Genomic DNA, 115,343 nt, shown 5'->3' with positions numbered 1-115,343 from the left:
CGCGCAACTGCGCGAACACCACGACGCGCGGCTCGACGAAGTGCGCGTCGCGTGCGCGGAGCAGCCGATGAGCGCGGCCGACATCGTGCCGATCATGTTCCGCCGCCGCGAGCTCGACATTCACCAGATGACGTTCGCGCTCGGCGAGGCGCTCGCGCATTTGAACCTGCTATGGCTCGCGGGGGAACTCGTGCGCGAGCAGGGCGACGACGGCGTGCTGCGTTTTGCGCGCCGTTGAGCGGGGTATCGATGAAAGTGTCCGTGGCGCTTTTTGTAGAATCGTCGGCGTCAACCTGAATATCCACGATGAATCATGCCGCATAGCGTTTCTCTTGCCGATGTCATTACGCTTGCGTCAATCCGCGAGCTGGCCGACCCGAAATCCTTCGCACGTGGCGAGGCTTATTACCACGATGGCGTCGTTTCGCGACTGACCGAGCGCGACGGCTCGGTATCGGCGACCGTGCGCGGCACATATCGCTACCACGTCGAACTGGCGGCGGACGACGACGGCACGCTGGATTATTCGTGCAATTGCCCGGTCGGCGAAGACGAGGTGTTCTGCAAGCATGCGGTGGCCGTTGCGTTGTCGTGGCTCGAAAACAGCGGCGAGGAGGTCTTTCATCGCGACGTACCTGAGACGGTGCGCCCGAGACGAAAGCGCAAGACCTATGCGGAACTGATTCATGAGTATCTGGCGACGCTGGACGCGGATGCGTTGCGGAACCGGTTGCTCGACGCGGCCGAACGCGACAGGTCCTTGCGCGACAGGCTGTTGTTCGAGGCCCGCGCCGCGAATGCCGACGACATCTCGAGCCTGAAGGCTGCGGTCCGCCAGTTGGCGCGCGTCGCACGGCCGCTCGGCTGGGACGAAGCGCACCTTTACGGAGAAAACCTGTTCGAGCTGGCCGGCATGTTGCGCCGGCAACTCGACGGTCCGCATGCCGTGCACGTGGTCGAGCTGACCGAACTCGCGATCGCCGATGCGGAGGCGAGCCTCGAACAGATCGACGACTCGGGTGGCAGCGTGGCGCCCGGGTTCCACGAGTTGGCCGAACTGCATCTCGATGCATGCCGGCGGACACGCCCGGACGCCGTCCAGCTTGCCGAACGCCTGTTCCGCCTGCAGGTCGACGGGCAGTGGGATACGTTCCGCGGCGTGCTGCCGGCCTATGCGGAACCGCTGGGCGACGCGGGATTGAGCCGCTATCGGGAACTGGTCGAGCATCACTGGGCCGCGCTGCCCCCGCTGCCGGCGGGGCGGGACGATCGGCGTTCGTACGATTCGGTACGCTTGAATCTCGAGCATGCGATGGAATCGCTGGCGAGGCACGACGGCGACGTCGACGCGCTGATTCGCATCTGGTCGAAGGATCTGTCGGCGTCGTACCGATTCGCGCAGATCGCGGAATGGTGCGCGGAGCATGGCCGCTTCGACGAAGGGCTGGCATGGGCCGAGCGCGGGTTGCGCGAAGCGGGCGATCGTCGCGATTTTCGTCTTCTGGGCTTCTGTATCGACGAATACTTGCGTCGCCGCGAATTCGATCGGGCCGATGAACTCGCGTGGCAGCGTTTCGACGATCATCCAACGGCGGAAGCATTCTCGGCGTTGATGAAGGTCGCAAAAGTGACGAAGCGACGCGATGCCGTGCGGGAGCGCGCGGTTTCGCATCTGCTGTCTCTCGCGCGGAGCCAGGAAGCGCCGACCCGGGCCGGCCGCGCGCGCCGGGGCTGGCAGCCTTCGGCGCGCACCGAACTCGTCAAGCTGCTGCTTGCGGAAAAGGACGACGCAGCGGCGTGGGACGCGTTTGGCGGCGGCCCGGTCGAGACTGGCGTATGGCCGGCGATGGCGGCCGCACGCGCGAAGACGCATCCTGCCGATGCGATCGCGCTGTATCACCGGTTGTTGCCGATCGCCGTCGAACGCGGGACCGGTGGTGCGCGTTACGACGAGGCGTTTCGCGTCGTGCAGGCGATCGGTGCGCTGCGGGCGGCGCAGCGACAGAAGGCGGAATTCGACATGGAACTCGATGCGGTCCGGAAGACGTATCGCGCGAAGCGCAACTTCATCAAGTTGCTCGCGACGCTCGACGTGCAGCGCGCGTGACCGGCTCGATCGGGTATCGGGATGGAAATCGTATGGAAATCGATACGGCAGCAATCGATGACGCAGTCCTTGCGCTGCTCCAGTTGACTCTGCACGACCACAATCGCGCATGGAAGGGGCTCGATTGGGACGTGTTGAATCGCCTGCACGCGCGCGGTTTGATCGGCAACCCCGTGAACAACGCGAAATCCGTGGTCCTGACCGACGAGGGTTTGCGCGAATCCAGACGCTTGTTCGAACGGCTTTTCGTTGACCCGGGCAGTCGCGGCGAACCGTGACGCCCCTGCGCTTCACCACGCGACGGGTTCGTAGCGCCACCCGTCGCGATGCCATTGCATCGTGTGCGTCGGTTCGAGCGCCGCGAGAAACGCGGCGTCGTGCGATGCGACCACGATCGCGCCCGGGAAGCCGGCCAGCGCGGCTTCGATCGCGCGCACCGATTCGAGATCGAGGTGATTGGTCGGCTCGTCGAGCAGCAGCAGTTGCGCGGGTGAGCCACGCCACAACGCGCACGCGAGCGCGGCCTTCAGCCGTTCGCCGCCGCTCAGCTGTCGTGCAGGCTGCGTCGCGCGCGTCGCGTCGAGCTGCAACAGCGCGAGGCGGCTGCGCAGGTCGCCTTCGGCGAGCGGCGTATCGAGCAGCCCCAACTGCTCGACGATCGAGCGCCCGGGATCGAGCAGCGCGAGCCGCTGGTCGAGATACGCGGCGCTCACGTGCGTCGTGCATGTGCCTGAACGCGGCGCGAGCTCGCCCGCGAGCATCCGCAGCAACGTCGATTTGCCGCAGCCGTTCGGGCCCGTCAGCGCGATGCGCACGGCGCCGCTCGCCGACCACGTGATCGAATCCGAATCCGCATCGCCGGCCGCGCGCCACGGCAGTTGCGCGCGTTCGAGCGTGAATAGCTGACGGCGCGCGCTGATCTCGGTGCCCGGTAGCGACACGAGCACGGGCGCATCGGCTTCGACGCGCGCGGCCGCCTGCTGCACGCGTTCGTCGAGCGTTGCCTTGAAATCGTCCTGTTGGCGCCGGACTTGCCCCATGATGCTGCGCGCCGCACCCTTGCGGCTTTGTTTCGCCATCGACGACAGGTTGGCCGTCTTCGCATCGCGCAGCGAGCCGGCCGCGTGACGCTGGATCGTGTCGTGTTCCTGTTCGAGCCTGCGCCTGACGCGCCCGCGTTCGGTGCGCGCATGGTCGAGTGCTGCTTGCGCGGCGTCCTGTTCCGCGTCGCGCTGCGCGCGGTAGAACGCGTAGTTGCCGCCGTACGAGCGCACGCGTTGCGGTGTCAGCTCGACGATGCGCTGCACGCCGGCGAGCAGCGCACGGTCGTGGCTCACGATCACGAGCCCGCCGCGCCAGCCGTCGAGCGCCGCGCGTAGCCACGCACGGCCCGGCGCGTCGAGCTGATTGGTCGGTTCGTCGAGCACCAGCAGGCCGGCGCCGGACAGCAACGCGCCGATCAGCGCGACGCGTGCGAGCTGGCCGCCGCTCAGCGCGTGCGCGGGCATGTCGGGACGCACGTCGTGCAGGCCGGCCGCGTCGAGCGCCGTGCGCAGCCGCTCGGCGAGATCCCAGCGGTCGCCGATCAGGTCGAAGTCGTGCGGCTCCGCGCGGCCGTTCGCGAGACGCGCAAGCGCGCCGAGCGGCGCATCGAGCGCGGAGATTTGCGAGACGGTCCGCGGGCCGGCCGCTGCGTCGTCGTCGTGCCGTTGCGCGACGTAGACGACCGGCGCATGCCGGTCGATCGTCCCCGAACTCGGCGCGCAGCGGCCCGCGATCAGCTGCGCGAGCAGGCTCTTGCCGATGCCGTTGCGGCCGACGATGCCCGTCGGCGTGCGATCGATGGAAAGGTCGAGCGAATCGAACAGCGTGAAGCCGTCGTCGAAGCGGAAGGAAACGTGATGAAGCGCGACGAGCGCGCCGGTGGGCGTGGCTGCAGCCATAGGCACCTCCGAAAATGCGTGAAGACCTTCGCGCGGCGTGCGGGGCACGGCGGCGAAAACATTTTGGGAAGGCTTAGTTGTTCACTTTGGCTGGCGTCCGGTATGAGGAATAGGAGCGGAGTGTAGCAAGCGGGGGGCGCGGGCCGCAAGCGAGCGGCGCGAACGCCGTCGCTTGCGCGCCACGCGCGGTCACTGCACGGCGACCGTCGTGAAGTTCTGCCGTCCGAACGGGCTCACGCGATAGCCGCTCACGTTCGTGCGCGTGAGCGCCGCGGCGGTCGGGTAGCCGAGCGGGATCCACAGCGCCTGGTCGTGGATGATCTTCTGCGCGGTTTCATACAGCTTCGCGCGCTTGGCCTGGTCGGCGGTCGACTTGCCGTCGGCGATCAGCTTGTCGAGCTGCGCGTCGCAGAAGCGCGCGAAGTTGATGCCCGACTTCACCGCGTTGCAACTGAACAGCGGCGACAGGTAGTTGTCCGGATCGCCGTTGTCGCCGGCCCAGCCCATGAACAGCATGTCATGTTGGCCGAGTTTTGCCTGCTTGATCAGCTCGCCCCATTCGATCACCTTCACGTCGGCCTTCACGCCGATCTTCGCGAGGTCGGCTTGCAGCAGCTCCGCGCCGACCTTCGGGTTCGGGTTCAGCACGCTACCGGTCGGGCGCGTCCAGATCGTCGTCGAGAAGCCGTTCGGGAAGCCGGCCTGCGCGAGCAACTGCTTCGCCTTCGCGGGATCGTACGCATACGGCGCGACGTCCTTCGCGTAGCTCCACGTGTTCGGCGGATACGGGTTGTTCGCGGCCGTCGCGGTGTTGTCGAACACGACCTTCAGGTAGGTCGCGCGATCGAACGCGAGGTTCAGCGCCTCGCGCACCTTGTCGTTGTCGAGCGGTTTCTTCTGCGTGTTCAGCGCGACGAACGCGGTCATGAACGCGGGCGTCTGCACGACCTTCAGCGCGCTTTCGCCCTTCGCGGCGAGCACGTCCTGCGGCTTCGGCGACAGCGCGATCTGGCATTCGCCGGCCTTCACCTTCTGCAGGCGCACCGACGGGTCGGGCGTGATCGCGTAGATCAGCCGGTCGACCTTCGGCTTCGCGCCCCAGTACGTCGGGTTCGCGTCGTAGCGGATCAGCGCGTCCTTCGTATAGCTCTTCAGCACGAACGGGCCCGTGCCGACCGGCTTCGCGTTCAGGTCGGCCTGCTTGCCGGCCTTCAGCAACTGGTCCGCGTATTCGGCGGAATAGATCGACGCGAAGCCCATCGTCAGGATCGGCACGAACGTCGCGTTCGGCTCGTTCAGCACGAATTTCACGGTGCTGTCGTCGACCTTCGTGACCGACTTCACGAGCTTCACGAGGCCCATCGACTGCGCGTGCGGGAAGCCGCTCGCGCCGACCACCTTGTGCCACGGGTTCGAATCGTCGAGCATCCGCGTGAACGTGAACACGACGTCGTCCGCGTCGAGCGCGCGGCCCGGCTTGAAATAGTCGGTGGTCTGGAACGCGACGTTCGGGCGCAGGTGGAACGTGTAGGTGAGGCCGTCGGCGCTCGCGTCCCATTTGTCGGCGAGCGCGGGCACGACCTTTTTCGCGGCTTCGTCGTACGACACGAGCGTGTTGAAGATCACGTCGGCCGATGCGTTGATCGTGACGAGCGAGTTGTACTGCACGACGTCGAAGCCGTCCGGGCTCGATTCCGTGCAGACGGTGAGCGGTTTGGCGGCGGCGAGGCAGGGGGCGGCGAGTGCGGCGGCGACCGCGGCCGCGGCGAACAGCTTGACGTGCATAGGATCTTCCACGTGGCTTGTGCTTTTTGCTGGGTGACGGGATGCGGGCGCGGCCCGGAAGCGGGCGGGGCCGGCGCGGCTGGCGAACAGCATACCGGCAAAGCGCGCGGCGCGTGAAAAAAGGCGCCGGAACGCGGTGAATTGACCGAAAAACGGCTGCGTTCGCGACGGAACGGGTGTTGGGGCGGCGCGGAGGTGCGGGAGGCGAGGCTGGCGAGACGGTGAACGACGGGCGACCGTGAAGTCGGCGGCGTACGCGCGGATCAGCGGGACCAGCGGGATCGGCAGGATCGCGGAGGCGGTGCGCGACGGGCGGCCCGGCCGGAAGGAAGCGGCCTGCGCGGTGCAGGCGCGGCACTGCGCCGAGGACGAAATACCGGCGCGGCGGGCGACCTACCGGGTGCCCGATGCGCTCAGTGCGCGCCGGCCTTCGGCTTGCGCGGCGCCTTCTCGAACAGGCGGTCGTACAGCCAGCGCGGCAGCACGTGCAGCACCTTCGCGACGACGCCCATCTGCCACGGAATCACGCGGAACGCGTGCTGCCGTGCGATCGCTTTCGCCGCGCGCGCGGCGAAGCGGTCGGCGTCCATCAGGAACGGCATCCGGTACGGGTTGTGCGCGGTCATCGGCGTGCGGATGTAGCCGGGCGCGATCGTCACGACGCCGACGCCGGCCGGACGCAGCTCGACGCGCAGCGATTCGAGATACTTGATCGCGGCCGATTTCGACGCGCTGTACGCGCCGGAGCCGGGCAGGCCGCGCACGCCGGCGACGCTCGCGACGCCGACCAGCGTGCCGTGGCGCGCGGCCGTCATCGGGCCGACGAACGGCTCGAACGTCGCGACCATCCCGTAGTAGTTGATGTCCATCACGTTGCGGAACGTCGCGAGATCGCCCTGGCCCGTGACGGCGCCCTGGCTGATGCCCGCGTTCGCGATCACGACGTCCGGGCAGCCGTGCGTCGCGATGAACGACGCGGCGGCCGTCGCGAGCGCGTCGGCGTCGCGCACGTCGGCGGAATAGACGGAGATGGACAGCTTGGGGAAACGCCGCGCGAACGCATCGAGCGCCTCGGTGCGTCGCGCGACGAGCGCGAGCGTGGCGCCCTGGCGGGCGTATTCCTCGGCCATCGCGAGGCCGAGGCCGCTCGACGCGCCGGTGATGAAGACCTTCAGCGGAGTAGTCATGCCGGCGCGCGGGCGGGGGTCAGAGCTTCTTGTCCTGAACCTGCTTCACGAGGAAGTCGAGCGCCTGGGCGGTACCCGGGATGCTGTTCGTGTAAGCGGGGCCCGTCTTGTACTTGCCCTGGACGACGACCGTCGGCACGCCGTCGATCGCATAGTTCTTCAGCAGTTCGGCCGACTGCTTCACCTGGCCCTGCACGCTGAACGAGTTGTACGCGTCCATGAACTGCTTCTTGTCGACGCCCTGCGTGGCCAGGAAGTCGGCCTGCGCCTGCGGCGTCAGCAGGTAGTTCTTCTGCTTGTGGATCGCGTTGAAGATCGCCGGCGTGACCTTCTCGGAGATGCCGAGCGCGGACACCGCATAGAACAGCTTCGAGTGCGGGATGAAATCGTCGCGGAATGCGACCGGCACGCGCTTGAAGTCGATGTTGTTGCCCTGCTTCTTCACCCAGGCCTCGATCGTCGGCTCGAATTCGTAGCAGTGCGGGCAGCCGTACCAGAAGAACTCGATCACCTCGACCTTGCCGGCCGGCGCGGACACCGGCTGCGGCGACTTCATCACCTCGAAGTCCTTGCCGGCGACCGGTGCGGCAGGCGTTGCCTGGGCGAAGCCGGCCGCGAGGCCCAGGGACAGAAGGAGCGTGCTAAGCAGTTTTTTCATGTTGTGAACGTCGAATCAGTTGCTCGGGTTACGAAACGTAACGGGTTCTGCGTGGGCTCGACCGGCTGCCTACTGCTTCGTGAAGCGGATCACCGCCGTGTCGACACCTGCATCGGACAAGCGCTGACGGGCCGAGTTCATATCCTCGAACTTCGAGAACGGGCCGACGCGCACGCGGAAATAGGTCACGCCGCTGACATCGCGCTTCGACACCTTCGACTCGAAGCCCTGGAAGCCGAGGCGCGCGCGCTGCTGCTCGGCGTCGCCTTCCGTCTTGTACGCGCCGACCTGCAGGAAGTAGCCGGTATTCGCGTCGCTCGCGGTCGGCGGCTTCGCTGCCGCGGCGGCGGTGGCCGACGACGTCGGCTTCGGCGTGTTCGCAGCCTGCTGTTGCTGCTGCTTTTGCGCGGCGGCCTGCTGCGCCTGCTTCTGCGCGGCGAAGCGCGCGAGGTCGTCCTCGCCCGCCTGCTGTTGCTGCTGCGGCTGCGTCTTCTTCGGCGGCGTGGTGTCGGCCGGCTTCGGTGCGACGGCGACGCCGTTACCCGACGACGTATTGTTCGACGCGGTCGTGTTGCTCGAGCTGCCGGTGTTGTTCGAGCCGCTCGACCCGTTGGCCGACGGCGGCACTTCGACGATCTGCGGCTCGGGCAACAGGCCGCCCTGGGTCTGGTTCGCGGCCTGGCCGGGCGCGGTGTTGGGCGGTGCGGGCTGCGCGGCCTGCGGCACCGGCTGGCCGGGCGTCTTGCCCTGCAGCGCGCGGTTCGGGTCGAACTGCTGCGGCTGGCTCGCGCCGTTGTCGGCCGGCGGCGGCGCGACCTTCGACACGAACGGCGACGGCGAACGCGTGATGTAGAGCGCCACCACCACGGCGATCGCGAGGCCGACGATCAGGCCCAGCACGATTCCAAGAAATGTCCCTCCGGCTTGTTTCGATTGTTTCGAAGTGCGGCGTGGTTGTGCCATTGCTTGAGTCACCTGCAAAAAGAATCGTGAAAAGGCCGCGGCGGGCTATCCGACGGCGGGTAATCCGACGGCGGTCGCTGCCGCGGCCATTCGCTGCCCGGTTCGGGCCGCTTGCGTCCTTACATCTTGGCGGGCGCGGACACGCCGAGCACCGCCAGGCCGTTCTCGAGCACCTGCCGGGTCGCGGCGAGGAGCGCGGCGCGCGCGTTGCGTGGCGCTTCATCGTCGACCAGCACGCGCTCCGCATTGTAGAACGAGTGGAATTCGCCAGCGAGATCGCGCAGGTAGAACGCGACCGCGTGCGGCGCCAGCTCGTTCGCCGCGTGCGTGAGCATGTCCGGATACTCGGCGAGCTTCTGCATCAGCGATGCGGCCTGCGCGCTCGTCAGTTGCGACAGGTCGGCGCCCGGCAGTTGCGCGGCGTCGACGTTGTAGCGCGACTTCAATTCATTGAGCACCGAGCAGATCCGCGCATGGGCGTACTGGACGTAATAGACCGGGTTCTCGTCGTTCTGTTTCAGCGCCAGGTCGATGTCGAACACGAACTCGGTATCGGCCTTGCGCGAGATCAGGAAGAAACGCACCGCGTCGCGGCCGCGCGTGATGGTCGCCTCGTCGATCAGGTCGGGCGCCGCTTCCTGGCCCGCCGCGGCACCGCCCGACCATTCGATCAGGTCGCGCACCGTCACGTAGCTGCCCGCGCGCTTCGAGATCTTCACTTCCTGGCCGTCGCGCATCACGGTGACCATCTTGTGCAGCACGTAGTCGGGATAGCCCTTCGGGATCCCGACGTGCAGCCCCTGCAGGCCCGCGCGCACGCGCGCGATCGTGCCGTGGTGGTCCGAGCCCTGGATGTTGATCACCTTCGTGAAGCCGCGCTCCCACTTCGTCACGTGGTACGCGACGTCCGGCACGAAGTACGTGTACGTGCCGTCCGACTTGCGCATCACGCGATCCTTGTCGTCGCCTTCGTCGGTCGTGCGCAGCCACAGCGCGCCGTCCTGCTCGTAGGTCATGCCGGCCTTGACCAGCGCGTCGACCGTCTTCTCGACGCGGCCTTCGCTGTACAGCGACGATTCGAGGTAGTACTGGTCGAACTTCACGCCGAACGCCTGCAGGTCCATGTCCTGTTCGCGACGCAGGTACGTGACCGCGAACTTGCGGATCGCGTCGAGATCCTCGACGTCGCCCGCGCCCTTGACGGGCTCGCCGTCCGACGCGGCGACCGTTTCGCCGTTCAGGTAGTCGCGTGCGATGTCGGCGATGTATTCGCCGTTGTACGCGGCTTCCGGCCAGCCCGCGTCGCCCGGCTTCAGGCCGCGCGCGCGCGCCTGCGTCGAGATCGCGAGGTTGCCGATCTGCACGCCCGCGTCGTTGTAGTAGAACTCGCGGTGCACCGCGTAGCCCTGGCTCGCGATCACGTTCGCGAGCACGTCGCCGAGCGCGGCCTGGCGGCCGTGGCCGACGTGCAGCGGGCCGGTCGGGTTCGCCGACACGAATTCGAGCAGCACCTGCTTGCCTTTCTCGCGATCCGACGTGCCGAACGCGCGGCCCTGGTCGAACACGGCGGCGATCACCGCCTGCTTCGCGGCGGCCGACAGGCGCAGGTTGATGAAGCCGGGGCCGGCGATTTCGGCGGCTTCGACGAGCCCTTGCGCGGCCGGCTGCGCGGTGAGCGCGGCGACGATCTGCTCGGCGAGCTGGCGCGGGTTCGCGCCGAGCGGCTTGGCGAGCTGCATCGCGACGTTGCACGCGACGTCGCCGTGCGCGGCGACCTTCGGGCGCTCCAGCGTGATGGCCGGGGCGACGAACGTGGCGTCGGCGCCTTTCAGCGCGTGTGCGACCTGCTTGACGCTATCCGCGAGCAGGGCTTCGAGGGTCTGTTTGTGTGCTGGCAGCATGCTGGTAGAAGGCTTCGTTGGTGGCGGCCGGAAACGCCGGGCCGCCGGCGCGCTTTTTAAGCGCGCGTTTCAGGGATCGCAGAATTTTAACAGGTGCTAATATGCCGCTCAGGCGCCCCGCGTCCGCGAGGCCGGACGCCGGTCTGCCGGCGTTCCCCCCAACCTCGCCGCGCAGGCACAACAAGATGAAAAGGGAATTGTCATGATTACGTTCAAGAGCAAGGCGGCACAGGATCTCGACGTGCTGAAGGATTTCGCCGTGTATGTGCTGGGCCTCGTCGGCAAGCAGCTGGGCGAGCGCGGTGTGATTACGCACGACGAGCTGGACCACGCGATCGCGAAGCTGGAAGGCGCAGTCGCGCAGGCGAAGCAGGCGCGCGCCGAGCACGCCGGCCACTTCCACGAGGACGAAGCCGATCACGCGCACCACGAAGTGCCGCCGAGCCTGGCCCAGCGTGTCGCGCCGTTCCTCACGATGCTGCGCGAGGCGAAAGCCGGCGAAGCCGACGTGCACTGGGGCTTCTGAGCTTCGTTGCCCGGCAGTACGAAAGGTTAGCAAGGCAGGAAAAAGCCCGCTTCCGAGCGGGCTTTTTCTTTTTGTCTGACCAAACGGGCGGTCGGCCGCCCGTCCGCATCGATCAGAGCTGCGGCGCGAGCGCGCGGCGCGCGTCGTCGAGCGACAGCGCCATGCGCCGCGCGTAATCCTCGAGTTGATCCTGCCCGATTTTGCCGACCGAGAAATAGCGGCTGTCCGGATGCGCGAGGTAGAAGCCCGATACGCTTGCGGCCGGCAGCATCGCCAGCGAGTCGGTCACGCTCATGCCGATCTCGTCCGCGTGCAGCACGTCGAACATGTCGCGTTTCACGAGGTGGTCGGGGCAGGCCGGGTAGCCGGGCGCCGGGCGGATGCCTGCGTACTTTTCCGCGATCAGCGCGTCGTTGTCGAGCGTCTCGCCGCTCGCGTAGCCCCACAGCTCGCGTCGCACGCGCGCATGCATCGCCTCGGCGAACGCTTCCGCGAAACGGTCGGCGAGCGCCTTCAGCATGATCGCGCTGTAGTCGTCGTGGTCGGCTTCGAACTGTTTTTCCTTCACGTCGACGCCGAGGCCGGCCGTCACGGCGAACATGCCGATGTAGTCGGCAACGCCCGAGTCCTTCGGCGCGATGAAGTCGGCGAGCGAGCGGTTCGGCCGCATCACGCCGTCGACCACCGGGCGCACGCTCTGCTGGCGCAGGTTGCGCCACGTGAGCAGCACTTCCGAGCGCGATTCGTCGCTGTAGATCTCGATGTCGTCGTCGTTCACGGTGTTCGCCGGCAGCAGCGCGATCACGCCGTTCGCGCTCAGCCAGCGGCCCTGGATCAGGCGCGCGAGCATCGATTTCGCGTCGGAGAACACGCGCCGCGCCGATTCGCCGACGATCTCGTCGTTCAGGATCGCCGGGTACGGGCCAGCCAGGTCCCACGTCTGGAAGAACGGCCCCCAGTCGATGTAGTTCGCGAGTTCGTTCAGGTCGTAGTTCTTGAACACGCGGCGGCCGATGAACTTCGGCTTCACGGGCGCGTAGCCGGCCCAGTCGATCTTCGTCTTGTTCGCGCGCGCCTCGGCGAGCGTGACCATCGGCTGCGCCTTGCGGTTCGCGTGCTGGTCGCGAATGCGTTCGTAGTCGGACTTCAACTCGTCGAGATACTTCGTCGCGCCTTCGTCGGACAGCAGGCTCGACGCGACCGACACCGAGCGCGACGCGTCGGGCACGTAGACGACCGGGCCCTCGTAGTGCGGCGCGATCTTCACGGCCGTGTGCACGCGCGACGTGGTCGCGCCGCCGATCAGCAGCGGGATCTTCTTCACGCGGAAGTAGTCGTCGCGCTGCATTTCGGACGCGACGTACGCCATTTCCTCGAGGCTCGGCGTGATGAGGCCCGACAGCCCGATGATGTCCGCGCCCTCGACCTTCGCCTTCGCGAGGATCTCGTTGCACGGAACCATCACGCCCATGTTGACCACTTCGAAGTTGTTGCACTGGAGCACGACCGACACGATGTTCTTGCCGATGTCGTGCACGTCGCCCTTCACGGTCGCGATGACGATCTTGCCCTTTGCACGCACGTCGCCGCCCGCTTCCGCGAGCAGGCGCTTCTCTTCCTCGATGAACGGGATCAGGTGCGCGACGGCCTGTTTCATCACGCGCGCCGACTTCACGACCTGCGGCAGGAACATCTTGCCCTGGCCGAACAGGTCGCCGACGATGTTCATCCCGTCCATCAGCGGGCCTTCGATCACGTTGATCGGACGGCCGCCGGCCGCGTCGATCTTCGCGCGCACTTCTTCGGTGTCCTCGACGATGAACGTCGTGATGCCGTGCACGAGCGCATGCGAGAGCCGTTTCTCGACCGGCTGGTTGCGCCACTCGAGGTTCTCTTCCTTCTTCGCGCCGCCCGCCTTGAACTTGTCGGCGATCTCGAGCAGGCGGTCGGTGGAATCGGCGCGGCGGTTCAGGATCACGTCCTCGACGCGCTCGCGCAGCTCGGCGTCGAGGTCGGCGTACACGCCGAGCTGGCCGGCGTTCACGATGCCCATGTCCATCCCGGCCTGGATCGCGTGATACAGGAACACGGTGTGGATCGCCTCGCGCACCGGATCGTTGCCGCGGAACGAGAACGACACGTTCGACACGCCGCCGCTCACCTTCGCGTACGGCAGGTTCTGCTTGATCCAGCGGGTCGCCTCGATGAAGTCGACCGCGTAGTTGTTGTGCTCCTCGATGCCGGTCGCGACCGCGAAGATGTTCGGGTCGAAGATGATGTCTTCCGGCGGGAAGCCGACTTCGTTCACGAGGAAGTCGTACGAGCGCTTGCAGATCTCGGTCTTGCGCGCGTACGTATCGGCCTGGCCCTTCTCGTCGAACGCCATCACGACGGCGGCCGCGCCGTAGCGGCGGATCAGGTTCGCGTGGCGGCGGAACGCTTCCTCGCCTTCCTTCAGCGAGATCGAGTTCACGATCGCCTTGCCCTGCACGCACTTGAGGCCGGCCTCGATCACTTCCCATTTCGACGAGTCGATCATGATCGGCACGCGCGCGATGTCCGGCTCCGACGCGATCAGGTTCAGGAAGCGCACCATCGCCGCCTTCGAATCGAGCATCGCCTCGTCCATGTTGATGTCGATCACCTGCGCGCCGTTCTCGACCTGCTGGCGCGCGACGGCGAGCGCCTCGTCGAACTGGCCGTTGAGGATCATCCGCGCGAACGCCTTCGAGCCGGTGACGTTGGTGCGTTCACCGACGTTGATGAAGAGCGTTCCGGACGTGACGTTGAACGGCTCGAGGCCGGCAAGGCGCATCATGTGATCGGTCATGGCGGTGCGAATTCGTGTAATGAAGGGCGTGGGGCGGTCGGGTCAGGCGTTGTCGCTGTACTGGTTCGGCCAGCGGCGCGGCTTCACGTCGGCGAGCGCCTTCGCGATCTCGGCGATGTGCTCGGGCGTCGTGCCGCAGCAGCCGCCCGCGAGGTTCACGAGCCCGGCCTGCGCGAATTCCTTCAGCAGGCCCGACGTGACGTCCGGCGTTTCGTCGAAGCCGGTGTCGCTCATCGGGTTCGGCAGGCCCGCGTTCGGGTAGCACGACACGTAGGTGTCGCACAGCTTCGCGAGCTCGGCGATGTACGGGCGCATCAGCGCCGCGCCGAGCGCGCAGTTCAGGCCGAACGTGAGCGGCTTCGCGTGGCGCAGCGAATTCCAGAACGCCTCGACCGTCTGGCCCGACAGGATCCGGCCCGACGCATCGGTGACGGTGCCCGAGATCATGATCGGCAGGCGCTCGCCGGTGTCCTCGAACAGCTCGTCGAGCGCGAACAGCGCGGCTTTCGCGTTCAGCGTGTCGAAGATCGTCTCGACGAGGAACAGGTCGACGCCGCCGTCGAGCAGCGCCTTCGCCTGCTGGTAGTACGCGTCGCGCAGCTCGTCGAACGTGACGTTGCGGGCGCCCGGATCGTTGACGTCCGGCGAGATGCTCGCCGTTTTCGGCGTCGGCCCGATCGCGCCCGCGACGAAGCGCGGTTTGTCGGGCGTCGCGTATTTCGCGGCCGATTCGCGCGCGAGCTTCGCCGATTCGACGTTCATCTCGACGACGAGATCTTCCATCCCGTAGTCGGCCTGCGCGACCGTCGTCGCGCCGAACGTATTGGTTTCGACGATGTCGGCGCCGGCCGCGAAGTACTGGTCGTGGATCTCGCGGATGATCTGCGGCTGCGTGAGCGACAGCAGCTCGTTGTTGCCCTTGATGTCGCGCGGGAAATCCTTGAAGCGCTCGCCGCGATACGCGGCTTCGTCGAGCTTGTAGCGCTGGATCATCGTGCCCATCGCGCCGTCGAGGATCAGGATGCGCGATTTCAGCAGCGCGGGCAGTTCGGCGCCGCGCGTGTAGGGCGCGTCGAGCGGGACGGAAGCGGCGAGAGGAGTCGCAGACATGGGCGGAGGACCGGCGAAGACGGGAAAACCGTCATTGTAGCCGGTGCGCCTGGCCGCCGCCCGGCCTCGCGCCGGCCGGGGCGCCCGCCAAATGAAAGCCCCCGCCGGCGAACCGGACGGGGGCATGATCGGAGTGCTCGCGGGTGCCGCGTCGGGGCGCGGCGAATGGCCCGGCCGCGAGGCGCCGGGCCGCGGGTCGTCAGTGCAGCACGACGGGCATCATCATCAGGCTGTCGAATTGCCCGAGGAATTCGTCGACTTCGTCGAGCGACGGTTCATCCTCGATCAGTTGCTTCACGTGTGCGCGAAAGCGTTCGGCAAGTTCGCCGTCGATGAAGATCTCGCGCTGCGCGTTCTTGTCGACGATTTCGTATCCGCCGGCATTCATCAGATGATGGCCGGCCTGCGGCGCAAATTCGACGACGCAGTAGTTGGGGCTGTTGTAGATCATTTGCATGGCGGCACTCCTCTTCGCAGTGGCATCTGGCCTTGTTGTCCCCTAGGTGGGGCGAGCCTTGCCGGTTTCAAGGGGCTTGCGCAGCACACCCCGTTCCCGTTGCGTGGGGTGTATCGGTTAGAAGCCGATGTCTATGAAACGTTTCTTATTGTCTGCCGGTGTACTGAAATAGTTGTTAAAGAGTGTCATCGGCCATTTCGCGGAAATCTGTAATCGGTCGAAATTGCCGATCCATGAGCGTTCACTGTGTGATAGGCGACGACGCCGGCGGTGCGGCCGGTTGCGCGGGCGGTTGCACGGTGGCAGGCGGCGCGGGTTGTGCCGGTTCCGCGGACGGTGCGGATGATGCCTCGGGCGTTGCTGCGCCGGAGGGCGCGTTCGTTGCGCTGCCTGCCGGTGCGGCATCGGACGGCGTGGCCGGCGCTGCGAGCCGGCCGTGCCACAGCAGCTCGATCTGCGCGCCGTTCGGTTCGCTCTGCACGAGCCGCGCGGGCAGCCAGCCGAGCGACGGCGCGAGCCACATGTCGATGCGGCGCGTGTCGCCGTCGCGGCGCGGCAGGCGCATGAAATGCCGCGCGTCGATGATGCCGGCCTGCGTCTGCACCTGCTCGTCGCCGATCACCGTGATCGGCCAGGTCTCGCCGCTGTTGTTGTCGATCACGAAGAACTGCTGCGTGACGCCCGGCTTGTAGGCGGACGGGTTGCCGCGCAAGAGCCCCGACAACTGCATCAGCATGCTGAAGCGGTCCTGCACGCCGTCGGGCAGCGGCGCGTTGTTCGGCGTGCGCGTGAACACGACCTGCCGGATCTCGCGGTTGAAGATCGCGATGTCTTCCGGCCGCTTGCCGCGCTTCTCGACGTAACGGTCGGGCGCGACGCCGAACGCGTCGATGCGGCCTTCGCTGCGATAAGTGAACGGGCCGACGAACGGCACGGGCATCGATACCGACAGGTCGTAGGTGTGCCCGTCGGTGCGCCAGTGGATCGTGCCGATCATGTTCTGCATCCCGTTGTAGAACGTGTCGTACTGCAGGTCGCCGGACGGCGGCGCGGCGAACTTCACGCCGCTGGCCGCGGGGCCCGGCGTCGCGGCGCTGCTGGCGCCGGCGGCCGATGCGGCGTGCGCGCCCGATGCACCCGATGCACCCGGTATGCCGCTCGCCGCGGACGCGGCAGCCGGCGGCGGCTCGCCGTGCTCGGCCGTCTGCGTCGACGTGAGGACCGGCTCGGGCGACGGTGCGGGCTTCGGTGCGGCGGCCTTGGGCGTGGCCGCCGCGGGGGCCGCCGGATGCTCGGCCGGCTTCGGCTCGGCCGGCGCGGGCGCGGGCTGGCGCTCGATCGGTTGCGGCTTCAGCAGCTCGATCTGCACGGGGACCTCGGCGGGCGCGGGCGGCGTGAACGATTCGCGATTGCGCATCAGCCAGATCGCGGCGAGCGCGTGCAGCACCAGCACGACGACGAGCGCGACGCCCACGCGCAGCCAGCGGCGGGGCAGGGCGTGACGCGGGCGGATGTCGGCAGGCTGCATGGGCATCGGAACGGGGTCGGGGTGGTCGCGTGACATCGGGCGCGCAGCGCGCGCCACAGGAATCGGACCGTCGGAGGCGCCGCGCGTTCGCGGTGTGCGGCGTGTACCGGGGTGTATCGGGGCGTCTCGCGCGCGTCAGGCGCCGCGCGCGTCGGGACTATAGCCGAGTTCGTAAGACAGTTTCCGCGCGCACGCGCGCAGCGCGGTGTCGATCTCGCCGCCCCACGCAATGTCGAACGAGCCTTCCTGGCCGAGCGCGACGATCGCGAGCGCGAGTTCGCCGACGGCATCGAACACGGGCATGCAGAACGCGTGAATCGTCGGCAGCAGCATCCCTTCGACGCGCGCGGCCTCGTGCTCGCGCACGTCGGCGAGCACCGCGTCGACTTCGTCGAGCGTGCGCGGGCCGCCGTGATGCGGCGAGCGGCGCGTATCGGCGAGTTCGCGCTCGAGCATCGCGGCGGTCTTGCTGCGCGGCAGGTATGCGGCGAACAGCAGCCCGGTCGCGGAACCGAGCAGCGGCATCACGTCGCCGAGCTTCAGCGACGCCTTCGCCGGATGGCTCGATTCCATCCAGTGCACGATCGTCGGCCCCTGGTTGCCCCACACCGCGATGCCGACCGTCTGGTCGAGGCGGTCGCGGAATTCGGTCAGCGCGATCCGCGCGAGCTTCACGCCGTCGACGCGCGCGAGCCGCGCGAGCCCCATCTGCAGCGCGAAGCCGCCGAGCTCGTAGCGGCCCGACACGGGGTCCTGCGACACGACGCCGAGCCGCGAAAAGCTGACCAGGTAGCGGTGCGCCTTCGCAGGACTCATGCCCGCGCGCTGTGCGAGGTCGCGCAGCATCATCGCGCGCGGCTCGCTCGTCAGCACGTCGAGCAGGCGGAAGCCGACCTCGATCGACTGGATGCCGGAACGGACCTTCTCGCCGTGCTCGCCGGAAGCGGCGTCGTCGGTGTCGGAGTCGGCGAGATCGTCGTCGGGAAGCGGGCTGGCGGGCATGGGCAGCGGGTGCGCGAAAATGCGGCAAGGATCGGGGCGAAAACGGCGTGCGCGATCGTGGCGCGCCGCATGGATTCACCATCGTAAAATAGATTCCCTCCATCGTCACTACAACGGCAGATTCCCCTTATGAAACTTGCTTCGCTGAAGGACGGCACGCGCGACGGCCAGCTGATCGTCGTGTCGCGCGACCTGCACACCGCGGCGATCGCCGACGCGATCGCGCCGACGCTGCAGCGCGTCCTCGACGACTGGGCGTTCTACGCGCCGCAGCTGCGCGACCTGTACGACGCGCTGAACCACGGCCGCGCGCGCAACGCGTTCTCGTTCGATCCGGCCAGCTGCATGGCGCCGCTGCCGCGCGCGTTCCAGTGGGCCGACGGCTCCGCGTACGTGAACCACGTCGAGCTCGTGCGCCGCGCGCGCGGCGCAGAGATGCCGCCCGAGTTCTGGACCGATCCGCTGATGTACCAGGGCGGCAGCGACGATTTCCTGGGGCCCCGCGACGACGTCGTGTGCCCGTCCGAGGAATGGGGCATCGATTTCGAGGCGGAAGTCGCGGTGATCACCGGCGACGTGCCGATGAGCGCATCGCCCGACGACGCGCTGAAGGCCGTGCGGCTCGTCACGCTCGTGAACGACGTGTCGCTGCGCAACCTGATTCCCGCCGAGCTCGCGAAGGGCTTTGGCTTCTTCCAGAGCAAGCCGGCCACCGCGTTCGCGCCGGTCGCCGTGACGCCCGACGAGCTCGGCGACGAATGGCGCGAAGGCCGCGTGCACCGGCCGATGATCGTCCACTGGAACGGCAGGAAGGTTGGCCAGCCCGATGCGGGCACCGACATGGTGTTCCACTTCGGCCAGCTGGTCGCGCACGCGGCGAAGACGCGCAACCTGCGCGCCGGCTCGATCGTCGGTTCGGGCACGGTGTCGAACAAGGATGCGAAGCGCGGCTACTGCTGCATCGCCGAGAAGCGCTGCCTCGAGACGATCGAGCAGGGCGCGCCGCAGACCGAATTCATGCGCTACGGCGACACCGTGCGCATCGAGATGTTCGACGCGGCCGGCAAGTCGATCTTCGGCGCGATCGAGCAGTCGGTCGCACCGCCCGACGGCGCGGCGTAAGTCACGCGGGCACGCAGCGCCCGCGCGAAACCCGGCTCCGGCCCGCGCGCCGGGTTTCGCCTGATGTTTGCCCGCGCGGGCTTGGCTACACTCGATTCAAGAGCCTCGAGCAAGGAGCAGGCGCATGGCCGATCTCGCCGCGTACGGCGGTTACGAAGCACTGAAGGTGACGCGCCGCGACCATGGCGTGCTCGACATCGTGATGAGCGGCGAGGGCGCGAACCGCAGCGGCCTCGCGACCGCGAACGCGCGCATGCATCGCGAGCTCGCCGACATCTGGCGCGACGTCGACCGCGATCCCGACACGCGCGTCGCGGTGATCCGCGGCGAAGGCAAGGGTTTTTCGGCGGGCGGCGATCTCGCGCTCGTCGAGGACATGGCGAACGACTTCGACGTGCGCGCCCGCGTGTGGCGCGAGGCGCGCGACCTCGTCTACAACGTGATCAACTGCAGCAAGCCGATCGTGTCGGCGATGCACGGGCCGGCCGTCGGCGCGGGGCTCGTCGCCGGGCTGCTCGCCGACATCTCGATCGCCGCGAAGGATGCACGCATCATCGACGGCCATACGCGGCTCGGCGTCGCGGCCGGCGACCACGCGGCGATCGTGTGGCCGCTGCTGTGCGGGATGGCGAAGGCGAAGTACTACCTGCTGCTGTGCGAGCCCGTGAGCGGCGCGGAGGCCGAGCGGATCGGGCTGGTATCGCTCGCGGTCGAGCCCGCCGACCTGCTGCCGAAGGCATACGAAGTGGCCGAGCGTCTCGCGCACGGTTCGCAGTCGGCGATCCGCTGGACCAAGTACGCGCTGAACAACTGGCTGCGCACGGCCGGGCCGACCTTCGACACGTCGCTCGCGCTCGAATTCATGGGCTTCTCGGGGCCCGACGTGCAGGAAGGCATCCGCTCGCTGCGCGAGCGGCGTCCGCCCGACTTCCCCGGCGACGCGCCGTTCTGACGCGCGCTATGATCGAACCACGCGCGGCTGCGCGACGCATGGCGGCCGCCTCGCTCCCCCAGTCAACCAGGATGCCCGTATGACGACCGATGCCTCCGGCGCCAACCCTTTCGCCGGCTTTGCCGGCTTCAAGCCCGCCGACATGATGGACCGGATGTGGGACATGATGCGGATGTCGCCGTTCGGCGGGATGACGTCGTTTCCGGGCGCCACGCATGGGCTGCCGCCGTCGCTGTCGAGCATGTCCGACATGATGGCGCCGCTCACGAGCGTCGAGGAACTCGACAAGCGGATCACCGATCTGCGCGCGGTCGAGCAATGGCTGAAGCTCAATCTCGGGATGCTGCAGTCCGCGATCCAGGCGCTCGAGGTGCAGCGCGCGACGCTTGCGACGCTGCGCGCGTTCGGCGCGTTCGCGCAAAGCTCGATGTCGGCGGCCGAGGAAGCGGCCATCGCCGCGGCGCAGGCGGCGAAAGCCGCGTCGGCGTCGCCGGGCGATGCGCCGACGCCGACGGACGCCGAGGATGCGCCGCCGGCAGGCGACGACGCACAGCAGGCATTCGACCCGGCCGGCTGGTGGAACCTGCTGCAGTCGCAGTTCAACCAGCTCGCGAGCCTCGCGATGGCGCAGCCGGGCATGCAGCCCGCGGCGGCAGGCGACGTGCCGCCGGACGCGGCCGCCCCGCCGGAGCAGGCCGCGAAGCCGGCACGGGCCGCCGCCAGGCCGCGCAAGCCCGCCGCGAAGCGCGCGAAGCCGGCCGGCTCGGCCGCGGCGAGCGCGGCGGCCGCTTCGTCGCCCGAAACCCGTCCGCCGAAGCGCTCGACGTGACGCGGCACAGTTAGAGCAGGTCGATCATGCGGCTCGCGCTCGTTCTGATGGGAGGCGGCGCGCGTGCCGCCTACCAGGTCGGCGTGCTGAAGGCGCTGGCCGAGATCGCGCTCGAGGCCGATCCGGACCGGCACACGCTGCCGTTCGCGGTCGTGTGCGGCTCGTCGGCCGGCGCGATCAACGCGACGTCGATCGCGAGCCACGCGGACGACTTTTCCCACGGCGTGCGCCGCCTGCTCGAATTCTGGGAGCACCTGCGCCCCGACTACGTGTACCGCACCGACTGGCTCGGCATCGCGGCCGCCGGCGCGCGCTGGCTCGCGACGATGACGTTCGGCTGGGCGGCCCGCCGTTCGCCGCGCGGGCTGCTCGACAACGCGCCGCTCGCGCACCTGTTGCAGCGCGAACTGAGCTTCCACCGGATCGAACAGATGCTCGAGGCGCGCCTGCTGCACGCGCTCGCGGTGACGGCGCTCAGTTATTCGAGCGGCCGGCACCTCACGTTCTACCAGGCGGCCGAACCGATCCAGGCGTGGCGGCGCGCGCAGCGCACCGCGCGGCTCGTCGATCTGTCGGCGTCGCACCTGCTCGCGTCGTCGGCGATTCCGTTCGTGTTCCCGGCCGTGCCGCTCGTGCTCGACGGGCAGATCGAGTACTTCGGCGACGGTTCGATCCGGCAGATCGCGCCGCTGTCGCCGGCGATCCACTTCGGCGCGCACCGGATCGTCGTCGTCGGCGCGGCCGACCCGCGGCCCGAGATTCCGGCCGCGAACGGCGCCGGCCGCGTGCGCGGCTACCCGTCGCTCGCGCAGATCGGCCAGCAGGTGCTTGCGAGCGTGTTCCTCGACTCGATCGGCTCGGACATCGAGCGGATCGAGCACATCAACCGGATGATCGAGCACCTGCCGCACCAGGTCGAGGTCGATAGCGGCTGGCGGCACGTCGACGTGCTCGCGATCGCGCCGTCCGAGCGGATCGAGCTGATCGCCGCGAAGCACCTGAAGCAGATGCCGGCCGCGATGCGCGGGCTGCTCGGCGCGGTCGGCGGCAGCCAGCCGGCCGGCGCGTCGTTCGCGAGCTACCTGCTGTTCGAGGAGGCGTTCACGCGCGAACTGATCGAGCTCGGCTACGGCGACGGGCGCGCGCAGCGCGACACGCTCGCCGGCTGGATCGCGCAGGCGGACGGCGGCAGCGCGCCGGCAGCCGGCACGCCGCCGGAAGACGGGCTCGCGACGGGCGAAATACGGGTCTGATGCGCGCAGATGGCGCGCGGTTGCGTTTTTGCGACGGTCGGGCGCGACCGATCGCCGCACCGGGATTGGCGGGGCGCGACCGGGCAGGCGTCTCGGAAGCGTCATACACGCGTGATATCATGGCCGCCGCCGTATACACCACATCGAGCAGCCCGCCGATCCGGCATCCGCACGGGACCCTACGGGGAACCCGCCTGGGGGCAGGCTCGCCAACGAGCCGGCCAGCGCCGGCCCCCCACTCAGGCAAGCGCGGCCGGTTCCGTTCGAACGGAGCGTGGCTGCGGCGTGCCCAACGGCGGCGGCGCGGCCGCCCGGCTGCCGGACGTGGAATCAGCGTCCGGTCGGTCGGTTTCACGCGTAAAATTACAGTCTTGGCTGCAAAAAGCGCGCTTGGCGCGCTTTCGCAGCAACAGTCACGTTTAGAGAAGTCGCATTGCGCAGAACAGGGGTGGGACCATCATGAACACGATGCTTTATCCGGAACTTTACAGGTCGCTCGAAGCCGTCCGCTGGGACATGGAGAAGGACATTCCGTGGGACAAGTTCGACGCTTCGCTGCTCACCGACGAGCAGGCGAAGACGATCAAGATGAACGCGATCACCGAATGGTCGGCGCTGCCCGCGACGGAAATGTTCCTGCGCGACAACCAGCACGACAGCGACTTTTCCGCGTTCATGAGCGTGTGGTTCTTCGAGGAGCAGAAGCATTCGCTCGTGCTGATGGAATACCTGCGCCGCTTCAAGCCGGACATGGTGCCGACCGAAGAGGAGCTGCACGCGGTGCGCTTCCAGTTCGATCCGGCGCCGCCGCTCGAGACGCTGATGCTGCACTTCTGCGGCGAGATCCGCCTGAACCACTGGTACCGCTGCGCGGCCGACTGGCACACCGAGCCCGTCATCAAGCAGATCTACGAAACGATCTCGCGCGATGAAGCGCGCCACGGCGGCGCGTACCTGCGCTACATGAAGAAGGCGCTGAACAACTGCGGCGACGTCGCGCGTGCCGCGTTCGCGAAGATCGGCGTGTTGATGGCGTCGGCGCGCCGCACCGAGAAGCCGCTGCACCCGACCAACCTGCACGTGAACCAGGCGCTGTTCCCGCGCGACACCGTGCAGTCGCGCCTGCCCGATCCGGAATGGCTCGAGCGCTGGCTCGACGAGCAGATCCGTTTCGACGGCGAGTGGGAAAAGAAGGTCGTCGAGCGCATCCTGCACAACCTGTCGATCCTGTTCGAGCGCACGTTCGCGACCGCGCAGGAACTGAACCGCTATCGCAAGGAAGTCACCGGCCGCCTGCAGGCCGAAAGCGGCCCGTCGTCGGCCGCGCAGCCGGCCTGAGGCCGGCAGGCGCCGCTGCCGGCGTGAATCGCGCCGGCCGCGTTGCGCCGTTCCGCGTCCGTTGCATGAAGCCCGCCCGGCCGGTCCGGCGGGCTTTTTATCTGGCGTCGCCGCCGGGTCTGCCGCACGCGCCATCGTCCATTCCGTCCGATCTCCATCATGTCCGCCACCTTCGAACGCAAGCTGATCACCCGCGACGCCCTCGTCGCCCTGCGCGCGTCGCTGCCGTCGCCCGTCGTGTTCACCAACGGCGTATTCGACATCCTGCATCGCGGCCACGTCACGTATCTCGCCGACGCGAAAGCGCTCGGCGCGTGCCTGATCGTCGGCGTGAACTGCGATGCGTCGGTGCGCATGCTCGGCAAGGGCGACGACCGGCCGATCAACCGCGAGGACGATCGCGCGGCGCTGCTCGCGGCGCTGGAAAGCGTCGACTGGGTCGTGAAGTTCGAGGAACAGACGCCGGTGTCGCTGATCGAGGCCATCCGTCCGGACATCCTCGTGAAGGGCGGCGACTACGACATGGATGCGCTGCCGGAATCGGCGCTCGTGCGCGGCTGGGGCGGCCGCGCGCTGGCGATTCCGTTCGAGCACGACCGCTCGACCACCGCGTTGCTGAAGAAGGTCCGCGCGCAGCAGTCCTGAGCGCGGGCCGGTGCCGTCAGGGCGCGGATGCCGCGAGCGGCTCGGCCGTGACGGCCGCCGGCGCGATCGGGCCGCCGACGGCGGGCTGGTCGGTCGCCTGCGCCAGCGGCGTCACGCGCAGCGCATCGGGCTGCACCTGCCGCGACAGCACGCCCGGTTCGCGCGGGCCGGCTGCCGGCAGCGGCCCGAACACGCCGCGCGCCACCACGAACGCAAGCATGTTGGCGAGAAAGAGAACAGCGATCAGCCAGCGCAGCATCGTCGAAACTCCTTTTCGTTCAGTCGTTCAGTCGGGCCGGCCGCATGGCCGGCTTTTTCGTCGTTTCCGTGACTGTTCTCAACAGTCAGGCAACCCGTGTGCGGCCTTTGCCTCGCGGGCGGCGGGCCGCTTGCAGCGGCGCGTTCCCCCAACGTTCCCGCGACGAAATCCTGCACCGGCATGCGCCGATACCGTCGGCGAGACGGCGAAGCCGACGTAACTCCGTCAATTCTGCGCTGCCGCTTCCGCGGCAATCAGCGCGAGCCCGGACAGGATCAACGCGTCGTGCCGCGTATGCGGCAGCGTCAGCGCGCGCGCGACCTCGTCCGCCGCGCCGCCTGCCAGCACGAGCCGCACGGGTGCCTGCCATGCATCGGCGAGATCGCGCCACGCGCGTTCGATCAGCCCCGCCTGCGCGTACAGGCAGCCTGCCGACAGCGAACGCGGTGTATCGACCTGAAACGGCTCGGCCTGCGCACCTGCGAGCAGGCCGCTCGCGATGTCGGTGGTGAGCGTCGGCAACTGCGCGGTGTGCGTGCCGAGCGCGCGCATCATCAGCGCCCAGCCCGGCGCGATCAGCCCGCCCGTGAAGCGGCCGTCCGCGCGCAGCGCCTCGAGCGTCGTCGCGGTGCCGAACGTCGCGATCAGCAGGTGCTCGCCCGGAAAGGCTGCATGTGCGCCGATCAGGCCGGCCCAGCGGTCGCTGCCGAGCTGTTCGGGCGTCGTATAGCCGTTCGTCACGCCGCATTGCGCGGGGCGCGAGCGTATCGTCGTGCGCGGCAGGCCGGGCCAGCGCGCGTCGAGCAGCGCGTCGATTCGTGCGGCCACGTCGGCGCCCGCGACGTTCGAGATCCATGCGCCGCGCGGACGCGGCAGGTTCGACCAGTCGGGATCGCCGCCGCCGTCGCGTGCGTGGCCGAACGCGCCGGTCTGGACAAGCGTGCGCTGCGCATCGGCGAGCGCCCACTTGATCCGGCTGTTGCCGGCGTCGATCAGCAGGTACGGCTCGTTCATTGTGCTTCGCGCAGCGACACGTCGCCGGCCGCGATCGCCTGCACGCCGTTCGGCGTGTCGAGCAGCAACTGGCCGGTCGCATCGATACCGGTCGCGATGCCGCGCGCGCGTTCGACGCCCTGTTCGAGCAGCACGACTTCGCGCCCCGCGTACGCGTGCAGCGCGTGCCAGCGCGGCAGGAACGGCGCGAGCCCGTCGGCGCCGAACTGCGCGAGCGCGGGCGTGAGCGCGTTCAGCGACGCGGCGAGCGTATCGGTGAGGTTGGCCGATGCGCACGCGATCGACAGCGCGGCAGGCGGCAGCCCGCTCGCGAGCGTCGCGTCGCGCGCGCGCAGCGCGTCGACCTGCGCGGCGACGGCCTCCGCGCCGCGCACGTTGATGCCGAAGCCGATCACGACGGCGGTCGCGCCGGCGGTGGTCCACACGGTTTCGATCAGGATCCCGGCGAGCTTGCCGACGATGCGCGGCGTGCCGTCGTCGGTGGCCATCAGCAGCAGGTCGTTCGGCCATTTGAGCGCGACGCGCATGCGGGCGTCGAGCGGCAGCGTGGCCAGCCCTTCGGCGAGCGCGACGCCGATCGCGATGCTGAGGCCGCCGAGCGCGTCGACGGCGCGCGGCACGATGCAGCCGACCGAGCACAGCAGCGCGTTGCCGGGCTGCGCGAACCACGGGCGGCCCTGCCGGCCGCGGCCGGCCGTCTGCTCGAACGCGACGCGCACGAGCGGCGCGGGCAATGCGTTCGCGCTGCGCGGCAGCGCCTTGAGCCGCGTCGCGACGTCGGCGTTGGTCGAGCCGGTGGCGGCGACGATGTCGAGCGGCCACGCACGCGGCGCGGCGTCCAGGTGCGCGTCGAGCCGGTTGCGCGCGATGTGCGCGTCGCCGGAATCGGGCGTGTCGGAGGAGGTGGGGGCGTTCATGGTGGCTATTGTAGCGACAGGGGGCGGGGGGCGCGTCGGGAAGCGGGGAGGCGTTTGTCGGGGCGCTTGCTTGGATCGTCGCGGCGCGTTGGCGCGAATTTCGTTGCCGCCAAGCGAAGGCGCCGCGTATTCAAGCGGAAGTGCATCGTCAAGCTAAATGAAGTTCGGCCCGCTCTTGTCGGGAGATGGGAAAAACATAGTCGACTCATATAAATTGATTAGGATTTCGAATTCGTCTGATTGATTCCCTTGTTCTGATTGGGCATTTTGGATGCCAACCATTGACGACGGGGAATCCAGATGAGCAACGGGCAAGAGTCGCCAGCATCTTCTTTTACGGTTATCTGTCGGCTTGCTGCGGAAAGCGGCCGGCGTATCCGGGCTGGCGATAAGACAGTCATCGAATCGGGAACGGTTCGTCTTTATACGGATACGAAGCGTTCGGGCGCGACGTTTCGAGGCGAGGCTGCGTGATTCGTTATTTCCTCGCCAAAGGCGACCGGGGCGGTAACGCCGTGATTACGGAAGGGCTGGAGTTCGTCACATGTTCCAATCCACCCCCGCGCGTGCAGATCGCCACGCTCTACATGAAAACCTACTGCGCGGCTTGCAAACAGGAAGGGTTCATCGCGCCGGAAGGTCCGCGTTTGCCTGGTACGGGGCCCAATGGTCAGCAGTGGGCATTGAGCGGCGATGTCAATGTATGCGGATGTAGTCCGCCTCCCGTCTTTTATGCCGAGCGTGGCATGAAGATGATTCTGACGTCACAAGCTGCAACAGCCGCTGAGAAAAACCGACGAATTGCAGAGGTCGATGAAAAAAAGCATACCGTCGCGACACGATCTGACGCTGCTCCAACCTATGACGAACAGGTGCGCGTCTGCATTGGCACCACGCTGCCGCAGAATTATCCGTATTTGATCGAAATGGCCGATGGGCGCACGATCGCCGGGCGCGTCGATACCAACGGTCGGTTGCCCCGAATCCATACCGAGATCTCCGGGAGTTACCAAATATATTGGGGCGAGGATGCGCTTGCCCACAAGGACTGGACGCCATGCCAAACAGCCCGACAACGGTAAGAACGAACACGACGCTCGATTCAATCAAGGGTGTGCAACTGAGGGCGGTAACATTCAAGGAACTGTGGGACGCCTACCCGTCGGGCAATCCCTATAAGAATCCGGCTTATACCAATCAATGCGCCATTCGCATAAGCGTCACCTTTCACCGCGTTGGCATCGAAATGAAGTCTTTTTCGTCGAAACTGGTCAAGCCGCTTGGTGGTCAGTCGAGCATCGGGCGAATCCTCTTGAATGGAAAAGCAACCGCCACGCGCGCCAACGAACTCGGGGAGTGGCTGAGGCTACAGCCTTTCGCGGGTCTGGGGAGGGCGGAAAACGTCACCGGAGACAATTGGAGGGATAGGGTCAAAGGGCGAACTGGCATCATCATGTTTGACGGCTACTGGACTCGCGACGGGGAGGCAGAGAGAAGTGCAAGCGGCGGACATATTGATCTATGGAACGGCGAAAAACTCACGGGATTCGGTACTGGAATTCGAACCCGCTGGAATATCGTGATTCCAGGATTGTGGTCCGATTTTCGTGTTTCGAAAAAAATCTTGTTCTTTCCGATCAAATGAAATTGTTGGGATCCACCATCGGTGCAATTGCTGGTTCGGTCATGGCCACGCTCGTTTGTTGGGGCGGGTTGTATCTGTTCGGCGTTTTGATTCTTCAGGGGAGAGGCAGTCTGTTCGATACGCACCCGCGAGTCGCCAACCTGTTTTTTACCGGTTGGTTTGTATCTGTGGTTGTGGTCTCGGTAATCGGCGGCTGGCGTGGGTGTGTATGGGGGCGAAACCGGGAAAGAAAAAAGCGGAAAGGGGATTGAGGTGCGCTCACCCATGCCCCGCAACCGATTCCGCCTGACGGCGATCGATGAGCGGGGCGTTAGGTCGTGCGCGTCAGGCCGCCCTTGTCCCGATGGCTCGCGCCAGCCGAGCGAGCCGAAGAACCATCGCATCACGTCGCGACAACCGGATGCTTCAGCGCATACCAATGTGCAATTCGCGTGAGTGTTGCCCTGCATCGTGTCGGTGTCGACATGAAGTCGTTTTCGTCGAAGCTGGTCAGGCCGCTCGGTGGGCAGCCGAGTATTGGGAGAATTCTGATCAAGCCTCAGCTATTCCGATTTCGGGAGATCGAATTCAATCTGGTTTTGGGAGATCGAGTGAAGCGATTCGCGATTACGCTTTCTGGAATCTTCGGGGGCTTGCTATTGACTTGGCTCTACCTTGATGCATACAGCCTTATAAGATGGCCGGAAACTTCAGGCACGCCGGCGCGTGGATGCTACGAGATCGACAAATGCCCGATGTCGTGGTGGCAAGGGCTGCTTTTTTTTACGTACTTGTTTGCGCCAGCGGTGTTCTTCTGCGTTGTCAATGCAATAGCGTATCGGCGTTGGTCATGCAAAAGATGGAGTGCAGCGCTCGGAATCGGGACCATACTCGCGGGTCTGCTTTATCTTGAACCTTACGTGTCCCGTTTGCTTTAGCGCTGCTCGCAATGACGGGGCGATCGTTTACCGGCGCCCCGCCAAACGGCTCAATGTTTTTCCATCGGCTCCAGCGCCTTGATGTCTTCCTCGGACGTCATTTCGCAGGCAAGCAGCGTCCTGCCCTTCAGCGCCGGGCCCTGGCGGGCCGACACGAGAATCAGCGCGCCACCCGGGCCGCGGACCGTCAGCCGGCGCGAATAGCCGACGGACGACGCGCCCAGCAGGTGGCCCTTCTCGGGGGCGAGCTGGTAGTGCTGCGCGAGTTCGCCGGCGACTTCGCCTTCGACGAGCACGCCGATCCCGGTACTGGTGAACACGACGTTCTGCGTCGTGAAGCCGTCCCGGCGGATCGGCTCCGGCAGGCGAAAGACCGCGGCGCCCAGCATCGACTCGTCCGGCTTCGGATCGGTTGCCTTCACGGTGTTGTAGATCGCGTCCATCAGATCCGACGTGAACGGCGGCTTGCAGATCGCGGCGTTGAAAATATCGGGATGGGCGGGCGGTGCGGCGAGCGCGACGAACGGGGCGGCGGCGACGGCGCCGAGGGTGGCGCGAAGCCAGGGCAGGCGATCGGACATGGATGCAGTTCTCTCAGGTTTTGTTGTGAGGCTGCATGTTAAGGCATCGTCACACGCCTATCGACCGACGCGGCTCGACCGGTTGGCGGCATGGCGACCGGCGCGCTCGCCTGCGCCCCGCGATCGGTTCCGTTTCCGGGCGATCGATGCGCGGGCCGTCGGGGCGGGCGCGTCACGCAGCCGCTGAGCGGTCGGTTTGCGCCCGCGTGTGCCGCAGAACCGTCATGGCGCGACAACCGGGTGCTTCAGCGCATGCGCGGTCTCGATCCACTGCGCGTGGAATTCGTCCGCGTCGGGCCGGAGCCCCAGCTCGCCGTTGCGATAGGCCATCGCGAGCGTCTGCACGGCTTCCGGCAACTCGTGTTCGGCGGCCCGGCGATACAGCGCGAGCGCGCGCGCCTCGTCGCGCGGCACGCCGCTGCCGTCGCGGTACGCGTTCGCGAGCATGAAGTCCGCGGCCGGGATGTCCGCGCGCGACGCGACGTCGAACCAGTGCGCGGCCTGCACCGGATCGGCGGCGATGCCGTAGCCGCTGCGATAGATCAGCCCGAGGTAATACGCGGCGGCCGGGTCGCCCTGTTCGGCCGCTTCGCCGAGCAGCGCGCGGGCGCGTGCGTAGTCCTTCGGGATGTCGCCGCTGCCGAGCAGCAGTGCCTTGCCGAGCGCGAGCTGCGCGCGCCGCGCAGCCGGTGCGTCAGCCTTGCCGTTCGCCTGCGCGGCGGTTTCCAGCCAGCCGCGCCCCTCGTCGCGCAGCCCCGGTTCGCGCGCGTCGACGAGCGCGATGCCGAGCGCCGCCTGCGCGGCGCCCGACCCGCGACGCGCGAGCGTGCGCAGTTGCGCGAGCGCGTGCGGCTCGGTGGCCTGCGTGACCATCGCCTGCCACTCGTCGAGCTGCGCGGCGCTCGGCGCGGGGCCTGCGCCGCGCAAGCCGGTCGCGGCTACCACGGCCGCGACGGTCACGGCCGCCGCCGCGAGCAGCGCGGCCGGCGGGAGTTTCGCGCGCAGCAGGCGCCGCGCGGCGGCGGCGAAGCCGGTTTCGGCCGGCCGCATCGTCCGGATCGGTTGCATCGCGTGTCTCATTGCGTGAGGTCGATCTCGTAGGTGGCGAGGTTCTTGCCCGAACCGTCGTCGGCCGCGACCTGCGTGATGCCGGCCAGGCCGGCGGCGGCAGCATCGCCGAGGCGGTTCGGCGCGGACGCGAACTGCACGTGCGCGACCGAACTCGCGAGCTTCGTGAAGCGCCAGCTGCGCTGCGCGCCGTCGGCCGTGCGCGTGATCGCGCCGCGCTTCTTGATGAACGAGATCAGCACGTCGCGGTTCGCGTCCGGCGACGCGAAGATCGTCTTGCTGCCGTCGAGGCCCGGGAAGTTGCCGCCGCCGCTCGCGCGGTAGTTGTTGGTCGCGACGATGAACTGCGCGTTCGGGTCGATCGGCGCGCCCTTGTACGTCAGGTTCCTGATCCGGCTACCGAGCGGCTGGGTGACGTCGATCTCGTATGACAGATCGGCCGACGTGAACATGTCGAAGTTGTAGCCGGGGAAGCTGCTGACGAGCTTCTGCACGGTCGCTTGCGTCGGATCGATCCGGTTGAAGCGCTTCGCGGCGGTTTCGAGCCAGTTCTTCACGTCGGCGCCACTCACCTTCACCGCGTACACGGTGTTCGGATACAGGTACAGGTCGGCCGCGTTGTTGATCGCGAGCGCGCCCGGCGCGACGTCGGTGTAGTCGCTGCCGCCGCCGAAGCCGCTCTTGAACGGCGCGCTGACCGACAGCACCGGCAGCGACGCGTATTGCGGCAGGTTCGCCTGCACGTAGGTCTTCACGTAGTCGGCCTGCGCCTCGTTGACGATCTGGATCGCGCCCGGGTCGCCGACATCGGCGAAGTACGAGTTCATCCGGTAGTCGGTCGAGCCGACCGGCGTCTTCACGTAGTCGATCGTCGCCTGGTGCTCGGCGGCGATCGCCGCGGATACCGTCGGGTCGGCCGCGACGTAGGTCTTGTCGGCGTTCTGGATCGGCCGCGCCTCGACGGTCGTCTGCGACTTGTCGACGCTCCACGTCTTGCCGTCGAACTTCAGGCCGAGCTTGATCACGCCGAGGTGCTTGCCCCAGTAGTTGGCCATCACGGTCGGCACGCCGTTGACGGTGCCCTTGACCTTGTCGACGCCCGGCAGGTTGAACTGCGACACGGTGCTGTTCGCGTCCGGGAACACTTGGTGCGAGTGGCCGATCAGCATAGCGTCGATGCCGGACACGGTCGACAGCCACCAGCTTCCGTTTTCCATCGTCGGCGAATACGCGGAATTGTCGAGGCCACCGTGCGAGATCGCGACGACGAGATCCGCGCCCTTCGCGCGCATCTCGGGAATGTACTTCTCGGCGGCTTCCTTCAGGCCGGTCGTGTAGACCTTGCCGTCGAGCCAGCGCTTGTCCCAGCTCATGATCGCGGGCGGCGTGAAGCCGATGATGCCGATCTTCACGGGTGCGCTTACCGTCTTGCCGTCCGGCGTCGTCGCCGTCACCGTACGGGTCAGGATCGTGTACGGCGTGAACAGCGGCGCGTTGGTCTTCGCGCTGATCACGTTCGCGAGCACCTGCGGGAAGTTCGGTCCCGCGCACTTCTTCTGCTGGGCCGGAGCCGGCAGGCCGTCGACCTCGAACGTGTTGCCGGTCACCTGCGACAGGTACGGCAGCCCGTAGTTGAACTCGTGGTTGCCGATCCCGCCGCCGTCGAATTTCGCGGCGTTCATCACCTTGTAGATCGCCAGCGTCTGGTCGCAGCCGATCGGCTTCACGAGCGCCTGGTAGTCCGACAGCGCGGTGCCCTGGATCGTGTCGCCGTTGTCGAGCAGCAGCGTGTTCGGGTACTGCGCGCGCGCCTGCGCGATCAGCGTCGACACCCGCTCGAAGCCGAGCGAATTGTCGGCGGCGAGCTTGAAATAGTCATACGACAACACGTTGGTGTGCAGGTCGGTCGTTTCGAGCAGCGCGAGCGTGGCCGTCGTGCCGACGGGCGCCTGGGCCTGCGACGGCGGCGGGGCGGTGACGTCGTCGCCGCCGCAGCCGGCGAGGGCAAAGGCCAGGCTGGCGAGCGCGGCGGCGGCCGGTACGCGGCGGCGGGAAAGCGGGGGGAAACGCATCGGTTGTCCTGTTTAGTGTTCTGTTATGGCGAGGTGCGCAACGAAATGGCGGCGCGGGGCGCCGACGGCCTGAGGTGCGGCGCGTGAGAGTATCGAAAGGAAACGTGACGGAAGAATGAAAGGCGATGATGCCGGCAGCGGGCCGCGCTGTGCGGTGGCCTCCGGGCAGGCCCGGGCCGGGCGCTCTCGGCCGGGCGCCCCCGGCCGGGCGCCCCCACCGACATCCTCACGTCGCTGCGCCGGGCGGTTCGCTACAATGGCCGCTGTCATCCTTTTGCAAACAACCTGCCCTTGGACTTCGAGACTCCTCCCGGCCTGTCGGTCGACGCCGGCAGCCAGGGCCAGACGGTGCGCCTGACCGGCCAGTGGACCGCGATCGCGCTTGCGCGCAATCGCGGCGCGGTCGCGCGCCGCGTCGCGAGCATCGGGTCCGGGCGCGTGAGCGAATGGGATCTGTCCGGCATCGAGCGGCTCGACCACGTCGGCGGCCAGGCGCTGTGGCGCGTGTGGGGCCGCAAGCTGCCGGCCGGCGTCGCGCTGAGCGACACGCAGCGCACGATCTTCGAGCGCATCGAGCGGCTCGACAGCGGGCGCGAGGCGCCCGAGCGCGTCGTGCGCGTCGATCCCGTCACGCGGCTCGGCCAGGCGATCTTCACGTTCGGCGAACACCTGCAGGGCGGCATCGCGATGTTCGGCCTCGTGATCCTCGACGCGCTGTCGGTGCTGCGCCGTCCGCAGATCATGCCGTGGAAGGAAACCTCGGCGAACATCTACAGCGCCGGCGCGCAGGCGCTGCCGATCACCGCGCTCGTCGCGTTCCTGATCGGCATCGTGCTCAGCTACCTGTCCGCGCAGCAGCTGCAGATGTTCGGCGCGAACCGCTACATCGTGAACATCCTCGGGCTGTCGGTGATCCGCGAGCTCGGCCCCGTGCTGTCGGCGATCCTCGTCGCGGGCCGCTCGGGCTCGGCGATCACCGCGCAGATCGGCGTGATGCGCGTGACCGAGGAGCTCGACGCGATGCGCGTGATGGGCATCCCGCACGGGCTGCGGCTGGTCCTGCCGCGCGTGCTTGCACTCGGCGTCGCGATGCCGCTGCTCGTGATGTGGACCAACATCATCGCGCTGACGGGCGGCGCGCTCGCCGCGAAGCTCGTGCTCGGGATCGACGTCAACTATTTCGTGCGCTCGCTGCCGGGCGTCGTGCCGATCGCGAACCTGTACATCGGCGTCGGCAAGGGCGTCGTGTTCGGCATGCTGATCGCGCTGGTCGCCTGCCATTTCGGCTTCCGGATCAAGGCGAACTCGCAGAGCCTCGGCGAAGGGACGACCACGTCGGTCGTGTCGTCGATCACGGTCGTGATCCTCGCCGACGCGGTGTTCGCGATCCTGTTCCAGAACGTGGGGCTCGGATGAACGCATCGAACGAATCGGCGGCGGGTGCCGCGCCCGCCCACGCCGCGGCCGTCGGTGTCGCGGCGGTCGGCGCACAGCCGGCCTCTGCGGCGGAGGCCGGCGACCTCGTGATCGAGGTGCGCAACCTGACCAAGCGCTACGGGCGCAACATCATTCACCAGAAGCTCGACTTCGACGTGCGGCGCGGCGAGATCGTGTCGGTCGTCGGCGGCTCGGGCTCCGGCAAGACGACGCTCGTGCGCCAGATCCTCGGCCTCGAGCGACCGACGTCGGGCACGATCAAGGTGTTCGGCGAGGATACCGCGACGATCGACGACGCGAGCGCGCGGATGATGCGCACGCGCTCGGGGATGCTGTTCCAGCAGGGCGCGCTGTTCTCGTCGATGACGGTGTTCGACAACGTCGCGCAGCCGCTGCGAGAGCTCGGCCGCGTGCCGCCGGACCTGCTGCACGACATCGTGATGCTGAAGCTCGAGATGGTCGGGCTGCCGTGCAAGCACGCGTCGAAGATGCCGGCCGCGCTGTCGGGCGGGATGGTGAAGCGGGTCGGCATCGCGCGCGCGATCGCGCTCGAGCCCGAGCTGCTGTTCCTCGACGAGCCGACGGCCGGCCTCGATCCGCAGGCGTCCGACGAGTTCGTCGAGCTGATCGCGACGCTGCACCGCACGCTCGGGCTGACCGTCGTGATGATCACGCACGATCTCGACACGATGGTCGCGCTGTCGACGCGCGTCGCGGTGCTGGCCGACCGCAAGGTGCTGGTCGCCGCGCCGGTCGAGGAGGTCGCGAACGTCGACCATCCGTTCATCCACGAATATTTCCTGGGGCTGCGCGGGCGCCGCGCATTGCAGGCGCTGCCGCCCGAGCGGCGCGCGAAGCTGCCGAAGGCGGCCCTCGAACCGGCGCTGTCGAGCGTCGATCTGTAGGCAAGGCAAGGAGCAAGGAACCCGCGAATGGAAAACAAATCACATGCGTTCTGGGCCGGCCTGTTCACGATCGCGCTGACGCTCGCGATCGCGGGCACCGTGTTCTGGTTCAACGTCGACCGCACCGTGCGCGTGCCGTACGACCTGCTCGCGCGCACCAACGTGACGGGGCTGTTCCCGGACGCGGCCGTGCGCTTTCGCGGTCTCGACGTCGGCAAGGTACAGTCGATCGGTTTCGACCGCACGCACCCGGGCCAGATCCGGATCCGGATTCTCGTCGACCACGACGCGCCGATCACGCAGTCGACCTACGGCAGCCTCGGCTTCCAGGGCGTGACGGGCATCGCGTTCGTGCAGCTCGAGGATACGGGCCGCGACCTGGCGCCGCTGCCGTCGTCGCCGAAGGCGATTGCGCAGATCCCGATGCGGCCGAGCCTGTTCGACCAGATCCAGGAGCGCGGCGACGTGCTGCTGCGGCAGCTCGAACTGGCCGCGAAAAGCGCGAACGCGCTGATGTCGCCCGAGATGCGCGAGCAGTTGCGCGCGACGGCCGAAAGCCTGCAGCACGCGGCCGATGGCGCGACGACGCTGTCGAAGCAACTCGCCCCGGCCGTCGCCGCGCTACCGGAAACGATGCACCAGGTGAACCGCACGATGGCGTCGGCGAACACGCTGCTGCAGCCGAACGGGCCGCTCGTGTCGAACCTGAACAAGGCCGGCACGGCCGCCGAGCAGGTCGGCGTCGCGCTGAACGATCTCAACGCGCGCGTGCAGTACGACACGCTGCCGCGCTTCAATGCGCTGGCCGGCAGCGTCGGCGACGCGTCGCAGCAATTGAAGGACGTCGCCGGTGAACTCGGCCGCAACCCGCGCAGTCTGTTGTTCGGTTCGCCCGGCGCGGCGCCGGGGCCCGGCGAAGCGGGCTTCGTCTGGCCGGGTGCGACGGCCGGGAAGTGAAGCAGGCCGGAAACCCGTCGATCGCCTGGCCGGAAACGGCCGGGCAGTGACGCCCATCGAAACCGGAAACATCATGCAGGAACACGCCATGCCACGAATCCTTGAACGCGCGCTGCGTCCGGCTGCGACCGCGCTCGCCGTGCTGACGCTTGCGCTTGCGGCCGGCTGCGCCGGCAACAGCGCGGTGCTGTCGAATGTCCGCTACGACCTCGGGCCGGCTTCTCCGGTCGTGACGGCCGGTGCGGGCCCCGCGCTGAAGGTGCTCGACGTCGCCGCGCCCGACGCGCTCGATTCGGACAAGTTCGCGTACCGCCTCGCGTACGCGGATGCGCAACACGTGGCCGTCTATCGCGACAGCCGCTGGACCGCACCGCCCGCGCAACTGCTCACGCAGCGGCTGCGCGGCGCGCTGTCGTCGCGCGGCACGGTGCTCGAAGGGTCCGACGGCGTGCGCGCGCCGACCCTCAAGGTCGACCTGAACGAATTCGAGCAGGTGTTCGACGGGCAGTCGCAAAGCCACGGCGCCGTCACCGCGCGCGCGACGCTGACGCTCGACGGCAAGGTGCTCGGCCAGCGCACGTTCGTCGCGCGCGCGCCGTCGAGCACGCCCGACGCGGCCGGCGGCGCGCGTGCGCTCGCGACGGCGAGCGACGAGCTCGTGTCGCAGATCGCCGCGTGGGTCGGCATGCAGGCGTACGCGGGCACGCCGTGACGCACGCCGCGCAGCCGCGATGAACGCGACCGGCCCGCATCGCGAATCGCCGCTCGCGCGGCAGGCCTTTGCCGCCTACGCGGCGCTTATCGTCTACGCGTCGCTGTATCCGTTCGAAGGCTGGGTGTCGCTCGGCATCGGGCCGTTCGACTACCTGTTCGCGCCGATGCAGCGCTACGTGACCGCGTTCGACGTGGTCACGAACGTGCTCGGCTATTTGCCGTTCGGCGCGCTCGGCGTGCTTGCGCTGCACCCGCGCTGGCGCGGGGTTGCCGCGACGCTGATCGCGGGCGCGCTCGGCGTGCTGCTGTCGGGCTCGATGGAGGCGCTGCAGACCTACCTGCCGACGCGCATCGCGTCGAATCTCGATCTCGCGGCCAACGCGCTCGGCGCGCTGCTGGGCGCGGCGCTCGTCGCGCCGGCCACCGGTGCGCTGCTCGACCGCGGCGCGCTGCGCCGGCTGCGCTTCGCGTGGTTCGAGGCCGATGGCGCGACGCCGCTGCTGCTGGCCGTGCTGTGGCCGTTCGCGATCCTGTTTCCGTCGCCGTTCCTGTTCGGCATCGGCGACTGGCCGGCCGCGCTGTGGGAGCGCGCCGACGCGTCGATGCAGGACACGCTGCTCGCTTGGCTGCCGGCCGCGTGGCACGTGAGCGAATGGCCCGAGCGCGTCGACGGCTGGCTGTCCGATTCCGCGTGGGAGGCCGCGCTCGGCGGGCTGATGCTGTTCGCCGTGCTGGCGATCGCGTCGCTCGCGATGCGGCCGAGTGCGCCGCGCATCCGGCTGCTGATCGCATTCGTCGCCGCGACGCTCGTGCTGAAGGCGGCCGCGACGTTCATGCAGTCGGCCACCGGCCTCGTCGTCGTGTGGGCGACGCCCGGCGCGCGGCTCGGCATCGAGCTCGGCTTCGCGGCCGCGCTCGTCGCGCTGCACGTGCCGGCGACCTGGCGCGCGACGCTGGCGGCACTCGCGCTACTGGCCGGCGTGGCGCTCGTCAACCTGCTGCCGGTCAATCCGTTCTTCGACTTCACGCTGTCGGGCTGGCGGCAGGGCCGCTACGTGCACTTCAACAGCATCGCGCGCTGGCTCGCGTGGATCTGGCCGTACGCGGCGCTGATCTGGCTCGGCCAGCGCGTCGAGCGCGCGTGGCTGCCGGCCGCGGTGCGCCGCTGACGGTGCAGGCCGGGCAGCGCAGTCCCGGCCGCATCGCGGGCAGCGGCGCGCGCCGGTCGCTATAATCGTCCGGACCATCATCCGTTGCACCGCGCAACGGCTATCGCCCCTCTTTCCGCCCGGCATCGCGCCGGGCCGCTCGTCACCATCATGGATTCCTACTACCAGCACCACGTCTTCTTCTGCCTGAACCAGCGCGAACCGGGCGCCGAGCGGCCGAGCTGCGCGCAATGCGACGCGCAGACCATGCAGGAATACGCGAAAAAGCGCGTGAAGGAACTCGGCCTCGCGGGGCCCGGCAAGGTTCGCATCAACAAGGCCGGCTGCCTCGACCGCTGCGAGGAAGGGCCCGTGATGGTCGTGTACCCGGAAGGCACGTGGTACACGTACGTCGACCAGGCCGACATCGACGAGATCGTCGAATCGCACCTGCGCGACGGCAAGGTCGTCGATCGCCTGAAGATCTGAGCGGGCCGGCCGAATGAACGTTCATACGCAGAAATCGCTGATCGCGGGCCCGGTCGGGCAGATCGAAATCGCGGTCGACCTGCCCGACGCCGTGCGCGAAGGCAGCGCCGCGCCGCGCGGCATCGCGCTCGTCGCGCATCCGCATCCGCTGTTCGGCGGCACGATGGACAACAAGGTCGCGCAGACCCTGGCGCGCACGCTCGTGCAGCTCGACTACGTCGTCTACCGGTCGAACTTCCGCGGCGTCGGCGCGACCGAAGGCGTGCACGACAACGGCACCGGCGAGGCCGACGACCTGCTCGCGGTGCTCGCCCACATGCGCGCGCAGCCCGCGTATGCGGACCTGCCGCTCGTGCTCGCGGGCTTCTCGTTCGGCACCTTCGTGCTGTCGCATGTCGCGAAGCGGCTGCGCGACGCGGGCGTGCCGATCGAGCGGATGGTGTTCGTCGGCACGGCCGCAAGCCGCTGGCAGGTGGCCGACGTGCCGGAGAACACGCTCGTGATCCACGGCGAAACCGACGACACGGTGCCGATCGCGTCGGTGTACGACTGGGCGCGGCCGCAGGAGCTGCCGGTCGTCGTGATCCCCGGCGCCGAGCATTTCCTCCATCGCAAGCTGCATGTGCTGAAGCGCATCATCGTCGACGCGTGGCGCTAGCCGGCACGCGGGGGCTGGCGTAACGGCCGGCGGCTCGCGTTGCGCACCGGCACCCGCCGAATGCGCGATCGACCACACGACATCGCGCCGCACCGCGCGCAACCGGACTTGCACACCGCCTGCGCGCGCCTTTCGCGCGGCTTCGGGCGATTTCCCGCAGCGTGCCCGCGCTATCCTCCTGAAGCCGGTGTGCGGCCGTCCTGCGATCGTGCGGTGTTCGGCGCAAATCGGCACCGACGTGCTGCGCCTTCGGGCGCCGTGGCGGCGCTGCAAATTCTCGCGATGCCGCCGGATATCGCCGCGGTTTGCGCGTTGCCGCGAGCACGATTGCGCCGGCACGTCGACACCGCGTGGCACGGGACGCGACACCAGGTTCGCGAAAACGCCGTTCGCGGCCACGTATAATGGCCGCATTTCGCGTCGCCCGCGGCCCGGCTGGGCGCATGCGGCGCTCGTTTCGCCGCCTGTCCGCCCGCTCGCGACGGCCGCGAACCGAACGCGTCCGCACGAGTCCAACCGGCGCGTTTCGCGTCGCCCGACGATGTCGGGCGAGTGCCCGAAACGCCCGCCGCCTTGCCGTTCAACCCTGCGCGTTTCGCACCGCACTTTCTGCCATCAGCCTGAATCGATCATGCGTCTGTCTCCCCAAGGCCTCAAGTCCCTCGCTTCCTCCATCGCCTTCGGCACCGCCGCGCGCAACGTCGCGCTCGGCGTGATGCTGCCCGTCGCGCTCGCGTCGACGATCGTCGTCGCCGAGGCGAAGCCGGCCGCCAAGGCCAAGGCCGCGCATGCGGCGCCGGCCGCCGCTGCCGAGCAGTTCACCGGCGCGCCCGCAGTCTACATGCCGGGCGCGGTGCCGCCGCCGGGCGTGAATGCGCGTTCGTGGGTGCTCGTCGACGCGACGAGCAACACGGTGCTCGCATCGGGCAATGCGGACGAGCGCGTCGAGCCCGCGTCGCTGACGAAGCTGATGACGGCCTACCTCGTGTTCGAGGCGCTCGACAAGAAGAAGATCTCGATGGAGCAGATCGTCACGCCGAGCGACGCGGTGCGCCGCGTCGGCCGCGACGAGTCGCGCATGTTCATCGAGGCGAACAAGCCGGTGTCCGTGCACGACCTCGTGTACGGGATGATCATCCAGTCGGGCAACGACGCCGCGATCGCGCTGGCCGAACTCGTCGGCGGCAGCGAAGGGCAGTTCGTCACGCTGATGAACGACGAGGCACAGCGCCTCGGCATGAAGGGCACGCACTTCGCCGACGTGAACGGCATGCCCGACCCGAACCACTACACGACGGCCGGCGACCTCGCGAAGCTGTCCGCGCACCTGATCCGCGATTTTCCGCAGTACTACGGCATCTTCTCGGAGAAGGAATTCAAGTACAACAACATCCGCCAGGGCAACCGCAACCGTCTGCTGTGGCTCGACCCGACGGTCGACGGCCTGAAGACGGGCCATACGCAGGCGGCCGGCTACTGCCTGATCGCGTCGGCCAAGCGCGCGATTCCGGGTGTCGACGGCCAGCGCCGCCTGGTGTCGGTGATGATGGGCGAGCAGAAGGAAGGCGAGCGCACGCAGGACAGCATGAAGATGCTGAACTACGGCTATAGCGCGTTCGATTCGGTGCGCCTGTTCAAGGGCGGCCAGGCGATCTCGACGCCGCGCATCTACAAGGGCAAGGCGAACACCGTGCAGGTCGGCGTGAAGGGCGACCAGTGGGCGACCGTGCCGCGCGGCCTCGGCGACAAGGTCAAGACGGAAGTCGACGTCAACGCGCCGCTGATCGCGCCGCTCGCGGAAGGCCAGCAGGTCGGCACCGTGAAGATCGTCGCCGACGGCAAGACGCTGTCCGAATTCCCGGTCGTCGCGCTGCAGGCCGTGCCGGAAGCCGGTATCTTCGGCCGTATCTGGGACTCGATCCTGCTGATGTTCAGCAAGAAGAAGTAAGCGAGACGGGCCTTTGTTTTTACGACTTCATCCCCATCTGTCATAACCATGAGCCAAGCCGAATTCGAACCGATCGTCTACCTCAGCGTCTCGTCGCAGGAGGAACTGGTGCCGCTGTCCGAAGCCCGTGTCCCGGTGCTCGACCGCGGGTTCATCTTCGGCGACGGCGTGTATGAAGTCGTCCCCGTTTATGCGCACGACGGCGCGCACGTGCCGTTCCGGATCGAGCAGCATCTGGAGCGGCTCGCGCGCAGCCTGAAGAAGATCGGCATCGACAACCCGCACGACGCCGCTGGCTGGCGCGCGCTGATCGAGCGCGTCGTCGCGGTGAATGCCGAAGGCCTCGGCGACGGCAACGCGCTCGTCTACCTGCAGGTGACGCGCGGCGTCGCGAAGCGCGGCCATGCGTTCCCGGCGAACGCGGTGCCGACGGTGTTCGCGATGACGAGCCCGCTGCGCCTGCCGTCGGAAGAAGAGCGCGCGAAGGGCGTGCGTTGCGTGACGGCCGAGGATCGCCGCTGGCTGCATTGCGACATCAAGTCGATCTCGCTGCTCGGCAACGTGCTGATGGCGCAGCATGCGGCGGAACGCGATGCGTTCGAGACGCTGCAACTGCGCGACGGCTACCTGACCGAAGGCTCGTCGTCGAACGTGTGGGTCGTGAAGAATGGCGAGCTGCTCGCGCCGCCGCGCAGCAACAAGATCCTCGAGGGGATCCGCTACGCGCTGGTCGAGGAGCTGGCCGACGAATGCAGGATTCCGTTCGTCGCGCGCGAGATCAGCGAAGCGGAGTTGCGCGCGGCCGACGAGATCATGATCACGTCGGCCACGAAGGAAGTGCTGCCTGTCACGTCGCTCGACGATCTGCCCGTGCAGGGCGGCAAGCCGGGCCCCGTGTTCGCGGCGCTGTACGACGCGTACCAGCGTGCGAAGGCACGCGAGTTTGAACAGTTTGACCTAACCCGGAGAAAATGATGAGCGAACCGACCAAAACCGTCGAGGTCACCGGCGCGATCGAGACCCGGAAGGAGTCGCTGCTGGAGTTCCCGTGCGATTTCCCGATCAAGATCATGGGCAAGGCGCACCCCGAATTCAAGGACACGATCTTCAAGGTCGTCGCCGTTCACGACAACGAGATCGATGTCGAGAAGATCGAGGAGCGCGCGTCGAGCGGCGGCAATTACACGGGCCTCACGATCACCGTGCGCGCGACGAGCCAGGAACAGCTCGACAATATCTACCGCGCACTGACCGGCCATCCGATGGTCAAGGTCGTACTCTAAGCGCCTTCCATCCTCCTTCCTGCGCGCACTCGGCGGGGGTCTTCCCCGCCGCGCGCCGCGCGTCCAGCTCGTCGCACAGCCGCTTGTATTCGGCGACTTCCTCGAGCAGCCAGGTCCTGAACGCCTGCACGCGCGGCGTGTTCAGCAGCGGCGGCGGACACACGAAAAAATAGTGCCACGGGCTCGGCCCGTCGATGTCGAACAGGCGCACGATGCGCCCGTCCAGCAGGTCGTGCACCGCGAGCGAGCGGCGCACGAGCGCGATGCCCTGGCCGTCGATCGCGGCCAGCAGCAGGTTCGACGAATCCTGGTACAGAATCCCCCGCTTCGGCTCGGTCAGCGTATCGAGCCCGGCCGCGTCGAACCACGGCCGCCACAGCTCGTCGTCCGAGCGCAGCAGGTTGTAGTGCGCGAGATCGGCGGGCGTCTGCGGCAGCTTGCCGCCGTTCAGCGTCGGCGCGCACGCCGGAAAGAACACTTCCTCGAACAGCGGCTCGACGTGCAGCCCCGGGTAGCTGCCGAAGCCGAAGCGGATCGCGAGATCGACGTCGTCGCGCGCGAAATCGGTGAGCGAGTTGGTCGACTGCAGCTCGACGTCGATTTCCGGATGCCGCTCGATGAACGTGCCGATGCGTGGCGTGATGAAGCGCGCGGCGAACGACGACAGCATCGACACCACGAGCCGCCGGTCGCGGTCGCTCGCGCGCACGTCGCGCGTCGCGTCGGCGATCACCATCAGCGCGGTGCGGATCTGCTGCGCGTAGCGCATGCCGGCGTCGGTCAGGCACAGTCGCTTGCCGTTGCGCGTGAAAAGCTGCACGCCGAGCTCCTCCTCGAGCGCACGCACCTGGTGGCTGACCGCGCCGTGCGTGACGTACAGCTCGTCGGCGGCGCGCGAGAAATTCTCGTGACGGGCGGCGGCTTCGAACGCGCGAATCGCGTTCAATGCAGGCAGCTGGCGGAGGTCCATTTGCTAATTTTCCTCACATCGACGTGAAAATTGGTCGTTTTGTCGGATGCCTTGAAGTGACTACGATTGTAGCCATCGAAGCACTTATTGGCGGAGTCGATCATGCAAGAAATTTCCTCAAGCATCACGTTCGAAATCCCCGTTGGCGAAACCGTGCCGATGAAGGTGCAACGCAGCACGCGGCTGATCGTCCAGTGCGGGCCGGTCTGGGCGACGCGCAGCAACGACGTCGACGACTACTTCCTGGTCGACGGCGAGACGCTGAAGCTGCGCCGCGGCGAGCGGCTGTGGCTCAGCGCGGAAGGCCGGGAGGGCGCGTGCGTCGCGTTCTCGGTGTCGCGGCCGCCCAAGGAAGTCGCGCTCGGCGGGCTGGCACGGCTGCGCGAACGTGTCACCGCGCTGCTCCACGACGGATGGCGCACGGTTTGACCGCCATTTCCTCCGACGGATACTGACGATCCGTCCCTTTCCCCGGCCGGCGAGACCCATGGGTTTTCGGTAAACTACCGCCCATGTCCGTTTCGCCGGTTTCCATCGTGTCCACGCCTGTCGCCGTTTCCGCATCGCCTGCCGAATCGCCGGATCACCCGGTCACCGTGCGCTGGCGGGGCGTCGAGGCCTACGAGACGAGCTTCGACGCGATGCGCGCGTTCACCGACACGCGCACGGCCGACACCGGCGACGAGCTCTGGGTGGTCGAGCATCCGCCCGTCTACACGCTCGGCCAGGCGGGCGACCCGGCCCACCTGCTGGTGGCCGACAGCGGCGTGCCGCTTGTGAAGGTCGACCGCGGCGGGCAAATCACTTATCACGGCCCCGGCCAGATCGTCGTCTACCTGCTGCTGGATTTGCGCCGGCGCAAGCTGATGGTGCGCACGCTCGTGACGAAGATCGAGGAGGCCGTGATCGAAACCCTCGCGGCGTATAATCTCGCTTCGGTCCGCAAGGCGGGCGCGCCGGGGATCTATGTGGCATCCGGCGTGCACGAAGGCGCGAAAATCGCGGCCCTCGGCCTGAAGATCCGCAACGGCTGCAGCTATCACGGGCTGAGCCTGAACGTGAAGATGGATCTGCGCCCGTTTCTTGCGATCAACCCGTGCGGCTATGCCGGACTGGAAACCGTCGACATGGCGAGCCTCGAGGTTGCCGCCGACTGGAACGACGTCGCCCACACGCTGGTGCGCCGTCTGATCGCCAACCTCGATGGCGCATCCGCGGCCGCCGACAAGCCGCAGGCACTGGAACAATCGAATGACTGACGTTACCGCTTCTCCCGCACCGGCCGATTCGGCCGCGACCGCTGCCTACGATCCGACTGCCAAGCAGAAGGCGCAGGCGAAGACGGCGCGCATCCCGATCAAGGTCATTCCGATCGAGAAGCTGAAGAAGCCCGAGTGGATCCGCGTGAAGGCGGCCACCGGCAATTCGCGCTTCAACGAGATCAAGACGATCCTGCGCGAGCACAACCTGCATACGGTGTGTGAGGAAGCGAGCTGCCCGAACATCGGCGAATGCTTCGGCAAGGGCACTGCGACGTTCATGATCATGGGCGACAAGTGCACGCGCCGCTGCCCGTTCTGCGACGTCGGCCACGGCCGCCCCGATCCGCTCGACACCGACGAGCCGAAGAACCTCGCGCGCACGATCGCCGCGCTGAAGCTCAAGTACGTGGTGATCACGAGCGTCGACCGCGACGACCTGCGCGACGGCGGCGCCGGCCACTTCGTCGAATGCATCCGCGAAGTGCGCGAGCAGTCGCCGGAAACGCGCATCGAGATCCTGACGCCGGACTTCCGCGGCCGTCTCGACCGCGCGATCTCGATCCTGAACGCCGCGCCGCCCGACGTGATGAACCACAACCTCGAAACGGTGCCGCGTCTGTACAAGGAAGCGCGCCCGGGTTCGGACTACGCGCACTCGCTGAAGCTCTTGAAGGACTTCAAGGCGCTGCATCCGGACGTCGCGACGAAGTCGGGCCTGATGGTCGGCCTCGGCGAGACCGAAGAGGAAATCCTGCAGGTGATGCGCGACCTGCGTGCGCACGATGTCGACATGCTGACGATCGGCCAGTACCTGCAGCCGTCCGAGCACCACCTGCCGGTGCGGGCGTACGTGCATCCGGATACGTTCAAGATGTACGAGGAAGAGGCATACAAGATGGGCTTCACGCACGCGGCCGTCGGCGCGATGGTGCGTTCGAGCTATCACGCCGATTTGCAGGCGCATGGGGCCGGGGTGGTTTGATTTGCTCGCTGAGCTGAACGAAAAAACCGCGGCGCGTTTTTTTCGTTCAGTTTTTCTCGATATCCCGCAAAGCTGCGGTTTTTGGCGGCCCAGGCATCAAATAATCAGGTACGAGAAAATGTCACGCGTTTCACGAACGTGCCAGAAATGCTTTGACCCGATTCATTGCCTCGGAGCAGTCTTTTTCTCTAAACAGGCGCGACGCCATTTGGACTGGGTCACCGAAGAAGAAGCGTTCATATAGGATTTGGCGCCCGCCAAATGCCGAGATCGCCGTGTCCCAAGCCAACCGGTACAGCGCGATCCGATCGTAGGCATCCATGCGGGCTGCCTCGTAATAGCGTCTGATGTCTGCGGCAAGCGGCCCGTCGAGAGATATCGTGGACGGCATCGAAACGAGGCCACTGGCTCCGAGTTGCTGAATGATCTCGACCATTCTGGGATAGAGGCGAGGATACAGATTTCTAGCAGCGTCGAGTGGATCCCAGGCCGGAACGAGCATCCCGAAGGCATTGTTGTGGGCGCCGGCTTCGGCTGCATGCCTGAAGGCCTTCAAGGTTTCAAGATTGACCCAGACTTCCGCCATTTTTTCATGAACGTGCTGAAATTTTTCCAGCCCGGATCCTTCGATCATCAGGGAGACTAGGCCGAGGAGAAACTCGGTTTTGACGATATTCTTGCAAACTACTTGGTAAGCCATGTGTGCGGTTGCACCGGTGGCCATATAGGCCATATTGCAAATATCGATATCTCGATAGCAAAAGACACGTTCCCACGGAACAAACACGTCATCAAAGATAGCGATCGCATCCATTTCCTCGAATCGGGCGCTAAGCGGGTGATTCGCCGCGCCGAATCCGTAATCTACCGAGTCGCGGCAGACGAAGCGCAGGCCGGGCGTCGCGGTCGGGAGTGCACAGCCAAATGCGTATGACTTTGATCGATCAGAATGATCCATCAAGCGCGCGGGAAAGAGTGCAATCTCGTCGGCGAATGGAAGAGTCGCGAGCAGACGTGCGCCGCGTATTACGATACCGTCATCACGTTCCTCGCTCACGTGAGTGGCAACCGCCGCATCAACCTGGAGCGCTGGGCCGACTAGGCGGTCAGGACGAGGATTGAGCAGTGTGTGAGTCAGCGATAGGTCGTTTTCACGAATGAAATCATGGTATCGGATGGCGTTTGCGCTATATGCTCGATCGGAAGTGCCGAACAAGGCTGCACTTCCCGAGAAAGAGGATACTGCGCGATTCAGATACGCGGGCTCGCGCCCGAGCATCCCCATACTGTATTGGGCGCTATGCTGAAGGGCGTTGCCAAGCGAAACGAGGTCTGAGGGACTGTGGGGAATGCCGAACGAGCGATTGACCATCGTACCCTGGGGGCCCGTCTCGAGCAGGATATCCTCAGCGTTCCATTGGTAATCGTAGAGCCCAGCCAAGGTTGCCACCCCATTCTTGAACGCTGGATCGACGGTAACGTCGGTGACCCGCGCACCGCGATGCCAGATTTCGGCAGGATGTTTACGCAAGCGCTCGATAACATCGGCGCCATGTCGAGCGCCAGTGAATTGGAGGTTTGTCGTTGGAGAGTCATTCATATTTATCGGGGCAAGGTAAATTGATTGCAGGAAGCGTGGGCGCGTGACTATTCGTGATTTGGTTGATCTGTTGGCATTCCGCTTTATCGATCCTTTTCGTCATAGCAAAGCGCTGCTATCTGCCATCGATCGTCGCAGATTAACCAGAGTTCTAGAAAATCAAACGTGGTAAGTATTCTTCCGTCACGTCGCATTGAACCAGTTCCGGAAAACGACGCCCATTGTTTTTCTTCGGAAATCTTCGTGGTTTCGTCGTGAACGTATAGGCCGAAATTGCGCCAAGTTTGCTCGAGCAGGTGCCGCTGTATATAGGATATTTGTTGAGATTTCGTCAGTATTCGATTTCCTCGTTTTACGAAGAAATGAGAATTTTCCACGAAATTAAGCTGATCGACATCGCCGTTCATGTAGGCGTCGATCCAAACGTCCCTCATTTGCAATAAACTGTATCTGAGCTTCATGAGCCTTCGCTGGATTGATTTTTTTGGTTGGATTATAGATGTTTGGTGCCGACTTGATAATTCGGGAGGGTGAATGTTGGGCGTCGTCTATTGTGAATTTTGATAGCGTTTTTCATGCACTCTTCGAGATCAATTTCTCGGATTGCATTGATTATATTTTCTCGGAAAATATAAAAATCAGGCGAGTCCGAGTTGAAATTGATGGTGCCACGGAAAATGTCGCTAAGTCCAAGTTGATTGGCTATGGCGTGAACGATATCCAATTTTCTCGGAAAATCAAGGCCAAATGTTATATGTAATGAATGGGGTGAGATGGTTTGGACGTTGTGCCAGTAGCCGGAAGGGAGATATAGACTGGATCCCGTTGGTAGGTTTTCCAGGAGATCAGGCGAGCCGGTTGGCGGATCGAGATAGAAGCTCTTGTCCCCTCTGTTTGGTGAGGTGTACGTCGGATTATAGATGTGCCAACGCTTTGTACCGGACAACTGCACTGAAATGATATCGTGGTCGTCAAAATGGCATCCGAAGCTTGTCCCGGATTGAGCGGAGATATAGAGATTCGCCCACGACTGGCATTTCAGGGTGTGTTCGATTTCAGTGGTCAATGCCAAGACGGATGGAAGGTAATCCTGGCATCCGTCGATGATGATGGTGCAACCGTCATCCAGTGCACGATACAAAAGATCGGGCATGATTGTCGCGAACCTACCGCCACGCGGATTCGTGCCGTATCTTAGAAATCCGCAGTATCCGCGTGGATATTCCATGTCAGCACTGCTAATTCTAATTCTGGGGTAGTCGAGCAATCCGCTTTCTAGGAGAGCGTTTACGGTGCTCCAATTAGGTAAGTTTTGATGCGTCACGGGACCAAGCAGATGCGGGTGAGTATGCAGCACGTGCTTGGTGAAGAATTCGAGATCGAAATTCGAGAAGAGAGTTTTATTCACGAATAATCTCCAGCTTTTTTAGATCGGAATTTGCCGCGAGGACGAAGGCATTGACCGGAATATTCGAGGTTCCGAACAATTGGTGAGGATCCTGATGCAGAATGATGAGGATGTAGACGCGATTCGACAAATCCGAAATTAGCGAGGCCAAGCTGGTCACGCCGGCAGTGTCCAATCCCGCAAACGGCTCGTCGAGGATGATCAGGTCTGCGTTTTGCAAGAGCGCTCTGGCGACTCCTAGTCGCTGCCGTTCGCCTCCGGATAGTAGCGCTCCTTTTTCACCGACGACAAAGTCGAGACCATCGGTGGTGCAAAATTTACTTAGTCCGACAGACGATAGCGTTGATATCAATTCATTGTCGTGGGCATCGGGATTGCCGTAGAGCAGATTGTTGCGGACGGATTCATTGAAAATGATGCTTTCTTGCGATGTGGAGGAAATCGACTGGAGCAAGGAATCGCGCTCAACAGACGACATGTCGATACCGCATAGAAAAATCTTCGAGGCAGGAGGAGTGATTTCACCTCTCATGATACGCGCGAGCGTGCTTTTGCCGATCCCACTGTCCCCTCTCATCGAGTTGACGTGGCCTTTTAGAATGACGATATCACCCGTAACTGGATACGATTGCCTGTTTCTATAGTCAAATAAAATGAGATTTTGGATTTTGTAGTGAACATGTTCTGTTGTTCGAATATTGATTGCGACCAGCTCGTGCTGCGCTACATTCGCTTGAGTGAGTGCATCCGATATTCGCTCAATATCAATTTTGGCGTGCAGGATGTTTCTGTAGTTGAATCCGAGTGAATTGATCTGTGAAATCATATGAGCTAATCCAGTGGAGAGCATGATCGTGGTACCTATGCTTCCGATTTCATCACCTTCGAACCACGAGAGCGCGACGTACGCCATGCCCCCGCAAAGTACGGCTGCCCAGATGCTGTCTTTCAGGAGATCCTTTGAGTGACCAAACCGTTTTTTTGCCAACATCGTCAAGAGCATCGAATGTTTACGAATGCGCACCGAGATTGCCTCGGGTGAAATCGGTGCGGCATTGATGAAACTGTCATGCATGAAGGCAGAGCACGCCGCATCCGCTTCGGAGATGCTTCGAATGATCGGCACGCGAGTACGAGTAACTTTGATGATGTAGATCGAATAAATCGCGCCGCATAGTACGAGTGCCAGACTCGCACTTGGTCCAATCAAGAAAAGAGTGAGCGCTATGATCGAAATAAACTCGAAAGTGATGGATAGCGTGGAGCGCAACGTATTATTCAGAAACGAGCGGACTGACCCGATGGCATCTTGAAGTCTCTTCTGCAACTCTCCGGAGTTTTTTTGCCTTGACGAACTGGCGTCCAGATTGATGACGTGCTTGTACCATGCGTCTCTAATGTCATTTTCCAATCTCGCCGCAAGGATGTTGGACGAGAATGTCGTGATTCCGCCGCAGATGGGAAGCAGCAGACGTTGAGTCGAGAAAAGCAATGCGAATAAGTAGATACCTTGCGTGCTGTTGCTTTGAATGCTTTCCGTTAGCCATTTCAAAAGTGCACCCAAAGAGGTATTGAGTGCTGAAGTAGCGGCAGATGCGACGAAAATAACGAAAAGCAAGCCACGATATCGATTTATCAACAATGGCAGGCGAGACGCATGTTTAGTGTGTCTGTTCAAGATAGGTGCAATGGAAGGATTGCTGGTCAGGGGAGGCGTCATGAACGAGACGTGGCACCATGCAGTTGTGCCGGTGGACAATGAATGGCGCCGTCGCTTATGACTTGCCAGATCCGGATGGTCTGTCCATGACGCGTATCGAAGTCGTGATCGATGATTCGTCGATCAGGAATACAAACTCTTGTTCGAGTTGCATGAGCAATAGACTCCGCAACCGTGCCCACCACAGTACATGGATGGATTCTGTCGCTGGATGATTCCTTCGATCAGTTCAGTCGGCGTCAAGGATCTTGCTGCTTCGGGATCCATTGGCGATCCGATGTGAACAAGATCTTCGTGGTAAACAGGGCGTTGGAGGGTGTTGAGTTTTTGTAGCGAATAGGAGTTGCCGAATTCGACATACCATTTTCTTACGGTTTCGATACCGAAGGTCTCGTGGATGATGTCGATTTGCTGCTGAAGCCGAATCCGCTTGTATTCGGACAGGCTGATCCCGTGAGATGAGAGATCTCTGATTTTCTCGATGAGATGCGCTCTACAGAAGGGGATGTGATGTAGCATCCTCCCGAAAAATGCATCGCAGAACTCGGAGTATTCTTTGGTGAAAAGAATAAAGGTGTGCCACATCTTATCGATGATGAGGACAGACTCGTCGATTTCGAAGGTGATGCAGCGTCTCTGTGCATGATCCGCTAGGAAAAGGAATTTCTTGGTTTCCTCAAAGATGTCGCTGGCGGCTTGCTCGCTTACACTCCATTTATCCCGAAATTTTTTGACGACGTCATCGTTTCGGTATTTGGCGAGTTCTGCCGGAAAGCAGAAAGGCGTACTGTCTGAATTAGAAGGCGAAGCGGATTGATATATCTGAGTTGCATTTTCCATGGTTCCTCGCGATGTTGCGGTGCATGCACCTTTGTGAGTGATTTTTATCGATCCGAGTGTCAAACGATTTTTCGTTTGATATGGAAAGCTAACGTTTACTTTGTCGAATTGATATGAGACTTGTACGAAATGTTATCTGGTTGGAAGGGGCGCGTGTCTGGCGATACGCGAACTGGATTGGTGATTCAACTAAGCCATTCGATCTGGAAAACTAGATCTTCGTCGAGAATCTGAAATCTAGTTTCAAATTCTATGGTGAAGGCCCCACGGAGAATCTACATTCTGGTTTGTCTCGCCTGTCATTGTGTTCTCATTTGTTGCCCTCGCATGCGGGGGCGACGCTCGAGGTCGGTCGACGTGATACAAAGGGATGTACGGCGCTAGTATCCACACGCGTTTGAGACAGTTGCCGAGACACCCGCGATTGTTTCTGTCGTCGCTTCGTAGGCGAACTGTGATCACATGTCTCCACACACTGATCGCCGCTCAATCGACGATTAAATTCAATAGAGCATGAAAAGCAAAGCTCGAGCGGCATCGATAGCTTCGCAGGATAAGTTCGCTCCCGCCGCGCGCAAAGCTCCTATAGTCGGCTCTCCCGCAGCAAAGTCCGCATTTCGAAGGAGAGCCGCATGTCCCGTTTCAGCTTCATCCGCCGCGCCGTCGTTGCGCTGACCGCCTTTGCCGCGTTCGGCGCGGCGCACGCCGAATCGCGCGAAGTCGTGATCGCGTACCAGGACATGGTCGTGCCGTGGCGCTACGCGCAGGCGAGCGGTGAAGTCGAAAAGGCGACCGGCTACAAGGTAACGTTTCGCAAGCTCGACAGCGGCGCCGACGTGATCCGCGCGCTCGCGTCGGGCTCCGTGCAGCTCGGCGAAGCCGGGTCGAGCCCGATCGCGGCCGGACTGTCGCAGGGGCTCGACATTTCGCTGTTCTGGGTACTCGACAACATCAACGATGCCGAGGCGCTCGTCGCGCGCAACGGCTCGGGCGTCACCAGCATCGCGGCGCTGAAGGGCAGGAAGATCGGCGTGCCGTTCGTGTCGACGTCGCATTTCCATACGCTCGTCGCGCTGCAGGCCGCGGGCGTCAATCCGAACGACGTGAAGATCGTCAACCTGCGTCCGCCCGAAGTCGCGGCCGCGTGGGCGCGCGGCGACATCGACGCGACCTATATCTGGGATCCCGTGCTGGCGAAGGTCAAGCAGTCGGGCACCGTGCTGACGACGTCGGGCCAGGTTGCGAAAGAAAGCGGCAAGGCCACCTTCGACGGCTTCGTCGTGAGCCGCAAGTTCGCGCGCGAGAACCCCGAGTTCGTCACGCGCTTCGTGAAGGTGCTCGCGGCCGCCGATGCCGATTACCGTGCGCATGCGGCCGCGTGGAAGGCAGGGTCGCCGCAGGTCGCGGCGGTGGCGAAGGTGTCGGGCGCGAACGTGCAGGACGTGCCGGCCAGCCTCGCGCTCTACGCATTCCCGACGGCGGCCGAGCAGGCGTCGCCGACGTGGCTCGGCGGCGGTGCGCAATCGGGCGCCGCGAAGTCGCTCGCGGCCACCGCCACGTTCCTCAAATCGCAGGGCACGATCCAGACGGTGCTGTCCGATTATTCGGCCGGCGTCGATCCGCAATTCGTGCAGAAGGCCGCGCGCTGAGCGCGCCCACGCAACGCATCGCGGAGCACCGCTCATGAGCACGCTGGAAGTCCGTCAGGTATCGGTTGCCTATCCGGGCGAGCGCGGTCGGCCGACGACGCAGGCGCTCGCGCGCGTCGACCTGCGCATCGATGCGGGTGAGTTCGTCGTCGCGCTCGGTGCGTCCGGGTGCGGAAAGACGACGCTGCTGAACTGCATGGCCGGCTTCGTCGCGCCGACGACCGGCGACGTGCGCGTCGACGGCGTGCCGGTCACGGGCCCCGGCGCCGATCGCGGTGTCGTGTTCCAGAAATATGCGCTGCTGCCGTGGCTCGACGTGCTCGACAACGTCGCGCTCGGGCTGCGCTTCGCGCGCGTTCCGAAGGCCGAACGCGAAGCGCGCGCGCGGGAGATGCTTGCGCTGGTCGGGCTCGACAAGCATGCGCATGCGCGTGTGTACGAACTGTCGGGCGGGATGCAGCAGCGTGTCGGCATCGCGCGTGCGCTCGCGAGCGACCCGCGCGTGCTGCTGATGGACGAGCCGATGGGCGCGCTCGACGCGATGACGCGCGGCACGATGCAGGCGCTCGTGCTCGACGTGTGGGCACGCACCGGCAAGACGGTGTTCTTCATCACGCACGACGTCGAGGAGGCGCTGTTCCTCGCGACGCGTCTCGTCGTGATGACGCCGGGCCCCGGCCGGATCGCGGAAACCTTCGAACTGCCGTTCGCGCGGCGCTACGTCGAAACGCGCGATGCGCGCGCGGTGAAGTCGTCGGCGGATTTCATCGTGTGGCGCGAGCGGCTGATTGCGTATCTGCATCGCGACGAAGCCGTCGGGGAAGCCGCGTGACGCGCGAGCTGGCGCGGCAGGGCGCGTCCGTCGGGCGCGGTCGGATCAGCACTTTGCACAGGCAGGACAGCATGAGCACGCAGGATTCGTGGACGGCCGATCGCACGGCCGCGGGTTTCGAGCAGGACGAACACACGACGCGGCGACCCGCGGCGTCGAGCGCCGTGCGCGCGTCGCACCGATACCGGTTGCCGGGGCAGGGCGGGACCGTCGGGCTGAGCGCGGCGACGGTCGCGGCGCTGGCCGTGCTGTGGTGGGTCGCGACGCACCGGCAATGGCTGCCGCCGCTGTTCCTGCCCGCGCCGGAAGCCGTGTGGACGGCCTTCGTCGACGCGTGGCACGGCCGCATCCAGGGCGGCCTGCCGCTGTCCGAGCATCTGCTGTGGAGCGCCGCGCGTGTGTTCGGCGCATTCCTGCTCGCGACCGCGATCGGCGTGCCGGCCGGCATCCTGATGGGCGTGAGCCGCGTCGCGCGCGGCGTGCTCGATCCGCTGCTGGAGTTCTACCGGCCGCTGCCGCCGCTCGCGTACCTGCCGCTCGTCGTGATCTGGTTCGGCATCGACGAAACGGCGAAGCTCGTCGTGATCTTTCTCGCATGTTTCGCGCCAATCGCGATGGCCGCGCGCGCCGGCGTGCGCGCGGCGACGGTCGAGCAGATCAACGCCGCGTATTCGCTCGGCGGCAGCTTCGCGCAGATCGTGCGCCATGTCGTGCTGCCGGCCGCGCTGCCGGAGATCCTCACCGGGCTGCGGATCGCGATCGGGTTCGGCTGGACGACGCTCGTCGCGGCCGAGATGGTCGCCGCGACGGCCGGGCTCGGGCAGATGGTGCTGAATGCGTCGAGCTTCCTGCGCACGGATATCGTCGTGATGGGGATTCTGATCATCGGCGCGATCGCGTGGCTGTTCGATCTCGCGATGCGGTGGGTCGAGCGGCGGGTGGTGCCGTGGAAGGGGAGAGGATAGGTGGCACGTCGGCGTCGCGTCGCCTGCGGGCGGGCCGTGCACGACCGGATCGGTGTCGGCCGAGTGCTCAGATGTGCTGATAGACGACTGTCAGTGGCCGACCGTATACCGCACCGAATTCGGCGATGAAGGCATCGCTCAGCAACCAGTTCTGGAAGCAGAAGCCGAGATTGCCGAACGCCCACGTTGGGTCGAAACGCCACTGCGTAACGGGCTGCCGATGCCCGCACGCGCCGCACGCGAGCGGTGCGTCGTCGTCGCCGTGGTACCAGTGCGAGAACGCGTCGCTCCACGCTTGGCCGAGCGCCGTCTGCTCCGCATCGCAGGCCGGACAGAATATCTCCAGACCGTTCCCGCCCGCATCGAAGACGCGGCGCTCCACGACCACCGTCAGCCAGTTCGGGATCGACGGCGGCAAATTCGCTTTCGCGTCGCATGCGCTCGCATAACGCGGGCCGAGCGGATAGCCGGTCTCGTCGCTTTCCGTGAATCCGCTTTCTTCGAGTCCGTAGGTTCGGCACCAGTCGCGATCCAGGTCGCAGACGCGCGTCGCCGCGCCGACGATCTCGCGTGCCTGCAGCCACGCAATCATGCGCTGCGCTTCGGCAGGCGCCGCGGTGAGCGAAATCGCCGGATCGACCAGATAGGTGAAGTCGTAGCTCATCGCGCTCAATCCCCCATCGCGATCCCTTCACGCCGCGGATCCGCGCCGCCGAACCACACCGTCTGCCCCTGCACGTTCAGCCGCTGGATCCCCTGCAGCCCCGAGTTCATCTCGACGACCTGCACGTCGTGCCCGCGGCCCTTCAGCCCGTCGGCGAGCGCGTCCGACACGCGGCCGCGCTCGAGCTGCGTCGGCCCGTTCATCGACCCGAAGTTCGGCAGCGCGATCGCCTGCTGCATCGTCATGCCCCAGTCGAGCACGCCGACCAGCGTCTTCGCGACGTGATTGATGATCGCGGGGCCGCCGGCCGAGCCGACGATCATCGTCACCTGCTTCGTCTTCTTGTCGAACACGAGCTCCGGCGACATCGCCGAGCGCGGCCGCTTGCCGGGCTGCACGCGGTTCGCGACCGGCCGGCCGTTGTCGTTCGACACGAACGAGAAATCGGTGAGCTGGTTGTTCAGCATGAAGCCGCGCACCATCAGCCGCGAGCCGAACGCATCCTCGATGCTCGTCGTCATCGACAGCGCCTGGCCGTAGCGGTCGACGATCGCGATGTCGGACGTCGACGGCAATTCGGGGCTGCGATCGTCGGCCATCGCGAGCGTCGCGCCCTGCGGCGCGCCGGCCTGCGCGACGCCCATGCTGCTGTCGCCGATCAGCCGCGCGCGCTGCGCGAGGTAGGACTTGTCGGTGAGGCTTGCCCAGTTGCCGCCCGGCAGCGGCACGAAATCGGGATCGGCGACATAGCGCGCGCGGTCCGCATACGCGAGGCGCCCGGCTTCGCTGAACAGGTGCGCGGCGAACGGCGTCGGCTCGTAGCCGACGTCATTGCGCACCGGTTTCTGCGCGCCGATCTGCTGCCAGTCGGGCATCGCTTCGAGGATGCCGAGCATCTGCGCGATCGCGAGGCCGCCCGACGACGGCGGCGGCATCCCGCAGACGACCGAGCGCCGGTAGTCGGCGCACAGCGGCGTGCGCACCTTCGCCTTGTAGCGCGCGAGATCCTGTAGCGACAGCAGCCCCGGGTTGGTCGGGTGCTTGCGTACCTTCGTGACGATGTCGCGGGCGATCGCGCCGGTATAGAACGCGTTCGCGCCGCGCTCGGCGACCTGGCGCAGCACGGTCGCGAGCGCCGGGTTCTTCAGCACCGTGCCGGCCGCCTTCGGCGTGCCGTCCGGGTTGTAGAAGTACGCGCGCGCGGCCGGGTCGTTCTTCAGGTACTTGTCGTTTGCGATCAGCATCGCGAGCCGCGGGCTGATCGTGAAGCCGTGCTCGGCGAGCCGGATCGCCGGCTGGAACAGCCGGCGCCACGGCAGCTTGCCGTGTGCGCGGTGCGCGGCGTCGAGCATGCGCAGCACGCCCGGCGCGCCGACCGAGCGACCGCCGACGACGCCTTCGTAGAAACCCATCGGCTGCCCGGTTGGCCCGTAGAACAGGCGGTCGGTCGCGGCGGCCGGCGCGGTTTCGCGGCCGTCATACGCCTGCGCCGCCTTGCCGTCGAAGTACAGCATGAACGCGCCGCCGCCGATCCCCGACGATTGCGGCTCGACGAGCGCGAGCACCATCTGCGTCGCGATCGCGGCGTCGATCGCGGTGCCGCCGGCCTTCAGCATCTCGTAGCCGGCCTGCGTCGCGAGCGGGTTCGCGGCCGCGATCATGCTGTGCTGCGAAGTCCAGCCCGGCTTGTCGGCCCAGCCGGACGACAGCTCGGGCGCATGGAAGCCGGGCAGCGGGACGGCGGCGCCCGACGCGGGGGCAACCGGGACGACGGCGCCCGACGGCGCGGACGGGGACGCGCAGCCGGCGTTGAACGCGACGAGCGCGATGGCGGCGAGCAGCGTCCAGGGACGCGAATGCGGACGAATCCGGTCGAACATTGAACCCTCGGCAGCAGTGAATTCGAATGAAGCGATGGTGCGGGCGCAACGGGGCTGCGCGCCCCGGCGCGCTATTGTCGCCGCGCGGCCGGCGGATTGTCACCCGACAGGAAACCCTGACGCATCGCGCCGGGCCCGCCCCGGCCGGCCTTTCCGGCCTGTTCGAGGATGAACTCTATGAACGTCGACGTCGCGCGCGTGTGGTGCCGGTTCGGCATGTAGAGCATGTACATGTGCGTGCCGAAGATGCTGAGCCGGTACGCGTCGAGCGACGTGACGACGGCGCCGCGCCGCATGTCGTCCTGCATCACGTAGTCGGGCACGATGCCGACGCCGATCCCCGCGAGGATCGCCTGGCGCAGGAACAGGAAGTTCTCCGAAATCAGCGTCGGCTCGAGCAGCACCTCGTGGCGCTCGTCGCCGAGATACGCGGCGATCCTGAGCTGGCGGCCCATCACCGTCGCGGTGACGACCGGCGCGGCGGCCAGCGCGCCGAGGCTCGCGGGCATCCCGTGCGCGGCCGCGAACGCGGCCGACGCGCACGCGACGTAGCGCACCGCGCCCATGTCGCGCGCGACGAGGTTCTGCGGCGGCTCGGGCATCACGCGCACCGCGATGTCGATCTCGTCGCGCATCAGGTCTTCCACGCGATTCTCGAACACGACGTCGAGCACGATGCCCGGATGCAGCCGCTTGAACGCGAGCAGCCATTCGGACATCACCATCTGCCCATAGCCGCTCGGCACCGACAGCCGCACGCGGCCCTGCAGGTCCTGGCCGAGCGTCGTCACCGATTCCTCCGCGGCGAGCAGCTCGTTGCGGATGCGCCGGCCGTGCTCGTACAGCTTCAGCCCGATCTCGGTCGGCTCGATGCGCCGCGTCGTGCGCCGCACGAGCTGCTGGCCGATCGAGCGCTCGAGCTGGTTCAGCCGGTAGCTGACGTTCGCGCGGCTCATCTTGAGCCGCTGCGCGGCCTTGCTGAGATTGCCGGCGTCGAGGATCTCGACGAGCAGCGTCAGCGCGTTCAGGTCCATGCGTATGCTCCTGATCCGTCCCGTTTAACGGTCGGAAAGCATTCAGTGTCAAGTCAGACTTGACAGCTTGTAAAGGCGTGCGGGAATTGTCAATGAATCTCGATCAATCGAGAATCGGTGCATGTCTGGTGCATAGAGAGACAGGAGACACCATGAATTCACCTACCCCACCCCAAACCGGCACGGTCACGCGCGAGCGGCGCGACAAGGTGCTCATCGTCACGATCGACCACCCGCCCGTCAACGCGCTGTCCGCCGACGTGCGGCGCGGTCTCGCCGACGCGCTCGACGCCGCGCAGGCCGACGACGCGATCCGCGCGGTGCTGATCGTCGGCGCCGGGCGCAACTTCATCGCGGGCGCCGACATTCGCGAATTCGGCAAGCCGCCGGTGCCGCCGTCGCTGCCCGACGTGTGCGAGCGGATCGAGTCCAGCGCGAAGCCGGTCGTGGTCGCGCTGCACGGCGCGACGCTCGGCGGCGGGCTCGAAGTCGCGCTGGCCGCGCATTACCGGCTCGCGGTGCCCGGCGCGAAGCTCGGGCTGCCCGAAGTCACGCTCGGCCTGCTGCCCGGCGCGGGCGGCACGCAGCGCGCGCCGCGCCTGATCGGCGCGAAGGCCGCGCTCGACCTGATGCTGACGGGCCGCCACGCGAGCGCCGACGAAGCGCTCGCGCTCGGCCTCGTCGATCGCGTCGCGCACAGCGACGACACGCTTGCCGAAGGCCTTGCCTATGCGCAGGAACTCGTGTCGCTCGGCGCGCCGGTGCGCCGCACGCGCGATGCGCAGGGGCTCGCCGATCGCGCGGCCGCGCAGGCCGCGATCGACGCGGCGCGCGCGGAACTGCCGAAGAAGTCGCGCGGGCTGTTCTCGCCGGCGAAGATCGTCGAAGCGGTCGAGGCCGCGCTCACGCAGTCGTTCGACGCGGGGATGAAGTTCGAACGCAGCCTGTTCCTGCAGTGCATCGACAGCCCGCAGCGCGCGGGCCTCGTGCACGCGTTCTTCGCGGAGCGCGAAGCCGCGAAGGCACCCGAGGCGCGGCGTGCGAGCGCGCGGCCGGTCGAGCGGATCGGCGTGGTCGGCGGCGGCACGATGGGCGCGGGCATCGCGGTCGCGGCGCTCGACGCCGGGCTGCCGGTGACGATGATCGAACGCGATGAAGCGTCGCTCGCGCGCGGCCGCGCGCACGTCGAGAAGGTGTACGACGGCCTCGTCGCGAAAGGGCGGATGACGCCGGCCGCGCACGCGGCGCGGCTTGCGCGCTTCAAGGGCAGCACGTCGTACGACGCGCTCGCGCAGGCCGACGTCGTGATCGAGGCCGTGTTCGAGGACATGGCCGTGAAGAAGGCCGTGTTCGCCGAGCTCGCGCGCGTCTGCAAGCCGGGCGCGGTGCTCGCGACCAACACGTCGTATCTCGACATCGACGAACTGGCCGCGAGCATCGACCGCCCGGCCGACGTGATCGGCCTGCATTTCTTCTCGCCGGCCAACGTGATGAAGCTGCTCGAGATCGTCGTGCCGGCGCGCGTGAGCGCGGACGTCGTCGCGACCGCGTTCGCGCTCGCCAAACAACTGAAGAAGACGCCGGTGCGCGCGGGCGTATGCGACGGCTTCATCGGCAACCGGATCCTCGCCGTCTATCGCACGGCGGCCGACTACCTGATGGAAGACGGCGCGTCGCCGTACCAGATCGATCGCGCGGTGCGCGAATTCGGCTTCCCGATGGGGCCGTTCCAGGTGGTCGATCTCGCGGGCGGCGACATCGGCTGGGCGACCCGCAAGCGCCGCGCGGCGACGCGCGATCCGCGCGCGCGCTACGTGGAGATTTCAGACCGGCTGTGCGAGCGCGGCTGGTTCGGGCAGAAGACCGCGCGCGGCTACTACCTGTATCCGGACGGCGCGCGCGTCGGCACGCCGGACCCGGAAGTCGAAGCGATCGTCGCGGCAGAACGCGCGAAGAAGGGCGTCACGCCGCGCACGTTTACCGACGACGAGATCCTGCGCCGCTACCTCGCCGCGATGATCAACGAAGGCGCGAACGTCGTGCACGAGAAGATCGCGCTGCGCCCGCTCGATGTCGACGCGGTGTTCCTGTACGGCTACGGCTTCCCGCGCTATCGCGGCGGCCCGATGCACTACGCGGACACGCTCGGCCTCGCGAACGTGCTCGCCGATATCCGCGCGTTCGCGAAGGAGGATCCGCTGTTCTGGAAGCCGTCGCCGCTGATCGTCGAACTCGTCGCGCGCGGCGCGGATTTCGCGAGCCTGAACCGCATCGACTGAACGCCAATCGCATTCGCAACGGACCGAAGATGGACCTCGATTTCACTCCCGAAGAGGAAGCCTTCCGCACGGAAGTGCAGCGCTTCCTGCAAGCCGAACTGCCCGAGCGCATCGCGCGCAAGGTGAAGGGCGGCCTGCACCTCACGCGCGACGACATGCGCGAATGGCACGCGACACTCAACGCGCGCGGCTGGCTCGCGAGCCACTGGCCGCGCGAATACGGCGGCCCCGGCTGGAGCGTCGCGCAGAAGTTCCTGTTCGACAACGAATGCGCGCTCGCGGGTGCGCCGCGCATCGTGCCGTTCGGCGTGAACATGCTCGGCCCCGTGCTGATCAAGTACGGCAACGAAGCGCAAAAGCGCCGCTGGCTGCCGCGCATCCTCGACGGCAGCGACTGGTGGTGCCAGGGCTACTCGGAACCGGGCGCCGGTTCCGATCTCGCGGCGGTGAAGACGAGCGCGGTGCGCGGCATCGACGCGCAGGGCGAGCACTACATCGTGAACGGCCAGAAGACGTGGACCACGCTCGGCCACTACGCGAACATGATCTTCTGCCTCGTGCGCACCGCGACCGACGTGCGCAAGCAGGAGGGCATCAGCTTCCTGCTGATCGACATGAACACGCCGGGCGTCGACGTGCGCCCGATCATCACGCTCGACGGCGAGCATGAAGTGAACGAGGTGTTCTTCACCGACGTGCGCGTGCCGGCGGAAAACCTCGTCGGCGAAGAAAATCGCGGCTGGACCTACGCGAAATACCTGCTCACGTACGAGCGCACCAACATCGCCGGGATCGGCTTCTCGACGGCCGCGCTCGACCGGCTACGCGCGGTTGCCGCGAAGGTGACGAAGAACGGCAGGCCGCTCGCGGACGATCCGTTTTTCTCAGCGCGCGTCGCGCGTGTCGAGATCGAGCTCGAGAACATGCGCACGACCAACCTGCGCGTGCTGGCCGCGGTCGCGGGCGGCGGCGCGCCGGGCGCGGAAAGCTCGATGCTGAAGATCCGCGGCACGCAGATCCGCCAGGAGATCGCGTCGTTGATGCGGCGCGCGATGGGGCCGTACGCGCTGCCGTTCGTCGACGAAGCGCTCGATGCGGACTACGACGGCGAACCGGTCGGCCCGGACGACGCCGCGAGCGCCGCGCAGCAGTACTTCAACAACCGGAAGCTGTCGATCTTCGGCGGCTCGAACGAGATCCAGAAGAACATCATCGCGAAGATGATGCTCGGGCTGTAACGAGGAGCGCGACGATGGATTTCCAGCACACAGAAGACCGCCGGATGCTGGCGGACACGTTGAACCGCTTCATCGCCGAACAGTACGCGTTCCCGGTGCGCGATCGCATCGCGCAGTCGGCCGAAGGCTTCGATCGCGCGATGTGGCAGCGCTTTGCCGAGCTCGGCACGGTCGGCGCGCTGTTTCCCGAAGCCGACGGCGGCTTCGGCGGCGCGGGCTTCGACATCGCCGTGGTGTTCGAATGCCTCGGGCGCGGGCTCGTCGTCGAGCCGTTTCTCGGCGCGCTGCTGGCTGGCCGCGCGCTGTCGCTCGCCGGCGGCGATGCGCATCGCGACAAGCTCGCGGCGCTGATCGACGGCAGCGCGAGCGCCGCGTTCGCGCACGACGAGCCGGGCTCGCACTACGAACTGACGACCGTGCGCACGCGCGCCGAACGCTCGGGCGACGGCTGGGTGCTGACGGGCGCGAAGGGCGTCGTCGACCAGGCCGCGCAGGCGGCGTTCTTCGTCGTCAGCGCGCGCACGTCCGGTCATGACGACGATGCGGCCGGCATCGGCCTGTTCGTCGTGCCGGCCGATGCGCCGGGCGTATCGCTGCGTGATTACCGGAAGATCGACGGCGGTCGCGCGGCCGAGGTGCGTTTCGATCGCGTGGCGCTGCCGATCGATGCCGCGCTCGGCGGGCCGGACGGCGACGGTGGCGGCGAGGCGGGCGCGGCGCTGCTCGAACGCGTGCTCGGTTACGGGCTGCTCGCGCTGTCGGCGGAAGCGCTCGGCGCGATGGACGTCGCGAAGGAACACACGCTCGACTACCTGCGCACGCGCAAGCAGTTCGGTTTGCCGATCGGCAGCTTCCAGGCGCTGCAGCACCGGATGGCCGACCTGCTGCTCGAAGTCGAGCAGGCGCGCTCGGCCGTGATCAACGCGGCCGCGCAGCTCGATGCGCCGCGCGCGGTGCGCGAACGTGCGCTCGCGGCAGCGAAATACAGCATCGGCCGGATCGGCACACTCGTCGCCGAGGAGAGCATCCAGTTGCACGGCGGGATCGGGATGACGTGGGAGCTGCCGCTGTCGCATTACGCGAAGCGCCTCGTGATGATCGATCATCAGCTCGGCGACGAGGATCACCATCTCGCGCGCTACATCGCGCTGTCGAAACAGTAAAAGCTGACAACGCGAACGGAGGAGACAAGGATGACGAACGAACCGCGCGCATTGCCGCTGGCCGGCGTGAAGGTGCTCGATTTCTCGCGCGTGCTCGCGGGCCCGTGGTGCGCGATGGTGCTCGCCGATTTCGGCGCGGAAGTGATCAAGGTCGAGCATCCGGCGCGCGGCGACGACACGCGCGACTGGGGGCTGCGGATCGGCGATACCGAGACGACCTACTTCAACAGCGTGAATCGCAGCAAGCGTTCGATCTGCGTGGACCTGCAGACCGAAGCCGGGCAGCGCGTCGCGCGCGAGCTGGCCGCGCAGGCCGACGTGCTGATCCACAACTTCAAGTTCGGCGGCGCGGAAAAGCTCGGCCTCGGCTACGACGCGCTGGCCGAACTGAACCCGCGCCTCGTGCACTGCGCGATTTCCGGCTACGACCGTTCGGGCGCCGAGGCCGCGCGGCCCGGCTACGACCTCGTCGTGCAGGGCGAGGCCGGGCTGATGGCGCTGAACGGCGAGGCCGGCCAGCCGCCGCTGAAGTTCGGCGTCGCGGCGGTCGACCTGTTCACCGGCATGTATTCGGCGCAGGCGATCCTCGCCGCGCTGTACGAGCGCCATGCGACCGGGCGCGGGCGGCGCATCGAGATGGCGCTGTTCGACTGCGGGCTGATGATCACCGCGTACTACGGGCTCGACGCGCTGTTGATGGGCGAGGACCCGCCGCGCTACGGCAACGCGCATCCGTCGATCGTGCCGTACGGCGTGTTCGATGCGGCCGACGGCCCGCTCGTGATCACCGTTGGCAACAACACGCAGTTCGCGCGCTTCTGCGATGCGATCGAGCGCCCCGACCTCGCGGCCGATGCGCGCTACAAGACCAATCTCGGCCGCTCGGAAAACCGCGCGGACTTGCTGCCCGAGCTTCGCCGCGAACTCGCGCGCCGGTCGCGCGCGACGCTGCTTGCGGCGCTCGCCGACGCGGGCATCCCGTGCGGCGAGGTGCTCGGGCTGCACGAAGCGTTGAGGTCCGAGCGAGCGACCAGTGCGGGGCTCGTCACGCGGCAGCCGCATCCGGTCGCGGGCGGTGTCGACGTGCTCGCGCCGCCGTACCGCTTCGACGGCGCGCGGCTGCCGGTGCGCGGCGCGCCGCCGGTGCTGGGCGCCGATACGGACGCGGTGCTCGGCGCCTGGCTCGGGATGTCGGCCGACGAGGTCGCGCGTCTGCGCGCGGATCGCGTGGTCTGAATCGATATTTGCCGCCGCGGCGCGGGCGGGGCGGTTGACGCGCCGGCCATCTACAAGACAAGCCTCGCGAAACGACGGGGCGCCCTGCGGGGACTGGAGCAAGCGCTGAAGCGCCGATTCCGGTCGACCGCGAAGCATGGGACCGGAGTAAGGCGCCAAAGCGCCAACTTCGGTCCACCGCGAAGCATGGGACCAGAGTAAGCGCTAAAGCGCTAACTCTGGTCGACATAGGAGACACCATGGAGCTTTCCGTCATCGAATCGGTCACGGCGCGCCGCGACTACCAGCAACTCGTGCGTGCGCGGCGCCGCTTCAGCTTCACGCTGACGGCGCTGATGATCGCGACCTACTACGGCTTCATCCTGCTCGTCGCGCTTGCGCCGCACGTGCTCGCGGCGCCGCTGTATCGCGGCGCGACGACGACGGTCGGGATCGCCGCGGGCGTCGCGATCATCCTGGTCGCGATCGGCCTGACCGCGTGCTACGTGCTGCGCGCGAATCGTGCGTTCGACCGCCGGGTCGACGCAATCCTGCAGCGTTCCTGACGGAGGCCGACATGCGACGCACATCGATCGCGCTCGGCGCGCTTGCCATTCTCGTTTCTTCCGCCGCCCATGCGGTATCGGTCGCAGGCCCGATGCCCGACAAGGTGGAGCTGAACCCGGTCGCGATCGGGATGTTCTTCGCGTTCGTGTTCGCGACGCTCGCGCTCACGCGCTGGGCCGCGCGCCGCACGCGCTCGACGCGCGACTTCTACACGGCCGGCGGCGGCATCACCGGGCTGCAGAACGGGCTCGCGATCGCGGGCGACTACATGTCGGCTGCGTCATTCCTCGGGTTGTCCGGGATGGTGTTCATGTTCGGCTTCGACGGGCTCATCTATTCGATCGGTTTTCTGGTCGGCTGGCCGTTCGTGATGTTCCTGATCGCCGAACCGCTGCGCAACCTCGGCAAGTTCACGTTCGTCGACGTCGTCGCGTACCGCTTCGCGCAGCGGCCGATCCGGCTGCTGACTTCCGCGAACGCGCTGACGATCGTCGTGCTGTACCTCGTCGTGCAGATGGTCGGCGCGGGCAAGCTGATCCAGCTGCTGTTCGGGCTGTCGTACGGCACGGCGGAGCTGATCGTCGGCGTGCTGATGGTGGTCTACGTGTTCTTCGGCGGGATGACCGCGACCACCTGGGTGCAGGTGATCAAGGCCGTGCTGCTGCTGTGCGGCGCGACGCTGCTCGTGTTGCTCGCGCTCGGCGAATTCGGCTTCAGCGTCGACGAGATGTTCCGCCGCGCGGTGGCCGTGCATCCGGGCGCGCTCGGCATCATGGGGCCCGGCAAGCTGATCCGCGATCCGGCCAACGCGCTGTCGCTCGGCATCGCGCTGATGTTCGGCACGGCCGGCTTCCCGCACATCCTGATGCGCTTCTTCACGGTGCCGAACGCGAAGGAGGCGCGCAAGTCGGTGCTCTACGCGACCGGCTTCATCGGCTACTTCTACCTGCTGACCTTCGTGATCGGCTTCTCGGCGATCGTGCTGCTCGCGCAGCATCCCGAGTTCTTCAAGCTCGGCGCGAACGGCACGTTCAACCTCACGCACGACCTGCTCGGCGGCTCGAACATGGTCGCGGTGAAGCTCGCGCAGGCGGTCGGCGGGAACTGGTTCTACGGCTTCATCGCGGCCGTCACGTTCGCGACGATCCTCGCGGTGGTCGCGGGCCTGACGCTCGCCGGCGCGACGACGATCTCGCACGACCTGTACGCGCAGATGTGGGCGCGCGGCAAGCCCGACGAGCGCCTCGAGATGCGCATCTCGCGCGCGGCGACGATCGTGCTGTCGGCCGTCGCGATCGGGCTGTCGATCCTGTTCGAGCACGTGAACGTCGCGTTCATGGTCGGGCTCGTCGCGGCGGTGGCCGCGAGCGCGAATTTCCCGGTGCTCGCGATGTCGATCTTCTGGCGCGGCATGACGACGCGCGGCGCGGTGCTCGGCGGCGGCCTCGGCCTCGCGTCGGCGGTGGTGCTCACGGTGCTGTCGAAGTCGGTGTGGGTCGACGTGCTGCACCACGCGCACGCGCCGGTGTTCCTCGACAACCCGGCGCTCGTGTCGGTGCCGCTCGCGTTCATCGGGATCGTCGTCGGCTCGCTCGCGGATCGCAGCGAGCGCGCGCGGCGCGAGCGCGACGCGTTCGCGCAGCAGGAGTTCTACGCGCAAACCGGCCTGCTGGCCGGCGAGGCCGTGCAGCACTGATGGGTCTGACAAATGTGCTGGTCCGTCCGGATCGCCGGACGGATATTTTCCGGAAATCCGGAATCCCGGATTTCCTTGCCTGCCGCATTATGAGAAATACAATGAAAACAATGGTTTGAGGGGTTACGGAAACCTGGCATCGACCTTGCGTTATAAAGCGCACGGCCATCCCCCGGCCGGACTATTAAACCAAGCGTTGCATGAGATCCGGTAAGCGCCGAAACGCCGACTCGGGTCCACAGGAGACAATCGATGACCACTGCCTTCCTCCCCCTCCGGATGTCGTGAGGCATCGCTTGTTGCGGCACGGCAGCCGCGCGGGCGAATGACTCCCCTGGCATTCGCCTGCGCGCGTGACGCCGTTTCCACCGGCTCATCTACTTCAGCAGGAACCATCGTGAAGAAGAAACCCTTCTACAAAGTGCTCTATGTGCAGGTGATCTTCGCCATCATCGTCGGCGTGATCCTCGGCCACTACTACCCGGCGCTCGCCACCGACATGAAGCCGCTCGGCGACGGGTTCATCAAGCTGATCAAGATGGTGATCGGTCCGATCATCTTCTGTACGGTCGTCACCGGCATCGCCGGCATGGAGGACATGAAGAAGGTGGGCCGCGTCGGCGGCAAGGCGCTGCTGTACTTCGAGGTCGTGTCGACCTTCGCGCTGCTGCTCGGCCTCGCGGCCACGCACATCCTGCGTCCGGGCGTCGGCTTCAACATCGATCCGGCGACGCTCGACGGCAAGGCCGTCGCGTCGTACGCGGCGAAGGCGCACGGGCAGTCGACGGTCGACTTCCTGATGCACATCATCCCGAACACGATGGTCGACGCGTTCGCGCAGGGCGAAATCCTGCAGATCCTGCTGATCGCGCTGTTGTTCGGCAGCGTGCTCGCGCACCTCGGCGAACGCGGCAAGGTCGTCACCGACTTCATCGACGGGCTCACGCGCGTGCTGTTCGGCATCGTGCACATCGTCACGAAGCTGGCGCCGATCGGCGCGTTCGGCGCGATGGCGTTCACGATCGGCAAGTACGGCGTCGGCTCGCTGGTGCCGCTGCTCAAGCTGATCGGCACGTTCTACCTGACGTCGGTCGTGTTCGTGCTCGTCGTGCTCGGCGCGATCGCGCGCGTCACGGGCTTCTCGATCATCCGCTTCGTGTCCTACATCAAGGAAGAGCTGCTGATCGTGCTCGGCACGAGCTCGTCGGAAGCCGCGCTGCCGCAACTGATGGAAAAGCTCGAGAAGGCCGGCTGCTCGCGTTCGGTCGTCGGCCTCGTCGTGCCGACCGGCTATTCGTTCAACCTCGACGGCACCAACATCTACATGACGATGGCCGTGCTGTTCATCGCGCAGGCGACCAACATCGAACTGACGTGGATGCAGCAGCTCACGCTGCTGGCGGTCGCGATGCTGACGTCGAAAGGCGCGAGCGGCGTGACGGGCGCGGGCTTCATCACGCTCGCCGCGACGCTGGCCGTCGTGCCGACGATCCCGCTGTCGGGCATGGTGCTGATCCTCGGCATCGACCGCTTCATGAGCGAATGCCGTGCGCTGACCAACATCGTCGGCAACGGCGTCGCGACGGTCGTCGTGTCCGCCTGGGAGAAGGAGCTCGACCGCAACAAGCTGCGCCAGGCGCTGAAGGGCGGCGGCGAGGTTTCGGCGACCGAGACGGCCGGCGTCTGACGTCATGAAGGAGCAGGCGGCGGCACCGCCCGCCGGCGGCGCGGCACGCGGCGGCAATCTGGAGGCCTATGACACAATAGGCGATCCGCATCGCCAGGAAGCCTCGACCGTGACGCGCCGCCTGCTCATCCTCGTCGTGCTTGCCGCCGCGCTCGTCGCGGCGTGCGCGCTGACGTGGACGATTACCTGGCAACGCGGCGTCGCCGAGCTGCAGCGCAACGCCGCGGTGCGCGTCGACCGCACCACCAGCGCGCTCAAGAGCACGCTCGACCGCTACGAATCGCTGCCCTATCTGCTCGGCAGCCATCCGTATGTGCAGGACCTGCTCGCCGAGCCGAAGCGCGGCGACTACACCGCGCGCGTCAACCGCTATCTCGAAGATCTCAACGAACACGCGCACGCGACCGTCACCTACGTGATCGGCGCGGACGGCCTGTGCGTCGCCGCCAGCAACTGGCGCGCGCCCGACAGCTTCGTCGGGATCGAATACCGTTTCCGCCCCTACTTCCTCGACGCGATGAACGGCCGGGTCGGCCGCTTCTTCGGGATCGGCACGATCTCGCGCGATCCCGGCTACTACATCTCGCAGCCCGTGTGGCGCGACGGCAAGATCGCGGGCGTCGTCGTCGTGAAGCTCAATCTCGAATGGTTCCAGGGCGCCGATGCGTCCGAGCCGCTCGTCGTCGCGGACGATCACGGCGTCGTGTTCCTGTCGTCGGTGCCCGCGTGGAAGTACCACACGCTGCGGCCGTTGACGGGGCCCGTGGCCGCGTCGATCTACGAGACGCGCCAGTACGCGCAGCAGCCCGTCACGCCGCTGCCGCTGCGCATCGAGCAGACGCTCGGCGCCGATGCGGAGATCGTGCGCCTCGGCGCGGGCCTGCGCGCGCCGCGTTTCCTGGCCAGCAAGCGGCGGATCGGCGAGCCCGACTGGCTGCTCGTCACGCTCGCGCCGATCGCGCCCATCGACGCCGATGCGCGCAACGCGACGATCGTCACGGGCTTCGGCTTCGTGTCGGTCGCGCTGCTCGCGTTTTACTGGCGGATGCGCCGCGCGCGCGTGCGCGAAATGATCCGCGGCCGCGCGCTGTTGCAGCAGGCGTACGCGGAGCTGAACCGGCGCGTCGAGGAGCGCACGGCCGACCTGTCGGAAGCGAACGAGCAGTTGCAGAAGGAAGTCGGCGACCGGATCCGCGCGGAGCAGGAGCTGCGCGCGGCGCACGACGAACTGATCCAGGCGAGCAAGCTGGCCGCGCTCGGCCAGATGGCGGCCGGCATCACGCATGAACTGAACCAGCCGCTCGCGGCGCTGCGCAGCTTCTCGGACAACACGCGCGTGCTGCTCGATCGCGGCGAGCAGGCGGCCGCGCGCGAGAACCTCGAGGCGATCGCCGCGCTCACCGAGCGAATGGGCAAGATCACGAACCAGTTGAAGCTGTTCGTCGGCCGCGCGAAGCCGCGCAACGAGCGGGCGCTCGTCGTGCGTGCGCTGCGCAGCGTGCTGTCGCTGCTCGGCGATCGCCTGCGCGGCGTCGCGCTTACGCTGACGCTGCAGGACGCGACCGTATCGCCCGCGCACGGCGTGCCGCTCGATCTGGCGCGCGACTACCCCGAGCTCGTCGCGCGTTGCGAGGACCTGCGCCTCGAACAGGTGCTGATCAACCTGCTCGGCAATGCGCTCGACGCGGTCGCGGGCATCGCGGCGCCCGCGATCGAAGTGACGATCGCGGTGTCGGCCGCGACGCTCGCGGTCGAGGTGCGCGACAACGGCCCCGGCATCGCGCCCGACCTGTTGCCGCGCCTGTTCGAGCCGTTCTTCACGACCAAGGAAATGGGGCGCGGGCTCGGGCTCGGCCTCGCGATTTCGTCGTCGATCGCGAGCGACGCGGGCGGTGCGCTGACCGCGCGCAACGCGCCGTCGGGCGGCGCGCTGTTCGTCTTGACGCTGCGGCGCGCGCGCACGCATCATCCGGACTCCGTGTCCGAGCCGGCGGGCTCGCACTAGGCCCGGTCGGCGAACGACCGGCATCAACGCCGCCGCGCGCGCAACCCTGCCGCGCGGCCCGTCAGGAGCAAGTGAGTACGATGGCCAACCGGCTGCAAGTGATCTATATCGAAGACGATGCGCTCGTTCGCCGGGCGAGCGTGCAGAGCCTTCAGCTGGCGGGCTTCGACGTCGCCGGCTTCGAGTCGGCCGAAGCGGCCGAGAAGGCGATCGTCGCGGACACCGCGGGCGCGATCGTTAGCGACATCCGGCTGCCCGGCGCAAGCGGGCTCGACGTGCTCGCGCAGTGCCGCGAGCGCGTGCCCGACGTGCCCGTGATCCTCGTCACCGGGCACGGCGACATCTCGATGGCCGTGCAGGCGATGCGCGACGGCGCATACGACTTCATCGAAAAGCCGTTCGCGGCCGAGCGCCTGATCGAGACGGTGCGCCGTGCGCTCGAGCGGCGCGAGCTCGTGCTCGAGAACCATGCGCTGCGGCGCGAACTGGCCGGGCAGAACGTCGTCGCGCCGCGCATCATCGGCCGCAGCCCCGCGATCGAGCAGGTGCGCAAGCTGATCGCGAACGTCGCGCCCACCGACGCGTCGGTGCTGATCAACGGCGACACCGGCGCCGGCAAGGAACTGATCGCGCGCAGCCTGCACGAGCTGTCGCCGCGCCGCGACAAGCCGTTCATCGCGGTGAATTGCGGCGCGCTGCCCGAGCCGATGTTCGAGTCGGAGATGTTCGGCTACGAGCCCGGCGCGTTCACCGGCGCCGCGAAGCGGCGCGTCGGCAAGCTCGAATACGCGTCCGGCGGCACGCTGTTCCTCGACGAAATCGAAAGCATGCCGCTCGCGCTGCAGGTGAAGCTGCTGCGGGTGCTGCAGGACGGCGTGCTGGAGCGGCTCGGCTCGAACCAGCCGATCCGCGTGAACTGCCGCGTCGTCGCGGCCGCGAAGGGCGACATGAGCGAGCTCGTCGCGGCCGGCACGTTCCGGCGCGACCTGCTGTACCGGCTCAACGTCGTGACGATCGCGCTGCCGCCGCTCGCCGAGCGCCGTGAGGACATCGTGCCGCTGTTCGAGCACTTCATGCTCGATGCGGCCGTGCGCTACGGGCGGCCCGCGCCCGTGCTGACCGACCGGCAGCGCGCGAGCCTGATGCAGCGCGACTGGCCCGGCAACGTGCGCGAACTGCACAACGCGGCCGACCGTTTCGTGCTCGGCGTGGCCGACATGCCGCAGGAAACGGGCGCGGGCGGCGACGCTGCCGACAACGAGCAGACGCTGAAGGAGCGCATCGAGCAGTTCGAGCGCGCGGTGATCGCCGAGGCACTGAACCAGACGGGCGGCGCGGTCGCCGCGACCGCCGACCGGCTGCATGTCGGCAAGGCGACGCTGTACGAGAAGATGAAGCGCTACGGGCTGTCGGCGAAAGGCGAAACCGAGCGCTGAAAAGCAAACGGACCGCGGAACCGGGCTGGCCGGTCGTGCGATCCGTTGGCGGGGAAGGGCGCTGCGCGCGGCCCTTCGAGCGTTGTCGGGCGGCGCTCAGGCAGCGTTGCTGTCGAGCGCCTTCTTGAGCAGCGCATCGAGTTCCGCGAACTGCGGTGCGCCGACGTAGCGCTTCAGGATCTTGCCGTTCCTGTCGACGACGAAGGTCGTCGGCGTGAGCTGCACGTTGCCGAACTGCTTCGCGACGCTGCCGTCGTCGAGCGCGACCTTGAACGGCAGCTGGCGCGTCTGCGCGTAGTTCGCGACGTACATCGGCGGATCGTAGTTCATCGCGACCGCGACGAATTCCAGACCCTGACCCTTGAAGCGGTTATAGGTATCGACCATCTGCGGCATTTCCTGCATGCAGGTCGCGCAGCTCGTCGCCCAGAAGTTCACGAGATAGACCTTGCCCTTCAGGTCGCCGGCGGTCGAGACCTTCTGGCCCGACAGCAGCGTGAACGTCGCGTCCGGCGCGCTGGACTTGCCGTTGAACGCGAAGACGCCGGCTACGGCGATGGCCGCGACGACGACCGCCGCGGCGATGTAGCGGACGGGGCCGGCGCTGCGGCGGGCGGGAGGCGTGGTGTTCATCTGCGGGGCTCTCGGAGTCGGTCGATGACGCGGATCGATGCAAAGGACGTCGAAATTCGTCGCTCATTTTAGCGCGAATGCGGTGCGCGCACCGGCGGCCACCACGCATCCCGGTTTTCACGTTCGGCGGATAATGGCCGTTTTGCCTGCCCGATCCACGCCATGCCGAAGGAAGTCTTCGATTCGTTGCGCCCCCTGTTTCGTCCGCTGCGACACTTCGCCGCGCTCGCCTGCGCGAGCGCCGTGCTGGCCGCGTGCTCGCCGTCGTACGACTGGCGCACGCTGCACAACGACGCCGGCTACACGATCGACCTGCCGGCGAAGCCGACCGTCGAGGAGCAGCCGGTTGCGCTCGGCGGCACGTCGATGCCGATGCGGATGCAGGCCGCGCACGTCGACGGCGCGGTGTTCGCGGTCGGCACGCTGACGCTGCCCGACGACCGCGACGACACGCGCCGCGCGGCGCTCGAGTTCCTGCGCGCCGGGCTGTCGCGCAACCTCGAGGGTGCGCCGCAGACGGCTTCGGTGCCCGTGCCGCTGGCGGCCGGCGGCGCGGTGAACGGGCTCGAATTGCGCATCGCGGGTGCGGCGGCCGGCGGCGATCGCGCGCGCAAGACGATCGTCGCGCGGCTTGCCGCGCGCGGCCGGCACGCGTACCAGGCTGTCGTGATCGCCGACGGGCCGATCGCCCAGGAGCAGTTCGACCAGTTTTTCGGCTCGTTCAAACTCGATTGACGACGGCCGGAGAGGGCGCTCAGACACTGTGTGACAACTGAAAGTTCATTCGCAGCTTTCTGCGCTAGTCACCGGATTTTGCGAGGTTTTTTCGGCTATCCACAGCGCATGTGGATAACTTTGTTGAAAAGTCGGCCGGATTTCCCGCCAAGCCGCGCCGGACGGCCCTCCGGCCCGTTTCGCGGCTTGTTTCTGTTTTGTGAAAAGTCAATGAAAACAAAGAGATATGGATTCCGTGCCGGAAAGGCCCCGGCAAGCCGTGATCCGGGGTCAGATTCGTGGAATTGTGCATAAGTCAAGTCTTGACAGCCGGATTTTGTCCTCCAAGGGCGCTCAGAGCGACGTAAGCACGCGCCGATAGCGGATAGCGTGAATACACTAACGAGTCCGCCATCGAGCCGCCGCAGACGAGGGGTGGATTGTCGACAGTCCTTCCGAGTTCGTCCAATGTCTCTTCATGGCCGCTGAGAGTCATCGGAGGCACCCGCATTCCTCCGTTGCTGTACGAATCTAAAGCCTGGCAGCGTTCCGTTAGCCTTCCAGTACCGCCCTCTCGATGAAGAAGCCCGCCTCTAGCCAAGGGTGGCGTACCTCGTGGCGCCAGGATCGCCATACCTCATCAACGGGATACTCCGCCTCGACCGCGATTGCCTTGATCGATGTTGGGACGTGTCGGGTTCGTTCCACCAGCGACAAGAATCGATGGTGTAGGCGGGTGACCGGAAAAGTGTGGGTGAGAAAGTCGCGACGTAGGATCACCGCATAGGAATCCTTGGCAGCGGGAAACCGTGGCGAGCGGCCGGCGCGAACCTCGTGGTAATACCAGGCGACAGGATAGCGATACTCGATCAGAGCCAAGCAAGGCTGGAGGATCAGTGCCTCATCGTCGACCGACGCGTCGGGCCAGGGCAGTCCCTCGTGGCCCGGTGCGTCGAACAGGCGGTACAAATCGCGCTCATAAGCGGCCAGGTCGATCATGAAGTCGATCCATGACTCGCGTCTTTCCGGCGGTTGGTCCCGATCAGGACGATTGTCCTCGAGCCATTCCGGAAAGCGCCGACCGAGTTCGTGCAGCGTGTAGCTGTCGGACGGATACGTCCGCAGATATTCGTCGGCGAAATCGGCAAAAAGAGCGCTTCCCAAACTGTGGCGGCTGGCGGGAAACTGCTCTTCCAAACATTTTCGCAAGCGCAGAATATAGCTGCGCTGATAGATCGCCAGACAAGCCGAGGATGACAGATTCGGCCCCGGTAGAAACGTGTCGGCGATGGTGTCGGCATCGGTGCCATCCGGTGCGATCAGCGCGTCGAGCATCCAGCGTTGCAGCGACTGCAAGCGATCGTCTCCTGCGTTCATGACGAGCACACGGCGCTGTTGCTCATGATCTCGGGCACGAGGAACGCAACTGGGGTGGACACGGCCTCGACGTTGTCTGGCTGCGGCCGCCCGGTAGCTTCGACTCGGGTGGGCGCGTCGCCGTCGATGATCTGTCGCGCCCGCATCAATTCGGCGTGCACGCGCTCAAAGGCCGGCACATCGCCATCCCATTCGAGCAAAGTGGCAGCTTGCTCGCTGCGTTGCCAAGCCAGGCGGAACAGATTCCACACCGCAGGAGAAACCGGGCGATCATGCGTGTCGACGATATGAGTGCCGCAATGCTGATGTCCCGCCAAATGCAATTGCACGACGCGATCGAATGGGAACTGGTTCAGGTAATCCATTGGATCGGTGCCGGCATTGAAGCAGCTGACATAAACGTTGTTGACATCGAGAAGCAGCCAGCAGCCCGTTGCGCGGCTGAGCTCGCGCAGAAAGGTGGGTTCGTCCGTAGTCGACTGGCGAAAGCGGACATAGGTGCTGGGATTTTCCAACACCAACGGCCGTCCCAGTAACTCCTGTGCCGCGACGACCCGGGCGCTCACATGCTCGAGCGTCCTTTCGTTGAGCGGCAGCGGAAGGAGATCATGACTGTTGATCCCGAGCGCGCCGGTCCAGCACAGATGGTCGCTGACCCAGCGCGCCGATACCTCGTCGGCCAGCCGCCGCAAGCGGGCTAGATAGTCGCGATCGAGCGGGTCGGTACTGCCGATCGACATCGATACACCGTGTAGCACGATCGGATATCGCTCAGCGATCTGTCGCAGGACGGCGCGCGGCCGTCCACCCGAATCCATGAAATTCTCCGAGATCGCTTCGAACCAATCGACCGGCGGCCGCGTTGTCAAGATGTGGTCGAAATGCTGGTTGCGCAGCCCGACACCGAATCCCAGTTGGTGTCCGGCCGCACCCCTTCGAAGTTCAATCATGCGGCGCTCCTTAGCTGCAGCTGCCGGCGCCGCTCATGCCGCTGGAGCCGCACGCCGTCATGCCATGACCGCTATATTCCTGGATCCATTCGATGGTCGGGCCGTACTGGAACAATTCGGGATGCGGTGGCTGTGGCGGCTGGGGCGGCAACGCCGCGTTTTTCTTGCGCAGTTCGGGCCAGGTTTGCTCGGCGAACACTTCACGTGCACGCAGCCAGACGCTCTTGCCGCGGTTGCGCCCGTCGGTGCTGAAGCGCTCGGCATTGATCGGCGTGGCACAGCAGCCTTGTGTGGAGCAAGCGTTCGCACCAGGCGCTTCCTGCTCCCGTCCTGTGCCATACAGGCCGCAACCACCTTGACCTGCACACGCGTTTTGGACGCGACAGGTGTGATCCGATACGCTTGGCGAGTTCGGTTCGGCAAAGTTGAATTCAAGCGCGGTCGAGCAATACCCTTGGCCTGCGCACGCGTTATCACGAGTACGGCCTTGCCCCTTGCATTGGTTCAGTCCCATACAGGCATGCCGTACCTCGCCAGGCAGTAAAACGCCCGGCGCGGGCGGCGCCCCGGGGAACACTGGAATGCCCTGATACTTACTGACATCGCAGCCGGGCTTGCCCAAGGTCGGCTGATCGGGCTGCGCCTGCCATAGGCCGCTGACATCCGGCAACGAGGGGATCATGTCGACGAAGTATTGCGCGTCGCTGCTGTACCAAGATTCGCTGCCATATTTGGCGTCCATCCCGTTACACATCGCGACCAGCGTAGCGAAGGCCTGGTTACGCGGGCCAAGATTGATATTCTCGAAAGTCGGCGCCAACTTTAAAGTGCTGGGGTAGCTGTCGGTCCCGGACAAGGGGATTTTCCGCATGGCCTGGATGACCTTATCCAGGATCCAAATCATCGATCGGTGCAGCGTTTGATTGAAATACAGCTTCTGCTGACTTGGTTCAATGAGGAAGATGCTCTCGGTCATGATCAGCATGTACTGATATAGGCCGCTGACGATGTCGGCGAGCTCGCGGCGCCCAGGCGGGTATGCGGCGGCCACCGGATTGTCGGGAAAATCGAACATGATTTTTGCCAGCTCTTCGCGGCCGAACTGACGTGCCGCCGGCGGCGGCGGAGGCGGCAGGTTCGGCAGTTTTTCGTCGTGGGGATCGTAGCCTGCGAGTTGCGATTGCAAAGTCAGGAACTTGTAGTAATGCGAGAGTTCGTGATGCGACTCATCGTCGAACTTGTGAGGGCCGAAGCCTTCGCCTTCGGCGTCGATCGTCTGGATCGCCTTCAAAGCATCTTGGCGTGACGCAATGGTCATCAGCGCGCTGCGGCCGGCATGGCTGTCGCCGCGGCTCGCATAGGCGGCTGCGTTCGCCGCGGAGCCGCCAACCGGTGTCGGTACCGGGCAACCGAAATTGAAGCTGGCAGTCGGATAGACCGAGTCGATATTGTTCGGCGAATAGTTGGACGGCTGGATCTGGGCCGGCGCCCGCCCCGCTTTGAAATCGTCGTCGGTGATGTGCTGCGAGCTAATGATGCACCGAAGGTAGGAATAGATCTGGCCGATTGTTTGCCAATTGTTCAGCTCGGGCGGGGCGTCCGCTGCGGCCGGGTATTCGACTTCGAGGAAATGCCATAACTGCTCGGACGAGAATTTAGCCAGCGGAAGCGCCATTGGCTTATGGTCCGGGCCGAGCCTCGCATGACCGGGTAGGTCGGTCGGGTACGGTGAGGGCGAGCGCAAATAGAGCTGGGGCTGTACGCCGAGCGAATAAAGCATGTTGGACGACAAGGACAAATGCAGCATTTCCTCGACAGCCACGCTCATCATGATGCCCCCCGCCTGGCCGGCGAAGCGGGACAGGTCCGTTGCCGGAAAGCCTTCCGGGGTGCGGTTGATCGAGTAGTAGGCGAACAAATAGAGCGGCACCGTCGCCAGTTCGATCTCGACCGCGGTCTGCAACCCGTCGCGCAATTCCGTCAACGCGCGGGCGCGATTCCAATGCTCGTCGATATGGCGCACCAGGCGTTGCTCTGCTTCGCTGAGGGGGCGCACGGGAATATCTTTGTCCGTTGAGGCGAGATGGGACATGCTCATTTCTCCAGGTCGGTCATGATGATTTCTTCGTCAACGTATTGGCCGTCACATGCGGGAAGGACGCGCGGCCGCCGCGTACCGTCAGGAGCATCGTGATGGTCTGGGTTGCAGCTGCGGAAAGCTGGTTCCCCCATCAAAACTTTCCAGCCAGCAGGTAAAGTCGTAGGCGGTGACATTGCTGTTCTTTTGTTCGAAGCCGATATTGCCGACAGCGCCGTTTCCGTTGGAAGAGCTGACGGCCAACGTTATGAAATCGCTCGGTGCTTGGATGGCGAGCGCGTCAACGAGCGCTTGGTTCGGATTTGACGTGTAGGTCAGATCGTCATTGATGACCAGCTCGAGCGGGCCCGACTCGCCTTTCGGAACTACCGTGGGACCGTCGCCGACCCGGAACGGATGGCCCGTGCCGATCCGCCCGACAAGCCCGCCTACCGCGCAGCCGGGTAACGGAGCACTGCTACCAGAGGCGTCGTACATCGGGTTACCGTTCGCATCGAAGTCCACGCCGTCGTCATCCACTTGCCACATGCCGGATTGATAGGCGACGGTCACGCCAAGGTCGCCGTCGACCGTGATTCCCGTCGAGTGCCAGGTTTGATTCGCAGCGACCGTAACCGCTTGCGATGGAAATCCCCGGTCCATATGCCCGCCTTAAATGGTAGTTGCCGACGTTGGTTTTCGACAATTCTAGGATCTAAACGGCAGGCCCGCGAATTTTCGTTGATTCCACTCGCCGAGAAGATAAAGGAATAGCTGTTAACGTTGACAGGTTGAGTTTTCGGTGGCCGATTATCTGACCCTGAAATGAGTGCTCTTGAAAGTGATGAAACTTTCCTTGGCCGGGTATGGGCACCATCTCGATGAGAATATCGGTGGACAGGTGTGTTTTCATGAGTGATCCGATCCTGGTTAACGCCCTTACAAATCGTCAGCGGAAATTCATAACGGTGCTTTCGATCTTGCGGCGCAAATAGTGAGATTCGATGGGGATTTCGACAAGAAAATCACTGACGACGTTTGTCTACCGACGATCTCGGCTACCATCGAGTTGACGAAGCGATTTTGCGCAAGGTGTGAGATGGTGCAAAGAGACGGGTTGGTCGTCGGGGGAGTTTTACTGGGTTATTCAAGCGCCGGGCGCACTGGACGAGCGGGCTGAATGGCAAAGTGCCCCGCAGCCTGCACGGCTCGCCGGAATCACCGCCCAGGGCGAGCTGATGTGGAATACATCGCTGTCGGCGGCTTGAGTGAGTGGCCCGTGACGTGGGTCGGCGAGCTCTGTGTGAAGCCGATGCAACACACTGATACGGTCGATGCTAACGAGGCAGCGACGGAATCCGTGTGCCGGCTATTATCGGGCTATCGGACGAAATAAGCGGCTCGTATGCGCGAGCCATCGACTGTGGACTTTTGCCTCGAATCTTCGCAGGAGAAAAGTGATCGGCAAAATGAGTTTTCAGCATTTTTCATGAGGCTCGCACTTGGCTTGGGTTCGCGTTATATCGTTTTCATTTGTAATTTTGCCGTGGCACTGTCTCGACGTAACAATTGTTTAATGCACGTGGGGTTGCAAAAAATAAGATAAAAAATATAGATTCAAAACGTCCGAATTTCCCGGAGTCGATATCCGGAGATTGTGTAAACAACACTTGAGGAAATTATGGCGTCTATCCCGTAATCGGTTGCCAGGGAAGTGCTTGCGGGCGATCGAACTGGCAGGATGTAATCGCGCGTAATCGGCTGCACTCCAATCGCGCTGATTGAGTTCTTTGACTAGATACGGCCTGTAAGAGGGGGCGGCGCGTAAGCACCTCGACTGTAGTCGTTCGAATTGTGCGGTCGACTGATTGACCCGATTTGAAATGAACGATGACTAATAAGGCTCCCTTGTGCAGGGCGCCAGCAATACCGTGATCTGCACGCCCCTGACTACGCGTGCATCGCGGGTGGCCTGATCCCGTGCGCCACCGACGACGCGGCGAACCCTGGTGGCGCCGCTGCGTCAGACGCTGACCTATGATCAGGGCCGAGAGATGGTCCGGCACGCCGAATTGAGCGCCGCCACCGGCGTGCGCGCGTACTTCTGCGACCCGTGGGAGTATTCACTGAATTGCTGAACGCACAGATGGCTCTCGCCGATGCGCAAAAGCAGCGTGCGGTTGCTTTGTCGAAGTGGCGGACCGCGCGCCTCGGGCTAGCAGCGAGCCTTGGTAGGCTCGGACTCTGGCGTGTGAATGGCTGAGGGGGTGTATGACTTGTCCACAAGCAAATGTTGACCTCCCCCCGGTATTCCCCAAAGTGTCTCGATAGATATATAAAGCAGACATACAACCTAAAAGAACACCTAACCTCAAATTCGTCGAGGAACAGCGTGATTTCGCGGGGCTACCGAACCGCGCCGGGCGACCCTCTGACCCGTTTTACAATTCGTCGGGTTTTGAAAAATCAATAAAAACAAAGAGATGCGAATTTTTCGATGAGCGGGCCCCGGCGAGCTGCAATCCGGGGCCGGATTCGCGAAATTGTGCATAGATCAAGTCTCGGCAGCCGGATTTTGTCCTCCGACGGCGCTCAGAGCGACGTAAGCACGCGCCGGTAGCGGATCGCCTCGGCGATCTGCGTGGCCGTCGGCAGCGGGTCGCCGGCCAGGTCGGCGATCGTCCGCGCGACCTTCAGCACGCGAAAATACGCGCGCGCCGACCAGCCGAAGCGCTCGCCGGCCTCGCGCAGCAGCCGCTCGCCTTCGTCGGTCGGCCGGCACAGGTCGTCGGTCTCGCGGCCGCTCAGCATGTGATTCGTCTTGCCCTGCCGGCCGAGTTGCAGCGCGCGCGCCTGCGCAACCCGCGCGGCCACCGCTGCGCTCGGCTCGCCGGGCGCCGACGCGCGCGACGCGAGTTCGGCCGGCGACAGCGCGGGCAGGTCGATCTGGATGTCGATGCGGTCGACGAGCGGCCCCGACAGCTTGCGCAGGTAGCGAGCGGCGACGTCCGGCGTGCAGCGGCAGCGCCCGGACGGATCGCCGTGCCAGCCGCACGGGCACGGGTTCATCGCGGCGATCAACTGGCACGCGGCCGGGAAGTCGGCTTGCTGCGCTGCGCGCGAGATCGTGATGCGGCCGGCTTCCAGCGGCTCGCGCAGCATCTCGAGCACGTGTCGGTCGAATTCCGGCAGTTAGCTTTCTGGCATCTTAAGAGGCCACATGTTGTCAGCAGCCCTTCTTGGCCAGCATCCACTTTTGCAGGCGTACTTCGGTGTCAGCCCAAAAAGTAGGTTTTGAATGAAGAGATAAATTTACGTTGGGCAAGCCGTCTGTAAGACGGCGCGTCAGGTTCGAGTGTGTGCAACTTGGGTACCGTCCGAAGGGCGGCTGTCCACATCTTTATGATGTGGGCAGCCAAGTTGTGCACACGGGGATTCTCCGACAAGTCTTGAAGTACTCGCCTTTGAAAAGCGGACTGAAACCTGCTATGCCTCAGTCTCGTTCTTGTCTGTCCAGCAGCGTAGGGGTCGACAATCGGCTAATTTTTCGAAAGCGGTCTTCGGCCCCCTTTTTTTGTGCTGCCTATTTCGTTTGGCGACGTCTCTCCTTCTTTTTCTGGTTCTTTCCCAGCTATTGCCAGTAAGTCCGCAGGGTCGACGCTAAGTGCCTCTGCCAGCAAGTAGATGTTGTCGAGCGAGACGTTCGTAACCATCCGCTCGACTTGGCTTATGTAGGTGCGATGCAACCCAGCAAGGTCGCCGAGCTTCTCTTGCGAAATGTTTTGCGTCGCGCGGATTCTTTTTAGATTACTGGAAAGCCGGCTTCGGAGCGCCGCTTGCCCAGGCTTTAGCTTGTCATTCATGGTGCCAAAGCATGGCGGAACGCAGCGTTTGTATCTACAGCCTATCAATCGACAGATTTTAGCTCTACAGAGTTTACATCTACATAGTTTGCATCTACACTGTATCCGTCGAAGGCTGCGGCGGGTGCGGTTGTTGCATCGATGGTGATAGAAGGCGCCATCGCGGCTGCAAGGGCACGCGTCTTAGCGAAAAATTCGTCCCGCGCGACATGAGCGACGAACGGCGGCGTCGCCGTCGTTGAGGAAATTGAATATTTCTAGCCCACTCTCGGGCGTTAGCTGTTACCTCATTGATAACTCATTGACTGAACGTAAATAAGCGGCTCGACCGGTGTTACCGGTTTCCATCTCGTCCGACTGTTCCGCAGGGCGGGGCGGAACGGCGGAATTCCGCAACACCGACCGGGCTATTGCAGGGAGCTGGAGAAAATGGAATGCAGTGGCGTATTGGCGGGAGAGGAAAATCATTCTGGCTTACGGCTCCCGCTGCCTGTCCGCGTCTCCGACGTCGCTTGGTTTTATGTGCGTTACGACGAAGGGGACAGCAGTGACATGCAAGGAACTGCCTACGTTGTTCACACCTACTCAGGTGCCAGAAAGCTGATTACGAGCGCGCGAGGCCGTCAGCCAGTTTTGTACCTGTTCCTTGCAAAACGCGTCGGAGGAATCGCTCTCAGGCGCGTGGTTGCCGTACGGGAGGCGCCGGATACCACCCTTCAGGTACTCGAGCTCGACGATGGACGTGCGGTCCTGTTGGATTTGAGCAGGGATGGCGAAGGCGACTTCGCATACCTCGAAATCGACCTGCCCTTGTGCATGAGCCAGTTGGAGGCCACTGAATTGGTCGCCCCGAATGCGCGAACAGTGGATTGAGGACGCTCGCAATGAGAATTCAAGTTGCCTCGGACCTGCACCATGAACTCGCAGTCTCCAACTCCGCGATGGCGGCCCGTCTTGAACGCGCTGATGACGCCGTCGATTTGCTTGTCCTTGCCGGCGACATTCACAATCAGACCGGCGCAATAGACCTCTACGCGGACTACCCCGTGCCAGTTGTGTACGTGTGTGGTAACCATGAATTTTACGGTGCCGAAATGCTGCAACTTCTTCGTGAGTTGGGGCGTCGAGCTGTCGGGACGTCGGTCTACGTGCTCGAGAAGAACGAATTCGTTTTCGGCAATGTCAGATTTCTCGGCTGTTGCCTGTGGACCGACTATCATGCGTTGCAGGAGCGCTTACGAAATCTGGAGCGTCGTCCTGCGACTACTACGAGTCTTGTTTCCTGAATTGTCGCATCGCTATCTGATGAGGCTAGGCCTCCGATTCTGGTATGCGAATTAATTGGTACAGGAGACAAAAGGTGCGCGTCCGCAGACTATGAACGACTGTCAAATTCTTTTTCTCGATATTGATGGCGTCCTACATCGAGGGAGTTCGTATGTTGCTAGAAAGCGCATTGTTAGCAGTGCGCCCGGAAACATCGAGTTGTTTGAGTACCTTCCCGTACTAGATGGGCTCTTGCATCCTTATCCGCATGTGGCGGTCGTCCTTTCCTCGGACTGGGCTTATCGATTTGGTGTCGACTACACCCGCTCGCAGTTGCCGTCGAATTCTCTGCGTGCACGGATAGTTGGGGCAACATACCAAGGCTGCGAATTCGACGAGCAGTTGTGGCCAATGCTTTCGAGAGGAGCCCAAGTCCTCGACTACGTTCGCCGACAAGGACGCGAGCGCCTCGAATGGATTGCGATTGATGACCGAAACGACGGATTCGAGAGCTGCAGAGAGCGCCTTGTGCATTGCCAGTCGGACTATGGCTTGGGCGACGCTGCTGTCGTCGAACTGCTGCGGCACAGACTACACGAGCGATTTTCTTAATCGACTGTGTCGGCGGCGCTGCGCGCTTAAAGGCACGCAACCAGTATCGAGGAAGTACGATGCGAACCAAGATGCCGCGCACGATATCGGCCAACAGCGTCCCGCTTACGGTCGAACGCATGCTTGCTGACGCTATGGCCCTCGGTCTTATGCAAGTCATTGGCGCGCTGACGCCGCGACAGTATGTCGATACTCGGACGATGTCGTCATTCGAACTTGGATTGAAGTTCAAGCAGCTGTTGCGCGACGAGATGTATGAGCGGCGTCGTGGGGCGACGAAGAGGCAACAAAACGGAGTGGCGCGGGCGCCTGGCCGGTGAGTGGAAGATGCAAATCATAAAAAAGATTTGTACGGGATGGCGGCTCGCGCGCAAATAGAATTTATGCCGAAAATGCCTCTCGCTATAGCTCGGATGCCACCCGCTACCGTCGCTGCCATCGAGCGACTGGGGGCGGACCTGGCTGTCGCCCGTCTGCGAAGAAAAGAGTCGCTCGCTTCCTGGGCGGCCAGGCTTGGTGTGACCGTGCCGACTCTCATGAGAATAGAAGCGGGCGAACCGGGCGTCGGTATCGGTCTCTATGCGACGGCGCTTTGGCTCATAGGCCGAGATGGTGCTCTCGCCGAACTGGCGTCTCCGGAGAAGGACCGAGGGGCACTTGAGATGGACGTGCGGGAGGCTGTTGAACTCGGCAAGTCTCGGGCAGCCGCTTCCGCAGAGGCTCGGCTGAGCCGCAAGGAAAAGCGCGACCACCAGTGATTGGGAACGCAATGAGCGCAGGACGCTTTCAGGCAGGCGATAAGAGCACAGCAATCTGCTCGCGTTGCGGCAAACAGGTTGACACAACTTTCGTTCAACGAGATGTTCCATTCAGCGACGGCAAGGGCTTCGTCGCAGGAATTCTCGTAGCTGTTTGCGATGTTTGCGATGACGTCGTTGCGATACCGACTCAGTCTACACCGGCTATTCGAGAAGCCCAGGTACTGGCGCTCATTGTTTAACGCTAAACGCCGAAGGCGTGCATAGCTGAAGAGGATTTGCGGGGCGCTCGCGCGCAGAGATGGATGCCCTTTCAACCGTGGCTGTCCACCCACGCTCGGCACCAGCTGAGGCCAGCGAGTTCAGCTTCATTCTCAGTCTCAAAACTGCCGAGCACGCCCGAGGTTTCAACGAGCTTGTTGTGTCGCGTGATAGTGCCGCTCGCAGCGTATCCGTGGCCTCGCCGGATAGCATGTCCCCAAATCGCATACCCCTTGTAGTGCTCAGCCTCCATCAGCGGGTTACCTTTGGGCTGCACACGATGTGAATCAACGCGCAGTACATTGCCCTCGGGAGTCGAGACTCTGCACGCGGGGAACTGCGTTGATTGGGACGGGGCGCGCTACACGTGCGCGCTTGGTCGGTTTCGGGACGCTCACCACGGCGTGGGTTGATTTCAACTTCTTTGCGTGAGCCATTGACATGGTGCTGACTCGAAATCCGTCAACTTGACTCGAAATGTAGCAATAAATGCCGTGCATTGGCGAGAGTCATCGAAATTCATCAAAAACCCGATTTCCGCTCTGTCAAAGAGGACGCGCCCGTTGACCTGTTGGTCCGGCAGGCGGGCGTCGGTGGGGTGCGGCTCTTGCGGCCGCTGGTGCGGTGCGCGACACAATAATTGTGGGTACCGCCTTTCCTTACGAGGAGGCCGCTTCCCCCATACAGGGACGATTGAGAGGAGCTTTCGTTGACGAGGTCGACGAGCCACGGCCCGGCATGAGCCAACGCTTCGTCCTCTGTGCCGATGGACAATGCTCGGTTCGCACCATATCGCTGCTCGATAAGGGTGCCAATGAAGCGGGAGAATTGGACGCCGTCCACGAGCGCGTACGCCTATATACCTCCCGCTGTTCGCAACGTCGTGGGTCAGGAGTATCTTAACCGGTGAGGCTCAAACGGCCCGTCATCAACCAATTGGTCGTCGACAAGACGCCAAAAGCGGAAACCGCCCTCGCGCCCTGTCTTGCCGACCATGAACACGCGCCCATACGCAATATGCTGTGCGGCCGCCTTGGCCTTGTCGTATTGCTGCAACTGAGGCCCCTTAACCTCGACCAATACAATACCTCCGCCCTCGGTGCGCGCTGATATGCAAACCACGAAATCTGGGAAGAATCCTATACCGCCCGACCAACGATAGAGACTCACCGACTCGGGTTTTTGAGAAGGGTTGCGATGCCACCAGAGGACTTCGCTCGAAGTGTCGATGAACTCAGCAAATTCTCGCTCTTGGGGCGACAGACTGTCCGGGAATACGCCGTATATGTTCCGCTTGGCCGACAACAGGGGCGCAAGGCTTTCTACCGCCGCTGGAAGTTTCACGACTGCGGCCGTCACGTTCTCGGCGCGGACACGCTTGTACGCCTGGCGAATCAGGGTTTCATTCCTGACTAGGACCAACTCGAGCTGCCTTGTGAGCAGTTCATCTGTGTCCGGCAACTCATGTCCGTGTTCTTGAAGGGCGTGCTTGAACCGCTCCTTTAGCTCGCGGAGCAGTTCACGGCGGTCAAGTTCGTCGAATTCGAATGCAATCTGACGTGCACGTTCAGCGATTGCAACAGGTGACACGGTCGCCCATACGTCGTGGTCCTCTGGTTCTTCGCCAATGAACACGTCTTCGACCCGTTCTGTGACGCGCGACCGGACTCTGAATCGGTCACCAAGTACTCGCGTGAAATCGATGTGTGCGGCCAGACGCTCCTCGACGTTTTCGGGTGCGTCCGGCAATTTTTCAGCCACTAGCGTTTGTGGCATTCCATCCTTGAGTGGATAGCGCAGAACACCCGATTGAGCTTCGAGCTCGAACGCGTCCGTCAAAGACGACGCCTCGGCGAAGCCATGCGCCAGCTTTTGTGTGACGTCGTTACCTTCTGGAGTCAGTGAGTCAAACAGCGTTGTTTGAACGCTCGACAGTTGAGGCATTGGCAAGTCGTCGATGTCTTCAACTTCGGGCGGCTCTAGTTCCTTCGGGGCATGCTGCCCTCCGTCGTGTAAGAGAGACAGCGATTGACCAGGATGAACGACCTGGACCGTCGGACTTCCTGCAAGGACCGTGACTACGGTCGATGGGCTCGCAGACGCGAGTTGCTGCGGCATCTGATTGATTCTCGCCGCAGCACCTACCAAACCTTCTTGGGCTTCGCTGTTTGCGAGGAATACATAGCCGTAGCTGAGGATGGCCGGCAGAGAAGTGAGCCTTCCTTGGAGCAGCCTATGCACGCGCATGATGCGTCCGACCACCTGGATGCCGAAATCTGAATCGCGATTGCCGCGCAGTGCGGCTAGCGTAAAAGCACGCGGTGCGTCAAAACCCGTTGCAATAGCCATCTTAAAAATGATGACCTCGACCTGCGGGTCATGGGCAAGTGCGGAGAGATTCGGGTCCGGTTCATCAGCAGTGTGGACGCGCACCGATTCCTCGGGAAAGCGAAGGGCGCCTGTTAGATAGTCGCGCGCCTTCTGTAACGCTTGCCCCCCGTTGGGTACTTGAACAAGCATGAGAGGCGTTAGAGCAACTCCCGCGCCCGCCAACGTCTCTTTAATGCGCCGATGCATTGCAGCACATTCCGACATCGCAACTTCCTCGAACTCGAGCAACTGCGCATCGTCCTGGTTTTTCGCGATGAAGCGGGCCGCCTTCACACTCCTCTTTAGTAGCTGCGCGTCTACGCCTTCCTGGCGGGTGATAGACGCCCATTCTGACGGACCGCCGATTCGGTAACTCGTTTGCTGCGAGAATTTTTCGGCGTCCGTATCGCGAGGCGTTGCGGTCATCATCAGCACGTAGTCCGGCTGTATGATGTTCGTAAAGAACTTGCTTGCCTCTGAAGCCCGTACGAATCCATGGTGCGCTTCGTCGACGACGACGCCGATGCGAAGATTTTCATCTCGGGCCTGGACGAGAAGGTCGTCTATGGCTAGACCGGCGTCACCGCGCTGACGCGCGAGGCGGGAATCCTTGCTGCGCGCGGCGACCGTTTGCCATGTCAGGACAAACGTAGCGCCCGGTCGCAGATTTGCAACGCGACGGTCGGACTGAATATCAAGCTGGGCGAGGTTTGGTGCCTGATTGGTCAGCGTGGCTTTGGCTTGGTCAACAACGCCGGCAAATGGCGCGAACCATAGCCATAACACGTTTTCTTCAACGGAAAATTTACTGAGCAATTCGCAGGCGATAACCGTTTTGCCAATCCCTGTTGGAGCCTGAAGTAGTACACATGCATCAGCACGGCGGAGCCGGTTCAATTCACCCGCAGATGCGTCTCTGCCGAGCGCGTCATAACGTAGCTTCAGCGCTCGGAATCTGTCGAGCAGTGCGTCGATATGTCGTTCCTGAAACGACACGGGGCTGATTCGGCTCATTCGGACACCTCGAATTCGTATTGGTATTCAGGCACGCGTACGGTCCCTTGCTTGAAGATACGCCTTAAATCATCGGGTACCGCAACGATACTCACTCTTTCTGCAAGGTCTGCCAACGCGGCGACTACAGCCTGTGTGGTCCATGTCAACACCACGACTTTGCCTTCGAAGGCGCTCACGGTGGAGACGAGTTTCTCCAGAGTGGCGCTGCGCGTGTTCGCGCAGTAGGCGATGAGGTGGTTCTCATTGACGGAGGTGGCTAACGGAAAATTCGGGGCAGTGATGGGGTGGTCGCAAGCCATCAACGCGAAATTCCAAACCATCTCGTCAGTCAAGCCTTCTTCCAACCGGTGCATGGCCACTGTCTTTGCCCGTAGGTACGCAAATTCCCCCCCGAGACCTGGAACCTCTCCGTTCTTTGTCGAGCGATACCCCTCAATGACCGCACGGACTCGACGGGCACAAACGTCGCGACAAAGGTTCTTTTCGGGCTCCTCAACGGTCGCTTCTCGGCTGGAGACGAGCACGAATTTCCGTGCGCCACCGTCTTCCTTGTTCATCTTCAGTACGGCTTGCGCGGTGGTGCCCGACCCAGCAAAGAAGTCGAGGATAAGGGCGTCCTTCTCCGGGGCCCCGATTTGCAATACGCGCTCGATTAGTCGGACCGGTTTGGGAGTGTCGAAGGCCGTCTGCGTGCCAAAGATGTCTTGAATTTCCTTCCGCGCTTCGTCGGTATGGCCGACTTCCTCATGTGGCCACCAAGTCCAAGGGACCAGACCTTCAACATCGGACAGATACCGCACCATGCGAGGAACGCCGTTACCATCCTTTCCAAACACAATGCGCCCCTGCGCTCGGAGCTTCAGGTACTCCGACTCTATCGTCGACCAGCAGCGACCTTCCGGCGGATAGTGCACCTTCCCATTTGGGGCTTCGATGGCATACATTTGGTTGGGTCGGTAGCCCTGAGCTGTCATCGAAATCGATTGCCAACGCTTTTTAGGGTCCGTCTCATTGGGATTGTCGGGATTCTTGTAAACCCTCGCCTGCTCCTCGCTCAGCGAAATGCGTCCCCGGCGCAGCTTGAACTTGTCCGGATTCGGCGCATAGACAAGTAGGTATTCGTGCGCGTCGCCGATGGCCTCGCGGTTCTCTCGGGAGTAACGCTTCTGCCAAATGCAGTTGGCTACAAAGCGTGTTTCTCCAAATACCTGATTCATTAGCAGGCCGAGATTGAAAAGCTCATTGTCGTCAATGGAGACAAATATTGCGCCGTCTTCTCGCAGGAGCGATTTTGCGAGTACGAGCCGTTGGTACATGAATTCGAGCCAGGTCGAATGGCGGTACCGATTGGTCGCGTCAAAGTAGTGGTCGTTGTAGACAAAGTCACGCCGACCTGTGTTATATGGAACATCGATGTAGATGAGGTGAAAGGCACCCGCGTGAGTTGTCGCGAGGTGTCGTAACGCGTCGAAGTTGTCGCCTTCTATGATGAAGTTGCGATGAGGTGCGGTACCGCATGACAGCGCTTTCTCAAACTCCAGTCCGACGAAGTCGCGGTTCAGCGCCTTGTCGGCATCGATGTCGGAGCGCTCCCAATGCAGGCCGTATTGCGCTCGCGCGTCCCGGCGTTTCAAGATGGCGATAAGCGCCTCTTTGGTGAGGTTCTCGTACTCCAAGCTTACATTTCCCTTGTATCAGCGATATTCGTGGTGTTGGGCGAGGCTGCATCGACCTCGATGCCGACGCTCTTGCAATAGTCGAAGACCAGCTTCTCAATGAAGTTGGTTTGAGAGCGTCGTTCTGCGAGCGCTGCACGCTCTAAGCAACGTTTGAACTCGGGTGTCACCCTGAAGCTGACCGGTATTCGTTTGCTGTCTTGCACGACCACTTCTCCTTCACAGTGCTGTATAGTATGACGCATTACATCCCTCGGACGCCAGCGCCGGAAGCTGCAGCGGATGAGCGCGTGGCGCCTACTAGGTCAACATCGAGGGGCACTCACATACATCGAAGCGTCGGGCCAGAGCTGCATACTTGATATGCTATGAGCATCTCCCGGGGCTAGTTTCCCCGCGATGCCACCGGCATCGCGCGACTACGAGTAGAGACCGAACCACACGGGAGACACCGGCGGTTGTGGTTGCTGGGGTTGCAAAGGCAGACAACTGTCACGCTGTCTTGATTCACGCGAGTCTGCGGGAGACATGTGAGCTACAAATATTCGAAGCTGGACGCAAGAAACCGTGACTGGTTTGCTAGCGACAATTCGCGGCAAAGCTTAATGAAGATTGTGCTACGCGAGGGTAGCCTTCGTAGCCTCAAGCCTTGTGCGGTGGAATTCCGATATCCGTTCACGGCAATCGCCGGGAAGAACGGGTCCGGCAAATCGACTTTGCTCGCTATAGCAGCCTGCGCATTCCATAACTCTGATTCCGAGCTTCCCGGCTTCCCAGGTAGGAAGCATGACTATTACACGTTCTCAGATTTTTTCGTGCAGTCAGCTGAGGAGGTCACGCCGGAAGGGATAACCATTGCGTACCATATACGCCATGATGCTTGGAGAGAGAGCTCGCACTTACCCAGCGGGGTCGGCTTAGGACGCCAGGTGCGACAGAAAAAGCAAGGCGGAAAATGGACTGAGTACAGCCGCCGGGTGCATCGCGAAGTGATGTTTTTTGGCATCAATCGTGTGGTTCCGCATTCTGAGCGTAGCGGTGCAGTTGGGCATCGAGCAACATTCCGCGCCATCGAGCGCAACGGTTGGGAAGACCAAGTTAAGGCAGCTGTTGGGCAAATCCTTGGGGTCTCGTACGATGACTTCGAGCTTAAGCGAGCGTTAAAGCATCGTTTGCCAGTAGTCCGGCGTCGGATGGGAACCTACTCAGGTTTCAACATGGGGGCGGGCGAAAATGCCCTTTTCGACCTGCTGTCGTATCTGTATGCCTGTCCTGGCAGTCCTCTCGTTGTCATTGATGAGTTGGAACTCGGTCTGCACGAACAGGCTCAAAAGCGGCTTGTCGAGCATTTGAAACAGCTTTGTTACGACCGCAAGATGCAGATTGTTTGCACGACGCACTCACCAACAATTCTGGAATCGTTGCCGCCGGAAGGTAGGTTGTATGTGGAAAGCAACGAGAGTGAAACCGTCGTGGTTCCTGCAGTTTCGGCTCTCTTCGCCGCCGGAAAGTTGAGTGGCGTGAATGGTCTTGAGCTAGATATCTTCGTAGAGGACGAAGTGGCGGCTGCCTTGGTGGCAGCCTCGTTGCCTGTCTCGGCGCGAAAGCGCGTAACCATAAGACCCATTGGCTCAGCGAGTGCGGTCGTGCGTCAAATGGCAGCGCGGTACAAAGAAAAACGGATAGCGAATGTCGTCGCTATTCTTGACGGCGACCAGAATTCCCGCTCGACGGTGCACAACAAGGTATTTGCCAGTGCACTCGAGGCGGACCCTGATGTCGATTCAGCCAAAGCATGGCTAGAAAAGAACCTGTTCTTCCTGCCAGGAGACACATGGCCTGAGCGGTGGATTGTCCAGCGACTACTCTCAGAACCAGGCTTGGCAGCGATTTGCACCGAACTCGGCACGGATGTCGACACAACTCGGCAGGAATTGGAGTGCTCACTACAGGCAGAAAAGCATGGTGAGCTTTTCTATCTTGCAGACAGTTTCGCGCTGGAGGAAAACAGCTGTCGGGATGCCTGTGCTCGAATTGTTGCGCGCGCTTATTCTGCCGAGTTGGCAATCGCAACGGCGGGCGTAATTGCCCACCTGGGCCACAACACGGTCGAACCATCCGAGAAGCTTGGTGCACGCGTGTAGCAAACTTTCTCAGGCGACGCTAACCCCCTTACTCAGTCGCGGCACTATAATGCTAGAAAAATTCGAGCGACAGATTTGGACTGAGGGCAAGCCTCAGCGTTCGGATGAACACGCGCGTTCTGCTATTGATTTCGTGGCGAATTGATACACCGAGGCCGACAAGCCGATGTTTAATACCAAGTTCGGTCCATTCATTGGTGCTACCTGGGAAGCCCTGTGCCAGCAGGTCTTCAAACGGAAGTATCAAGCTGACGGCTATCAGCAAATGCCCGCATCGCCCGGCGACTTTGGTATCGAGGGCTTTACCGTACACACCGGCCTCGCATTTCAATGCTACTGCCCCGAGAAGCACTACAGCCGCAGCGAGCTGTATGAAAAGCAGCGCGACAAGGTTACCCAGGACCTCGGGAAACTGAAGACATACCAAGCGGACCTAGAAGCGCGGCTAGGGTCGACAAAGCTCAAAAGTTGGATATTCGTCACCCCTGAGCTCGATAGAAACTCCTTGCTTGTCCACGCCCGAAACAAAGAAGCAGAAGTGCGGCGTTGGAAGCTACCCTTCCTGGCAGACGACTTCTGCGTGCTGTTGCACGACGGCGACCACTACGCCGTCGAAATCAACGAGATTCGTGTCGCCGCTGGCGAAGCCATGGTGTTCGATGACTGCCCCCCAGTGCTAGCAGAACTCAAGGGCGAGCGCGAGGACTATGAGCAAAACGTTCTGCGCAAGAGCGGAATTCGGCTGGCTGACAAGTCTGCAAAGCCAGCGTTTCAGCAACTCGTCTCGCAGCTAACGCAGCGAACTATTGAGAGCTTCCTCGAATCGGATGGCTACCTCCGACGTATCGCCTCGACGGCGCCAACCGTGTACGTGCGAGTGGTCCGGCTTATCAACGAATACGAGGAATACGTTATTGAAACGTCGGCAACCTGGAGCGGTACGGCAGAAGACCTGACCACACGGGTACGTGATGGGCTTGCCCAACGCATCGCGGAAGAACTCGCACCCACACTGGACATGACCAACGCGAGCAAGATTGCCAGATTCATGACGGCACGATGGTTAGCCGTGTGCGAGTTAAACTATGACTGAATCCGCCGCACATCTGCGCTTTGAACGCAGGCCATCGCCAGTTCTGGCAGAACATCGACCGCTGTACAAGATTGGGCAAATTCTCTTGGTCCTCCATCTTGCCTCCCGTGGGGGCAAGTCCAGCTTGCCCAGGCTACATCTGTTCAACTGGGCGCTCAAAGCGGACGAGCGTCAATCGCTCCTCGTGAAGGCAGCGGAAGCGAAGACGCTCGATGTGCCGGCATGGGGCTTCGACCCAATTCTTGCGATTGCGATTCGCTTTGCTATGGCAGAGGGGCTGGTACGCGAAATTTCAACAGGCTACGAGATAACGGAGCCTGGTGAGATTTTCATCAAAGACGCCCTGAAAGACGCAAGCATTTTTCCTGAAGAGCGCGCCTTCCTGTCCCAGGTGGGCAAAGGTGTAACTGAGCAAATGGTTGACGCTACCGCAAAGGGCTGGGAGGCATAGTGATAGTTAGGGGAGTCAAGCTGCGTGCCGTCACCGACAACGGAGAGTTCGGCTTCGCCTTCGAGTTCGCGCGTAACTTGACCATCATTCGAGCTCGAAATTCGAGCGGCAAGAGCACCCTCTTCAACAGCGTGCTCTATGCGCTCGGCATGGAAGAACTCGTTGGAGGAAAGAACGAACGCGCACTACCGTACGCCGTTAAGGAACATTTCGAGTTCGGCGGCAAACGCATCCCGGTTGCCGCATCCGAGATTCTGCTGGAAGTTGAAAATCAGTCAGGGCGAATCATCACACTGCGACGAGCCATTCGCGATACCGTCCGCAGCACAAAGCTCGTAGAGGTATTCGATGCGGCCCACTTGACGCGCGGTGAACCACTTGTGGATGCCAAGCCCACCTACGTACATGACAAGGGTGGCGCGCAGTGGGAAGAAGGATTCCATCACTTCTTGGAGTCCTTTATGGGGCTGTCCTTGCCTAATGTTGCAACGACAACGGGAGGAGAAACGAGGCTCTACCTGCAGACGATTTTCGCCGCGTTGGCCGTCGAACAGAAGAGGGGATGGACCGACTACGTCGCGACCATACCGTTTTTTGGCATCCGAGACGCACGCACACGTGTAGTCGAGTTTCTTCTCGGTCTCGGTGTATTCCAGACCAATTCGCTTAGGAATCAGCTCAACGCAGAATCCGTCGAAATCGATTCCGACTGGCGGCGGGCAGTTGACGAGCTGCGGCGCGAGGCAGCCCCCCATGGCGTCGTCTTGGAAGGTGTCGCTTCAAAGCCAACCCCGTTATTCCAAGCAGACTCGGTGGTCTTACGGCGCCTGAATGGAAGCGCAGCGATAGACCTCTCGGAACACATCCGACAACTGCGCCATGAACACGCGGTACTGCAACAACGTGCGGACGAATACAGCAGGGTAATGGGCGCCGAGGCGTTGCAGGAGGTTACTGCGACTTCGGAAGAGCTTCAGAAACTGAGCGTTCTACATGAACGCGCGACCACCACGCTGGGAGAGCAACGAGCAGCTCTGAAGGACTATGAGGTGCTGCTCGCCGAGGCAAATGAAGACCTGGAGCGCAACAAGGCTGCCGCGAAGCTGCGCGACCTTGGCGCCAAGAACAACCTGAAGACGGCAATTGGCCTGTGCCCCACCTGCAATCAGCCGGTCGACAACACGCTTTTGGCTGGTGCGGTCACCGGCCCTCAGATGGATTTGGCAACCAACATTGCCTACCTCGAGAGCCAGCGCCGGATGCTTCAACGGCAGATAGTTGGTTTGCGCGAAGGGATTTCCTCAGCGGAAGCGCGTGTCGCTGAACTTGAAGCCAGACTTGCGGCCAAGCATGACATTCTCTTCGCCATGCGGAGCGATGTGACATCTGGCGCGACTGAGTCGAAGGCGATTGTGCGCCGGCAAGTCCAGATTGAAATTGAAATTGATGCATTGGAGCAGTTGCAATCAAAAGCAACGACCCTTTGCAGCCGCCTCACAGGCATTGCGGACCGACTGAGGCACAACCAGGCCGCTCGCCAGCGTCTCCCGAAGGACGCATACACTGCTGACGACCACCGGCGAATCGACGCACTCCAGTTCAACTTCAGAGGAAACGCGGGCTCGTTCGGCTATGAGAGCGTACCAATTACCGACATCATCATCAGCAAGGAGGCGCTGGTGCCAAGCCTCGCGGATATGGAGTTGCGTGCGATTCGGACCGACATCAATTCCGACTCGAGCGCGAGTGATTTCGTCCGCTTGATTTGGAGCTATCTGCTAGCCCTGTACCAGACTTCATCAGCTCCGGGCCTGCAAGGCAACCACCCTGGCCTCCTCATGTTCGATGAGCCAGGTCAACACTCGATGGCTGCCGATAGTCAGCATGCCTTGCTTAAACAGCTCGCTGGCGAAACTGGCCTGCAGAGCATCGTCGCGGCATCTTTCGACGAGACCGAAGAGGTGTTTCGACAAGCGACCGAGGGCATCGCCTTCAAACTCATCGAATGGGAAGGCAAACTTCTACGCCCGCTTTGAGGCAACCCGTTGCACGGTGGTGTCGACACTGCCTTCCAGTGTTTGAGGCAAAAGTGCGCCGAAGTGAGCGGCAGGCGTGCGTTTTCAGTAGCGCCAGCCGCATGAAGCTCACGCTTTGCGTTCAAACTCCCAGAGAGCCGGCTGTGAACGATAAGCACCTGACCGGTCCGGAGCAAAAACCTCCGGCATGCGCTCACCCTGTTGCACCAGCACGCCAGGCACGTGGTGCCCCTGCGCTTTCCAAATGCCCGTTTCAGGGCACGTCTGCCCAGTTCGCACCGTCTGCGGACCGGTGGCGACTTCCGATGATTTCGTAGGCTCTTCGAAGGTCCTCGCAAATTCGACGAGGTCCTTCGGATAGACGATATGCTTTTGCAGCGACGTGTCATCCAACTCGAGCAGATAGGCGAGGGCAGCGGCCTCGACTGCCCAGTAGCCGAAATAGAGACCGCGCTCCTCCGAAAGGTCGAGGTGACTGTCGTGCCATTCGACGCTGCTCATGGAGGAATACCAATTCTCCAGGTAGGAGTTGAGGTCGGTTAAGCTCTCCTCGTCGGAGTCCCCGTACACGCTGTTGATGCAATCACGATACGACTCATGGAACCAGGCATCGACGTCGGTTCGTCCTTCGAGGCCGTAGGCGAGGAGGTCTTCATACAGCGTGTCCTGGGCCCGAAAAGACGAGTCTTCCAATGCAGCGATGCGAGGCAGTAGGTCCCGCCGGTGAAGCAGGTAGCAGAGCCCGATGAGCTGCATCGCGCGCTCATAGTCTTTGAGTTCTCCGAGGAGGAAGGGCGGCCAATGAGGACTCTCAAACTCCCGGCCTTGGAATTTGGCGTATTCCTCGTAGTCGGCGACTATCAGGTCAAGGTCATCGCGGAGAAGCGCGATTGGCTCGCCTGCCGTGTACCGAAGCATCACGAGTTCGAATCGCCCGTCCGCCCGATACGAAGCTGCCGTAGCATGCTTCTGCGCCTCCGAGCCGTTGGCCGGCAAGATGCGTGACCATTTGTCGATGGACTTGACCAGAAAGTCCGACAGCCAGTTGTAATATCGCTCGCTGATGAAGCGCTGTCGCCGGCGATTCGAAAAATCGTCCATTCTTAGGTCCTTCCGTATCTCTTGTTCAACCGTTTCTGTTTTTCGTTTGCGGCCTCGGCCACTTCGCCTTCCTGGTAGTGAAGGGGCACGTGATGGTCGTCGTGGTCATGCTCCTTGCCTTCCAGCAACGCTTTTTCGTGCTGAATCGCGCTAGGAATGTAGAACGGAATGTACAAAATGTGACGCGCATATCCTTGTTCCGAAATCGTCTCGCCCATCTCTCGGCCGACGGCATCACGCAAATTTTGCTTCACCCAGATGTCAGTCATCTGTGCAATTTTACTGCCAGTCGGCTGAACCGGACCGCCTTTAGCTGGGCCAGGAGCTGGTGAAGTATTACCGGAGCTCGGGGGAGACGCCGAGCCGGTCTTTGTCGGTCCTTTCCTGCTCCCCTCCTTCTTGCCGCCAGCCTTCGCTGGAGCCGGCGGAGCACCGTCATCGTCGATGGGAGGTTCAAGCAATTCCTCGGGCCGAGGAAGCACCGTGTCGACGACTCGAGTCGCCACGCCAAGCTTCGATACCATGCTAGGCTTGTCATCCTTATTCTTCGGAGCCGTCCGTACACGCGATGACTTGGCTTCGACAATAGCAAAGGGCTTGCCGTTGTTGTTTGCGGGAGTTGCTCTCCACACACCATCAATACCCTGCCCGTGGGCCTTCGGGGCGAATAGCTTGTTCAGCTGAGTGCCTTCATTGAGCTTTCCTGGGACAGTAATGCTCGGTTTTTTTGCCCACCGTCCAAGCCCTCCCATGTCGTGGGACTCCCATCCGGCTCCCCATTTCAGGTGCTCATAGCAGAAATAGTCGGCGATATGTTCACCAAGCAACCCCGTGATTTTGTTCGTAATGTCCTGGACCGCCAGCTTGGCGTTCACGACACCAGTTGACGGTGCGGATTTCGACCTGTTGTGGCCTTGTTCAGCCTCTACTCCAACCTTCCCCGGCTTCTCAGTTTCTTTGCGAAACGCGACTGACCCTTCCGCCGACGAGTTGGGCTGCTTCTTCCTCCAGTGCATGAGCTTGCGTTCGACGAACTGCGTAAGCCAGAAAGGCAGATTGGTTTCGACGAAGCCGAGCGCCTGGCTGAACGTCGCCTGCCCCGCCGGCGGCATCTCACGGTACACCCAGGATTTCTCGATATGCTCGCGCGACTCGGTCAGCAGCTTCTTCAGCCCCGACGCATCAAACAGCTTGTCGACCAGTTCTTCGGGGCTGGTCGGGCAATGCGCACGCTGGAGAACGAGCCGCAGAATGTCGAACAGCAACGGCCCATAGATTTCGGACTTGTGGTTGACGAGCCGAAACGTACGTTTGACTCCGGCGCCCACCACCGGCACCCAACCGACGACAGCGAACACCAGGTCAATGCCCGTTTCAACGCGGGCCATTTCGTCCGCGCTATCGCGTGCGTTCCACACGTTCAAAATGCTTTCCGACGTGTCGTAGATGTTCTGCGCGACATAGAACAGCGGAAAGGCGTTAGCCGCCATCGACAGACCAATCTGTTCGACCGCATCTTCAATGGCTTGTTGGTCGTTGTTGTTCATTGGAGGTCGGGGCGGCCGGAAAATTGGTTGAACAGGCTCGCGAGGTTTCCCTGGGTAATGCCTTGGTGGCCGCCCGCATGCAGTTCCTTCAGGATGTCATCCGGCTCAAGCGCCTTCGCCGCCGGCAAGGGCGGCTGCACGAACGGGCGCGTGTCTTCGCCGAAGAAAGCCTGGGCGGTGCCATCGGGGACGTCACGCAGCAACGCGTGGCCGTTCGCATCGAGTTTGCCGGTCAAGGTGGTGCCGTTGTCGAAGACGACCTTATATGGCGCGCCGGGCACCGGCTTCAGGTTGCCGTCCGTGAGGTTCAGCTCAAGCTTGTTGTGCAGGTCACCCTTCGGCAGCGCAGGCAGGTCGTATGTGCCGCTCGTCGGGCCGTTGAACGAATGCTGTGCTCCCTTGATGTCTATCTTGCCCGGAGCGTGAATCTCGATATTGCCACCCTGAATGCGGATGTATGCTCCACCGGAGGTCAGCAGGACACCCTGGCTCGCAGCGACTTCAACCTTATCGGTGGCCGATAGAACCTTCACCGTCTTCTGAGCGGTCAGTTCGATGTTGTCCGACTGCGCTTGGATTTCCACCTTGCCCTTCGCCGTGAAGAGCTTCATTCCAGCCTTGTGGACGAAGAAACTAATGCGCTCCGCCACGCTCACGAGCAGCGATTTACCGCTAGCGACATGCGTGCTCTGGCCACTGACCAGGTTGACCTGTTCGTCCGCGCCGAGGTGCACCGACTGCTGCGTTGACAGCGCGATGCCTGCCGGGCTGGCGGCCAGGAGGATAGGGGCTTTGAACGCGTTTGCCGAACCAGTGCCGCCACCCGCTGTGCGCCCGCCGCTTGCATGGCCTTGCCCCTGGACGCTGTCGGTCGTGGCGTCCGTCAAAGCCTTGAGCGCGTCTTGGCCCGCTTTCAGGCTTTCGGCCTGGTGCTGGGTGCTGACATTGGAAAGCGACTCGACCAGGTTGTGTGCGCCGGCGAGTTGCTGCTGGGCCTGTTGGACCTCGAGCTGTTGGTTCGCCGCGCCCGAACCAGGATGTGTCGTGAGGAAAAGCCCCCGATTGGCGCGAATGGCGCCGTAGGCGTCAGTGCGAAGGTCGAATCCGCATCCCAGGTAGTTGCCGCGTACATTACCGTCTTGGGCAATCAAGTAACCCAAGTGAAGCATCGAGCTACCTTGTGACGAGAAGAGCTGCAACCGGTTCTGGCCTGTCGCGTCGTCCATCACCAATTGGTTGTAACCCCCACCGCCATATTCCTTCGAGCTGAAACCCGACAGAATGCCATTCGAGTGCCAGCGAGGTTGCGTCGCCCCGTTGTAGACGCGACCTGTGGCAATCGGCCGGTCACAATCCCCGCCGACCCAGTCGATGGTGACTTCTTCCCCGATTCGCGGAACATGGATGCCACCATAGCCAGCACCAGAATCGGAGTGAACCACGCGTACCCAGCATGAGGCACGCTCGTCGCCATCATTCAGTCGGTCCCAGTGGAATCGCACCTTAATGCGATTCAGGTTGTCGGTGTAGACCTCCTCGCCAGCGGGCCCAACGACCGTTGCCGTCTGCAGATGCATGGCCGGCTTATGGTGTTCCAGAGGGCTGCGGAACGGTACAGCGCGTCGTTGCGCTTCGATTTGAACTAGGAAAAAGCCTTCGCTGCCATCCCCATGCGGTACCCGAAAGGCATCCTCGTCCGGCGCACGTTCCGCGCGGATTTCGTCGAGTTCGCGTTTCAGGCTATGAGGGAATTCAGAAGCAACATTCGAGGCAGGGAGGTTGTTCTCCACGTACCAGGCTGCCTCGATAATCACGAACTGGCGGTCCTGCTCGCTATCTAGGTCATGTTCTGGATGGTCTACGAGCTGGAACCATCGTCCAGAATCCGCACCTCGTAACGCGCCCGCACCGTGGAAGCGCTTCGTGCGCGATTCCCATTCCTCCACGCGGACTTGAGAGAGCTGGTCACCACGTGCCTGCTCCCCAAATGTATACGCTCCCGTGTACTCGTACACCTCCATCTGCTGCGGCAAGTCGCCCTGATTGCCGACTGTCGGCACACTGGTGCCCTTCGGGTTGGCAGCAGACGACGGCGACTTGTAATCGTACGTGGTGGTAGTGAGAGACGAACTTTGCAATGTCCGGGTCCCGCTCCACTGGACCAGCGCGTCTGCCTCGCCGTTCGTGCCGGCCCTGTAAAACGAAACGTGCTCCGGCGACAGGGGCTTCAACGAGAACGCATCGTCGGTGACCACGAGGGTATGGGACTTGCCGTCCGAAGCCTGCTCGAACCAACCGAATAGGCCTTCGCTTTCCATAATTCGGTGGATAAAGGTCCAGTCATCTTCGTACTGGAGAGAGAACGAGCGCTTCGGGAGCGGGTTCCTCAAGGCGAAGCGAAATGCCCCTCGTGCCTGCGGATGCTGATTGAACACGTCCACCAGAATCTCATCTGCGCTGCGGTCTTGCCAGATACGAGCATCCTTTCGAAATCGCAGAAAGTGAAGCCACGAAGCATACGCCAATTGATAGCTGACGAGTCCTCCATCCGCCCCAAGGCGTCGCGCCGTATGCACGTAGCCATGATGAGGGGAATAGGAGCCGTCCGCCTGCTGAATCCGTAGGGTGACCGGCTGAGCAATCAGCGATTTCAGCTCGACCGAAGTCGAGGTCGACACGACGTCAACCACGAAGTCGAAATGCCGGCCAAGGCGAGACCGGCCTACCACCCGTTGTGGCAGGAGCTTGTTGCTGCCTAGCGGCGTGTCCAGCACCAGGAGTCGGTCCTGCTGGAATATCGCCCCGGTGACGCGTGTGATTACGTCTGGCCCTCTCATATGCTTTCTTCTATGGCTGTGCAATATTGCGCACGCGCGATTCTACAAAATACGCGTGGAATCGACTACCTCACAATGTAAAACATCGCAAATCACGAGCTCCATGGAGAAAGGCAGGATTCGACCATTAATGCAACACACCTGACAGAAATATCAGGCCCCGCAACCAAAACAATCCCGATAAACATTGCGAGAACGCACGCGCCGAAGAATCATTTAAACATCACAAAAAATAATTTGTCACGCGAACAACAACAGTCATCAAAAAATCGTAGATGTCCCCGCCATAGTCAAAAGACGAAATGTCGGCCGGAGTGCGATAAACTTCTTAACGAGGGCTACCGAAAACCTCTCAAGTCGAGCGAACGAATGCCGATAACTGTTTACCTAGGTCGGTTAAATTCAAATGGAGGGGATGAATGTCTGACGTGGAACGCGGCCACCAAGGCGGGATGAGTCTGACACGGGCTCTGGGCATCTATATTGCATGCTTCTTTGGGTTGCTCCTGCTATTCAGCATTACGCACAACGTTCACGACGTTCCGAGGTCGGTTGGTGTCATTGGTTACGTTGCGGAAGGAATCTTCCTCAGCCGTGTCGTTTTGCGACGACTGATTGAATGGCATCCCATGTATAACACCATCAGTAATGTAGCCTCTGCGAAACTGTCAACCATCGCCTTCTGGCCCATCAGCTATCCGATTCTTTTCTTCAAGCTTTTTGTTACGAAGCACCTATAAAATTTCTTGACGGTCTTCGCAGATGGTTTAGCTCGCCGTCGGGTCATGGGCAAACCTAATCTGGGCACTCAGTCAGCCCTATGGGTATCTGCTCAGAATTGAGCAGATACTGTACAGATTCTGTACAGATTCTCAGGGTGGTCACCGCGCCAAGTCCCGCGTAGCCTACTGTACGGAACAGTTGCCGGCGCAGAACTTGGCATCGAAATCAGTTTCGAGCAGCGCCGACTGCGAGGCTGCTCGATTCGACGTTATCGGGCGCTGCGAGGGCCAGCGCTTATGCGGTAGCGGGTGTAGTAGCCGACGCCTCGGCTGCCTGCACCGGCTCGACCGCGCCCACCACGTTCTTGGCCGCTACTTTCCTCGCTTTCTTTGCCACGGGCTTCTTCGCCGTCCCCTTCTTGGCGACCGGGGTGCCTTTCTTTGCCGCTACTTTCTTGGCAGCTACCTTCTTGCTGGAAACCTTCTTGGCCGCTGCTGTCTTTTTTGCCGCTTTTGCCTTCGGTTCTGCGGCGGTTACATCTGCTTTTGCAATCAGGAATTTGGAGCGGTCCTTGGCTCCCGCCAGCCAAGCTGGCGCGCGGCCTCGGCCACTCCACGTTGCTCCCGTTTTCGGGTCGCGGTATAGAGGTGGCAGCGAGCCCTGCAAATGGCCGCCATTCAATGCAAACTTCTTAGCGGCGGAGGTCGCCTTTGGCGACACGCCATCAATCAAAAACTTACTCCGGTCTTTGGCATTCGCAATCCATCCCGGCGCGCGACCGTGACCGGTCCACGTCGCACCGGTCTTGGGGTCACGGTATTTCGCTGCCGAAGCGGCAGGCTTCGCAGCAGCTTTGATGCCGGTTCTCCGGCCACGATGTTTTCCGCCAACATGCGCTTCGATGTCGGCCGCTGTAATTCCATGCTTCTCCATCAGCCCACGGATTTTTTCCAACGCTTCGGTCGACTTCTTTGCGACCAGCGCTTCGGCCTGGGCTTGTAGCTTTGCGATTCGCGTTTGTATGTTCTCAAGCGTAGTCATAGTCTCAACCTTCCAAAAATAATGTTTGCACTATGCCACACACGCTTTCCACTACGCCAGAGCGACAATCGTGGTTGAGCTCTCTCCCCTAACACGCAGCTTGTCGCGTGAGGCGTTGGCGCCCGGCGGTCTTTCCGACAAGACAAATTTTCGAGACCTTGCCTACATAGGACGTGCAGGGCCACGACCGTGGGTCTATGATTGACGCATCTGACGATTTCTTGCTCGCCGACAGCGTTGCTCTCCAGCATATCGGTGGCGGGAAATTTAGCGGCAACCTTACCGCAACACTGAATTCCGCGATACTCGCAACGTTGCTGTCCAGATAGAGTTGGAGCTGCCCGTTACGATGAGAATTCCCGAACCAGATATCCGAAGTATCGAACGTGCCATCGCCGAACTCGAGCGAGAAGGCGCACGCGAACTCGAGGTTCCCACGTCCGCAACATCCCCGGGCGTAACCTCGTTCTGCGCCGAAGCAGCGCTGCTGCAGTTCGTTGTCACATGGGCCCGTTCCAAAGATACGGCCGAAAACGTTCTTTTCTCGACCCTCGATGCGTCGTCGACAAACTTCGAGGCAACGCTTCAAAAACAACTCGGCATACCTCACGTTCTAGCCGCTTGGGTGTTGGGCGGTAAGCTCTACGATGAGTCTCACAACTTGCTAAAACGTCGTGAAGCGAGGGGATACGCTGCCTTCCTCGATGCGATGGACAATTTCGATTTCCAGCGCACTCACGACACTAGCGAGGGGCGAGCGAACCTAATTTGTGTTCAAGGCAGCAAACGCGAGTACATAAGGCCGTTCTATGAGCAATATCGGACACAGTGGCGCGTAAGGCCGGAAGGTGATATCCGTGTCGTAATTCAAGACATTCTTATGCAGTTGGCGCCGCGTTGGCCCGGCGGCTACGTGCGAGAGGTTTCTGAGCCTTTAGCACACTTGATGCGCGAACTCGTTGAGAATTCAGATTGGTGGGCCCGCGTAGACCACAAGGGCGTGGAATATGACAAGGGAGTTCGGGCGGTTACGGTCAGGCTCCGTGACATCGACGACGACAATCTGGAAATGTTTGCCGGTGGAAATTCGCATATCCAGGCCTACCTACTGCACAACCTGACAACACATCCGAAGGTGCAAAAGGACGTCATACCGAGCTCGCGCGATGGACAAGCACGCAAGCTGAGCTTCATCGAACTGAGTATGGTCGACTCAGGGCCCGGGCTAGCCCGTCGATGGCTTGCTAACCGACCGCAGAACAAACGTTCAGTGAGCAAGTTGGATGAAATTCCTTTGCATGAGGAAGAAGATGCGGTCATTGAATGCTTCAAAAAATGGCGGACGTCCTCCGGCAATGCACTGAGGGGAGTCGGGCTCTTCAGCGTGGCCAGCCTTTTGCGAAAGCGCAATGGGTTCTTACGCTTGCGCACCGGCCGTCTGGGGTATCTGTTTGGTACGCAGTCAGCCATCGGGGACATCGAACTTCAGCTCAGAAGAGCGGAACCGCACGACGACTACGTCCGTCTCGACGATGGGACGCATGTGTTCCTTCAGGATGGTCAGATGGTTTTCTTTCTTCGACCATGGACGCACGAACAAGTTGGAGCGGTGGAAGGCACAGCATATTCAATTCTCCTGCCGGTCTGACCAACGATGCTATTTATTCCGTTCTCTGGGCCCGAAAGCATCTCAAAGAGCTCACTGCTCCTGTTCATTGGGTCGGATACACCCAGTTGGGTGGAAATCAAGCATGCCTTCAAGGACTGGTCTTCCGACAACGTCGTTGCCCCTGCGCTCGTTGTGTTGGCGGACAGAAAATCTGCGACCAGCCTCCGCCAGTCGATGGGCGAATCTGAGTGTATCGAGGCACGGGAAGTTATTGGGGCGCTTTGCAAGGTCTGGCTCTTCTCCTATACGGGCAGTGGCCATATCTATCACGTCGAAAATGAAGACCGCCAATTGCGAGTCGATGGGACGAGCGAGATACTCGTGCCCGCAGTACGCAGCCACATCTCGTCCGAAGTGACTGCAGGGAACGTGGTCGCCGCAGCGCCGCCAGGATTCTTCTTTGCCAAACTCTCCGGGCGACATTCTTCTCACTTCATTCGAACTGAAAGCTTGCTCAGTTGCACCGCAGCGATTGAGCTACTGGCACTTAGGCTGCTTGCGCGATTCCGCGAATATTGTGACAACCTAATCGACTCAAAGGTACGTGTACTCATCGACTCCATGAGCATTTGGCCTCTCGCCCAGGCGCTGATTTCGATGCGTCGTGAGCATAATCCCAAGAGCCGCTACGTTATCGAGAGCTTTCGGTCCTATGAAGGCCTGTCAGACGGTATCGTGGACTCCGGGCCTGCGTTCGTCATAATCTCAGCATCAACATCAGGGGGGCTTGAGAGACTCGTATACGAGAGGATTGGTACAAGGCATGTGGAGTGTTGCACCCTACTGTTACTGGAGCCAAACGGCTCCCATGCCAACCAAAGCGCGATGAGCTCCAGTTCATTGTTCCAAATTCCGCGTGCCCTGAAAGGGGCACCGGCCTTGGAGGGGCTACGGCCTAACTTCGAGCCAGATGTTCCGGAGATACCGCCTGGGTGTGAATCCGTAAAGATTATCGGCGAGCGGTTCTTGAACCAAAATTTCCGACCAAGACCGGTTAGACTCGCCCACGGTGCGTTGGACGACGGACGAAAGCTAAGCCTCGCGTCACTTGCGAAAGACCACATTGTGCGGCCAGGTAGACGGCGTCCAGTTGGTGGATTCTATTGGTCGATGTCTTTCGACGTTGGCGCTTTAGTTGATAGGTATTGCTTAGATGACCAATCGGGCGGATGTTTACTTCGAAACTGGCTGACCAACTATGCAGTTGCGGGAGACATCGCAGTTGTATATCCCGTTGACACCTTGGAAGGAGGGCGAGCCGGACAGGGCGAAGGGGAGCGGATGGCTAAACGTATCCGAGAACTCTTGTTGGAGAAGTCGCCGGAGGCGGACATTCGAATCTTCGATAGTCTTCAGCTAGACAGACCAAGTGATGAAGCGAAGCATTTTTTTTCGACGGCGGGGGTCGTGGCCGCGTCTCCAATCATCGGCAATGGTTTTGTTTTTAAGCAGATAAGTGCTGCGTTGCGCACATTGCAACCGAAGGGGCCTAGACTTTTTCTGGCCATTGCCGCGTTACCGGAAAGTCAGGCTAGGTTACAAGAACTTCGGAATGACTTGCAGCTGAACGCCGACGATTGTGCATATCACTTTAAGTGCTCCCTGCAACTACCCGTGGGGAAGGGAGATATCGATTTTGACTGGACCGAGGAGTCGAAGATACTCGCCCATGTAGTGGCGGAATGTGAGGATACCGACATAATCGCTCCACCTGCGCTCAGGGAGCGATTGAATCTCTTTCGAGAAGGAAACGGTCTAACCGACAAACACACATTCCTTCCGTCATTTGATGGCTCTCCGCTTCAAATGTCCCCAGGTTTTCTGCTATGGAAAACGAAGACGGCAATTTCTGGAGACGACCTGGGTGCCGGCGTTTTGCTGACGGTGTCAGTCTTCTTGGAAGCATGTCGCTCAGGTGGCGCAAAGGACGGGGACACGAGCCTGGTGAGCGGGCTCTTTCAGCAAACCCTGATATCGCCAGCGAATTTCACGCGCTTCAATGACCCGGCCATCCAAGCGGCGTTACTGCGCGCGGCTTACAAACCGGAACTAAACTTCGCTTCTAGGTCGGACCTCAGCGCGGATATGCAGCGCCTGATACTGCGCCTGATGGACCTCCATGACGCGCCAGCCGGTCAAGCTTTGCCAGAGTTCATGCTCGCATTGGCAATGCGTCGGGTGACGCTGATGCCCGAGCACATGCACAATGTTCGCGAGAGGGCAAAATCACTCCCAAGCTGGCTATCTGTGCTTGCATCAGAGATGGATGAGTGAGCTATGCGGAACAGCCCCCTGAAACACCGGGCACTGTGAGGCGCCAAAGCTGCTGCCGATGGATGCCATCGGCAGCGGTGTGGTCCAGGCAACGGAAGAGGCGGTCCTCGATGAAATCATCCAGAAGGTCAACGGCTTGTTTGATGGAGAGCTCATTCATCATCGACTGCACGTACTAAGATTGGAGGCATAGAGAAGCCTAGAAGTGACTCGGATTGTGCCGCCGCCTAAGCTTGGTTTCAAAACTACCTGCGAGAGCTAGTCTCGCCGGCCGACAAAGCTAAGCTGGTCAACCACCACACTGGTCGTTGAAGTCGCGGAGAAATTCTCTTCGGCAGAAGAGCTCGACAGGAACGGAGGAGCGGAAGACGAAGCGCTTAGACGCTGACATGGGCACGAAGCCTTTCTATTTCCTCCACGGCTTGCACGATTGCGCTTGGGTATTGCTCGGTCGATTCGCCACGGGACTGTGCAGCTCGATACCGCTCCTTCAGGCGAACTAGTGCGTCGAGGGCGTTCTCCAATGCAACTCTGTCCTCAACCTTCTTGAAAGACGCCACTTGGTCAAAGGCTAGATGAATATACCTGTTTAGTGTGTCTTCCGAGGCATGGCCGGCATATTCCATGACTTTAGCTTTAAAGCGCGACGAATCAAGTAGCATTCGTTGAAAGTCATCGGCGCTATTGAGCTGGTGGCTTTGAATCAGCCTAATAAATGCGTTTGTGACAAATCGATGCCGCATCATATGTGGGCTGCAGCGGCCTTTAATCCCCGCCTTCTTTCCTAGAATTGCAAGCTCCTGCGTCAACGTGTTTGCGCGAAGACGTTTGCCAGTCGAGCTACTTACAAGAAACGCGGAGTCTGGCGACTCCTTTACACCGAGAACTTTGAGATGTCGCCTGCGGAGCTCGTTGTAACCCCGAAGAAAAGTCATCGTGATTCGATTGACCGGAACGCAACGCTGATACAGTCGATTGCCTCGTTTCTTTACAGAGCGGAAGGTTATGCTAGGTGTAAATTCTTCGTCCCCGCGTTTTTCAGCGGCAGCGTCGGCTTTGAGGGCCGACTCGATGTCGCTAACTCGCAGTAACACCCCTTCCAATCGCCTAAGGCCTAGGACATCCAATAGCTCGATTGTTACTAATCGCCTTTGACGGACGAAATTATCCACGGTCGGGTCATCAGCTGCTTCTCGCAATTTCGCGACGTCAGAGTCGCTGAACGGCATGCCATATGCTTCGGGCTCTCGTTCGGGCGGAAACGCGGGATGGGACCATCGTTCTCCGTAGGCAAACTTGCCATTTGCTAGCTTAACGACGTACCGTTCTTTGCGGCCTTTAATCGTACCCATTTCAGCCACAAAGCTGTCGAGATTGTAAAATTCACCAACAAATACTAGAAAGTCTAACCATACCGCCCCTATCTTGATGATAGTAGTGCGATTATTTTTGGGTCGCCCCTTGTTTACATCGAAGATGCCCAGCTGCCTGAGTGCCAGCCTGAAGTCAGCATCCGTGAGCTTATCCGGTGACTTTCCCGAAAGGAAGCAATAACGAAGCAAGGGCGAGAGATGTGTGGCGTACGTAGCAAGCGTCCCGCCTCCGCTCTTGAGAGAATAGCCCCTGTCGAGCAGGCGGTTAAAATGAATGTTCGCTTCGACGCAAGTTCGGCCATTTGGCCACGCCACTATCGGTAACTGGCCGGCAGACCGACTCATAAGTGAATCGTCAGCATCGAGACTTGAGAATACCTCGAAACTTTCTCGTGCAATCGCATGAAGTCGACCATTAATCACCGGGTGTCCCCTTGTGGCGATTCATATATGCAAGTTCATTTCTAATCGCATCCTCCTCGCTGGTCCAAATGGCCATCAATCGAGCATCGCCGGACTTGCGAGCGATAGAACGAGCGTTGGTAAAGGCTCTATCAAAGGCGCGCGTGAGAACAACAAGGTCTTCTTGCGCGATTGCGAGCTTCTCCTCCAGCTCTTCCATTCTTTTCTTATACCACGCAATGGTGCGTCGCGGTGGTTCCATCGGGACTTCGATGGGTCGACGCAATTCGTTCACGACCCTAAGGCGGAGGGCATCAAGCTGGGCCCATGAACTTTTATTTCCGCTTGCGCTCTTCTTTAGGGTATTCAGGGACATTGGCCGAACTGATAGCGTCTCGCATGAAAGTTTTGCGAGCCCACGTTGGGTTGAAAGGACGGAAATTATCGTTTCTTTGTCGATATTCTCCGGTGGGTTACTTCTTAGTAAGGCGAGCAGTAGCTCCCTCCGCCCGGAAATAGGATTCTGGTCTCTTTCGGTGGAGCCCACGTTTAGCCAGTTAAATTCCATCTTAGTCTTCGAAGATTGCCAGCGCAATTCGGTATTTGCAGCCGTCCGGGGTGTCGTAAAAAACAGGAGATACGACCAACGAATCATCATCCTGCTTCTCGGTGAGATAAGACACATACTCCTGAAAACCCTCAAAGGTCATCAGGTCGATATTTCGTGTCCCAAAATGCTTGTTCACGAAAGCCTTCAGGTCGAGAAGCTTCTCTTCGTTATCTCTAAGAACAATGGAGAGCGCTTCTGCCTTTATCGAACTGAGCTGCGCGCCGGGAAGAGCATGGGTGATGTAATGCTCAAGATGACGAGGGTCGATGTGTCGGAGCATCCATTGAAGGTCCTCGAGCCCGCCGTAATATGGAGCGAGGTAAAAGAGTAGCGCGAATAGACGACGAAGCTGATGCTGGCGAATATAGTAGCGTTTCCCGTCAGCTGTTTTAGGAGCCTCAACGTAGTCTATGAATTGGTCGATTGCTCTATTGTATTGGCGGGTGGATAACGAGAACCCGCCATCTATGTTTGGCAATGCGAAGAGAGCGTCCGGCGTTTTGACCCCGTGATTTCTCAGCAATTTATGGAATGCGTTTATCCGTCGTACTATCCGTGCTCCAATATACGGAATCGGGCGCTCATCTTCATCTCGAAGGCCGTCAAATCCTGTCTTTCGACTCAACAAACTCATCCATTCCCTAGATTCGTCTAAGCAGGCAAGCGGCAGGTCGAGAAGCTCACCCTGTCTAGCTGCCATTAATAGACCGATTGCAAGCTGCATTGCCCCATATAACGCTTGCACGCATTCCCGCAGTCCTTGGTTGTCTCGGAAACATCTGAAAAATTGGGCTGGGGGAACCTTATCTCTATTTCTTTTTGAAAGCCGCTCAGCATTCAAATTTTCTGACACTGACCAGTTCACTACTCCCATCATCTTGGTCGTTGGATGAAGGAGATGAACAATACCCCTCTCGGAAACGTATTGGGAAATTGATTTCGATGCTGCTTTTGCTGCGATGACAGCGTTGGCGTATGAACTAAGGAGATGGCGACTGTGCTCCAGAAAGAACGTAATACCGTTTCCCACGATTTTCAACGCATACGCAGGCGGGACTGAAACATAGCGCCCATCCGGTTTCAAGCGAACTGCGTCAGAGAGTTCGAATGCCTCGGCCTCGTCCAGTGATTTAAGCGGGAAACCGCATCCGACATTCGCAATAAGTCTTGACCGCAGAAGTATTCGCTTAAACCGTGCATAGTCACGTTGACCGCATGCATCGTCCACGGCAGAACTTCGTACGGGTACGCCAGGACACTCTCTGCGTTGGCGTTCGGTCGGACCTACGCACAACTCGTCGAAAGCCGACTTCTTGACTTCTTCGCGGCCAATCCAGATTGTTCCGGCATAAACTTGCTTGCCCAAGCGACTGAAGCTCGGCGTAAACAAGTAGTCATGTGCATAGTTGACCCTGTAGTACCCGTTGTGCCACAGCCAACACCGTGCCCGTATCAGTAGGTCCTCGGTTAAGCCAAGTACGCGCTCTTCCTCAGGAACGTCGATGGCGGCCAACTGAGGACATTCGGATATGGCGGCGTCTTTTGCCTCAGCGGACAGACTTCTAGCTTTGATTGTCAGAAAATTTGCAAGACGGCGAGGCCATTGCATGAGCCCCGTCAGCAAATCACTGGTGCTCGCTCGTGCCACGAGGAGCTGTTTCAGGTGCATCCCAATCACTGCACCGAAACCAAAGTCGAATACATTGAGCCGTTGCCCGTTCAGCAGTAAGTAATCGACAATGTAGAGCGCGTCTTTGATGCTCTCTTTTTGCGTATTCGCCGAACGTCCATGTTTTGAGTTGGCGGAGTGGTGCGATTGAACGCACAGAAAGTCATAAATGTCATTAATCAACTGCTGACGAGCATGCGTGCTCGCGAACTGGCCGGCAAATGCTTCCAGCGAGAAGTCTAGATGGTATTCATTGTTTGGCCCGAACCTCGCGACCATTTTGGACGCGCCCCATGGGGTAACAAGCCAACTCGTTTGATTTCGCAACTCACCAAGAAACCGGTCTGTTGGTGAAGAGGCGACGGGAGCGGCGGGTGCGTTGCTATGCATACACAGCCTTGGTCAAATCGAGATTGCGATTGTGTGATTCGGCGTATTGCAGCGCAGTCGCGATTGCGGGTTGTCGCGTAGAGTGGACCTTCACGTAGTCGAGCACATGTCGCGAAAGTGATGCCCAGTATTTCGCGTCGGCAGTTACTGGCTGTTTCGCCTCGTTGACCGTTCTGATGATGTTTGTCAATACGGTTAGGGTGCCTGAGCCACAGTTGATAACGAATGTACCCTCGCGCTGAGCGGGCCTTGGGCTCGCAGGCGCGGGGCCACCATGTGCGTGGGTAAGGCGGTCGATGTCGGGGAAGGGATGGTTCTGCAAGAATTTGTTAAGGGCCTGCTGAGTCGATAGCCCGCTCGCTTGTAGTTGATGGGCGGTGCCGTCTGTCATGTGAACGACCATGCGTGTCTGGAACGCGCGCATCCATCGAATGCGAAGGAAGCCCGCGACGGACGCGGGCAGGTAATGATTTAGGACCTTCGAACGACGAGCATGCCCGAGCGCTTTTGCCATTTCGATTTCACTGTGGGTTTCGACAAAGATGCAAATTCCACGGGTGCCTCGGATATTCAGTAGCGAAAAATTGCTGGCGAGCAACTGGGCCTGAGCAGCGGTGCTCGCGCCGGCTGCAAGAAATTCGCTGGCGAATCGGTCGACATTTTCTTGCCCTGAAGTGAGCGGGCTAAATCGAGTCACAGGGGTTGGTGTCGAAAATCCCTTTGCGCATGTTAGGAAAAGGAATCGCCAGTTCGGGTCTCCAGCAGCTCGAAGGTGTTTTCGAACATTCGCCGTTATCCTCAGAATTTCGATAATCCAGCGAAAAGACTTTTTCGTCAGCTGAATCCGCTGGCGAGCGCGTTTGCTACCCCTGCGCCATTTGTAACCAAATAGATACCATACATTTCCGAGCCGCCGGAGGCCCGTCAAGTGGTCGTGTTCGTTCCACAACTCCAGCGTTTCGAGAAAGGCGGGATTAATTTGTGGATGCTCATGGACTAGTAAGGTCGCGTGCGGCAAGAGTGTGCCAGCAGTTGGAATTCCCAGTTCATAAGCGACGTCGTCAAGATTCTGGGGGAAAAGAACCTGCAGAGCGGCGTAATCGTCTCTCGCGATGTGGCCGTATTGCTCGTAGGTTGCGCATGCGTTTTCGTACCAAGCTGGATTGGCGCGGCTCACGAGATATCTGCCATTTTCCGTGCGCGATTGTTTTTGTTGTTTCAATCGGGCAGTCCCCTTGCGAGCGTGACGACGACGCGCTTTAACTCGTTCGTAGAGGTCGCGGGACTTTTGGGTAGCCCAGGCGTGGATGACGCCAAGCCCTTGGGGAATCTCCTCGCGCAGAAAAGCGAGTGCCTCATACGTTCCCAACTCGGGCGGTAAAGGCATAATGAGCTTTTCGTCGCTTTTATTGGTCGCTCTAGCGGGTCTTTCCTCTGGTAAGGGGCCTGGCATTCCCCCAGCCGGTGCCGCAAATAGTCCGGCGCCAATCAAGGCAGATTTTGCAAACGGATAAAATCCTCGTGTCCAGTCCGCTAAAACCGTCTGTGGCTTGCAGGTTTCGCCCCTCGCCTCGACATAGAATCTGTAAAATCTGTAAAAAAAATCGTATGAGCTATCGGGGTGATTTGCGTCTTCGAATCGAAATGATGGCAGCTGAGCGATAAATCGCGCAAGTTCCTTTAGGCCAGGAATCTTTTGAAGTCTTCTGACGGCGACATAGTCTTCGCAAGCTCGGTGCAGAATATTCGCAACCTCCAACCCATGCGCGTGATAGACACAGTAGAGAGGGAGCCAGCTTCTCGGCCCCTTGAGAGATTTGACGGGCCAAGCGCGCCAAAGGGTAACCGCCTCTTCGAGAAGAGGAGTGTTTAGAAATCGCGCGGTGAGGTTGATGAGAAGATGCTTTCGTTCCGAGCGAGTAGCAGTCAAGAGGTACTCGCGTACGCCGAGAGCTGTTATGAGATAGACCCCAGCACGTATATACGCGCATCGTGCTGATGAGGAATCTGCCTTTAAGAACGAGGGTGAGTTTAAGGCGCCTATAAAAGCTCCTAACGTGCTACTGTTCGCAACCCAGGATTCACTCGCACTTAGAGTGGGACCATCCGATATTTGAAGAAAGCATTCGAGACAACGAGTTATCTTCGACATCTGTCGAGCGACCCATGGTTCAGCTCCCCGTGTCGCGCTGTCGATTGCGCTCAGCGCCTTTCCAGTTAGCTTCACGAATGGGAAGTCTAGGTACGCGGAGATGTCGCTGATAATTGGCTCAGTCATGACGGACCACCTAGATAGAACGGGCTCATCATGCCTATGACTCAAAAGAGGGTCCAATTCGGAGTATTTATCAGCTAATCTATGCCGGATAGTTTTTTGCTATTGATGTAATTTGTAGATATAACAAAACTATAATTTTGTGTAGCGAGTGTATTGGCGTCGATTAAAGTGCGCGGTGACCATCAACCATATCTTGAGGCGGGTTATGTTGACCGCTCAGGGGGATTAAAGGGGGAGATTCGAATGCCGCGATGCGTGTAGCCGGAGTCCGACAAAAGACTTTGAAGAACCATAGGGGCTAGTTTCCCGTTCGCAACGGTCTAAGGTCTGCCTTCCAAGGCTCTTTGGTTTTGCGTGACAGAAGTTCCTTCTCCTTGACAATTGTCAAGGTACTTTCATTAGGCTCAAAGCCCGGAGACTCAACTCTGGCTTGACTCCTGTGCGTTTGACCAACCGCCACCAAAAAGCGAACCGTCGGGTTCGTCGAGGAACAGCACGCCGAGGTGCGCGAGCGTGATTTCGCCCGGCTGCGGCGGGTTGCGGCCGCCGACCAGCGCGGCGGCGCTCGACGAGTGATGCGGCGCGCGGAACGGCCGCCGGCGCCATTGCGCGGGCGAGAAGCCGAGGCGGCTCGCGGAAAGGAGCGCGGCCGACGTCAGCGCCTCGTCGTCGGTCAGCGGCGGCAGGAGGCCAGGCAACCGCGCGGCCAGCATCGACTTGCCGGCCCCCGGCGGGCCGACCATCAGCATATGATGACCGCCCGCGGCGGCGACTTCCAGCGCGCGCCGGGCGCCGCGCTGGCCGACCACGTCCGCGAGGTCGGGCGCGGCTGGCGCCGGCAGGCCGTCGAGGCAGGGCGCCGCGACCGGCATCAGTCGCCCGTCGGGCGCATCGGCGAGGTGTGCGCACAGCGCGGGCAGGTCGGGCGCGCCGAATACCGTGACGCCCGGCACGAGCGCCGCCTCGGCCGCGCTGTCGAGCGGCAGGTACAGCTCGGGCGGGCGCGCCGTTGCCGCGGAGCCGGACAGGGCGACCGAATCCGGGCCCGGACCGGAACCGAGGCCCGATCCGGTTTCGCTCGCGCGCCAGTCCCGTGCCGCACCGCACGCCATCGCGAACGCGCCGCGCATCGGCCGCAGCGCGCCGGTCAGCGACAGCTCGCCCGCGAATTCGCGGCCGGCCAGCGCATCGGCCGGGATCTGGCCGTTCGCGGCGAGGATGCCGAGCGCGATCGGCAGGTCGAACCGGCCCGACTCCTTCGGCAGATCGGCCGGCGCGAGGTTGACGGTGATGCGGCGCACGGGGAACTCGAATCCGCAGTTCTGCAGCGCGGCGCGGACGCGCTCGCGGCTTTCGCGGACTTCGAGATCGGGCAGGCCGACGATCGAGAACGACGGCAACCCGTTGGCGAGATGGACTTCGACGGTAACGTCCGGCGCGCGGCCGGATGCGGGCGCGCGACTGCGCACCACGGCGAGCGACATGGCGAGGCTCCTGTAAACGGACGGGCGACGGCCGTCGGGGCCGCATGCCGCGGGAATCGGAGGAATCGGTGCGCGCTTGCCGGCGTGGCGCGGGGAAAGAACGAGGGACTGCGGAACGACGGACTGCGAAGAGCGATGAACAGCGAAGAGCGGGGAGCTGCGAAGAACGACGGACTACGAAGAACGGCGGTACGGATTCGGGGCGGCGGGCGTCAGGCCTGCGGTGCCGCGAGCTTCTGCTCGAGCTCCGCGACGCGCTTTTCGAGTTCCTCGAGGCGCACGCGGGTGCGGGCGAGCACCTGCGCCTGCGTGTCGAATTCCTCGCGCGTGACGAGATCGAGCTTCGAGAAGCCTTGCGACAGCATGGCCTTCACGTTGCGCTCGACGTCCTTGGCCGGCGAGTTTTTCAGCAGATCGCTGACGCGCGACTGCAGATCGTGGAAAACGTCGCTGGGTTGCTTCATGTGATTCCCCTTCCTTGCACAAAAATTGTGCATCTTCAGTTGCGTACGTGCCCATGATGCACGCATGACCGGAAATGGTGCGCCCGGAGCGCGAATTCCGGGCATGGCGCCCGCATGGGTGAATGTCCCGGCGAGCCGGGACGTGCGTGCACTCTAGCAACGATCCTTTCGCCGCGCCAGCAAACCGGGCCATGTTGGCCATTCGGCCGGGCTTCCGCGCCTTACATCACGGGATGCGACCCCGTTACAGAGCCCTTCGAGACGGCGCTCGGACGAACATGGCATGCGAGTTGCTGAGAAGAGTCCGTTACAACATCCAACCAATTCGACGGGACAACCCAGCGAGAGGACTTCATGAAACTCATTACCGCAATCATCAAGCCGTTCAAGCTCGATGAGACGCGCGAAGCGCTGTCGGCGCTCGGCGTCTCGGGTATCACGGTGACGGAGGTGAAAGGGTTCGGGCGCCAGAAAGGGCATACCGAGCTGTATCGCGGCGCCGAATACGTGGTCGATTTCCTGCCGAAGATGAAGATCGAGGCGGCCGTGTCCGACGATCTCGTCGACCAGGCGGTCGAGGCGATCGAGCGGGCCGCGCGCACCGGCAAGATCGGCGACGGCAAGATCTTCGTCACGCCGATCGAACAAGTGATCCGGATTCGCACCGGGGAGACGGGCGCTGACGCGCTGTAACAGAACAGACAAGACAAGCGACAAGAGGAAACCCAAGATGCGCAAACTTCTGATGTCCCTGCTGATGGCCGGCTCGCTGATCGCGGCCGGCGTCGGCCCCGCGCTCGCCGACGACGCGGCGTCCGCCGCGGCTGCGTCCGCGCCCGCCGCAACGGCTTCCGACGCATCGGCTGCCGCTGCTCCGGCAGCTTCGGCGCCGGCTGCAACCGACGCATCCGCCGCAGCGGCCGCCGCCGCACCGGCTTCGGGC

General features: G+C 63.0%; 97 protein-coding genes and 6 pseudogenes (1 of these 103 running past the window's edge). 55 read left to right on the top strand and 48 right to left on the bottom strand.

Annotation, left to right across the window (positions count from 1 at the left end):
- The 3 genes from AC3WLY_RS15680 to AC3WLY_RS15670 form a co-directional block, all read left to right on the top strand.
- On the top strand, nt 1-238 hold the final stretch of the coding sequence (locus tag AC3WLY_RS15680; RefSeq protein ID WP_492310228.1) for an MBL fold metallo-hydrolase. It extends 839 nt beyond the left edge of the window; the window shows 238 of its 1,077 coding nt (coding positions 840-1,077); its start codon lies off the left edge, out of view; it ends in the stop codon at nt 236-238.
- Nucleotides 239-313: 75 nt separating this feature from the next.
- Complete coding sequence (locus tag AC3WLY_RS15675; protein ID WP_492310229.1) at nt 314-2,107, top strand: SWIM zinc finger family protein; 1,794 nt, start codon at nt 314-316, stop codon at nt 2,105-2,107.
- A gap of 32 nt (nt 2,108-2,139) precedes the next feature.
- Nucleotides 2,140-2,385, top strand: coding sequence for a DUF6429 family protein (locus AC3WLY_RS15670; protein ID WP_175963792.1), 246 nt, complete (start codon nt 2,140-2,142; stop codon nt 2,383-2,385).
- 12 nt (nt 2,386-2,397) lie between these two features.
- Here AC3WLY_RS15670 and AC3WLY_RS15665 read toward each other — a convergent pair whose 3' ends face one another.
- The 6 genes from AC3WLY_RS15665 to argS form a co-directional block, all read right to left on the bottom strand.
- Complete coding sequence (locus AC3WLY_RS15665; RefSeq protein ID WP_492310230.1) at nt 2,398-4,050, bottom strand: ABC-F family ATP-binding cassette domain-containing protein; 1,653 nt, start codon at nt 4,048-4,050, stop codon at nt 2,398-2,400.
- 189 nt (nt 4,051-4,239) lie between these two features.
- Complete coding sequence (locus tag AC3WLY_RS15660) at nt 4,240-5,835, bottom strand: ABC transporter substrate-binding protein (RefSeq protein WP_492310231.1); 1,596 nt, start codon at nt 5,833-5,835, stop codon at nt 4,240-4,242.
- A gap of 413 nt (nt 5,836-6,248) precedes the next feature.
- Nucleotides 6,249-7,022, bottom strand: a complete 774-nt coding sequence (locus tag AC3WLY_RS15655) for an SDR family oxidoreductase (RefSeq protein WP_072437339.1) — start codon at nt 7,020-7,022, stop codon at nt 6,249-6,251.
- Between the two features lie 19 nt (nt 7,023-7,041).
- Entirely contained in the window at nt 7,042-7,680 is a 639-nt protein-coding gene (locus AC3WLY_RS15650; RefSeq protein WP_175963795.1) for a thiol:disulfide interchange protein DsbA/DsbL, read from the bottom strand.
- Nucleotides 7,681-7,749: 69 nt separating this feature from the next.
- Nucleotides 7,750-8,643, bottom strand: a complete 894-nt coding sequence (locus tag AC3WLY_RS15645) for an SPOR domain-containing protein (RefSeq protein WP_347068385.1) — start codon at nt 8,641-8,643, stop codon at nt 7,750-7,752.
- A 119-nt stretch (nt 8,644-8,762) separates the two neighbouring features.
- A complete protein-coding gene (argS, locus tag AC3WLY_RS15640) occupies nt 8,763-10,544 on the bottom strand; it encodes an arginine--tRNA ligase (RefSeq protein ID WP_492310232.1) in 1,782 nt (593 codons plus the stop codon).
- Between the two features lie 202 nt (nt 10,545-10,746).
- Between argS and AC3WLY_RS15635 the strand changes: the two genes are divergently transcribed.
- On the top strand, nt 10,747-11,070 hold the full coding sequence (locus tag AC3WLY_RS15635; protein WP_034179168.1) for a DUF1840 domain-containing protein: 324 nt from the start codon (nt 10,747-10,749) through the stop codon (nt 11,068-11,070).
- A gap of 112 nt (nt 11,071-11,182) precedes the next feature.
- Here AC3WLY_RS15635 and metH read toward each other — a convergent pair whose 3' ends face one another.
- The 5 genes from metH to AC3WLY_RS15610 form a co-directional block, all read right to left on the bottom strand.
- Nucleotides 11,183-13,900, bottom strand: a complete 2,718-nt coding sequence (metH, locus tag AC3WLY_RS15630) for a methionine synthase (protein WP_425131620.1) — start codon at nt 13,898-13,900, stop codon at nt 11,183-11,185.
- A 42-nt stretch (nt 13,901-13,942) separates the two neighbouring features.
- Nucleotides 13,943-15,010: a homocysteine S-methyltransferase family protein gene (locus AC3WLY_RS15625; RefSeq protein WP_492310233.1), complete on the bottom strand. Its 1,068-nt coding sequence runs from the start codon at nt 15,008-15,010 to the stop codon at nt 13,943-13,945.
- A gap of 199 nt (nt 15,011-15,209) precedes the next feature.
- Nucleotides 15,210-15,467 carry a BTH_I0359 family protein gene (locus tag AC3WLY_RS15620; protein ID WP_006477667.1) on the bottom strand — a complete coding sequence of 86 codons (258 nt, stop codon included), beginning with the start codon at nt 15,465-15,467 and terminating at the stop codon, nt 15,210-15,212.
- Nucleotides 15,468-15,708: 241 nt separating this feature from the next.
- Entirely contained in the window at nt 15,709-17,001 is a 1,293-nt protein-coding gene (locus AC3WLY_RS15615) for a DUF3108 domain-containing protein (protein ID WP_492310234.1), read from the bottom strand.
- Between the two features lie 129 nt (nt 17,002-17,130).
- Complete coding sequence (locus AC3WLY_RS15610) at nt 17,131-17,997, bottom strand: IclR family transcriptional regulator (RefSeq protein WP_175963800.1); 867 nt, start codon at nt 17,995-17,997, stop codon at nt 17,131-17,133.
- A gap of 129 nt (nt 17,998-18,126) precedes the next feature.
- Here AC3WLY_RS15610 and AC3WLY_RS15605 point away from each other — a divergent pair, with 129 nt between their 5' ends.
- The 6 genes from AC3WLY_RS15605 to rfaE2 all read left to right on the top strand — a co-directional run bounded on the left by AC3WLY_RS15605 (nt 18,127) and on the right by rfaE2 (nt 24,136).
- Nucleotides 18,127-19,119 carry a fumarylacetoacetate hydrolase family protein gene (locus tag AC3WLY_RS15605; protein WP_072437331.1) on the top strand — a complete coding sequence of 331 codons (993 nt, stop codon included), beginning with the start codon at nt 18,127-18,129 and terminating at the stop codon, nt 19,117-19,119.
- A 124-nt stretch (nt 19,120-19,243) separates the two neighbouring features.
- Nucleotides 19,244-20,071 carry an enoyl-CoA hydratase/isomerase family protein gene (locus AC3WLY_RS15600; RefSeq protein WP_047899145.1) on the top strand — a complete coding sequence of 276 codons (828 nt, stop codon included), beginning with the start codon at nt 19,244-19,246 and terminating at the stop codon, nt 20,069-20,071.
- A 79-nt stretch (nt 20,072-20,150) separates the two neighbouring features.
- Complete coding sequence (locus AC3WLY_RS15595) at nt 20,151-20,900, top strand: PhaM family polyhydroxyalkanoate granule multifunctional regulatory protein (protein ID WP_492310235.1); 750 nt, start codon at nt 20,151-20,153, stop codon at nt 20,898-20,900.
- A gap of 26 nt (nt 20,901-20,926) precedes the next feature.
- Entirely contained in the window at nt 20,927-22,153 is a 1,227-nt protein-coding gene (locus AC3WLY_RS15590; RefSeq protein WP_425133417.1) for a patatin-like phospholipase family protein, read from the top strand.
- Nucleotides 22,154-22,612: 459 nt separating this feature from the next.
- Complete coding sequence (locus tag AC3WLY_RS15585) at nt 22,613-23,491, top strand: ferritin family protein (RefSeq protein WP_034189181.1); 879 nt, start codon at nt 22,613-22,615, stop codon at nt 23,489-23,491.
- 159 nt (nt 23,492-23,650) lie between these two features.
- Nucleotides 23,651-24,136, top strand: a complete 486-nt coding sequence (rfaE2, locus tag AC3WLY_RS15580) for a D-glycero-beta-D-manno-heptose 1-phosphate adenylyltransferase (protein WP_072437326.1) — start codon at nt 23,651-23,653, stop codon at nt 24,134-24,136.
- A 16-nt stretch (nt 24,137-24,152) separates the two neighbouring features.
- On the opposite strand, the gene AC3WLY_RS15575 is transcribed toward rfaE2, so the two are convergent.
- From AC3WLY_RS15575 to AC3WLY_RS15565, 3 genes are all read right to left on the bottom strand, one after another.
- Nucleotides 24,153-24,395: a hypothetical protein gene (locus AC3WLY_RS15575; RefSeq protein ID WP_175963805.1), complete on the bottom strand. Its 243-nt coding sequence runs from the start codon at nt 24,393-24,395 to the stop codon at nt 24,153-24,155.
- Nucleotides 24,396-24,620: 225 nt separating this feature from the next.
- Nucleotides 24,621-25,409 carry a type III pantothenate kinase gene (locus AC3WLY_RS15570; RefSeq protein WP_310135379.1) on the bottom strand — a complete coding sequence of 263 codons (789 nt, stop codon included), beginning with the start codon at nt 25,407-25,409 and terminating at the stop codon, nt 24,621-24,623.
- Nucleotides 25,406-26,326: a biotin--[acetyl-CoA-carboxylase] ligase gene (locus AC3WLY_RS15565; protein ID WP_310135375.1), complete on the bottom strand. Its 921-nt coding sequence runs from the start codon at nt 26,324-26,326 to the stop codon at nt 25,406-25,408. Before AC3WLY_RS15565 ends, AC3WLY_RS15570 begins: the two co-directional genes overlap by 4 nt.
- Before the next feature lie 470 nt (nt 26,327-26,796).
- On the opposite strand from AC3WLY_RS15565, the gene AC3WLY_RS15560 reads away from it, so the two are divergent.
- The 3 genes and pseudogenes from AC3WLY_RS15560 to AC3WLY_RS15550 form a co-directional block, all read left to right on the top strand.
- Nucleotides 26,797-27,408: a PAAR domain-containing protein gene (locus AC3WLY_RS15560; RefSeq protein ID WP_244137436.1), complete on the top strand. Its 612-nt coding sequence runs from the start codon at nt 26,797-26,799 to the stop codon at nt 27,406-27,408.
- Nucleotides 27,384-27,971: a type VI secretion system amidase effector protein Tae4 gene (locus AC3WLY_RS15555; protein WP_175963808.1), complete on the top strand. Its 588-nt coding sequence runs from the start codon at nt 27,384-27,386 to the stop codon at nt 27,969-27,971. Before AC3WLY_RS15560 ends, AC3WLY_RS15555 begins: the two co-directional genes overlap by 25 nt.
- 416 nt (nt 27,972-28,387) lie before the next feature.
- A pseudogene (locus AC3WLY_RS15550) lies at nt 28,388-28,504 on the top strand (type VI secretion system amidase effector protein Tae4); the annotation flags it as partial.
- A gap of 434 nt (nt 28,505-28,938) precedes the next feature.
- Here AC3WLY_RS15550 and AC3WLY_RS15545 read toward each other — a convergent pair.
- From AC3WLY_RS15545 to AC3WLY_RS15535, 3 genes are all read right to left on the bottom strand, one after another.
- On the bottom strand, nt 28,939-29,469 hold the full coding sequence (locus AC3WLY_RS15545) for a hypothetical protein (RefSeq protein WP_175963809.1): 531 nt from the start codon (nt 29,467-29,469) through the stop codon (nt 28,939-28,941).
- Nucleotides 29,470-29,691: 222 nt separating this feature from the next.
- Nucleotides 29,692-30,537 (bottom strand): tetratricopeptide repeat protein, encoded by an 846-nt coding sequence (locus AC3WLY_RS15540; protein ID WP_175963810.1) that lies wholly within the window; start codon nt 30,535-30,537, stop codon nt 29,692-29,694.
- Between the two features lie 8 nt (nt 30,538-30,545).
- The gene (locus tag AC3WLY_RS15535) at nt 30,546-32,609 is read right to left on the bottom strand and encodes a bifunctional 2',3'-cyclic-nucleotide 2'-phosphodiesterase/3'-nucleotidase (protein WP_492310301.1); all 2,064 of its coding nucleotides are present in this window, start codon (nt 32,607-32,609) and stop codon (nt 30,546-30,548) included.
- 291 nt (nt 32,610-32,900) lie between these two features.
- Here AC3WLY_RS15535 and AC3WLY_RS15530 point away from each other — a divergent pair, with 291 nt between their 5' ends.
- The 10 genes from AC3WLY_RS15530 to AC3WLY_RS15485 all read left to right on the top strand — a co-directional run bounded on the left by AC3WLY_RS15530 (nt 32,901) and on the right by AC3WLY_RS15485 (nt 42,148).
- Nucleotides 32,901-34,025 (top strand): MlaE family ABC transporter permease, encoded by a 1,125-nt coding sequence (locus AC3WLY_RS15530; protein ID WP_175963812.1) that lies wholly within the window; start codon nt 32,901-32,903, stop codon nt 34,023-34,025.
- Nucleotides 34,022-34,951: an ABC transporter ATP-binding protein gene (locus AC3WLY_RS15525; protein ID WP_175963813.1), complete on the top strand. Its 930-nt coding sequence runs from the start codon at nt 34,022-34,024 to the stop codon at nt 34,949-34,951. The genes AC3WLY_RS15530 and AC3WLY_RS15525 overlap by 4 nt, the downstream gene beginning before the upstream one ends.
- A gap of 27 nt (nt 34,952-34,978) precedes the next feature.
- Nucleotides 34,979-35,908 carry an MlaD family protein gene (locus AC3WLY_RS15520; RefSeq protein WP_105389601.1) on the top strand — a complete coding sequence of 310 codons (930 nt, stop codon included), beginning with the start codon at nt 34,979-34,981 and terminating at the stop codon, nt 35,906-35,908.
- Nucleotides 35,909-35,981: 73 nt separating this feature from the next.
- On the top strand, nt 35,982-36,620 hold the full coding sequence (locus AC3WLY_RS15515; RefSeq protein WP_425131969.1) for an ABC-type transport auxiliary lipoprotein family protein: 639 nt from the start codon (nt 35,982-35,984) through the stop codon (nt 36,618-36,620).
- A gap of 19 nt (nt 36,621-36,639) precedes the next feature.
- On the top strand, nt 36,640-37,791 hold the full coding sequence (locus AC3WLY_RS15510; RefSeq protein ID WP_175963814.1) for a VanZ family protein: 1,152 nt from the start codon (nt 36,640-36,642) through the stop codon (nt 37,789-37,791).
- A 150-nt stretch (nt 37,792-37,941) separates the two neighbouring features.
- Complete coding sequence (locus AC3WLY_RS15505) at nt 37,942-38,259, top strand: (2Fe-2S) ferredoxin domain-containing protein (protein ID WP_011694422.1); 318 nt, start codon at nt 37,942-37,944, stop codon at nt 38,257-38,259.
- A 13-nt stretch (nt 38,260-38,272) separates the two neighbouring features.
- Entirely contained in the window at nt 38,273-38,917 is a 645-nt protein-coding gene (locus AC3WLY_RS15500) for an alpha/beta hydrolase (protein WP_492310302.1), read from the top strand.
- A gap of 631 nt (nt 38,918-39,548) precedes the next feature.
- Nucleotides 39,549-40,865, top strand: a complete 1,317-nt coding sequence (locus AC3WLY_RS15495) for a D-alanyl-D-alanine carboxypeptidase family protein (protein ID WP_175963816.1) — start codon at nt 39,549-39,551, stop codon at nt 40,863-40,865.
- Nucleotides 40,866-40,913: 48 nt separating this feature from the next.
- On the top strand, nt 40,914-41,840 hold the full coding sequence (locus AC3WLY_RS15490) for a D-amino acid aminotransferase (RefSeq protein WP_310135349.1): 927 nt from the start codon (nt 40,914-40,916) through the stop codon (nt 41,838-41,840).
- Complete coding sequence (locus AC3WLY_RS15485) at nt 41,840-42,148, top strand: HP0495 family protein (RefSeq protein WP_011546305.1); 309 nt, start codon at nt 41,840-41,842, stop codon at nt 42,146-42,148. Before AC3WLY_RS15490 ends, AC3WLY_RS15485 begins: the two co-directional genes overlap by 1 nt.
- Here AC3WLY_RS15485 and AC3WLY_RS15480 read toward each other — a convergent pair.
- Nucleotides 42,132-43,118, bottom strand: coding sequence for a transcriptional regulator GcvA (locus AC3WLY_RS15480; RefSeq protein WP_425131971.1), 987 nt, complete (start codon nt 43,116-43,118; stop codon nt 42,132-42,134). The genes AC3WLY_RS15485 and AC3WLY_RS15480 overlap by 17 nt on opposite strands.
- A 102-nt stretch (nt 43,119-43,220) precedes the next feature.
- On the opposite strand from AC3WLY_RS15480, the gene AC3WLY_RS15475 reads away from it, so the two are divergent.
- The 3 genes from AC3WLY_RS15475 to lipA all read left to right on the top strand — a co-directional run bounded on the left by AC3WLY_RS15475 (nt 43,221) and on the right by lipA (nt 45,362).
- Entirely contained in the window at nt 43,221-43,547 is a 327-nt protein-coding gene (locus AC3WLY_RS15475) for a DUF2917 domain-containing protein (RefSeq protein ID WP_425131972.1), read from the top strand.
- A gap of 83 nt (nt 43,548-43,630) precedes the next feature.
- Complete coding sequence (gene lipB / locus AC3WLY_RS15470) at nt 43,631-44,377, top strand: lipoyl(octanoyl) transferase LipB (protein WP_111016015.1); 747 nt, start codon at nt 43,631-43,633, stop codon at nt 44,375-44,377.
- Entirely contained in the window at nt 44,370-45,362 is a 993-nt protein-coding gene (gene lipA, locus AC3WLY_RS15465; RefSeq protein WP_492310303.1) for a lipoyl synthase, read from the top strand. The genes lipB and lipA overlap by 8 nt, the downstream gene beginning before the upstream one ends.
- Before the next feature lie 130 nt (nt 45,363-45,492).
- Here the strand turns inward: lipA and hpaB are convergent, their stop codons facing one another.
- From hpaB to AC3WLY_RS15440, 5 genes are all read right to left on the bottom strand, one after another.
- A complete protein-coding gene (gene hpaB, locus AC3WLY_RS15460; protein WP_175963821.1) occupies nt 45,493-46,962 on the bottom strand; it encodes a 4-hydroxyphenylacetate 3-monooxygenase, oxygenase component in 1,470 nt (489 codons plus the stop codon).
- 83 nt (nt 46,963-47,045) lie between these two features.
- Nucleotides 47,046-47,423 carry a hypothetical protein gene (locus tag AC3WLY_RS15455; RefSeq protein ID WP_492332689.1) on the bottom strand — a complete coding sequence of 126 codons (378 nt, stop codon included), beginning with the start codon at nt 47,421-47,423 and terminating at the stop codon, nt 47,046-47,048.
- 32 nt (nt 47,424-47,455) lie between these two features.
- Nucleotides 47,456-48,370 carry a JmjC domain-containing protein gene (locus AC3WLY_RS15450; protein WP_492310304.1) on the bottom strand — a complete coding sequence of 305 codons (915 nt, stop codon included), beginning with the start codon at nt 48,368-48,370 and terminating at the stop codon, nt 47,456-47,458.
- Nucleotides 48,363-50,090 (bottom strand): ATP-binding cassette domain-containing protein, encoded by a 1,728-nt coding sequence (locus tag AC3WLY_RS15445; RefSeq protein ID WP_492310305.1) that lies wholly within the window; start codon nt 50,088-50,090, stop codon nt 48,363-48,365. The genes AC3WLY_RS15450 and AC3WLY_RS15445 overlap by 8 nt, the downstream gene beginning before the upstream one ends.
- A 123-nt stretch (nt 50,091-50,213) precedes the next feature.
- Nucleotides 50,214-50,930 carry a UCP032817 domain-containing protein gene (locus tag AC3WLY_RS15440; protein WP_492310306.1) on the bottom strand — a complete coding sequence of 239 codons (717 nt, stop codon included), beginning with the start codon at nt 50,928-50,930 and terminating at the stop codon, nt 50,214-50,216.
- Nucleotides 50,931-51,562: 632 nt separating this feature from the next.
- Between AC3WLY_RS15440 and tauA the strand changes: the two genes are divergently transcribed.
- From tauA to AC3WLY_RS15425, 3 genes are all read left to right on the top strand, one after another.
- A complete protein-coding gene (gene tauA / locus AC3WLY_RS15435) occupies nt 51,563-52,579 on the top strand; it encodes a taurine ABC transporter substrate-binding protein (protein WP_175963593.1) in 1,017 nt (338 codons plus the stop codon).
- 34 nt (nt 52,580-52,613) lie between these two features.
- A complete protein-coding gene (locus AC3WLY_RS15430) occupies nt 52,614-53,411 on the top strand; it encodes a taurine ABC transporter ATP-binding protein (protein WP_175963594.1) in 798 nt (265 codons plus the stop codon).
- Between the two features lie 71 nt (nt 53,412-53,482).
- Nucleotides 53,483-54,376, top strand: a complete 894-nt coding sequence (locus AC3WLY_RS15425; protein WP_492310307.1) for an ABC transporter permease subunit — start codon at nt 53,483-53,485, stop codon at nt 54,374-54,376.
- 67 nt (nt 54,377-54,443) lie between these two features.
- Here the strand turns inward: AC3WLY_RS15425 and AC3WLY_RS15420 are convergent, their stop codons facing one another.
- The 3 genes from AC3WLY_RS15420 to AC3WLY_RS15410 form a co-directional block, all read right to left on the bottom strand.
- Nucleotides 54,444-55,040 (bottom strand): hypothetical protein, encoded by a 597-nt coding sequence (locus tag AC3WLY_RS15420; protein ID WP_310135329.1) that lies wholly within the window; start codon nt 55,038-55,040, stop codon nt 54,444-54,446.
- A gap of 5 nt (nt 55,041-55,045) precedes the next feature.
- The gene (gene ggt, locus AC3WLY_RS15415; protein ID WP_492310308.1) at nt 55,046-56,920 is read right to left on the bottom strand and encodes a gamma-glutamyltransferase; all 1,875 of its coding nucleotides are present in this window, start codon (nt 56,918-56,920) and stop codon (nt 55,046-55,048) included.
- 71 nt (nt 56,921-56,991) lie between these two features.
- Complete coding sequence (locus tag AC3WLY_RS15410; RefSeq protein WP_310135325.1) at nt 56,992-57,954, bottom strand: LysR substrate-binding domain-containing protein; 963 nt, start codon at nt 57,952-57,954, stop codon at nt 56,992-56,994.
- Nucleotides 57,955-58,106: 152 nt separating this feature from the next.
- On the opposite strand from AC3WLY_RS15410, the gene AC3WLY_RS15405 reads away from it, so the two are divergent.
- The 9 genes from AC3WLY_RS15405 (at nt 58,107) to AC3WLY_RS15365 (ending at nt 71,240) form a co-directional block, all read left to right on the top strand.
- Nucleotides 58,107-60,233: a 3-hydroxyacyl-CoA dehydrogenase NAD-binding domain-containing protein gene (locus AC3WLY_RS15405; RefSeq protein WP_492310311.1), complete on the top strand. Its 2,127-nt coding sequence runs from the start codon at nt 58,107-58,109 to the stop codon at nt 60,231-60,233.
- A gap of 29 nt (nt 60,234-60,262) precedes the next feature.
- Complete coding sequence (locus AC3WLY_RS15400; RefSeq protein ID WP_492310312.1) at nt 60,263-61,471, top strand: acyl-CoA dehydrogenase family protein; 1,209 nt, start codon at nt 60,263-60,265, stop codon at nt 61,469-61,471.
- A gap of 14 nt (nt 61,472-61,485) precedes the next feature.
- On the top strand, nt 61,486-62,634 hold the full coding sequence (locus AC3WLY_RS15395) for an acyl-CoA dehydrogenase family protein (protein WP_492310313.1): 1,149 nt from the start codon (nt 61,486-61,488) through the stop codon (nt 62,632-62,634).
- Between the two features lie 30 nt (nt 62,635-62,664).
- A complete protein-coding gene (locus AC3WLY_RS15390; RefSeq protein ID WP_310135319.1) occupies nt 62,665-63,870 on the top strand; it encodes a CaiB/BaiF CoA transferase family protein in 1,206 nt (401 codons plus the stop codon).
- Between the two features lie 239 nt (nt 63,871-64,109).
- Nucleotides 64,110-64,415 carry a DUF485 domain-containing protein gene (locus tag AC3WLY_RS15385; RefSeq protein WP_014895931.1) on the top strand — a complete coding sequence of 102 codons (306 nt, stop codon included), beginning with the start codon at nt 64,110-64,112 and terminating at the stop codon, nt 64,413-64,415.
- A gap of 11 nt (nt 64,416-64,426) precedes the next feature.
- Nucleotides 64,427-66,112: a cation acetate symporter gene (locus AC3WLY_RS15380; protein ID WP_217590790.1), complete on the top strand. Its 1,686-nt coding sequence runs from the start codon at nt 64,427-64,429 to the stop codon at nt 66,110-66,112.
- Nucleotides 66,113-66,509: 397 nt separating this feature from the next.
- Nucleotides 66,510-67,799 (top strand): dicarboxylate/amino acid:cation symporter, encoded by a 1,290-nt coding sequence (locus AC3WLY_RS15375; protein WP_175963604.1) that lies wholly within the window; start codon nt 66,510-66,512, stop codon nt 67,797-67,799.
- Nucleotides 67,800-67,803: 4 nt separating this feature from the next.
- Nucleotides 67,804-69,804 (top strand): sensor histidine kinase, encoded by a 2,001-nt coding sequence (locus tag AC3WLY_RS15370; RefSeq protein ID WP_175963605.1) that lies wholly within the window; start codon nt 67,804-67,806, stop codon nt 69,802-69,804.
- Between the two features lie 80 nt (nt 69,805-69,884).
- Nucleotides 69,885-71,240, top strand: a complete 1,356-nt coding sequence (locus tag AC3WLY_RS15365) for a sigma-54-dependent transcriptional regulator (RefSeq protein ID WP_034179129.1) — start codon at nt 69,885-69,887, stop codon at nt 71,238-71,240.
- A 96-nt stretch (nt 71,241-71,336) separates the two neighbouring features.
- Here the strand turns inward: AC3WLY_RS15365 and AC3WLY_RS15360 are convergent, their stop codons facing one another.
- Nucleotides 71,337-71,873 (bottom strand): peroxiredoxin family protein, encoded by a 537-nt coding sequence (locus AC3WLY_RS15360; protein WP_492310314.1) that lies wholly within the window; start codon nt 71,871-71,873, stop codon nt 71,337-71,339.
- A 162-nt stretch (nt 71,874-72,035) separates the two neighbouring features.
- On the opposite strand from AC3WLY_RS15360, the gene AC3WLY_RS15355 reads away from it, so the two are divergent.
- The gene (locus AC3WLY_RS15355) at nt 72,036-72,608 is read left to right on the top strand and encodes a hypothetical protein (RefSeq protein WP_425131984.1); all 573 of its coding nucleotides are present in this window, start codon (nt 72,036-72,038) and stop codon (nt 72,606-72,608) included.
- 531 nt (nt 72,609-73,139) lie between these two features.
- On the opposite strand, the gene AC3WLY_RS15350 is transcribed toward AC3WLY_RS15355, so the two are convergent.
- The 4 genes from AC3WLY_RS15350 to AC3WLY_RS15335 form a co-directional block, all read right to left on the bottom strand.
- Complete coding sequence (locus tag AC3WLY_RS15350; RefSeq protein WP_175963608.1) at nt 73,140-73,943, bottom strand: HvfC/BufC N-terminal domain-containing protein; 804 nt, start codon at nt 73,941-73,943, stop codon at nt 73,140-73,142.
- 17 nt (nt 73,944-73,960) lie between these two features.
- Nucleotides 73,961-74,914, bottom strand: coding sequence for an MNIO family bufferin maturase (bufB, locus tag AC3WLY_RS15345; protein ID WP_175963609.1), 954 nt, complete (start codon nt 74,912-74,914; stop codon nt 73,961-73,963).
- 10 nt (nt 74,915-74,924) lie between these two features.
- Nucleotides 74,925-77,006: a ferritin-like domain-containing protein gene (locus tag AC3WLY_RS15340; RefSeq protein ID WP_175963610.1), complete on the bottom strand. Its 2,082-nt coding sequence runs from the start codon at nt 77,004-77,006 to the stop codon at nt 74,925-74,927.
- An 87-nt stretch (nt 77,007-77,093) separates the two neighbouring features.
- Entirely contained in the window at nt 77,094-77,654 is a 561-nt protein-coding gene (locus tag AC3WLY_RS15335; RefSeq protein WP_492310315.1) for a hypothetical protein, read from the bottom strand.
- Nucleotides 77,655-79,009: 1,355 nt separating this feature from the next.
- Between AC3WLY_RS15335 and AC3WLY_RS15330 the strand changes: the two are divergent.
- Nucleotides 79,010-79,123: pseudogene (locus tag AC3WLY_RS15330) on the top strand (IS30 family transposase); the annotation flags it as partial.
- Nucleotides 79,105-79,254: pseudogene (locus AC3WLY_RS15325) on the top strand (TolC family protein); the annotation flags it as partial. The pseudogenes AC3WLY_RS15330 and AC3WLY_RS15325, both read left to right, overlap by 19 nt.
- A gap of 329 nt (nt 79,255-79,583) precedes the next feature.
- Here the strand turns inward: AC3WLY_RS15325 and AC3WLY_RS15320 are convergent.
- A pseudogene (locus AC3WLY_RS15320) lies at nt 79,584-80,183 on the bottom strand (ATP-binding protein); the annotation flags it as partial.
- A gap of 347 nt (nt 80,184-80,530) precedes the next feature.
- Nucleotides 80,531-80,854 carry a helix-turn-helix domain-containing protein gene (locus AC3WLY_RS15315; RefSeq protein ID WP_492310316.1) on the bottom strand — a complete coding sequence of 108 codons (324 nt, stop codon included), beginning with the start codon at nt 80,852-80,854 and terminating at the stop codon, nt 80,531-80,533.
- A 429-nt stretch (nt 80,855-81,283) separates the two neighbouring features.
- Here AC3WLY_RS15315 and AC3WLY_RS15310 point away from each other — a divergent pair, with 429 nt between their 5' ends.
- The 4 genes from AC3WLY_RS15310 (at nt 81,284) to AC3WLY_RS15295 (ending at nt 83,052) form a co-directional block, all read left to right on the top strand.
- A complete protein-coding gene (locus tag AC3WLY_RS15310; protein WP_492332688.1) occupies nt 81,284-81,727 on the top strand; it encodes a hypothetical protein in 444 nt (147 codons plus the stop codon).
- A gap of 11 nt (nt 81,728-81,738) precedes the next feature.
- Entirely contained in the window at nt 81,739-82,140 is a 402-nt protein-coding gene (locus AC3WLY_RS15305; protein ID WP_492310318.1) for a metallophosphoesterase family protein, read from the top strand.
- Between the two features lie 91 nt (nt 82,141-82,231).
- Nucleotides 82,232-82,732 carry an HAD domain-containing protein gene (locus tag AC3WLY_RS15300; protein WP_492310319.1) on the top strand — a complete coding sequence of 167 codons (501 nt, stop codon included), beginning with the start codon at nt 82,232-82,234 and terminating at the stop codon, nt 82,730-82,732.
- Between the two features lie 59 nt (nt 82,733-82,791).
- Nucleotides 82,792-83,052 carry a hypothetical protein gene (locus AC3WLY_RS15295; RefSeq protein WP_492310320.1) on the top strand — a complete coding sequence of 87 codons (261 nt, stop codon included), beginning with the start codon at nt 82,792-82,794 and terminating at the stop codon, nt 83,050-83,052.
- Between the two features lie 751 nt (nt 83,053-83,803).
- On the opposite strand, the gene AC3WLY_RS15290 is transcribed toward AC3WLY_RS15295, so the two are convergent.
- The 5 genes from AC3WLY_RS15290 to AC3WLY_RS15270 form a co-directional block, all read right to left on the bottom strand.
- Nucleotides 83,804-84,004, bottom strand: a complete 201-nt coding sequence (locus AC3WLY_RS15290; protein WP_492310321.1) for a hypothetical protein — start codon at nt 84,002-84,004, stop codon at nt 83,804-83,806.
- A gap of 269 nt (nt 84,005-84,273) precedes the next feature.
- The gene (locus AC3WLY_RS15285) at nt 84,274-84,594 is read right to left on the bottom strand and encodes a hypothetical protein (protein WP_492310322.1); all 321 of its coding nucleotides are present in this window, start codon (nt 84,592-84,594) and stop codon (nt 84,274-84,276) included.
- A 45-nt stretch (nt 84,595-84,639) separates the two neighbouring features.
- On the bottom strand, nt 84,640-87,135 hold the full coding sequence (locus AC3WLY_RS15280; protein WP_492310323.1) for a DEAD/DEAH box helicase: 2,496 nt from the start codon (nt 87,133-87,135) through the stop codon (nt 84,640-84,642).
- Entirely contained in the window at nt 87,132-88,814 is a 1,683-nt protein-coding gene (locus AC3WLY_RS15275) for a site-specific DNA-methyltransferase (RefSeq protein ID WP_492310324.1), read from the bottom strand. The genes AC3WLY_RS15280 and AC3WLY_RS15275 overlap by 4 nt, the downstream gene beginning before the upstream one ends.
- A gap of 2 nt (nt 88,815-88,816) precedes the next feature.
- A complete protein-coding gene (locus tag AC3WLY_RS15270; RefSeq protein WP_492310325.1) occupies nt 88,817-89,020 on the bottom strand; it encodes a type II toxin-antitoxin system antitoxin in 204 nt (67 codons plus the stop codon).
- A gap of 324 nt (nt 89,021-89,344) precedes the next feature.
- Between AC3WLY_RS15270 and AC3WLY_RS15265 the strand changes: the two genes are divergently transcribed.
- From AC3WLY_RS15265 to AC3WLY_RS15250, 4 genes are all read left to right on the top strand, one after another.
- Nucleotides 89,345-90,958, top strand: coding sequence for an ATP-dependent nuclease (locus tag AC3WLY_RS15265; protein WP_492310326.1), 1,614 nt, complete (start codon nt 89,345-89,347; stop codon nt 90,956-90,958).
- A gap of 166 nt (nt 90,959-91,124) precedes the next feature.
- Nucleotides 91,125-92,051 (top strand): hypothetical protein, encoded by a 927-nt coding sequence (locus AC3WLY_RS15260; protein ID WP_492310327.1) that lies wholly within the window; start codon nt 91,125-91,127, stop codon nt 92,049-92,051.
- The gene (locus AC3WLY_RS15255; protein ID WP_492310328.1) at nt 92,044-92,502 is read left to right on the top strand and encodes a hypothetical protein; all 459 of its coding nucleotides are present in this window, start codon (nt 92,044-92,046) and stop codon (nt 92,500-92,502) included. Before AC3WLY_RS15260 ends, AC3WLY_RS15255 begins: the two co-directional genes overlap by 8 nt.
- Entirely contained in the window at nt 92,502-94,538 is a 2,037-nt protein-coding gene (locus tag AC3WLY_RS15250; protein ID WP_492310329.1) for an ATP-binding protein, read from the top strand. The genes AC3WLY_RS15255 and AC3WLY_RS15250 overlap by 1 nt, the downstream gene beginning before the upstream one ends.
- A 108-nt stretch (nt 94,539-94,646) precedes the next feature.
- Here AC3WLY_RS15250 and AC3WLY_RS15245 read toward each other — a convergent pair whose 3' ends face one another.
- The 3 genes from AC3WLY_RS15245 to AC3WLY_RS15235 are packed head-to-tail and all read right to left on the bottom strand — an operon-like array spanning nt 94,647 to nt 100,023.
- Entirely contained in the window at nt 94,647-95,639 is a 993-nt protein-coding gene (locus AC3WLY_RS15245; RefSeq protein WP_492310330.1) for a PoNe immunity protein domain-containing protein, read from the bottom strand.
- 2 nt (nt 95,640-95,641) lie between these two features.
- A complete protein-coding gene (locus AC3WLY_RS15240) occupies nt 95,642-97,186 on the bottom strand; it encodes a hypothetical protein (protein ID WP_492310331.1) in 1,545 nt (514 codons plus the stop codon).
- A complete protein-coding gene (locus AC3WLY_RS15235; protein ID WP_492310332.1) occupies nt 97,183-100,023 on the bottom strand; it encodes a type VI secretion system Vgr family protein in 2,841 nt (946 codons plus the stop codon). Before AC3WLY_RS15235 ends, AC3WLY_RS15240 begins: the two co-directional genes overlap by 4 nt.
- Nucleotides 100,024-100,442: 419 nt before the next feature.
- On the opposite strand from AC3WLY_RS15235, the gene AC3WLY_RS15230 reads away from it, so the two are divergent.
- Nucleotides 100,443-100,763 (top strand): hypothetical protein, encoded by a 321-nt coding sequence (locus AC3WLY_RS15230; RefSeq protein ID WP_492310333.1) that lies wholly within the window; start codon nt 100,443-100,445, stop codon nt 100,761-100,763.
- 277 nt (nt 100,764-101,040) lie between these two features.
- Here the strand turns inward: AC3WLY_RS15230 and AC3WLY_RS15225 are convergent, their stop codons facing one another.
- Nucleotides 101,041-101,787: an H-NS family nucleoid-associated regulatory protein gene (locus AC3WLY_RS15225; RefSeq protein ID WP_492310334.1), complete on the bottom strand. Its 747-nt coding sequence runs from the start codon at nt 101,785-101,787 to the stop codon at nt 101,041-101,043.
- Nucleotides 101,788-102,136: 349 nt separating this feature from the next.
- Between AC3WLY_RS15225 and AC3WLY_RS15220 the strand changes: the two genes are divergently transcribed.
- From AC3WLY_RS15220 to AC3WLY_RS15210, 3 genes are all read left to right on the top strand, one after another.
- Nucleotides 102,137-103,435, top strand: a complete 1,299-nt coding sequence (locus tag AC3WLY_RS15220) for a hypothetical protein (RefSeq protein ID WP_492310335.1) — start codon at nt 102,137-102,139, stop codon at nt 103,433-103,435.
- 90 nt (nt 103,436-103,525) lie between these two features.
- Nucleotides 103,526-105,730, top strand: a complete 2,205-nt coding sequence (locus AC3WLY_RS15215; RefSeq protein WP_492310336.1) for a hypothetical protein — start codon at nt 103,526-103,528, stop codon at nt 105,728-105,730.
- A gap of 58 nt (nt 105,731-105,788) precedes the next feature.
- Nucleotides 105,789-105,923 carry a hypothetical protein gene (locus AC3WLY_RS15210; protein ID WP_492332687.1) on the top strand — a complete coding sequence of 45 codons (135 nt, stop codon included), beginning with the start codon at nt 105,789-105,791 and terminating at the stop codon, nt 105,921-105,923.
- Nucleotides 105,924-106,107: 184 nt separating this feature from the next.
- Here AC3WLY_RS15210 and AC3WLY_RS15205 read toward each other — a convergent pair whose 3' ends face one another.
- The 6 genes and pseudogenes from AC3WLY_RS15205 to AC3WLY_RS15180 form a co-directional block, all read right to left on the bottom strand.
- Complete coding sequence (locus AC3WLY_RS15205) at nt 106,108-107,526, bottom strand: tyrosine-type recombinase/integrase (RefSeq protein ID WP_492310337.1); 1,419 nt, start codon at nt 107,524-107,526, stop codon at nt 106,108-106,110.
- The gene (locus tag AC3WLY_RS15200) at nt 107,519-107,767 is read right to left on the bottom strand and encodes a hypothetical protein (protein ID WP_492332686.1); all 249 of its coding nucleotides are present in this window, start codon (nt 107,765-107,767) and stop codon (nt 107,519-107,521) included. Before AC3WLY_RS15200 ends, AC3WLY_RS15205 begins: the two co-directional genes overlap by 8 nt.
- A gap of 307 nt (nt 107,768-108,074) precedes the next feature.
- Nucleotides 108,075-110,174, bottom strand: coding sequence for a site-specific integrase (locus AC3WLY_RS15195; RefSeq protein ID WP_492310339.1), 2,100 nt, complete (start codon nt 110,172-110,174; stop codon nt 108,075-108,077).
- Nucleotides 110,167-112,104 carry a hypothetical protein gene (locus tag AC3WLY_RS15190; RefSeq protein ID WP_492310340.1) on the bottom strand — a complete coding sequence of 646 codons (1,938 nt, stop codon included), beginning with the start codon at nt 112,102-112,104 and terminating at the stop codon, nt 110,167-110,169. The genes AC3WLY_RS15195 and AC3WLY_RS15190 overlap by 8 nt, the downstream gene beginning before the upstream one ends.
- An 827-nt stretch (nt 112,105-112,931) precedes the next feature.
- A pseudogene (locus AC3WLY_RS15185) lies at nt 112,932-113,936 on the bottom strand (YifB family Mg chelatase-like AAA ATPase); the annotation flags it as partial.
- 212 nt (nt 113,937-114,148) lie between these two features.
- On the bottom strand, nt 114,149-114,400 hold the full coding sequence (locus AC3WLY_RS15180) for an accessory factor UbiK family protein (RefSeq protein ID WP_034179125.1): 252 nt from the start codon (nt 114,398-114,400) through the stop codon (nt 114,149-114,151).
- A gap of 354 nt (nt 114,401-114,754) precedes the next feature.
- On the opposite strand from AC3WLY_RS15180, the gene AC3WLY_RS15175 reads away from it, so the two are divergent.
- On the top strand, nt 114,755-115,093 hold the full coding sequence (locus AC3WLY_RS15175; protein ID WP_006398175.1) for a P-II family nitrogen regulator: 339 nt from the start codon (nt 114,755-114,757) through the stop codon (nt 115,091-115,093).
- A 37-nt stretch (nt 115,094-115,130) separates the two neighbouring features.
- Nucleotides 115,131-115,343, top strand: a pseudogene (locus AC3WLY_RS15170) (ammonia channel protein); the annotation flags it as partial.

This window comes from Burkholderia sp. FW306-1C-G01B (genome assembly GCF_058781685.1).
The sequence above is the reverse complement of the archived record's forward strand: the minus strand, read 5'-3'. Positions and strand labels throughout refer to the sequence as shown.

Coding starts and splice junctions, on each gene's coding strand:
- AC3WLY_RS15615 (WP_492310234.1), bottom strand. CDS start 17,001: ATGCCCATGCAGCCTGCCGACATCCGCCCGCGTCACGCCCTGCCCCGC.
- AC3WLY_RS15600 (WP_047899145.1), top strand. CDS start 19,244: ATGGCCGATCTCGCCGCGTACGGCGGTTACGAAGCACTGAAGGTGACG.
- AC3WLY_RS15340 (WP_175963610.1), bottom strand. CDS start 77,006: ATGTCCCATCTCGCCTCAACGGACAAAGATATTCCCGTGCGCCCCCTC.
- AC3WLY_RS15565 (WP_310135375.1), bottom strand. CDS start 26,326: ATGAACGCCCCCACCTCCTCCGACACGCCCGATTCCGGCGACGCGCAC.
- AC3WLY_RS15400 (WP_492310312.1), top strand. CDS start 60,263: ATGGACCTCGATTTCACTCCCGAAGAGGAAGCCTTCCGCACGGAAGTG.
- AC3WLY_RS15500 (WP_492310302.1), top strand. CDS start 38,273: ATGAACGTTCATACGCAGAAATCGCTGATCGCGGGCCCGGTCGGGCAG.
- AC3WLY_RS15225 (WP_492310334.1), bottom strand. CDS start 101,787: ATGACTACGCTTGAGAACATACAAACGCGAATCGCAAAGCTACAAGCC.
- AC3WLY_RS15495 (WP_175963816.1), top strand. CDS start 39,549: ATGCGTCTGTCTCCCCAAGGCCTCAAGTCCCTCGCTTCCTCCATCGCC.
- AC3WLY_RS15235 (WP_492310332.1), bottom strand. CDS start 100,023: ATGAGAGGGCCAGACGTAATCACACGCGTCACCGGGGCGATATTCCAG.
- AC3WLY_RS15655 (WP_072437339.1), bottom strand. CDS start 7,022: ATGACTACTCCGCTGAAGGTCTTCATCACCGGCGCGTCGAGCGGCCTC.
- AC3WLY_RS15675 (WP_492310229.1), top strand. CDS start 314: ATGCCGCATAGCGTTTCTCTTGCCGATGTCATTACGCTTGCGTCAATC.
- AC3WLY_RS15660 (WP_492310231.1), bottom strand. CDS start 5,835: ATGCACGTCAAGCTGTTCGCCGCGGCCGCGGTCGCCGCCGCACTCGCC.
- AC3WLY_RS15280 (WP_492310323.1), bottom strand. CDS start 87,135: ATGAGCCGAATCAGCCCCGTGTCGTTTCAGGAACGACATATCGACGCA.
- rfaE2 (WP_072437326.1), top strand. CDS start 23,651: ATGTCCGCCACCTTCGAACGCAAGCTGATCACCCGCGACGCCCTCGTC.
- AC3WLY_RS15515 (WP_425131969.1), top strand. CDS start 35,982: ATGCAGGAACACGCCATGCCACGAATCCTTGAACGCGCGCTGCGTCCG.
- AC3WLY_RS15610 (WP_175963800.1), bottom strand. CDS start 17,997: ATGCCCGCCAGCCCGCTTCCCGACGACGATCTCGCCGACTCCGACACC.
- AC3WLY_RS15300 (WP_492310319.1), top strand. CDS start 82,232: ATGAACGACTGTCAAATTCTTTTTCTCGATATTGATGGCGTCCTACAT.
- AC3WLY_RS15510 (WP_175963814.1), top strand. CDS start 36,640: ATGAACGCGACCGGCCCGCATCGCGAATCGCCGCTCGCGCGGCAGGCC.
- AC3WLY_RS15480 (WP_425131971.1), bottom strand. CDS start 43,118: ATGGACCTCCGCCAGCTGCCTGCATTGAACGCGATTCGCGCGTTCGAA.
- AC3WLY_RS15475 (WP_425131972.1), top strand. CDS start 43,221: ATGCAAGAAATTTCCTCAAGCATCACGTTCGAAATCCCCGTTGGCGAA.
- AC3WLY_RS15385 (WP_014895931.1), top strand. CDS start 64,110: ATGGAGCTTTCCGTCATCGAATCGGTCACGGCGCGCCGCGACTACCAG.
- AC3WLY_RS15245 (WP_492310330.1), bottom strand. CDS start 95,639: ATGGACGATTTTTCGAATCGCCGGCGACAGCGCTTCATCAGCGAGCGA.
- AC3WLY_RS15335 (WP_492310315.1), bottom strand. CDS start 77,654: ATGGACCGGGGATTTCCATCGCAAGCGGTTACGGTCGCTGCGAATCAA.
- AC3WLY_RS15255 (WP_492310328.1), top strand. CDS start 92,044: ATGACTGAATCCGCCGCACATCTGCGCTTTGAACGCAGGCCATCGCCA.
- AC3WLY_RS15445 (WP_492310305.1), bottom strand. CDS start 50,090: ATGACGCCTCCCCTGACCAGCAATCCTTCCATTGCACCTATCTTGAAC.
- AC3WLY_RS15595 (WP_492310235.1), top strand. CDS start 20,151: ATGACGACCGATGCCTCCGGCGCCAACCCTTTCGCCGGCTTTGCCGGC.
- AC3WLY_RS15310 (WP_492332688.1), top strand. CDS start 81,284: ATGGAATGCAGTGGCGTATTGGCGGGAGAGGAAAATCATTCTGGCTTA.
- tauA (WP_175963593.1), top strand. CDS start 51,563: ATGTCCCGTTTCAGCTTCATCCGCCGCGCCGTCGTTGCGCTGACCGCC.
- AC3WLY_RS15525 (WP_175963813.1), top strand. CDS start 34,022: ATGAACGCATCGAACGAATCGGCGGCGGGTGCCGCGCCCGCCCACGCC.
- AC3WLY_RS15395 (WP_492310313.1), top strand. CDS start 61,486: ATGGATTTCCAGCACACAGAAGACCGCCGGATGCTGGCGGACACGTTG.
- AC3WLY_RS15455 (WP_492332689.1), bottom strand. CDS start 47,423: ATGAAGCTCAGATACAGTTTATTGCAAATGAGGGACGTTTGGATCGAC.
- AC3WLY_RS15555 (WP_175963808.1), top strand. CDS start 27,384: ATGCCAAACAGCCCGACAACGGTAAGAACGAACACGACGCTCGATTCA.
- AC3WLY_RS15590 (WP_425133417.1), top strand. CDS start 20,927: ATGCGGCTCGCGCTCGTTCTGATGGGAGGCGGCGCGCGTGCCGCCTAC.
- AC3WLY_RS15575 (WP_175963805.1), bottom strand. CDS start 24,395: ATGCTGCGCTGGCTGATCGCTGTTCTCTTTCTCGCCAACATGCTTGCG.
- AC3WLY_RS15670 (WP_175963792.1), top strand. CDS start 2,140: ATGGAAATCGATACGGCAGCAATCGATGACGCAGTCCTTGCGCTGCTC.
- bufB (WP_175963609.1), bottom strand. CDS start 74,914: ATGATTGAACTTCGAAGGGGTGCGGCCGGACACCAACTGGGATTCGGT.
- AC3WLY_RS15220 (WP_492310335.1), top strand. CDS start 102,137: ATGAGAATTCCCGAACCAGATATCCGAAGTATCGAACGTGCCATCGCC.
- AC3WLY_RS15440 (WP_492310306.1), bottom strand. CDS start 50,930: ATGGAAAATGCAACTCAGATATATCAATCCGCTTCGCCTTCTAATTCA.
- AC3WLY_RS15260 (WP_492310327.1), top strand. CDS start 91,125: ATGTTTAATACCAAGTTCGGTCCATTCATTGGTGCTACCTGGGAAGCC.
- AC3WLY_RS15210 (WP_492332687.1), top strand. CDS start 105,789: ATGGATGCCATCGGCAGCGGTGTGGTCCAGGCAACGGAAGAGGCGGTC.
- AC3WLY_RS15625 (WP_492310233.1), bottom strand. CDS start 15,010: ATGTCTGCGACTCCTCTCGCCGCTTCCGTCCCGCTCGACGCGCCCTAC.
- AC3WLY_RS15315 (WP_492310316.1), bottom strand. CDS start 80,854: ATGAATGACAAGCTAAAGCCTGGGCAAGCGGCGCTCCGAAGCCGGCTT.
- AC3WLY_RS15370 (WP_175963605.1), top strand. CDS start 67,804: ATGAAGGAGCAGGCGGCGGCACCGCCCGCCGGCGGCGCGGCACGCGGC.
- AC3WLY_RS15405 (WP_492310311.1), top strand. CDS start 58,107: ATGAATTCACCTACCCCACCCCAAACCGGCACGGTCACGCGCGAGCGG.
- AC3WLY_RS15645 (WP_347068385.1), bottom strand. CDS start 8,643: ATGGCACAACCACGCCGCACTTCGAAACAATCGAAACAAGCCGGAGGG.
- argS (WP_492310232.1), bottom strand. CDS start 10,544: ATGCTGCCAGCACACAAACAGACCCTCGAAGCCCTGCTCGCGGATAGC.
- AC3WLY_RS15380 (WP_217590790.1), top strand. CDS start 64,427: ATGCGACGCACATCGATCGCGCTCGGCGCGCTTGCCATTCTCGTTTCT.
- AC3WLY_RS15620 (WP_006477667.1), bottom strand. CDS start 15,467: ATGCAAATGATCTACAACAGCCCCAACTACTGCGTCGTCGAATTTGCG.
- AC3WLY_RS15570 (WP_310135379.1), bottom strand. CDS start 25,409: ATGAACGAGCCGTACCTGCTGATCGACGCCGGCAACAGCCGGATCAAG.
- AC3WLY_RS15430 (WP_175963594.1), top strand. CDS start 52,614: ATGAGCACGCTGGAAGTCCGTCAGGTATCGGTTGCCTATCCGGGCGAG.
- AC3WLY_RS15665 (WP_492310230.1), bottom strand. CDS start 4,050: ATGGCTGCAGCCACGCCCACCGGCGCGCTCGTCGCGCTTCATCACGTT.
- AC3WLY_RS15535 (WP_492310301.1), bottom strand. CDS start 32,609: ATGCGTTTCCCCCCGCTTTCCCGCCGCCGCGTACCGGCCGCCGCCGCG.
- ggt (WP_492310308.1), bottom strand. CDS start 56,920: ATGTTCGACCGGATTCGTCCGCATTCGCGTCCCTGGACGCTGCTCGCC.
- AC3WLY_RS15195 (WP_492310339.1), bottom strand. CDS start 110,174: ATGCATAGCAACGCACCCGCCGCTCCCGTCGCCTCTTCACCAACAGAC.
- AC3WLY_RS15295 (WP_492310320.1), top strand. CDS start 82,792: ATGCGAACCAAGATGCCGCGCACGATATCGGCCAACAGCGTCCCGCTT.
- AC3WLY_RS15490 (WP_310135349.1), top strand. CDS start 40,914: ATGAGCCAAGCCGAATTCGAACCGATCGTCTACCTCAGCGTCTCGTCG.
- hpaB (WP_175963821.1), bottom strand. CDS start 46,962: ATGAATGACTCTCCAACGACAAACCTCCAATTCACTGGCGCTCGACAT.
- AC3WLY_RS15545 (WP_175963809.1), bottom strand. CDS start 29,469: ATGTCCGATCGCCTGCCCTGGCTTCGCGCCACCCTCGGCGCCGTCGCC.
- AC3WLY_RS15520 (WP_105389601.1), top strand. CDS start 34,979: ATGGAAAACAAATCACATGCGTTCTGGGCCGGCCTGTTCACGATCGCG.
- AC3WLY_RS15425 (WP_492310307.1), top strand. CDS start 53,483: ATGAGCACGCAGGATTCGTGGACGGCCGATCGCACGGCCGCGGGTTTC.
- AC3WLY_RS15290 (WP_492310321.1), bottom strand. CDS start 84,004: ATGGAGGCTGAGCACTACAAGGGGTATGCGATTTGGGGACATGCTATC.
- lipB (WP_111016015.1), top strand. CDS start 43,631: ATGTCCGTTTCGCCGGTTTCCATCGTGTCCACGCCTGTCGCCGTTTCC.
- AC3WLY_RS15410 (WP_310135325.1), bottom strand. CDS start 57,954: ATGGACCTGAACGCGCTGACGCTGCTCGTCGAGATCCTCGACGCCGGC.
- AC3WLY_RS15240 (WP_492310331.1), bottom strand. CDS start 97,186: ATGAACAACAACGACCAACAAGCCATTGAAGATGCGGTCGAACAGATT.
- AC3WLY_RS15635 (WP_034179168.1), top strand. CDS start 10,747: ATGATTACGTTCAAGAGCAAGGCGGCACAGGATCTCGACGTGCTGAAG.
- AC3WLY_RS15360 (WP_492310314.1), bottom strand. CDS start 71,873: ATGAACACCACGCCTCCCGCCCGCCGCAGCGCCGGCCCCGTCCGCTAC.
- AC3WLY_RS15175 (WP_006398175.1), top strand. CDS start 114,755: ATGAAACTCATTACCGCAATCATCAAGCCGTTCAAGCTCGATGAGACG.
- AC3WLY_RS15200 (WP_492332686.1), bottom strand. CDS start 107,767: ATGGAACCACCGCGACGCACCATTGCGTGGTATAAGAAAAGAATGGAA.
- AC3WLY_RS15180 (WP_034179125.1), bottom strand. CDS start 114,400: ATGAAGCAACCCAGCGACGTTTTCCACGATCTGCAGTCGCGCGTCAGC.
- AC3WLY_RS15355 (WP_425131984.1), top strand. CDS start 72,036: ATGCCGAAGGAAGTCTTCGATTCGTTGCGCCCCCTGTTTCGTCCGCTG.
- AC3WLY_RS15365 (WP_034179129.1), top strand. CDS start 69,885: ATGGCCAACCGGCTGCAAGTGATCTATATCGAAGACGATGCGCTCGTT.
- AC3WLY_RS15230 (WP_492310333.1), top strand. CDS start 100,443: ATGTCTGACGTGGAACGCGGCCACCAAGGCGGGATGAGTCTGACACGG.
- AC3WLY_RS15540 (WP_175963810.1), bottom strand. CDS start 30,537: ATGCAACCGATCCGGACGATGCGGCCGGCCGAAACCGGCTTCGCCGCC.
- AC3WLY_RS15305 (WP_492310318.1), top strand. CDS start 81,739: ATGAGAATTCAAGTTGCCTCGGACCTGCACCATGAACTCGCAGTCTCC.
- AC3WLY_RS15390 (WP_310135319.1), top strand. CDS start 62,665: ATGACGAACGAACCGCGCGCATTGCCGCTGGCCGGCGTGAAGGTGCTC.
- AC3WLY_RS15605 (WP_072437331.1), top strand. CDS start 18,127: ATGAAACTTGCTTCGCTGAAGGACGGCACGCGCGACGGCCAGCTGATC.
- AC3WLY_RS15585 (WP_034189181.1), top strand. CDS start 22,613: ATGAACACGATGCTTTATCCGGAACTTTACAGGTCGCTCGAAGCCGTC.
- lipA (WP_492310303.1), top strand. CDS start 44,370: ATGACTGACGTTACCGCTTCTCCCGCACCGGCCGATTCGGCCGCGACC.
- AC3WLY_RS15505 (WP_011694422.1), top strand. CDS start 37,942: ATGGATTCCTACTACCAGCACCACGTCTTCTTCTGCCTGAACCAGCGC.
- AC3WLY_RS15485 (WP_011546305.1), top strand. CDS start 41,840: ATGAGCGAACCGACCAAAACCGTCGAGGTCACCGGCGCGATCGAGACC.
- metH (WP_425131620.1), bottom strand. CDS start 13,900: ATGACCGATCACATGATGCGCCTTGCCGGCCTCGAGCCGTTCAACGTC.
- AC3WLY_RS15420 (WP_310135329.1), bottom strand. CDS start 55,040: ATGAGCTACGACTTCACCTATCTGGTCGATCCGGCGATTTCGCTCACC.
- AC3WLY_RS15650 (WP_175963795.1), bottom strand. CDS start 7,680: ATGAAAAAACTGCTTAGCACGCTCCTTCTGTCCCTGGGCCTCGCGGCC.